Here is a 115,343-nt window from a genome sequence, read left to right as displayed (position 1 = left end):
TCCCCCTGATTGGTTACCCCGTCTGCCGCTTCGGCGCGCAGGATTTTGCCATTTTCTACTACCAGTTTCAGTTTGCAGCCTGCGCCACAGTAAGGGCAGACAGTAGTGATTTTTTTCATGGTGAACTCCCGGATTACCCCTGTAACTTTTGAGCGCAGCTAAAAAGCCTTCGGGGATGGCAAGGTTTATGCTCCGCCTATGGCAATACATAAAACATGCCAACCAGGAAATGTTTTTTATAACAGTAGGTTGCAGGGTGATTGATGATGTTTCGACACTTTTTCGACATAAATGACGATGCGGTGCCGGATTTTCGTCACTACTTTTATCGTAAAATCAGCTCAGGCATAGGCGGGGGAGGAATCAAACACAATTACGGTTTTCCCGTATTATTTTAGACCATGGCTATCGATTTATTTTCCGCTGCTTACTTTGACTATTGCCAATAAAATTACTATATCGCTTTAACGGTTTATATTATAGGGGTGATTAATAGGTGTTTACTGTCGAATAAAAATAACCTGGCCTTGATAAAATAATTTAGAATGATAGTTGCTATCAATTTCTGGAAGGATATTCTGTGATGACTTCATTTGAGAAGTGAGTAGGTGTTAGCACCTTCAGGCATTTTTACAATGCCTGAGCAATTTCTCTTGTTTTTATTATTGATTAAGATCAATATTGTGATTATTAAAAATAGGTCCATTACGTACATTTTAGGGGGGCTAATGAAAAACATTCTATTTGTCTTTTTTTGTGTTTTTCTTGGGGTTGTCATAGGTTCTATTGCGAGAAGCTTTAACGCGTCTCCGTTATTTCAGTCCTTGGCTATTTCTACTGGCATAGCAATCGTGATGTTTATTTATTATCAAGTAACAGGGGTTTTTAAATGAAAGCCTTAAGTTTTGATGACATTAATTTGGTTTTAGGTGCGGAAAGTTAATAAACCATTAATATGTATGAGTAAACAAGGTCAATACGAATCCTACTGCAATGGGCTGTAATCTTTCGTGATAGGGGAAAATCATTGAGGTAGTTTACATCACACCTCAATGATTTTTGTGGATTATCTTAAGTGGGCAACGGTATCTCGACGCTTATCTTTAATACCGTCACTGAACCCCACGTTTCCATCGATATAGATTGAACATCCCCGGCTTGGAAAACATCACCAGGTTGCCCAGCAGGATCAGGCACAGGCCAATCACCGCATTCAGATGCCACTGGTAACCCTCATACAGAGTGGAGATCGTCAGCGCCACCAATGGGAACAGCAAGGTGCTGTAGGCAGCGGCGCCTGAGCCGATGCGGCCTAACAGGGTGAAATAGGCGGCAAAGGCGATCACCGTGCCAAAAATCGCCAGATAGAACAGCGAACCCAGATAACGAGTGGTGAATTCGAGCTGCAATGAAGCGCCCTGTGCCAGTGCGATGGCAAACATCAGCAGTGCGCCGTAGCTCATGGCGTAGGTATTGGTGGAAAGCATATCCAGCCCACGGCGTTGGTGGCGCGTGCTGAGCATGTTCCCCAGCGAAAAACCGTAGGTACCCAGAGCGCTCAACCCGATACCTTTAAGCAATTCTGGCGCCATCTGGGTCGCCATCAGATCCTGCCAAAACAGCGCCACGATGCCGATCATACCTAACAGCGCTGCAGGAAGCAGGTTGGGGTTGGGGCGTTGGCGGAAGAAAATCATGCTGTTAACCGCGTTGAACAACACCGCCATTGAGAAAATCACCGATTCCAGCCCGCTGCTGATATAGGCCGCCGCCAGGTAGAAACAGTAAAAGTTAAAGCCAAACACACAGCAGCCCTGCAACATGCAGAACAGGTGGTCCCGCAGGCTAATGGCCCGCAGACGGCGTAGCGCCAGCATGGCCAGCCACATCACGACGGCAGCCAACAGGAAGCGGTAACCGATCGAAACGGGGATCGCCACCGTGCCTTGTTGCAGGGTAATCGCAATCCAGGTGGTGCCCCAAATCAGCACCACGGCAAGATACAACAGCGTATTCATAAATTCTCCTGTGAATGATGACGGGAGTATTCATCTTTTTGCGCCGTAACGCTTTCAGCCTTTTGCGGCCAATTGCATATTCTTGCGCTTTTTTTGTTAAAAGCGCCCGGTGAAAACTGGTATCCCGCGCCAGCACTCTTTAAACTGAAACGGCTTGGATCACAGGAATAGGGCAGCAATGGCATACCTGGCATTTGAAACACTGCACCAACATAAAGCCCGGTTGCACAATAGCGTGCAACTGGGATCTGGCGTGCAACTGGCGGCCTGGTCCAACTGCAACGATCGTATCACCCAGGAAAGTGCCGATCACCACACCCTCAGCCTGTACGTGGCAGATGGTTATGAGTGCTATCAGAAGGTGCCTGGGGGCTGGCAGAACGGCGGCGGCCCGGATCGTTTTTGCATCATGCCGCGTCATTACGAATCCACCTGGGATGTCCGCAGCAATCTCTCCTTTGTGCATCTGTATTGTACCGACCAGCATTTGCGCCATTTGGTGGAGCAGACCTGGGATCGCAGCCCGGCGTCCATCAACGTAGAGCCGCTGTCGTTTGCGGAAGATCCGCAAATCACGCTGCTGTATCGCCAGTTTTTACTTAATCACAATTGGCAAGACACCGCTAACCAGCTGGCACTGAGCAGCGCCTCCACGCTGTTGATGTCGCATATGCTTCAGCGCTACACCCAGTTGCAATGGCGGCTGCCCAGCGTGCGTGGTGGGCTGGCACCGGCCGTGCTGAAGCGGGTGCAGGAGTTTATCTATCACCATCTCGATCAACCATTGGTGCTGGCCGATCTGGCTGCTCAGGTGGAATTGAGCGAGTTTCATTTTGCCCGCATGTTTAAACACAGCACCGGGCAGGCACCGCATCAGTATGTGATGCAGGTGCGTTTGCAACAGGCGGAGAAATTACTGCGCAACACGCTGATGCCGCTAACCCAGATTGCGCTGGATTGCGGCTTTAGCTCGGCCAGCCATTTCAGCCACCGTTTCAAGGCATTCTATGGCCATACGCCGATATGGCTGCGGCAGCAAAGCCGTTAATCCCTGAGGAGAAAGGATATGGAACAACCATTTTGTGGAGTTGAGGTACTTTTTGTCGCGGGTTTTGGCCCGATAACCCAAAACACGAGCCAAAGTGCTGCGTTTTATCAGCAAGCGCTGGGGTTGCCGCTAAAGCCAATGGAGGGGAATGAGGACTATCTGCTGACCGAGCACGATGCCTTGGCGGGCGTGAAGCACTTTGCGCTTTGGCCTTTGGCGCAGGCTGCCCAATCCTGTTTTGGTCAGGCTCAATGGCCACAAGATTTACCGGTGCCGCAGGCGTGGATGGAGTTTGACGTGGCAGATATGGCGAAGGCCACCCAAACGCTGCTGGATCAGGGCTATCAACTGCTGGTAGCCAACCGTCTGGAGCCGTGGGGCCAGAGCGTCACCCGTCTGCTAAGCCCGGAAGGCTTGCTGGTCGGCGTGACCTTAACGCCCTGGATGCGCCACTAACTTTGCTGGGGCGCGATATGCTGCACCCGTCTAGACTGGAAAAACGGTTATGGCAGGGGGAAGGCGGTCGGGTTTTGGCTCATGACATCGATGAAGACGTCCTTGAATGATGCCCAGAATTGCATAATGCCAGCCAGGTTGAAGGACATGCCCATCAGCCCCATCACAAACCAGCAGCTAGTGAACAGCCCCAGGCTGCTGAACACAAACGCCATGCCGTTACGGCTAGCCTTGCGGCACAACACATTCAATTGGCTGGCCAGAAACATCATCACTGCGCTCAGTAATTCCCAGCGCATCATAATAAAGCCAGTGGCTATGGTACTCATCGGAGGTGATCCTTTGCTACAAATGCCGCAGCCGGCTCCAGGTATCAGACCTTGGGGCAGAATGCGCATTGGATAGACGGTGGCTTAGGTTGTTAGTGTGATCTGTGTCACATTATAGCATTGGAATAATTGGCGTCTCAATAGTCGTTATGGCCTGTCTGACAAATCACAGCAACATTCCAATATGTTGAAACATTTATGCCAAATCATTAGCAACCTTTTAATGTGGTACCAAGGCTATTAACGCTATGCTTGCCGGCTTTTCGCCCCTTTTTAGCAATCAGTCAGGCAGGTAAGACCCCACGCATGGCCCAATTAAAAGATCCTTTCCGTGACCATCCCGCCGAAGAAACGTTGTTCATTCGCCGTGCCTGCGTGGCGATGGTGCTGGTCGTCGCCTGTTTTGGCTTGCTGGTTTTCAACCTGTATCAGTTGCAGATCAAACAGCATGCGTTTTACCAGACGCGCTCCAATCAAAACGACATCAAGATGCTGCCCATTGCCCCTCATCGTGGCCTGATCTTCGATCGCAACGGCATCCCGCTGGTGCGCAATATACAGCTGTATCAGATTGAAGTGACTCCCAGTAAGATTGCCGATATGGCAACGCTGCTGCAAAACCTGACGCCCATTGTTGATCTGACGCCGGATGACATCGCCGCCTTTCGTGATGATATGCGCCACAATAGTCGCTATAAGCCCGTTACCCTCAAGACCGGGCTTAGTGAAACCGAGGTGGCTCGTTTTGCGGTAAACCAGTATCGCTTTGACGGAGTAACCATCGAGACCTACCAGCAGCGGCAATATCCTTACGGGGCACAGTTGGCGCACGTGGTGGGGTATGTCTCGCGAATTAATGATAACGACGTCAAAAAGCTCGAGCAGCAGGGTCAGGCGCAAAACTATGCGGCCGACCACAATATTGGCAAACAGGGGTTGGAAGCCTATTACGAGAAACAGCTACACGGTACCACCGGTTATCAGGAAGTGGAGGTGGATAACCACGGGCGTATCGTACGCCTGCTGAAGGAACAACCGCCCCAGGCGGGCAAAGATATCTATCTGACGCTGGATCTGCACCTGCAACAGTACATCGAAGGCTTGCTCAAAGGGCAACGGGCGGCGGTGGTGGTCGCCGATCCGCGCGACGGAGGCATTCTGGCGATGGTCTCCAGCCCTAGCTACGATCCCAACCCGTTCGTCAGAGGTATTGGCTATCAGGCCTACAAGTCGCTGCTCAGCAACCCGGATTTACCTCTGATAAACCGTGTGACGCAGGGGCTATACCCGCCTGCTTCAACGGTAAAACCTTATATGGCGGTATCGGCACTGTTTGCCGGTGTTATCACCCCAACCACCACTTTCTTTGGCGCACCCACCTGGACCTTGCCGGGAACGCAGCGCCGCTATCGCGACTGGTTGAAAACCGGGCACGGCCTGCTGAACGTCACCAAGGCGATCGAGGAGTCGGCCGACACCTTCTTCTATCAGGTTGCCTATGAGATGGGGATCGACCGGATCCACCAGTGGCTCAGCCAGTTTGGCTATGGCCAGCCGACGGGGATCGATCTGAACGAGGAATATCGCGGCGTGCTGCCGAGCAGGGAATGGAAGCAGCGGGTGCATAAAAAAGGCTGGTACCAAGGTGACACCGTCTCGGTGGGTATTGGCCAGGGGTATTGGATCGCTACGCCGATCCAGATGGTGAAAGCGCTGACCACGCTGATCAACAGCGGCAGGGTGAAAACGCCGCATCTGCTGTATTCGATGAAACGGGGCAGGGAAGTCAAACGCTACCAGCCACCAGAGCAGGCCGTGCAGATTGGCGAGGCCAAATCGCCGTATTGGGGAATTGTGCGCAACGGTATGTATGGCATGGCGAACCTGCCTAACGGCACCGGGTATAAGCTGTTCCATACCGCGCCCTACCAGATAGCGGCCAAATCGGGGACCTCACAGGTTTTCAGCCTGAAAGAAAACCAGACTTACAATGCCAAAATGATCCCGGTACGCCTGCGTGACCATATTTTCTACACTCTGTTTGCGCCGTATAAAAACCCGCGGGTGGCGATGGCACTCATTCTGGAAAACGGGGGTGGGGATGGCGTAGTTGCAGGGCCGACGGCCAGGGCAATCCTGGACCATATTTTCGACCCGGCCAATGCGCCAACGCTGGGGGAAAACGACGGTAACCAGAAGCAGCTGGGAGACAGTGACGATGTGCAACATTAAACGCGTTTGTTTTTACTTTCTTACAAACTGCAACCTTCTGGCAATCTGACTCAGGTTAGACTTAGCGGATAAATAATCAGTTTAAAAACGTAGGCTTAACAGTGGCTCCTCCAACCAAGAAAAACGGTAAAAACTACTCGACGGCGCGTTTTGGCTGGATTTGCGCGGGCATCTTGGTCTGCTTTTTTCTCTTGATGTTCCGGGTCGGCTATTTACAGCTGCTGGAACACCAACAGTTGGCCGATCAGGCTGACCAGCGTTCCATTCGTACTCAGGTGTTGCCCACCAACCGTGCGATGATCACCGACCGTAACGATGCGGCGCTGGCGGTCAGTGTCTCTTCCAAAGATATCGTGTTGGATCCCAAACATATCCTCGATACCCAAACCGATACCAGCACCGAGCGCTGGCAGAGTTTGGCCAACGTGTTGCAAATGCCGCTTGCTGATGTTCAGCATCTGATCCAGGCCAACGCCCGTAAGCGCTTTGTCTATCTGGCACGCAAGGTGGAGGATGACAATGCGGCCTATATCAGCAAGCTGCACCTGACCGGCGTTAGCACCGAGCAGGACTTCAGCCGTTTCTATCCTATGGGGCAAGACGCCGCCGGGCTGATTGGCATTGTGGGGCTGGATAATCAAGGCCTGGAAGGGATTGAGCTGGGTTTCAACCCGTTGTTGCAGGGTAAAAACGGCCTGCGTGTCTATCAGAAAGACGGCAGCGGTGCAGTCATCGGCGTGATTAAAAGCGTAGACCCAGTGCCGCCACCGAACGTCACGCTAAGTATCGACAAATTTATTCAGTACGTGCTGTTTTCCCAGATCCGCGATGGGGTGATCGCCAACCAGGCCGATTCCGGCTGTGCGGTGCTGGTGAAGGTGAATACCGGTGAGATCCTCGGCATGGCCAGTTATCCCTCTTTCAACCCCAACAACTACGCCAATACGCCGGTGAAAGACATACATAATGTCTGCAGCAGTGACAGCTTTGAGCCCGGCTCGACGGTAAAACCGGTGGTAGTGATGGTGGGGTTGGATCACAAACTGATCCGGCCAGATACCGTGCTGGATACTACGCCTTATACGGTGAACGGCCATCTGATCAAAGACGTAGGCCATTGGTCGAAACTGACCATTACCGGCGTGCTGCAAAAATCCAGCGATATTGCGGTTTCGCATATTGCGTTGGCGTTGCCTGCCACGGTGTTGCCTGCCGTTTATCGCAGTTTTGGCCTTGGGCGGCCAACCGATCTGGGGATTGGTAACGAAAGTAGCGGCTATTTGCCCGCTCACCGTGCGCGCTGGGCTGATATTGAACGAGCCACCTTTTCCTTTGGTTACGGTTTGCGCGTCACTCCGCTGCAGATGGTACGCGAATATGCCACCATTGGTTCATTCGGTGTTTATCGTCCGCTTTCCATCACTAAAGTCACGCCGCCGGTCATGGGGCAGCAAGTCATGCCTGCCGAGGTGGTAAAAACCGTGGTGCATATGATGGAGAGCGATGCATTGCCTGGGGGCAGCGGCCTCAGTGCCGCAGTGCCTGGCTATCGCTTGGCGATCAAGACGGGTACTGCTGAGAAGATGGGGCCAAACGGCAAGTACGATGGTGGCTATATCAACTACACCGCAGGCGTGGCACCGGCCAGCGATCCGCAGGTGGCCCTGGTGGTCATGGTCAATAACCCCAAGGCAGGCAAACACTTTGGTGGCTCGGTGGCGGGGCCGGTATTTGGCAAGATTATGGCCCAGGTGCTGGAGCATATGAATATCTTGCCAGATGCTCAGCCGTTGAAGGTAGTAGCGGTAGGTAAGGGCTGAGTGGCCATTACTTCTCGACTACCCGCAGATCGATCCTGCGGTTCTTGACACGATTGGCTTCGCTATTGTTAGGCACCAAGGGGTAAGCCGAGCCGTAACCTTCTGCGCTGATACGGCTTTCCCCAATCCCCATTTTGACCAACGCCATGCGTACCGCATCGGCACGATCCTGCGATAAACGCCGGTCCATCTGTTCATTGGCCGACTTATCGGTATAGCCCCCCAGTTGGATCTCCACATCCGGATAAGCACGCAGAATATCGACGATGTTCCTCAGCTGTTCTTGTGATGCAGGGGTTAACTCGGTGCGGTTGGTGTCAAACTGCAGGCGATCCAGCGTAAACCAACGTTTTTCGCTGGTGGGGGCATTGCTCTCAATATAGGTGATCAGCAGGTTCTCGACGCTACGCTGCGACAACAGAAGCTGCTTGCCATCGGCCAACCGGCGGTAGGCCACATCGCTCTGACCGCTGGCCTGCATGGGTTGTAACACGCTAAAACCACGCAGTGAGAACAGCAGCGATACCAATAGCAGCGCCAGCATTAGCCACGGCCAGATACGACGTTTGGGGGGCACCAGCGACCCGGTGCGGGAAACGGCCGGATCGGCGGGGATAAGAGCTGGCAACTGATTTAGCACCGCCGTTGGCTGGGCTGCGGCAATCTGCGGCAACTGCCACTCGAGCCAGCCTTTTAACGACGGTGATTGTAGAGAGCGTTGGCGCAGATATTCGCCCAACAGGCCAAATACCACCGCGGAGGCCACGGAAAACAGTCGCTCGGCGACCTGTTTTTCCAGCACATAAAAGCTCACAAACAGCTGGGTGAGGCGCTTCACTTTGTGGCCAAGCACCATCGTCAGCAATGCAGGGCTGAATTTACCCAGTGCTTCATCCAGAAAGCGCAACTCGAAGGGGGGAGTGCGCCCGACCAACTGACGGAAACGCAGGGAGTTGTCATTGCGATGCAGGTAGTCGCGGGTCTTTTGCAGGATCAGGGCACCCATACCGTTAAGGCACAGCGCGATCTTTTCTTTAGCCGTTACCAGCTTTTGTTCCAACACCGTCAGCACCTGGGGCGAGATCGCCGCCATCTGCTGGTTAATGACATTTCCCATCTGGTACATTCGAACCTCCATTTCATCTGCGCGTATTCTGCACCGCAGAGTATGGTCAGTTCAACTTGTTAAACTACGAAACTAACATGGATAAGTCTGATATTTCAGCCTGATTAGGCTGTTTTCATAGTCTGGCCGATTCTGCTGGTGAACCAGGGCCCCAGCTCTGTCGGGCAGAGTAACAGACTGGCCTGCTAAGCCGAAGAGATTATTGATTAAAAAATGAGTAGCGAAGCGGAAAGGAAGGTTGCGCCTCCTGAAGCCCTGGTTTGCCAAAGGTGATGTTCGTTTGATCATGGCTCTTTTGGGGACGGAATTTGAATTTCAGCTGTGCATTATTGTTTGAAAACGCTTTCTGTTTAAAAATTATGCGTCAACGCAATGCAGGACATGATGCAAAACTCTCCGACATTTATCGATCATCCAGATAAATTAGCGGGAATGAAAGTTTCATAATGGCCATTTTTTAAATAGTATGAAAGGTAAAAATACTTTAAATTAGGTTATTTCTTGAATTAACCTGAATTTAATCTGTTATTATTTTGAATAATCCCAATGGGTGGGATTATTCTTGCAAAAATAAATTCCGGTTAATTAATAAAAAATGACATATCCGACCAGCCAAAATGTCGTTATGGGTTTTTATTCTGAATCTTGGCTTAATAATTAGAATAATGTTCTATTTTATTTGTTGATGGTGTTTTTTACTGAGGTTTTATTGATTGTTTTAAACATTTCGCGATAACATTCTCGTTAAGCAATGCAGACAATTCCCTATTGCAATTTTATTGCGTTATAGGTTCCGCCATTATTGCCATATTGTATCTGCGTATTATGTCGCTTTCACACGAAGCTGCTTCAATGGATTTGACGATGGGAGTCAGTTAGGATGAATCTTGGTGTGGATATTATTGAGATCGCACGGGTAAACACCGCATTAACGCGAAGTGGCAATCGGCTGGCACAGCGTTTGTTAACCCCGGCAGAGCAGCAGGCACTGGGGGATTTGGCCGCAAATGTCGAACGACTGGCTGGCTTCTGGGCAGCCAAAGAAGCTGCCGTGAAGGCTCTTGGCACCGGGTTCCGTTTGGGGATCCTATTCCACAACATCGAAATCAGACACGATGAGTTGGGTTGCCCTTATTATTTTTTTAGCGGTGAGTTTGCGAGATTGATGCAGGAAAAAAATTGACTCATGCCACGCTGAGCATTTCTCACTGTCAGTCACATGCCATTGCCGCAGCGGAATTGGGTTAATTATAAAATAAGGGGATATCTATGTTTCACTATCCCGATATCGGGGGTAAAAATGTGGTTGTCACCGGCGCCAGTGGTGATATTGGCTTAGCTATTTGTGAGAAATATCTTGAGCAACAGGCTAAGGTTTTCGCTATTTACCATCATGACAATAGCGGTCTGGAAAAATTAAAAACCTCTCATCCGCAAGGTGATAATCTGCATATCCTGCAGTGCAATGTTGCCGATGTTAGTGAGACTTCCAGACTGGCCGATGAGCTCGAGAAACAGGCTCATGAGGTACATGTGCTGATTAATAATGCCGGGATCTACAAAGACAACGTATTTTCCGCACTGACGTATGAAGAGTTTGATCAGGTTATCAAGGTTAATCTGTACGGCACCTTTACCATGACCAAACGGCTGCTGCCATTATTGCGCCATGCCCGCAATTCAACGGTGGTGAATATATCTTCGATATCCGGTATCACCTCCAGCTTTGGCCAGAGCAATTATAGCGCTGCCAAGGCTGGCATTATTGGCCTCACCCGCACCTTGGCCAGCGAAATGGCCTCGAAGGGGATCCGCGTCAATGCCGTGGCACCGGGGATGATTGAATCCAGAATGGTGAAAAAAGTGCCGCGCCAGATCGTGCGCAACGTCATGTCCGCTATTCCGTTGAAACGTCTTGGTCGTGTCGACGAGATCGCCAACGTGGTGGCTTTCTTAAGTTCAGACGCATCCAGCTATATCGTTGGTCAGACTTTGGTGGCCGATGGCGGCCTGGTGATGCGTTAACCGACAGGAATGTTGTATGGCTAATTATAACAAGAGTTTAGTCCAGCCCAATCTGCTGCTGAAAATGGGGTCCTGGCGTGCACCGATATTTATGGTTGACCGCATCGTGGACTTTTCACCGGGAGAAAGGGGCTCGATTACCGTGATCAAGCACGTCACCTTTAATGAATCCTATATTCCGGGGCATTTTCCAGACAACCCGGTAATGCCTGGCGTGATGATCGCCGAGATCTTCGGCCAGTCTAGTGAATATCTGAGTTTGCTGAACGATTTCTGCCAGTTGCATGAGCGTGAAACCCAGCAACCGTTGAAGAAATTTGATGAGGTATCACGGGCGTTGCAGACGCCAGAGGGCACGGCACGAGTGATAGCCGAGCGGGCGCGCGTGTTGGGCGTGCTGGCCTCTCAGGACGTCAAGTACAAAAGCATGGTCGCGCCAGGCGACACCATTGAAGTCAACAGCCGCCTGGCGTTCGCCGATATGAACGGGTTCCACCACTACGAAGTGGAGGCGCGGGTTGGCCGGAATGTGGCGTGCGTCGGGCGGATCGTCAATTTTCGTACCGATCGCATTCTGGCTGAAGGCAAAGGTATGTACGTTTAACTAACAGGGAGTAATGCCGCTATGAGCAACATCGCGCTTATTGAAAGGATTGAACAGCGCAAGTCTGTGCTGGAGAAAATCAAAACGGGGCTAATAGAACGCCTGAACCTCTATCAGAGAGTCAATCAGATTGACGATGACACACCGCTGTTTGGTAGTGGGTTGAAGCTGGATTCGGTGGATGCCACCGAGGTCGTCGTGTTGCTCGATGAAATCTTCGGCATCCGTGTGACAGAAGGTGACGATCCTTCCTACATGCGTAGCGTCAACACCCTGACTTCGTTTGTTATCGCCAAGCAGGGGGAAACCACCAACGGATCAGCAACAGGAGCGGACAAGGAATGACCAAACTCACTGACATTCATCAGCAGAATGGGGCGGTAATGGGGGAGCGTAACGGCGTTGCTATTCCCCTTAGTTATTTTGCTGCGGAGGAGGAGCACAAGGCGGTACGTCAACACATACTGCTGTCCGACTACTCCCATTTTGGCATCGCGGCCATCAATGGTGACAGCGCCTGGTCGTTGCTCAACCAGCTGGTTTCCGGCGATGTTTCATCGATCCGGGATGAGCAAGCCATGTACAGCCTGATCCTCGATGACGCAGGCAATATCATTACCGACCTGTATATCGCCTGTGATGACGAACGTTTTCTGTTGCTGTCGGAGTGGGTCAGCGGTGAAACGCTGTGCGAGATGCTGCGTGCCAAGCTGGCAGGCAATGAAGACGAGTTTGAGGATATCGACTCGATCGAATCGCTGACGCCAGAGTGGGGAATGTTGCACTTTGAAGGGCCGTACGCCTGGGAACTGTTGGCTGAAGTTTATGGGATGGACGTGATTGGCCTGCCATACCAGGAGCACATGCACGTTGCGGACGATCTGATCCTGCTGCGCAGCGGCAAGCATGGTGAATACTCTTACAAACTGATGGGGCCACAGGATCTGCTGGCCAATGTTTGGACCCAGATGCTGGAGGCTGGCGAAAGGTACGACATGCGTACCGGCGGGCTGAACTACCAGCGGAAAGTACGCCTGGAAAACCCTTGCTGGGAACCAGGCATGTTCAACGCCTACACCGGTTGCCCGATTGCTTTACAAATGCAGTGGGCAGTGCGTTACGACAAAGAAGCCTTCACCGGCCTGGCGAGTTTGAGCGAACGCGTAGAGCAGGGCAGCAGCCACCGTATCGTGGGGATGAGCATTGCCGGGAAATCGGACGCCATCCCGCAGCGTGGCGACAAAGTGATGTTTGACGGTAACTGCATCGGTGAAGTGATCGTCTGCGATTACTCGGCAGACCTGCAAGCCTGTCTGGGCCGTTTGTTCCTGACCGACGCCTGGGCTTGGGCAGACATTGATGGCTATCACGTGGTAACGGCTAATGGCCCGGTGGCGGTGACTACGTCGGCGGTGCCTTTCGCCCGTAACTACACTTCCTGATTAATCCTTCTGAACACAGTTATGTCGACAGCTCGCGCCCACGCAATCTACTGCAACAGCTTGAATGGCAAAAGCTGAGGGAAGAGAACGAGTAAGCCAAACACCCCCTAAAGCATCACGTTATTTTGCGCCATGGCAGCATGGCGCACTCACATTTGATTTCTGGTTTGCTGACACGGAAGACACTATGACAGTCACGCGTAAACGAGTGGTGATCACCGGTATGGGTCACCTCTCTTCCATTGCCACTAACGTTGCCGAGTTCAAACAGGCACTGCTGAATAAAACCTGCGGGATCAAGCCCAGCAAAAAGTACCTGGAATGGTTCGAGGATGCGAACGCCTCCGAGGTATTACAGCCTCTGAGTTGGCCCGACCTCCCGGCTGATATCGTAGCCTCATTGGATAATGCTTCATTGTGGGCCTATAAGGTTGGCCATGAGGCTTTGCAGCAAGGGCAGTTACCACGCGGAGAACTACGGGATAAAACCGGGCTGATCATCGGCGTTTCCTCTGCCGGTACCGAGCCCTTTATGCCATTGATCGAACGCCAGACGGAGCGCTTCTCGTTGAAGAAGGCCATGATCTCCGGCAGTTTTTCTTCCTGTAGCGCCATTGTCTCTTCACTGCTGGGGTTGAAAGGGGGCTTTGAACTAGTCGCTACCGCCTGTACGGCCAGTACCAATGCGATGGGGATAGGTTATGACCTGATCCAGAACAGCAAGAATGCCACGGTGCTGGTAGTTGGCACCGAGCCTGTCTATCTGCCGACCTTTGCCGGATTTTACGCGCTCCATGCCATGAAACGTACGCCGTCCAGCCCGTTCTCCGGTGCACCAGGAATGTCGGTTGGTGAAGGTGCTGGCGCTTTGTTGCTGGAGGAGTACGAACATGCCGTCGCTCGTGGCGCGACGATCTATGGTGAGATGGTCTCTTACGCCACCTCTTGCGATGCCTATCACGAGACAGCTCCAGACCCACGGGCCGAAGGGGCGGTACAGGTGATGCGCCATGCGATGCAGAATGCCGAGATCGGGCCGCAGGATATTGATTATATCAACGCCCACGGTACCGGCACGGACGCTAACGATCGCTGCGAAACGCTGGCCATGAAGAAGGTCTTCCCGAATATCATGGCTATTCCGGTGAGTTCAACCAAGGCTTATGTGGGACACAACATCGGCGCCGCCGGGATTATTGAGCTGACCGCCTGCTTCCTGACCTTGCCGGAAAACAAGATCCTGCCAACGCTCAACTTCACTACGCCGCGAGCAAACTGCGATCTCAACTACGTGCCCAACGAGTTCCAGGAAGCCGAAGTCAAGATGTTCATGAAGAACAACTATGCCTTTGGCGGTAACAACTGCTGTGTGATTGCCAGCGTCAAGCCAGAGCAGAGTCCGGTAACGCATTATCAGCCCAAACGCGTCGCGATCACCGGCATGGGGGCGGTCAGCTCCGTGGGCCACACCTTGCAAACCATGCTGGAAAAAATGTGGGCGCAGGAGCCACTGTCACAACTTTTCTCACCGGAGCTTGATGACGATACGCGCCATGGATTTCGTGAATTACTCAATGTCATGCTGAAAAACCAGGGTGTGGCTAACTACATGAGTAACCGCTTCGGCGCACAGGATGTGGAATACGAGCTGAACAAACCGGGCGGGGTGCATCAGGTGCAAGGGTTGGATGCCCGTAAGACACTACGCCGCTTTGATCCGCGTAAAGCCAATACCATCAGTACCTTTGCGTTACTGGCTCTTACCCAAGCCATGAACGACGCCGGGCGTAAGATCAAACGGGATGGCCAGACGATTGGCATGATCCTTGGCATGTCCAAAGGGCCGCATTCGACGGTGGATCGTTACCTGCAAAGCCTGTTCCCAGACCCAACCAAAGTGCGGACCTCCGAGTTTCCAGGTGCGCTGATGAATGCCATTTCGACGTTCTGTTCCATTTCCGAAGGGATCAAGGGCTATAACACCTCACTGGCCACAGGTATCAATGCCGGATTGGGTGCTTTGACTTACGGCTACGAGTTGGTCCGCCAGGATCTGCAAACGCAGATGATTGTAGGGGGGGCGGATGAAAATATGAACACCTTCGTCATCTGTCTGCAGGCGCTGAACAGCGATCTGCTGCTGACACGCGACCCGGCTGATTTCCAGATCTACAGCAAGGACGGCACAGGCTATATCCCAGGTGAAGGTTCGGGCATGCTGCTGATTGAAGATTTACAGCATGCACAGGATCGTGGGGCCCACATTCACGCCGAAATTGTCGGCTATGGCAAATCCAGCGATGGCTGTTACTTTGCCAAGGATGATATGCCAGCCCGCATCGAGTCCATGGCGGTGGCCATTCGTCAGGCATTGCACGAAGCCAACATGGCACCGGAAGAGGTGGATCTGATCTGTGGCACCAGTGATGGTACCGCCGCCCGTGATGCCGTTGAGATTGGGGCGATCCGTAGCGCCTTCGGTGAAGCTCGCCGTAACCTGCCGTTTGTTAACTACAACGCCTGGTTTGGTTTGGTGGAGTCCTGCGTTGGTATCCTCAATATCGCGGTGGTCACGGAGATTATGAAGCGGGGTGAAATCCTGCCGATCCCTTACACCGAAAACTTCTGTGCGGAGGATATCGCCTTTGTCACTCAACCGCTGAAGAAAACCGTCCGTAACGCTCTGGTGCTCGGTGCAACGGAAGGCGGCAATCACTATGCCGTGGTGCTGAGGGGTATGGCGTGATCCAGAATGTCGTCCTGAGTGGTTGGGGCGTCACCAGTGCTTATGCGCCGGATTTTCCGGCGCTGATCAAGGGGCTGAGCGAAAGCAGGTTGGCCAGCACACAGCCCTGGTTTGCCACCGAAAGCGAATGGCAGGATCTACGTTTGAGTTGCAACCCGCACCATGTTGCTGACCCTCTGCCGGCCGGTACGATGTTGACCCGCCTGCAGCCGGTTATCAATCAGGCGCTTGCCGGAGCTAGGATGACAACGGATCAATTGCAGGGAAAGCGGGTTCGGGTTTATCTGGTTGGCCATGGTGAACGGCCCGACATTGCTGATTTTATGGGGTATCAGGATCGCAACGACCAGGAAGAACTGCGGTTATTCCCAAAAATCAAACGGCTGCATGCCAAGAGTTACGGTCAGGATCGGCTGGCGTGGCAACTGGCGCAGAGCTATCAGCTTAGTTGGCCACCGGTTTCGCTTTATTGTGCCAGCAACTCTTCTTTAGCAGCGGTCCATTTGGCCCACTCGGCCATTGCTGCCAATGAGGTTGATTTGGTGCTGGTCGTTGGCTGGTTTGAAACGCTGACGCAGGACATTGTCTTCCTGGGTGGCCAGGACATGCTGGGGGAAGAGGGTTCACAACCGTTTAGCAGCCATAACAGCTGCATTCTACCCACCAACGGTGTTGTGGCGCTGATCGTTGAAAGCGAGCAACACGCTCGTCAACGCAGCTTTACTGCGCCCGTCAATTTGCGCAGCTCAGTGTTTTGCCAGAGCAGTGGTGCCAGGGGCAGCAGTTCCTTCACGGCGGATTTCCGCACTATTGCCCAGACGTTTGAGCGCGCACTGCTGGAAGCCGGGCTCACCGCGCAAGATATTGCCTGCGTTTTCCCTCATGCCAATGGGGTGATTGCCAGCGACAAGGCAGAAGCTATGGCGCTGCAAAAAGTCTGGGGGAAAGGCGGTGTTCCGGTAGTCAGTTACAAGGGGCAGGTCGGTTACATGGAGAGCTGCTGTGGTTTGCTGGACCTGATGCTGGCGGCGGATGCACTACAACAACGTCGTCTGCTGGCGCTGACCACGCGTTACCCGATTAACGACAGTCTGCAAATTCATGTTCATGCCGATAGCCCACCGTTGGCACTGAAGCGGCAGCACATCCTCAAGTCTGGCATCGGGCTCGATGGTTCGGCCATCGCCATGGTGATCTCCGCTAACAGAGAGGATGCTGATGAACACGGTTAAACAAGTGATACCGGCGGCGGCCATCAATCTGGTGGGGTTTTCCCTGCTGGAACCCTGCACGCCGATGCACCGTTTTTTTCCCAGCTGGTACAACGTATGGGAAGCCTGGTTGCATAAACAAGCCAATGCCAAAGCGGGCAGCGACCAGTGGTTGTTCCGTCGTTTCGGCATTGACAGTGAAATGCTGCCTGAAGAGGCGCTGCGTAAAGCCAATTATCGTGGCTGGCTGAACGACATGAGTGCGGCCTGCGCTCAGGCGGTGGCACAGTTGGGGAGCAAGGGGGAGTTTCGCCTGCGCAATGAGCGTAATGCGTTGATTTATTGTGATTTCTGGGGGGATATCGGTATTTGAAGGGGTCAACAGCTGGCGAGACTCGTTGAGCGTCGATATTCTGCCCAAAGGTATCGTGCGGGATTACGGCATCAAGGATTTCACCTGCAAATTGCGCGGTGAGCGTAACGGCTTGCTGAGTGCGTTGCGGATGGCGCAGGACTGCCTGAACAGTAATATGGCCGATAACGTCATCATCTGTGGCCAATTCCGCAGCTTCCCGGTGTTGGTTTTCTCTGAGGCCGAACACTTTCCTTCATCCAGCAAACGGGGGCCGATCCCCGCCAACAGTCAGTTTAGCGTTGAGCGGGTCGGTTGCCTGAGCCTCAAGAAGCAACCAGGCCAGGGCGTTGCTCTGCATTTGAGTGATTATCAAGCCTTGTCGGGGTCTACCCAGCGGCACGCCGGGCATCGAAATTGGTTATAGCGCAAGCATTCCGCTTTGTTTAAACCCTCAGGGAGAGAAGAGATATGTCAAAGGGACAAACCGTACTCATTACCGGCGCAGGCCGTGGCATTGGTATGGCGATCGCCGAAAAACTGGCGCAAGAGGGCTATGACCTGATCCTCAACTACCGCAAGGATCAGGGGAAAAGTGCGGCCAACCTGCAACGCTTTGTGGCAGCAGAAACCCGCGTGAAGGTGACCTTGGCCAAAGCGGATATCGCCGAACCGCGCGATATCAGTGACATGGTGAAAAAGCTCAGACAGCAGGGGATCGAACGTATCGATCATCTGGTGCTGAATGCCGCCGCCGCGCCGTTCAAAGCCTTTATGGACATGACGCGCAGCGACTGGAAGCTGTTGCTCAATACCAACCTGATCGGCAACACCGCCTGCGTACAGGAAGTAGTACCGATGATGCCTCAGGGCGGTACGATCTGCGTGATTTCCAGTCTAGGCAGCCAGCGCGTATTGGAAAAATACCCGCTCGGCATCGCTAAATCGGCACTGGAAAATCTGGTGAGCTACCTGGAGGTGGAACTGTATGACCGCAATATCCGGGTCAACGGCATCTGCGCCGGGGTGGTGAACACCGATATGCTGCCGTACCTGGACGAGCTGTGGTCAACAATGTTCGAACGTTGGAATAACGCGCCGCGCCGCTGGAAGGTGGAGCCGGAAGAGGTGGCCAACATTACCGCATTTCTGGTCTCTGACCAGTCGAGTGCGATACGTGGCAGCACCCTTATTGCCGATCTTGGCATGATGCTGGATATATAGCCCCATAAACAAGGACCGTTCCCATGAAATATCAATTAGCTGGATGCCTGGTTTTACTGGGTCTGTCGGGGGTGGCCCAGGCGGCAGAACCGTTGGATCGTCATCAACTGAACAGCCTGACCCAGGAAGATCAGCAGGCCCGTGAGATTATCCGTCGTGCCGATCGCGTGAGGGCACCCGACCGGCCTTTCCGCTATACGCTGACACTGCTGGAGCATAAGGGAGGGCGTGATGTCACGGAGAACCAGCAGGTGCTGGATATTTCCATGCGCTTCTATAAGCCTTCGGAGCAGGTAGAGAAAGGGGATGCGCGTGCGCTGGTGCGCTTTATCTCCCCGGTACGTGACAAAGGTAAAGCCTTGCTCTCCGATCTGGACAAAATGTGGTATTACGCACCAGACCTGCGGCGCCCGATCCCCATTTCCCGCCAGCAACGCCTGGTGGGGCAGATCTCTAACGGTGACGTGGTTGCCGCAGACTTTGATTACTCCTATATCTCCCGGCTGGTGGGTGAAGAGGCCTGTGGCCAGACGATCTGCTACAAACTTTCGTTACAGCGCCGTTGGCCTTATGTCACTTATCCAGCGATCAGTTACTGGGTAGAAAAAGACACCGGTTTCCCTAGCCGGGCCGATTTCCTTTCCGCCGACGGTGTGCCGATCAAGCGTTCGTACTATCGCGATTATCAACAGGTTCTGGGCCAGATGCGGCCAACTACCATTGTGGTGGAAGACGCGCTGCGCAAGGATAACTACACCACCATGCGTTACAGCGACATCCGGTTGGAATCGTTGCCGGAAAGCAACTTCCAGAAAGAGTATCTGCTGAGGTTGAACGGTTGATGGCAAGCAGGCGATCCCCGATTAGCGGGGTTCTGCTGCTGGTGGGCGCCTATAGTAGCAGCAGTTGGGCGGTTGACTGTCTTATCCAGCGCGGTTACGCAGGCATGGAGGGGATATCGTCCCATTCCTCGGACTCATTATGGCAGTTTGACGACCCGGCATTTCGTAACAACGCTATTGCCAATCTGTACCTTTCCGGCGTGGCGCGCTGCACGTTGACCGAAACCCTCAGCGTCAAGGCGCAGGCCAGCGGTGAGTACGCTATCCAGGCACGTCAGCCGGGAGTTCTGGAGGATCAACGCCGCCAGGGGCTGGGCATACTCAACGAGGCCACGGCCAGTTGGGCGGTCAGCGACAGTGGGTACATCGATGCCGGTAAGGTACGTAAAACCAGTGGTTATCTGTTCTCGGTTGCGCCGCTCGACCTGCTGCGCAATATCAGCAGCAATATGCGTAGCGTGCGAGTGTTTGGCCTGGGGGAGCGCGGGCGCAACTTCTACGATGAAGGGGCGTATGGCATCAGCAGCTCATGGTACCGTAATGAAGGGACCTTCACGTTAGCGGCCTTTCCGCGCCTCAAGCGCAACAACCAGCGTCAGGAAGCCGCTTCGGAATGGGACGCGATCCTGCGTACCAACAGTACCGACAGATACTATGCCAGTTACACCGCGACCGGACTGAAGGCGTTCAACCCGACTTTTTCGCTACTGGCTGGCGATCGGAAAACCGTGGCGTTAGGTACTAGTGGCAACCTGACGGATATGCTGATCCTCAGCGTTGAGGGGGCGATTTCCCATGGGCAGACCTGGCGTCATCTGGACATGGCTTCCGCACGTGCCATGCGCCAACTTGCCAATGTGCAGGAGCCGTTCAAAATGCGCGCCAATGGTGTGCAAGCGGATATCGGCGTTGGCCTGCGTTACACCACTGGCGACCAAAGCGAATACGGCGCGGAATATTATGGTCAGAGCCAGGGCTACAGCCGCAGTGAGTGGCAGGACAACGTCGACACCATTCGCTTCGTTAATGGGGGTTACGGGCAGTCATTGCCACCGCTACCGCCATCGTTCATGGCGGATATCCGTAACGCCTATCAGCAGTACTCCCGCATGATGGCGGCAGAAACCGATAACGTTGGGCGGGGCGGCGACCTGCTCGGCAAACACTACCTCACCCTCTATACGCGCACCAATAAAGAGCTAGTTGGCAGTGTCGACTGGTCGGTCTCCGGCATGGTCAACCTGGTGGATGGCAGCAACGTGCTGAATCTACACCTGAGCACGCCGCTCAAAAACAACATTGAGGCTTATACCGGCGTTGCCGCCAGCTTCGGCAGTAAAGAGAGTGAGTTTGGCACCTTCGGAGAAAAAGGAAATATCTATGCAGGTATGCGAATCAATTGGTAATACACCGGCCGCAACTCACGTCGCGGACGGTTGGATAATGATTTTCCCAGGACAAGGATCCCCGGCGATCGGTATGGGCAGCGATGTCTGTGATGTTTCACCGTGCACCAAGGCGGTGTGGGATTGTGCCAGCGATGTTTCCGGGCTGGATGTACGCAAGCTATGCCAGAAAGGGCCGATGACACGCCTGACCAAAACCCTTTATCAGCAGTTAGCCGTCACCACCGTTAACGCCGCCATGCTGACGTTGTTACGCGAACGGACTCCCGTGTTGGAAACCGGTTACGCCGGGCATAGCGCAGGTGAATATAGCGCGCTGTATGCCGCCGGGGTGATGGATCTGGAGACGTTGTTCCGCGCGATCACGCTGCGCGCGACCATCATGCAAAACCTGGCCGAACAGCGCAAAGGGGCGATGTATGTGGTCAAGCCCTACAGCCATGATGCGCTGCGCGAGCAGATCGACAATCTTGGGTTGGGAACCGTACTCAACGTGTGCTGTGACAACGGGCACCAACAGCAAGTGGTAGGAGGGGAACTGACCGCAGTTAAAATCCTGGTTAATCATCTGGCGCGCCACGGGGTAAATACCATCAAGTTGGGCGTCAATGGCGCCTGGCATACACCGTTGATGCATGATGGAGTGGCACAGATGCGCCAGGCATTGGCCGACCTGCCATTTTCTGCGCCGGTTTGCCCGCTGATCATGAACAGCAGTGGCAAGGCGGAATATAGCGTGGCGCAGATCAAGGAAAACCTGGCGTTGCACCTTATCCATACCGTGCGCTGGCGTGAAAGTATGGATCGGTGGGCCCTGATGGGACATCGCCGCTACCTGGAGATCAGCAACAAGAAAATCCTCAGCCACCTGTTGGCGGAGCACTACGGGGCTGACGAGGATTACCATATCCAACACTATTACCATATCGTTGGCAGCAGCGTTAAGCATGCGGGATAAGGGCGATATGATGCCAACATTGACTACTTTCAGCCAAAGATACATGCGAGGAGCCGTGATCCCCGTGGTGTTGGTCTCCGCTATTCTGACCTCGTCATTGATCCGCAACGTCATTGACATTACTCTGCCGGAGATGATTGCAGGATTGGGGGCGATCTGTCTGTCGATTGTCTGGAGCATGATGCGCGATGGTCAAGGTTACTGGGCGTACAGCGTATTTACCTTGCGGGTGTTTAAAAACCCGCAAGCGGTCGTGGGCCAGTATAAAGAGCGTAAAACAGCAGGGATGGCGAAATTGCTGTACCAGCCTGGCTGGGCTTCTTTGATCATACTGTGTCTGGCGGCGGCACTGAGCGGACTGATATGGTTGTGCGGCCCAGACTGGCATTATCCCTTGATTGTGCTGCTTGGTGTCTTGGTGCTGCCAGCCTTGATGGTGGTTCAGCTAGGCAAATCAACTCCATTTAATATCCTGCTGGCCTTGAAGTCCTACAGTGAGCCCGAAAGCTATCGCCCTCGGCAGCGCCGCTTGCCAAGATTGGTGGCCGAAGATTTGCTATTGAATTTGCTAACCAATTTCGCCCTGGTCTTGCCGATTGCCCGTAAGCCCGCATTTAGCCTGGCTCCCGGCTATGCCGATCCTGCCTTTATCGTCGCGTTTATGATCTTGATGGGGGCGGTGACGCTGTTTATGCTGGCGTTTGCCTGCCGGACACGACGTTATGTGCTGTTTGGGGAGTTACTCAATGGTACGCTGGATGTCAACTCTGCGCCTGCTGCTCCCTGGGCGTTCACCGGCAAGCTGACGCGTTGGCAACGTGGTCTGCTCTGGCTGCTGGCTTCGCAGCTGTGGGCTATTGCGATCTGCCTGGTGTTTGCGGCATTGCAGAACACTGCGCAATTTATCCCGCTATACCTTTGTGCATTGTTGCCGTTGCTGGTCGTTTACTGTGCGGAACGCTATCAGACCTTGTATAACAACTACAATGACGCGCTGGAAATGCACAAACGCCATCAGGTATATGTCAATAACGATGCCAAAACGATGAAGTAGGTACCATCGTGGGGGCACATATTGCGCTCCCACGTATCCCGGCACTGAATACTGAACACCATGCGATATAAGCTGAATCAGTTATCGTTACTTGCCATGATGATTACCTCGTACCGAACCCAGGCTCAGATGCGGGATAGAGTTTATCAATTTAACTAAACTTTATTCATTCACTTCATAAATGTAATTAGGCGATTATTGCTTCGATTGCCGATCGTTATTCTCCGTCCTGTTGCACTTTACCCCATCCACACAACGTAATTCCCTCGAAGATTAAAAAATCTGACGCCTCTCTCAATGATGAGAGAAATTTATGGGATTGTGACAGGCAAGCTTATATACTGTGCTGACTTAGGCTAAATCGAGGGACTGAAGGCTTATGAGATACGATCCGGTTTCGCAAACTTTTGTTGAAGATGATTATCGCCTGCAAGATCACCTTGATTTTAAGCGGCAACACGCGGATATCAACTATCAAAAGCTGCATGCTCAGCTCAACGAAATGAAAGATGAGAACATGTATGCCTTGCTCACGGTAGAGGAGGCACAGTATTTCTTAAAAACCTTATGCGATCCCAATGCCAACCAGTCGTGGAAGGATGCGATGTTTTCCTGCACCGACCCGATGTCGTCTTTTGCTGGCAATATCGCCGAGTCACTGTCCGTGGGTAGGATCGCGATGGAGCTGAGAGGGTTTGGCGTAACGGCAACCGAGTACGTGGGGAGAAATGGCAATCGCTACATCCGGTTGTCGGGATACCCTGGCATCAGAAGGTATTTAAATGCTACCCGCTACCTGATTGATAACCAGAGAATATTAGATATAGGCATCGGGACCAGAGGTATTGAAACTGGCATTGTTAACGGAGCACGCTTCTGCATCGTATTTTCTGCTGCCTACCGTGCCGTTGAGTTGTTGCTAAAAGACGAATATGGTCTAACCGATTTCTTTGTGAATTTAACTATGGATATGGCTAAATTGGCGGTGTCAATTGGGGCTACATGGTGGTTAAAAACGACAGCGACAGCTGCTATGCTTACAGGATCTAGCGTTTTAATTATTGCAGGTGGCATATTTTTATTTGGGGTTGGAATTGCTTTTGCTTTATTCTGGTTGGATAATAAATATAAAATAAGCGAATCAATAATTAAAAACATGAAGTCATATAAATCACATAATTCACCGTATCATGCCGACCAATTCTTCAATACTTGGGGGAGACTCAGTCATGGATGATGTAACCAAACCGATTCATGGATTTTTTGCAGTTATTCTTTTGTTGCTTACATGCTGGCTCGGTTGGCTTTCTTTAAGTGGGTATGTCGCTTTTTTTAGATTAAGCGATATCGTTATTTTTTCTTGGGTAGTTGGGTTGATGATATTTGGCGCTCCTTTGATGTTGTATTTCTTATATGTGGTGTTTTATTCTCCCATAATGAATAAACCCATAAAAGCGAATAATAAACTGGGCAACTCATTGGTTATTTTAGCTATGATTGGCGCTGTAATTAGTCTGTTCTCTTCGATATATATCGGTCACGATCTGAAAGGTAGGGGGTATAAAGTTTGTTCAAAAAACTCTTGGATGCTCCCTAATGAATATGTAAAAGATATCAAGCTATGTCAAAAGTAAAAATTCTTAGCACACGAGGAGAGGCGGTTTAGCAGAAGTATTTTTTTAACACTCAAGGGAGAATCAGTCATGGATGATGTAACCAGACCGTTTTATAGCGTTTTTATGGGTTTTCTTTTATTTCTTGTATGTTGGGTTTGTTGGCTTTCTTTAAACGGCTATATTGACTTCTTTAGATTAAGTGATGTCATCGTTTTTTCGTGGCGAGTAGGGGTGATTGTGTTTGCAACTCCTCTTCTGCTTTACTTTTTGTCTGTGCCGCTTTATTTTCAATTAAGAGGGATGCCGATAAAAGTGAACAATAAACTATTTGGTAGGTTAGCCATGCTTGCTATGGTAGGGGCAGTAGTTAGTTTGTTTTTTTCATTCTATGTGGGCTACAGCCTTAAAGCAAACGGCTATAAAACCTGCCCAAGAAAATCTTGGAATGCGCCGACAGAATATGTAAGAGATATAAAATTGTGTTAATAAAAAATACCAGACACCCATAAGAGGGTATCTGGCCTAGATAATCAGTAAACCCTGTCATCCCAGATACTATAACCCGAAGTGCCCGCGCTCTTATGGCTCCAGCTAATGGACTTATACTTTACCTGCACCTTTTCAAACGGCATTTTGTCACCCTCATCGATGGAGTGGGGGTAGATACAGGTGATGTCGACAAGGGTGGCGTCAGTCAATTTAACTTCGTAGTAAAGCTCTAACTGGCCAGCGGGATTGACACGGTAAAAGTAAAAAATGATGTCTATCGGTTCATTTTCCGTTATTGCCACACCTAGTAACGGAGATGACTTATCGATTGGCTTAATAAAATGTACCGGGTGGTGGGAGACGTTCTGTTCGCGGCTGATGCTATGATTTAAGCCTAATACCTGCACCTGATTTTCATGGCCGGCCTGGCACCGGTTGCCAATAGAGTCCAGCGATGAGCATCCGGCGGAGATTAGGCCCTGTCTCTTGCCGTTAATACTTGCGTAAATCAAATTAGACATATCGCTTCCTTATGTAGTCCATACCTTCGCTAAAAACACGATCAGTGCCGCTGTGGCGGCGCTGGGGGCACCGTAAGTTCGAGCGTAAACCGAAAATGCTCGCCGCTTGAGTCCGTAAATTTCGCCTCGGCGATATGGCCTTCGTTTTCCGCATACAATGAGAAAAAACGCTCCATAACCACCGATAATACTTCTAGCGTTTCAAGTTGACTATTGTTAATGCTTTCATTGAGTTGTCGATCCAGTTTGGCTACCAACTCATTTTGGTCATTAATGACATTGTTGCTTGTCTTGGTCATGTCCATACCTCTTTCATAAGAACAGTCACCACAGGCATTAATGAGAAGTGGTGGGTAATTTTTCAAGGGTGAGTTTGAGCATGCGACCATCTGAAACCTTCATCTCAGCGCTATCCGTCTTATTGGCTCTGAATAATAAAATGCAAATCCGCATCAGTAATGCCAGCTTTTCTTCGGGTATTAAGGGACTATCGCGTAGAGCCTGTTCAAGCTGTTCGACTAGTTGCTCCATCGCCGGAGTTTTATGACCGAATAGCGTCCTTGATTCTTTTTCCATACTAACCTCCCTTGTCATGAACCATCAGTAATACAGATTACCTACAAATAACCGGGGTTGTCTATAAAAACGCTTGTGCAGCAGTTTCTGTTATTCAAAATTAAAATATCAGCCCATTGTTTCATTATAAAAATGAATGTTATTGACGCTTTTATCTGTGCCTGATGGGGGGAGGTTAAAATGCGAAAATAGACGTTGCTATTTTACTTGACGGCGGCTGGGGATGCCTGAGCTAAACGGAGCACAAATCCCGGTGGACAGAGGCTGCGAAAAAGCGACAATAAGCGGGTTAACTTAATCAAAGGACATGAAGTAATGCATACACTTGACGCTATTGAGCAACGCCGCGCGACCAAACAGTTCGATACCCAGCATGTGATGACGCTGGATGAGAAGAAGGCGCTGCTCAATATTGCCCTGCAAAACACCCCTAGTGCTTTCAACCTGCAACATTGGCGTCCGCTGCTGATCGAAGATCGTGCCCAGCGTGAGCATATCCGCGAGGTGGCCTGGGGCCAGGCGCAGGTGACCGATGCCTCGATGCTGGTTGTGCTGTGTGGCGATCTGTCCAGTTGGGAATCCCAGGTGAAAAACATCTGGCGTGAAGCGGCAGAACCGGTGCAACAGTTTATGTTGCCTGCTGTCGACCAATATTACCGTGGTAAGGCTCAGGTACAGCGTGATGAAGTGATGCGCAGCAGCGGCCTGTTTGCTCAGACGTTGATGCTGGCAGCCAAGGCTCAAGGGTATGACTCTTGCCCAATGGACGGCTTTGATTTTGACGCCGTGGGCAAGATCATCAATAAGCCAGAGCACTACCAGATTGCGCTGATGGTGGCGATTGGCAAGGGCATCGGCCAACCTTATCCGCGCATTGGTAAGCTGCCGGTTGATGAGATTGTGCAGATCGACCGTTTTTAATTGAAGTGCCTCTCTCCCCGTTGGGAGAGAGGTTGTTGCACTAACCCATCCCCTGAAGAATTTTCCCCAAGCGTTCACGCTGTTGTTCACTCAGCGCTTGCGCACCGCCGTAGCCCGCATTCTCAGTGATTAATTGATATAACCCCACCAGCCAATCGTAGATATACAGCGCCGTGTTATTGATCGGCTCGACAGGTAATGCGGTCATGCGTAGCTCGGCGCTCTGGCTGGGTTTGGTAAAGATCTTATGGCCGCGGTTAATGCGGCTTTCTGGCCGTTGCGCCTGCGGACGCAGCTGGAAGCCAAGCCAGGCAACAAAATCCCCCAGCACCGTCAAGGTACAGGCGATTTGCCGCTCGACGTGATTTTCCCTGCTGTGGCCCACGAGTCCCGGTTCGGCCAGGGCATTCCCTAAGCGTTGCCAGATACCCAGCCGGAAACTGGCGGTGATCAACTCATCGGCCAGCGTGGTCAAGGTGGCTGTTTCAACCGCCAGCAGGTCGATTAACGCACGATGATCGGCCAGATTACGCAGTTGGGTGATCCATAGCTGTTGCACCTGCAAAACCACGTTAGCACCAGACTCCAGCGGAGATGCCGCTGCAGGTTGCTCGTCAAACAGATCTAGCTCGATCGCCAAAGGATCGTCGTTATGTGGGCGATCTTGCTGCTGCTGGCAAAAGAGTGGCAGTAGGGCGTTGCGGTCTGGCAACAGGTGTTCCAGCAGTTCGCCATGCAGCGTGGTGCGGCCCTGCAACGCTTTTACCGTAGCCTTGGCGAGGGGCGCTTTATCCTCTGTTGCCACGTTGGACCAGCGGCCAAGCAGGTTATGCCGTAACTCTTGCTCATAACGATCGAAACGTTGTTGCAGTCGGTTATGGCGGGCTGCGACATTCACCGACGTGAGCAGGTAGTCGGTCATACGCCGGACTTCATCTTCATTCATCGCCAGTAGCGTTCCCCAAACCTCGCCGGGTTGGCCAACGTAACGTTGGACGGCTTGGTCAAAATGGGCCGACGAACGCCGATCGCACGGGGTAAATGCCCAGATCAAATCGGGATGGCCACGGCTATCGGCTTCCTGATGTTGTTGTACCCAATGATCCAGCGCCTGGCCGACCATTGTGGCTTCTTCACGGCAGGCCGCAGCATGGCAGACGATCAAGGCTTGCATAGCCTGTTGGTCGCTATAACGTCGCAGCAGCGTGAGGCTCTTGGCCTGCTGCAGACTCTCGTCGTCAGCCCTATAGGCAGGGAGATCCAGATAGTCGGTTAACGCAAAGCCGCTATGGGCCGGGTGGCTCTGTAAAGGGATCAGCAACTCTGCGGTCAATAATCTGAGGTCTGCCAAGGGCATCGTCATCACGCCGTTATCGAGTTTGAGCTGAACCTTGTCATTGGTTTCTTCCAGGTTTGCTGGCGTCAGGATACCGTAGCTGGGCTGCTGATTTTCATCTGTCAGCAGGCTGAGCGGAGCCAGCACGCTTGCTGCGCCCTCCAGTTGATCCAAGCGGTAAGCCAGACGGCGATAACATGCGGTTAATGCCGGTGCTTTCCCCCATAGCGGAGCAAACAGCAACGCCCGGTCGTCAATAGACAGATAGGGAGCGATGGCCAAGGCGTTTGGCCAGTATTCGCTGTCCCAACGATGTTGTAACTGTGGGTCGGCGCTGCGCAAGCTATCCCAGAGAGTGACGATATCATCGGCACCGATACCTGGCACTGCCTGAGGTTGGCAACGTTTTGTCAAAGAGGCGATGAGCTCTTCGACCTCTGTCTTTTCTATTGTCTGTTGCGTATGACTGCTACGCGCCAGCATCCACACTAACTCTGCCGGCGTCAGCAACTGAAGCTGCACCGGATAATCAGGATCTTGTTGAGGTACGGCGTGGCTAAAGCGGATCGCTATCCCTACGGCGGTGTGCCCCGGACGGATATGCGTCAGGTAATCCAGCGTTTTACCGGGGAAGGTAGTCGCCAGGCAGTCTGGTTCGGCCGTAGCTAGCGAGGCGATAAGATGATGTTTTGCCGCTTGCGAACGGCCATAAAAGCCCAGTGCTCCGCGTTGAGTAGCAGCAACCGCCAGCCGTTGAAGCCGGATGCGGCAACGGCGTAGATTAAGCATCAAGGTAGGCGCTTCCAGTGCGAAACGGGGCGTCTGCAGGCGGGCATTATCCGCCCAGGCCAGCGCCTGAGCGATACCTTGATTTAATAACGGCCAGCGCTGGCTAAGCGGGGAGATTGGGGGAATGGCTGACTTCATGCAAAAACGCTCCCGCTGTCGATCCAATAGTGGGTAGCCCCGGTGGCACTGTCGATCAGCGTATTCAATTTGAGTTGCAGATGTTCGGTGGGCACCGGGCTACCGTCTTCTAGTTCGGCGCTAGTGATGCTCCAGTGAGCGGCAGAGTTCGGCTGCGGGGCAATTTTAACCCGTAACAGGTTATCGCCAGCCAGGTTACGCGCCAGTTGCGGATCGATAATCGTCAGGGTAAACAGCGGGGCGGCGGGCCAGTGTTCGTTATTCAACTGGCGGAATCCCAGGCACAACGCACCGTTGAGGGCAAAGCTGACGTTGCTGTCCAAACCGCCATCAGGGGTATCCAGATCGAGGTCGGCATAGAAAACCTGATTGGCAGGCAGGCGGTTGTCCGCGTCCAGGCGCCCCAGATAACGCACGGTTGAATAAGGGCGGAAATCGGCCGCTTTGAAGTAAACGCCCGGCAAGCGCAACTCAAGCGCTAACAGGCACAGCATGGCACCGACCGCCGCAGTAGATTTGGGATTATCGATCCGCCCTTGCTGGCTGAAAGGATACCAGCCGCTGGTGTGATAACCATCTAGCGAAACGATGCGGTTGATCGGCACCGGCTGTAGCTGCCGGAACAGGGCCTGGATGCCGGGGAAACGGGAAGGGCGGCCAGTGAGCAGCAGCACGTCGCAGTTGTGCAGGGCGATCACTTCAGTCAACAACCGCAGATTGCGGGTAAGCGCCATACGCGGTGCCAGGAATTCGGCGTGCAAGTGGTTCAGCCGCAGGATCAGTGGCGTCTGTAAAACATCGAAAAGTTCCGCCTCTGCCGGTAAACCGCGTTGTACCGCAGCATTGATATATTTCAATACGTTATCGGTAGGCCTTTGCGTTAACAGTTCGCCCAGCACGGCGTCGATCTCGCTGCGAGTCTGCACCGGGGTGAAGCTTTCATAGCGTTCCAGGATCGCTTGAGCGAGCGGGATGAAAAGTTGCAGTGTCACTTGTTGCTGTAGCACTGGGCTCTCGTCCTGGCCAAACAGTTCGGCCATCAGGGCTGCCGGTTCCGCCACGCCGATGCATTTGAATTCGGCCTGTAGGGCGGGCAGCAGATACAGGCGGATCACTTCCAGCAGAATGTCATCGCCCGCCACCTTGAACCCTTCGCGGAATAACAGATGCGGGGTCACCTTGACGTTATTGCCAGCCGTCTCTTCCAGACGGTACTGGGTGATCGCCAAATCGGTGGTGCCGCCGCCGATATCCACCGAAGCAATACGCAGCGTTTTCCCCGGTTCAGCGGAGTCCGGACGTGCCATGGCGCTAAAGAACGCCTCAGCCTGACCCGCGAAGTTGACCTGGATTTCGTTATACAGATAGACCATCTGGCCGCAGGTGGCCTCATCCCACTCCATCTGCACGGCGGGGACCGGCACCGAACTGGCTATGCCGTTCAAGTTTTCATCTGCCGAATGCCAACCCATGCCTTGCCACACTAGCGCGATCGCCTCATGCATCCGCTGACGGAAGATTTCACGTTCCGGTACCGGCATGGCGGAAGGCAGGGTCAGAATGATATTACGCAAACGGCGAGGTGCCGCGCTGTCACGCAAAGAGAGGCGCTGAGCCACGCTGTTGATCTGCATCAGCGCCTGGGCCAACAGTTCGCTCAACATCAGAGCCATCAGCGAACTGCGGCTGTAGTTTGGGGTGAAAACCGGCAGGCGTTCTTCCGGTGGCAGGCTGGATAACGGCTGGCCTTGGTCATTGATCAACTGAGCCAATGGCGTCGCGATAGCAGGCGGCTCCTGTAGGCTGTGCTCTGCAGTACGGTTGAAGCGCCAGCCGGGGCCGTAACTCTCCTCATCCCACAGATAGCGCCGTGGGCTGGACAGGCCGGTTGATGCCGTATCGCCTTGCCGCTGCTGAGCCAAGCGGCAGGCTTCATGGCCGACTCGGGTAAGAGATGGCCAGAGAAACGCATCGTCGCGGCCACTTTCAAACGAGTAATTCGCCTTGCCAAAGTTGGCGGGCGCGAACTCCGTGCGGCTGGAAAACAGGCCTTGGTGTAGATAATGCGGTTCGCTGAGATCGCGCAGTTGCAGTTCATAGCTGTGTTTCAAGCCGTTGCGTTCCGCCGGGTGATCTTCTACCAGGATGCCGCAGGTATGGGAGTTGCCGACATCGAGGATCAAATCCACATTCACTGCGGGTTGCTGCACATCGCGGCCTAGGGTGATATTAGGTACGCTTAGCTGGCTGGCCAGTAGTTCCAGCAGGTTAAGGTAGTGCGCCTGATATTCAAATTCACGTAGCGAAGCGTTGATGTTGCGTTCCGGGCGCTGCTCCAGGGCGATGGCCTGTTGGATAAATACCTCGCGTAGCCAGCCGTCAACCCAGGTGGCATCGAGGAAATCACCCAGATCATGGCTTTGGTGTGCTAGCGCAAAGCTCAGGCCGGTGGCGATGTCCTGCTGATTAGGCGCCAACTGTTGGTTTTCATGCCCTGCTGGATAGGTTTGGGTGTCAAATGCCAACGTGATGCGCAGCGTATGGCCTTGCCGATCCGGCTGCTCCAACCGTCTGATTTGCATACGCGCCCAGTTCTCCGGCCCGCTGAGAAAACTGTTTGGCGGGTTGAAGCGCAAGAACGGCAGCGGTAACCAAACACGATCTAGCAGCCGCAATGACTGCTCCAAAGGAAAGCTGAATTCCGGACGTACCATTTCGGCCGGTTCGCCGGGGGCCACCGGCAGGAAATAGCGATCCTTGGCCTGATGATAGTTCAGCCGCAGCAGTGGGCCGTTGGCAGTCTGACGGACAAATTTGCCCGGTCGCTCGGCGTCCAACACCGGCGTAAGGGAGAAGTCCAGAAATTGGATCCCGCTGTTGGGTATCAGCGTAACGCGCTGCGGATATGCGATGGGGGTCGCCAACATTATTTACTCTCGCGCTTGATCGTCATAGGGAATACCGTTTCGTTGTTGCCATAACGCCCGCTGCATTCTGCGGCGGCGCCAGCTTCACCTTGCTTACACACCAGTTCCGGCATTTGATAACGGGAACCATCGCTGCAACGGGCCTTGGTACGGCTGTTGATCACTAGATTGCCGGACTGCATCAGGCCGGCGTTGACCTCGACCCGGCAGGTGACTTTGTCACCCTGTACGATCCTGGCGGTGCCCTTGCCACGGTTAAACTGATATAGCAGGCTCGGCGGTTTGCCGGTGAGCGGATCCTTGATCGCCAAGGTGACGCGCCATTTGCCGTTGAGGAAAGCGGTAGAACCGACCTTTACCGCTTCGGCGGGTAACGTCAGCGCCAGTTTATCGACCACTACCGGCGTGAGGATAGGCGGAGGAAGTACCTCCGCATAGCCTAATGGCAACTGTAGAGCGGCCGCAGTAATAACCGGTTTGGGTTGTACCTTGGCTGGCTCAACCGTTTTTATTGCTGGCTGAGGGGTTGGTTTAGGGAGCAACAACCAAATCGCGGCGGCCAGAATGAAAACAGCAGGCAGTAGCAGCAGCCACCAGGTATGGTGAGGCTTGTCATCCGCCGTGGTTGGCAAAGGTGCGGGCGGTTGCGGTTCAGCAATGGGCTCAGCAATGGGTTCAATAATTGGCGGGGCGATGGGGGGCGCAGGGCGATCTTTCGGGCGCAGGCAATCCAAAGGCGCGTTGCTGATCTTGCCATCGGCTTTCAGGCAGCCCCAGAAGGTGATCACCGGTTTGCCATCCACCAGGAAAACGGCGTTCTGATCCGGGAACTGCATGGCCTTGCTGAGCAGCGTCGCAAACATTTGCAGGTTGGCTTTACCGCTGTGGCGAGCGCGTAGACTGATGGCTTCTGCGGTGGTCTGAAAATGTTCCAACAGCGGCAAGGCAGCCGCTCGGGCTTCGTCATCAGCCGCCGGCCAGGAGATCGCCCGCCCAGCAATGGGCGCATACCAGTCAATGCGGTCGCCTTGTGCGTTGGGGATCGGGATCGCTAGGCAATCCGCTACGGCTGGCTGTTGCTGGAGGCGCAACGCCTCACGTAACTGCGACGCCAACGCATAAACAGGTTGCCCATTTTCGCCCAATGTAAGAACGTCATCTAGATTGCCACTGCGTAAAAAGGGTTTTGCCACACCGGATGCCTTGCTTGTAAGCCAAATGTCTAGTTTAAGAGGCTATAGTCTAATCAAACGGATGAAAACAGTAGCAAAGTGGCATCTGTTTTGTGCATCGGATTGCCAGCGGTGGCGAACGATATTATCCTGCAACTAGCTGTCTTGCTTTCCCGAGAAAGACCCTGAGTTTAATTGGAGTGGATGTAGCGATGAAAACGCCAGAGATACCTGCGAATGAAGTACAGCGATTGAAGGCTCTGCGTTCCCTGCATCTGTTGGACACTCTGCCAGAAGAGCGCTTCGATCGGGTGACACGCATGGCCCGCCGGCTGTTCGGTGTCCCCATTGCCTTGGTGAGTCTGGTCGACGAAAACCGCCAATGGTTCAAGTCCAACTGTGGGCTGGGAGCGGCTACGGAAACGCCAAGAGATATTTCGTTGTGTGGTCACGCCATCCTGGGTAACGATATATTGTTCATTCCCGATACGCTGCAGGACGATCGCTTTGCGGATAATCCTCTGGTCAAAGACTCGCCACACATCCGTTTCTACGCAGGTTGTCCACTGAGCTACTCCGGCGATCTGAAGATGGGGACCCTGTGCCTGATCGACGATAAACCCCGGCAGTTTGATGCCGAAGATGCGGTGGCGCTGCGCGATCTGGCCTCGATGGTCGAAGATGAGCTACGTGCCTTTCAGGCATCAACTTCTGACGAACTGACGCAAATATCCAATCGCCGTGGCTTTATCTCCCTGGCAGGTCATATGCTGCAACATTGTCAGATGAAAGGGGTTAAGGCCAGCCTGATATTTATCGACCTCGATAAATTCAAATTGATTAACGACACTTTCGGCCATGGGGAAGGTGACCGGGCGTTAATCTATTTTTCCGAGCTGATGAAACGGGTGTTTGGCTATTTTGACGTGATAGCCCGTTTGGGCGGTGACGAGTTTGTCGCGCTGATGGGCAGCCGTAGCAAAAGCGAAGCCGAACAGGGGATTTTAGCCCTGCAACGCTGCGTGGATGAACATAATGCCTCACAGATCACCCCTTACCAACTGGCGTTCTCCTATGGCATCGTCGAGTTTGATCCCACCACGCCCCACAGCCTGGAAACCTTGCTGGCAGAAGGGGACTCCACCATGTACCGGATCAAGAAATCCAAGTGTATGCGGAGTTAATCGGCAAGTTATTCGCCGCACCAAAATGATGTACAGACCGCAGACAGGGGAGACAGATGTTCAAGGACATGGTGAACACTTTTCTTGCGAGATGAAAAGCCCAGACTCGGTACGTACAGCGACATGCGGCGAGAGCCCAGCCCGCAAAACCGATGCCTATGGGGCATCCAAACACTCTACTTTGTAGATCTCAGAAATCACCTTCATCGTTGCGTCTTCGATCGTTCCTTCATTTCGGCATAAAACCCAGCCGTTATCGGCAATTTCTCGCTCGAACGCCTTGGTACAAGCGACATGATCTTCCAGCTTATGAATCACAGTACTACTTAGCCCACGCGGTCGGGCCGCGGCCCTTGCCCATGAAATATCAGGCGCAGTAACAACCCCGACATGCAGGTCTGGCGTTCGCACGTTTCGTTCAATGTTAAGCTGTAAAATCTCTGCAAATGGAACCATTCGGCGAAACGCAGCATCCGATGGGTACCAGCGATCCATCAAGATAATGCTGTCCGGTGGCTGTTTAGTCAGCACTTGCTGGGAAATCCAGGCACGGCTATCAGCAAAGCGCTCACAAACCTCCAATTCTAAATCCAGGGTGGGATTTCTGGCGAGCTTGTTAACGAGGGCCATTGTTTCCCTCCTGTAGGGATCGCTTTTTTTCTCGCAAAGTCGGATCACCTTCTTGTTGTCTGCCCTTAGTACTTTCGTAATGGCCTCCAAAAGTGTGGTTTTACCGGCTCCCTTGGGCCCATCCAGAGAAATAAATAGCTGACGACTCATTCTTCAAATGACGATTGATATACGGTTTTTGTAAAGCTTGAATCTGGCAAAAGCATCTTACATTCCTTCGTATGAATAACGCGCCTCCTCTCGTTCGTCGGAGCCGCCTGGCGCGTCAGCGCGAACCGAATAGAGGGCCCTTATAAACAGACACTGAAGAACCTTCTGGCAATGATTTTAACTCACGGGTCTAAAATCCAGGATTACAGCCGTTTATAGTCATTGCCCATATGTTGTGACCTGCGCGGTGTAGTTTAAGGGATCCGCTTAGAAAACGGAAAACATCCCACGTTAGGCCTGGTTTTTTAAGCCGACAGGCGTTGACGGGCCACTATGAGCGAACTGCAGACATTATGCATTTAGAGACTATTGTAACACCAGGACTCTCTGTGGCTGTTTAATGTAGCCTTAGGTTGCTAAGGATGTATTGCTCAAATTCTGCTGTATATAATCAATGAGCGCTCGCGTTTTAGCTGGCAAATAACGCCTGTCAGAATAAAGTGCGAACAATTGAAGTGGGGCTGGCGGTTGTTCAAACTTAATCTCGATCAGCCGTCCATCGTCGATGCAGGGTTGGCAGGCCTGTTTCGAAAGAATGGCGAAACCAACACCCGCTACCGCCGCGCGTCCTGCCATCTCTCCGCTGTTTACCCGGTAATGGCCTTTAACCTTAATCGTCTCGAATCCCCCCTTTTTATTCATAAACTGCCAGGGAGCACCTTTAAGTGCATTTACCGTGGTAATACAGGGTAATTCTTCAAATTGCTGTATACGAGAAGGGATGCCATAACGCTGAATGATGGAGGGGGCTGCAACGATAGTGCAAGGGATTGTCACCAGATGACGGGCTATGTAATCACTGTCATCCAGTTGGCCACGGCTCACAATGATGGCTAAATCCAGATCGTCTCGCAGGGATTCAAAACCAGACAAATTTGTGACACAGCTTATTTCCAGAACCGGGTGCTGGCAGGCAAAATCGGCAACCACAGAACCCAGCAGTGCAGGACCTATTTCATTGGGAATACAGATACGTAGTGGCCCCTTGAGCTGCATTTGCCGCAACGTTAATTCTGTTTCAGTCTGCTCAAGCGCTTCCAGTAATGGCTTCGCCCGGGTATAGAGCAGGTGTCCCGCCTGGGTGAGTTTCATATGTCGGGTGTTGCGCTCAATAAGCTGAAGATTCAGTCTGTCTTCTAACTGAGAAATACAACGACTCACGTTTGATGTCGGCATTTCAAGGATTTTCGATGCCCCAACAAAACTGTTTCTTTCAACCACCGCAATGAAAACTTTCAGGGTATTAAAATCAAGAGTTGGCCGCATCAACTATCCCATAAATGATAACAATAAGTGTCAGTTTTACCATCTAATGAGCCGCATTGATAGCAGTTAAACTCAGATATCTTTCATCCACAGGTCGCTTGCTATGTCACTGGTCACAACAACGTTTAATCATAAAGCCCTCATCCGGATAGCGGTTGTCATGGCTTTTATCCAGTTCACGAATGCACTGGAATATATGATGTTCAACCCTGTTTTTGCTTTTATGGCAGCAGACTTCGTCGTTCCCGTATCATTCTCAGGCTACGTATCCGGCATGTACACATCCGGGGCAGTCCTCTCGGGAATTATCGCCTTTTACTGGATTGGTCGTACCAATAAGAAACGTTTTATCTTCGTCAATATGGCACTCCTGGGGATACTGACATTTTTGACGACATTCACCTCCAGTTTTAGTCTTCTGCTTGCATTACGATTCTGCGCAGGACTGGTAGGAGGCACGACAATGGGGGTGGGTATCAGTATATTGATAAATCTCGCACCGGCTAACTTGCGCGGAAAAATGTTGGCGACGGTCATTGCATCATTTTCGATGGTAAGCATTGTCGGAATGCCCGCGATACTATTTTTGTGTGCTCATTACGGCTGGCATGTCGCTTTGTGGTTTATCAGTACGCTGTGTTTGTTGGCATTGCCACTGATTGTTTCCATCATCCCTCAGGATCCACTCTCTTTTGACACACCCCACGCACTGCCTCTCGACGTTAATACTTTGCTGTTCGCTTCCAGTAATGCGCTGGTACAATTTAGCCCGATGCTGATCATTCCTGTTCTGGTACCATTAATGACCCAGTTGCTGGGCGCCTCTCAAGACCTGCTGCCATGGCTGTTTTTCGCCGGAGGCATTGCAGGATACCTGTCAACAAAAATGACAGGCGCGTTAACTTCCCGTTTCTCTGCTTTGGTTCTGGCTACAGGGTCATCCATCGTCTTTATAGTGAGTTTGCTAATACCCATTCTGGGCTATCCGCATGCGGGGCTATTTATTACTGTATTTCTCGGTGCATCATACAGTCGGCTGGTTTCCTCCTCGGCGCTGACCATTCAGTTTCCTGATGACAGGCAACGAGCGGGATTATCTTCATTGCAGTCATCAATAATGTACATGATCACAACGGTCGCATTTTTTCTGTCAGCTTTTCTATTACCTGGGCACGCCATAGCACCACAAAATATGAACACGTTGCTGGGGGTATGTGCAATTTCCGCATCAGGGTTCCCAGTCATGGTTATCATTCTGCAAAAGAAACTGGCTAAGCGTACGCTCCAACCGAATCATCTCATCAATGATTAGCATAACGTCCGCTATTGCACATAGCAGACGACCAAGTATGGTAGCTATTTGTTTATTATCGAGGACGGGAACGGGAGGGGGGCCAAAACGTTTGCCTGAAGCCCCGGTTCGAAAAATACCATCTTAGTTACCTCAAATCATCTCTGGGAAGATCGGCGGTATTTCAATCAGTTGCTTTTCTTGCGAGTTGGCATCGATCAGCGCAAACGCCGCCTGTAGCATCTTGTTGACGTCCTGCTTCACCATCACGATGTCATGGCCTAACAGCAGTACGAAAGGGTCCCAGTCAAAGCAGCCCATCACCGGCTGGTTATCACCGCGATAGCCAGACGCCACCAGCCAGCGCATCACGCCTTCAAGCGAGATCGTCGAGTTGACGAACAGACCGGTTTGCAGATCGCCGTCTTGAGCAATAAAGGTTTTCATCGCCAGCTCGGCCTTGTCTGGAGAATAACCGCAGGCTAACAGGTTCTCTTCAATGACCTCAACGCCTAACTGCCGGTGGGCATCTCTGAAACCGCGCAAGCGTTCCGTGGTGTTATGGTCAACCCCGCGCCCCCCTACGAAGATCAGCGGCTTGAGGTAGCCTAGCCGTTTTTCACAGTTGGCCAGAATTCGTAACGTCAGCTCTTTGGCACCGGCATAGTTATCGGTGATCACCGAAGGGGCGAGGGTGCCTGGCAGATCGAGATTCAACGTTGAAATACCGGAAGCAGCGCAGATCTCGGTGATATTGTCGGGGGCGGTGGCACCGGTGGAGATGATCCAGTCAACCTGATAGGAAAGCATGGTGCGCGCCGCTTCGATTTCCAGTTCAGGATCGCGGCTGGTGCAGGTAATCACCGGGAACAGGCCGCGTTCACGGGCCATCGATTCGAATAGCTCGACGATCGAACCGAAATAACGGTTGTCATACTTGGGGACGATCATGCCGATCATGGTTGATTTACGGCGGCGCAGCAGGCTGGCCTGCTGATTGACGGTATAGCCTTGTTCTTCGGCCAGTCGCAGGATTTTTTCTGCCAGTTGAGCGCCGATACGGCGCTTTTTCCAACTGCCATTGAGCACGGCGCTGACCGCACTTGAGGAGGCTCCGGCCAGTTCGGCCAGATCGTAAATCGTCGTTTTTTTTGCTTTGAACCCAGTCACAAATTTCGCTCCCCAATTTTCTATATCTTGACAGTAAAAATAAAAAGTAGCAATTATGCTCAATCGATTGAGCGCCGTGAGCAAAGAGTGTGACACGGTGCGTAAACGTCCCCTCACCCCAACCCTCTCCCACAGGGAGAGGGCGCTGGCACGGCGTTAAGGTCAGGTGCGGAAGTGCGTTTCTAACCCTTGCAAATACAAGCTAGGTCAGGAAAAGGGGTACGTTTTAGCCCTTGCGAATTCGGTGCTGAAATCAGGCTCGGGAGCTAATCCGTGGCACGCTCGGTTCCCACAGGGAGAAGGGGCTGGTACGGCGTTAAGGTCAGGTGCGGAAGTGCGTTTCCAACCCTTGCAAATACAAGCTGGGTCAGGAAAAGGGGTACGTTTTAGCCCTTGCGAATTCGGTGCTTAAGTCAGGTACGGAAACCAATCCGTGGCACGCTCGGTTCCCTCTCCCTTTGGGAGAGGGTTAGGGTGAGGGGCAATATCGACAGCCAAATTCTTAACTCGATGAACTCACACGCGGTGACTTCGTCGTGAAAATTTGATCTCTTGTTTAATAAAGGAACCCAACCATGACAGATTTCACCCAATTGAATTTCTCCCTCAAAGGTAAGGTCGCGGCGATTACCGGCGCGGCCTCGGGTATCGGCCTGGAGTGCGCGCGTATTTTCCTGCAGGCCGGGGCTAAAGTGGTGCTGATCGACCGTGACCAGGAAAAGCTGCAACGCCTGACCGATGAACTTGGCGAAAACGCGTATCCACTGGTCATCGATTTGCTCAACCCGCAGCAGGTTTCCGGCATGCTGCCCGGTATTTTAGCGGCGGCCGGGCGACTCGATATTTTTCACGCCAATGCCGGCGCCTATATTGGCGGCCCGGTGGCAGAAGGGGATCCGGACGTTTGGGATCGCGTGCTTAATCTCAATATTAACGCCGCGTTCCGTTCTGTGCAGGCAGTGCTGCCGCATCTGATCGAGCAAAAGTCTGGCGATATTCTGTTTACCAGTTCGATTGCCGGGGTCGTCCCGGTGATCTGGGAACCGATTTATACCGCCTCAAAATTTGCCGTTCAGGCGTTTGTGCATTCCACGCGCCGCCAGGTGGCCCAATATGGTGTGCGGGTTGGCGCCGTGTTGCCGGGGCCGGTGGTTACCGCGCTGTTGGACGATTGGCCAAAAGCCAAGATGGAAGAGGCTCTGGCCAACGGCAGCCTGATGCAGCCAAGGGAAGTGGCCGAAGCGGTATTGTTTATGGTAACGCGCTCGAAGCATGTCACCGTACGTGATCTGGTGATCCTGCCAAATAGCGTCGATCTCTGATAGGTGAAAATGATGAACAATCAACAGCAGGTCGTTATTGGTGTCGATGTGGGTTCAGGCAGCGCACGGGCAGGGGTTTTTGATCTCTCGGGTACCATGTTGGCGCATGCCAGCCAAGAGATCACCCTGTTCCGCGGTCCGGAAAATTATGTTGAACAATCCAGCCGTGAGATATGGCAAGCGGTGTGTGCCAGCATCAAGCAGGCGGTTGCCGCATCCGGTATTGCCCCAGACAATGTGGCAGGCATCGGCTTTGATGCCACCTGCTCCCTGGTGGTACTCGATGCAGACGGCAACCCCCTGGCAGTAGGGCCATCTGAAGATCCCGACCGCAACATTATCGTGTGGATGGACCATCGGGCAACGGAGCAGGCCGAGCGAATCAACGCTACCGGGCATCCGGTACTTAACTACGTTGGCGGAAAAATCTCCCCAGAAATGGAAACGCCCAAGCTGCTTTGGCTGAAGGAGAATCGTCGTGCGGTCTACGATAGTGCCTGGCAGTTCTTCGATCTGGCCGATTTCCTGACCTGGCGGGCCACTGGGGACTTGGCTCGCTCCGTCTGTACGGTGACCTGCAAATGGACCTATCTGGCCCATGAGAAACGTTGGGATCCGGACTATTTCCGTACCATCGGCCTTGAAGAGTTGGCAGACGAAGCGTTCCGCCGCATTGGGGATCGCATCAAAGAGCCTGGTACGCCTTGTGGCGAAGGCTTGACGACAGAGGCCGCCAAAGAAATGGGATTAGTAGCGGGGACGCCTGTCGCCGTGGGCTTGATTGATGCCCATGCTGGCGGGATTGGTACCGTCGGTGTCGGCGGTGGCGTCACCAATAACCTGGCTTACGTGTTTGGCACGTCGTCCTGCACGATGACCACCACGCAAAACCCGGCCTTTGTTCCAGGCGTTTGGGGGCCATATTACTCTGCAATGGTGCCGGAATATTGGTTGAATGAAGGTGGGCAGAGCGCGGCGGGGGCGGCGATCAAGCAGTTGGTTTCGTTCCACCCCGCGGCACCAGAGGCAACGGAGCAGGCTAAGGCATTGGGTATTTCACTGCCAACCTTGCTGGCCGATTTGGCGCTGGCCAAAATGGTTTCTGCGTCGGAAGCGGCAAAACTCGCCAATGGCCTGCATGTGGTTCCCGAGTTCCTTGGCAACCGCGCCCCCTTTGCCGATCCCCATTCCCGTGCCGTGGTTGCCGGGTTGGGTATGGAAAGCAATCTCGATAATCTGGTGGCCCTGTATGTTGCTGGCATTTGCGGGATTGGCTATGGACTCAGGCAAATCCTCGATGCCCAGTCTCAGATGGGCGTCACCGTTGAGCAGATCGTGATCAGCGGCGGGGCTGGCCGTCATCCGTTGGTGCGGCAGTTGCTGGCGGATAGCTGTGGTTGCGCCGTGCTGACAACCAAGGCGGAAGAACCGGTATTGCTGGGGTCGGCTATCCTGGGCGCTGTGGCGGGGAAGGTTGCCGCCTCGGTGGAGCAAGCGATGGCGCAGTTTTCCGAGTTGGATAGCCAATACCAACCGAATGCGGATTTCCATCAGTTGCACGCTAACCGCTATGAGGCCTATAAGCTATTACAAAGCGCGGCCAAACGGATCCGTGAGGAGCTGCAATAAGCCTGGAAACTCGGGGGGCGCAGCCATGCTGCGCCCCTACTTATTATCTTCTGCCGCTTCCTTCAGTAACCATTCGCTAAATATTTCCATCGCCGGGGTCATTGCCTTCGATTTTAAATGGGTTAACCAATAACCGCCCATGTTGATTTCGGTAGCAAAAGGGCGCACCAACTGTGCGGTGGCGAGCTCCCGGGCAAACATTTTCGCTGGGGCTAACGCCACACCGCCGGAATGGATAGCGCTCTCGATCATCAGACGGGATGAGTCAAAGATGGCGCCATTCACTCTCACCGCCTGCAGACCAGCGGCAGCAAACCAGTTTTCCCACTCTTCAGCACGGTAAGAACGCAGCAAATCCTCTTGCAGCAGATCGGCTGGGGTAACGAGCCGCTTAGCCGTAGCCGGCGTACACAATACGGTCAGCGGAGCATCAAACAGCATCTCGTTATGGGTTGATGGCCACAAACCGGTGCCAAAACGGATGGCGAAATCCAGCCCTTCGGCGGCTAGATTGACGACGTTATTGTTGGTGCGCAGCCGCAGTTCGACAAAAGGATGCTCTTGCCTGAACCGATCAAGACGCGGCAACAGCCAGCCCACGGCAAAGGTGCCGACGGCGGCCACGGTGAGCACCTCCTGGAACTGCCCCCCTTCAAACTGCCGGAAGGCTTTTTCAATATGGCCAAAGGCGTCGGTTAACACGGCAAACAGCGCCCGTGATTCCTCCGTCATTTCTAAACCACGGGGTAATCGTTTAAACAGCACCATGCCCAGGCGTTCTTCAAGCAGCCGCACCTGTTGGCTAACGGCGGCCTGGGTAACATAGAGCTCCAGCGCTGCCCGTGTGAAACTCAAATGTCTGGCAGAGGCCTCAAAAGCACGTAGGGCATTCAGGGGAAGATTAGAGCGCATGGGTATTATCCAAAAGATTTTCTTTATGCTAGAGAAAATTCTTGTCGCTTGTCAATAACGGCCTAACAGAGGATATTTCCCGCCATCTGAAAAGAACTCCGCTGCGTTAATCCATTTTATGTGAGGCAAAACATGGTTAGAAATACATTACGTCAAACCACCCTGATGGTCGCTACGGTTATGCCGTTGCTGTTCGGTAGCGCACCGTTATGGGCGCAACCCGCTAATGCCAAGGCCAATATTCAGCAGCAACTGTCTGAACTGGAGAAAAACTCCGGTGGCCGCCTGGGCGTGGCGCTGATCGATACCGCCGATAATTCGCAGATCCTGTATCGTGGGGATGAACGTTTTCCCATGTGCAGCACCAGCAAGGTGATGGCAGTGTCGGCGTTGTTAAAACAGAGCGAGACGGATAAAAATCTTTTGGCTAAGCGGATGGAGATCAAACAATCCGATCTGGTCAACTACAACCCGATCGCCGAAAAACACCTGGATACCGGGATGACCCTGGCCGAGTTCAGCGCCGCCACTATCCAGTACAGTGACAACACGGCGATGAACAAGATCCTTGAGCATCTTGGCGGCCCGGCAAAAGTGACAGAATTTGCGCGTACTATCGGCGATAAAACCTTCCGTCTCGATCGTACCGAACCCACTTTAAATACCGCCATCCCGGGTGATAAGCGTGACACCACCTCGCCGCAGGCGATGGCAAAAAGCCTGCAAAACCTGACCTTGGGCAAAGCGCTGGGTGAACCACAGCGTGCTCAACTGGTTGAATGGATGAAGGGGAATACTACCGGCGGAGCCAGCATTCGCGCAGGTCTGCCAACCACGTGGGTGGTCGGTGATAAAACCGGCAGCGGTGATTACGGTACCACTAACGATATCGCCGTGATTTGGCCAGCGAACCACGCACCGTTGGTGTTGGTGACCTATTTCACGCAGCCACAGCAGAATGCCGAAGCCCGCAAAGACGTGTTGGCTGCGGCCGCCAAAATTGTCACCGCAGGACTTTGAATCGGGGATATTCACCGCGTAGATGCGCAGTGATTTTTTCAGCATAAAAAAGGCCGGAAAATCCGGCCTTTTCCGATCACGCCTGGCGATTAGTAATCAATGGCATCGCGGATAATCGGGCAGGTCATACAGTGGCCGCCGCCACGGCCACGGCCCAGCTCACTACCGACAATCTCAATCACCTCAACCCCTTCTTTACGCAGTTGGGTATTGGTTTTGGTATTACGGTCGTAAGCCAGCACCACCCCAGGAGAGAGCGCCACCATGTTGTTGCCGCTGTCCCACTGTTGGCGTTCGGTGTCGTAGTCGTTGCCTTCGGTTTCCACCACCCGCAGTTTTTTCAGGTTCAGTGCTCCGGCAATGGCTTCAACAAAGGTGCCTTTATCGCGGCTCAGCTTCATGCCGGTTGGGCCAGAATCCGGGCGCAGCGAGAAGGTTTTGATCTGATTGACGATAGCCGGGTAGAGCGTCACTACATCGCGGTCGCAGAAGGTAAAGACCGTATCCAGGTGCATGGCGGCACGCAGTTTCGGCATGGCGGCAATCATCACTCGTTCAACGCCGGAATGTTTGTTGGCAAACAGCGCGGCGGCCAGCTGGGTGATCGCCTGATGCGAAGTACGCTCACTCATCCCAATCAGCACCGTTTTGTTGCCGATCGGCATCACGTCCCCACCTTCGAGCGTAGCGGTACCGTGGTGCACCGTTGGGTCCCCCCACCAGACGTTAACATTGGCTTCGCCAAAGTCTGGGTGGAACTTGTAGATCGCCGTGGTCAGAATGGTTTCTTCGTGACGGGCAGGCCAATACAGCGGGTTCAAGGTCACGCCGCCGTAGATCCAGCAGGTGGTATCACGGGTATATAAGGTATTCGGCAGCGGTGGCAGCAGGTATTCGGTAATGCCTACCGCTTCGCGGATCAGTTTCAGCTCTTCGTGGTCTGCATAGCCTTCTTTGGCCAGCTCGGTAGTGGAAAGGCCACCGATCAGCACCTCCGCCAACGCCCGTGGTGCCAGGCCATCAAGGAAGCTGCGGGTTTCATTCAAGATCCCCAGTGACACTTCATTAGGCACAATCTGCTGATCCAGGATCCACTTTCTGGCTTCGGGCAGCGCCAGGGTTTCAGCCAGCAGGTTGTGCATTTCCACCACGTCCACGCCGTGTTCACGCATCTTGGTCATGAAGTCAAAATGGTCACGCTTGGCGCGCTCAACCCACAGCACGTCATCAAACAACAGCTCATCACAATTACTCGGCGTTAGCCGGTTATGCGCCTTGCCAGGGGCGCAGACCATGACTTTATGTAATTTCCCTACTTCTGAATGAACACCAAACTTGGACTGCGTCTTTTTTTTAGTCGACATAATGACTTGCCTCGATCAGATTGTGATAACGCCAGTGGCAATGCTGTAGATTGCAGCAACGGCGGCGACCATAACGATTACAAAGAGCCCCATCTCGGCCGGGGTGAACACTTTTGCGTGCTGTTCACGTTTGGCCATAATGTATAGCAGCGTGCCTGGGCCATAGATGATGGCGGAGAGCAGCAGATACTTCATACCACCGGCGTACAGCATCAGCAGTGCGTAGAAGGTGGCGATCAGCGCGAAGATCAGATCCTTTTTATGATCGCGTTTGTCGGTTTCGTAGGTTTCGCCGGTCATGGCCAGCTTCAGCCCATAGGCACCCACCAACAGGTACGGGATCAGCGTCAGGGAACTGGTCAGTTCGAGCGCCAGTTGGAAGGCGTAATCACTAAACAGCGTCAGGATTAAGAACACTTGAATGGTGATGTTGGTCAGCCAGACGGCAGAAGAGGGCACCGCATTGCTGTTTTCGGTAGCGAACACTTTCGGCATACTCTTGCTTTTCGCGGCGGAAAACAGCACTTCTGCCGCCAGCAAAGACCAGGAGAGATAAGCGCCCAGTACCGAAACAATCAGGCCCACGCTGATGAAGATCGCCCCCCAGCGCCCAACGATAGCTTCCAACACGCCCGCCATCGAAGGTTGGCGCAACGCCGCCAGATCGGGACGGAGCAGCACGCCGTAAGACAGCATGGTGATCAGCACCAACAGGCACAGCACCCCGATGAACCCCAACACCGTGGCAATCCCCACGTGGCTGCGTTCTTTGGCATAGCGGGAATAGACGCTGGCACCTTCAATCCCGAGGAAGACGAATACCGTTACCAACATGGTGCTGCGCACCTGGCTGAACAGGGATTCGGGTTCCGCGGTCGGGACGATGGCGGCGGCGGCATGACCTACATAGCCGTAGTCGTTAAGGTGAGAGAGATCACCCACGCTTGCCAAAGAGGCTGCAGAGGCTGCGGTCTCTGGTGTTCCCCAGAAGTTGAGTGCAAACACGTCACTTTTGAAGGCAAAGATCAGCACAATGATAAAGATGAGGATCGGCAGGATTTTGGCGATGGTGGCAATGGTGTTGATCGCCGCAGCGCTTTTAACCCCGCGCAGTACCAGAATGTGGAATCCCCAAAGAATGACCGAGGCAAACAACACCGCGGGAATAGTATTGCCGTCGCCAAATATCGGGAAGAAGGCCCCCAGGGTAGATTTGATCAGCACAAAGTAAGAGACGTTACCAATACAGGTCCCGGCCCAGAAGCCAAGTGCAGAGGCAAATCCTAGATAATCACCGAATCCGGCTTTGGCGTAGATAAACACGCCGGAATCGAGTTCGGGTTTACGTTGCGCCAGCGTTTGAAACACAAAGGCCAGCATTAACATCCCACCGCCCGCAATACACCAGGCGATAATGGCACCAAACCCTCCCGTAGCGCGCCCAAAGGTAGCCGGTAAAGAAAATATACCGGCCCCTATCATGGAGCCCACTACCAGTGCGGTGAGTGACCATAGGGACAGTTTATTCGTTGATGAGCTCGTCATGGTTTTCCTTACTGACACCAAGTCAAATAAAGTATTGCGTAATTAAAGGATAACGTTACCAACCGACTTACGATTAAATCATAGTCATAACCGGCAAATTTTCCTGTCGCAAATAACTTTTTTCTTCAACATCAGCACTGTTGATTCCGATTGTAGGTGAAATGCTGTCGCCTGACGGAATAAAAAACCAATCACGAGAATATTCTTGATTAACAATCCTTTAAAGCTAATGAAATTAATGATAATGCTTTATTTTGGCGGGTTGTAACTTGCAGATATAATTATATTTGTGATTTTTTTGAATAAAATCAATCATATGATAAAAAGTAACGGGTTGTTACTGGCTTGGGGTTCAATGTGTTTCAAGCATAAAAATGCAGGTTGTATAAAAATAGTTAATATATCAAAACCTGTCTATCTGATTCTAGGAAAACTCCTATGATATGAGTAGTCATTCGGATCATGGTTAAAGATGCGCGTTGTGCAGTGAGTGTTAATGTACTAAGATTATTTTTATAAAAAACAGTAGGGTGTGTCACGTCAACCCGGTGATGGATGGAAAACCATGATCAACAGTGTCAGCCAGCAGGCATTAAAGAGTTTAAGTTGTTTTGCCGCCGTCACCTTCTTCTCGACCAGCCAAATGTGTGCCTTCGAGTGTTTCCTCCATGCGAATACCATGGGCATATTGTACTTTGTATCTATTATCGCCAAGCCGTTGTTTTTTATCATTATCGGTTATATGGATGAGGTGGAGAAACTCACCAGGCAAGAAATCATGGTGAAAATAAAATCCATTATCCTGATCATGATTTTCTGGAACATTGTTTCATCCTTGATCAAAACCCAATACATTCATCAGGGATATATTCTACAAAACGGCATATTATTGAATATGGGGATCATCTATTTACTTTACCCTATCATCCTTAAGGGTATTAAGCATTTGAAAATCACTGCGGCCGTGTTTGCCGGGCTGGTTGCCGTTATTGCCCTGTTGGACATTTTCAGCCCGCTGGATACCCAAGATGACCCGCTGTTTATCTCCAGTTATTCGTTTATATGGGTCTGGGGCGGCTACTACATTATTGGCCATGTGCTGGGGGAAGCACCGGGTCGCAGGTTCACCAAAAAAACCAACGTGCAGTGGGCCGCCAGGCTGCTGGTGATCCCCATCGGTATCTCCATGTATTTCTACGAGCTTTATCTATCAACCCATACCCAGATCAGCGTCGCCGGCTGGTTTGTATTGGAGCACTTGCACCTGCTGGGCATGAGCCTGGCGCTGTTTATCCTGTTTGATAATATCGCCATCAAGAGCCGATTGCTTACCCGCGTCGTGGAGTTTATTAGCCCGGCGATGGTGGGCGTCTATATCGTTCACTATAGCGTGTTCTATTTCATTACTACGCTGTATGACTTCAATGACGCCACGCTTAAATTTACCTTACTGGTCCTGGTTTTTGTGGCCTCGGTATTGGTTTCACGGTTGTTGTTACTCAACCGATTTACGGCTCGGATTATCTCCTTCTGACGGGGCAGCCACTGGGATATGGCGAATATTAAAGCCGGTGATGCCTAGTGCCAGAGTGATCAGCGGTGCGGCAATATTAAAGATGGCAAACGGCATGTAGGCCATGGTCGAGACACCCAGTACCGCAGCCATATAAGCGCCGCAGGAGTTCCAGGGGATCAGCGGTGAGGTGACAATCCCGGCATCCGAAACGATGCGCGACAGGTTCTCAGGCGCCAGCCCCCGCTTGGCAAATTCGGCACGGTATAGCCGGGTAGGTAGCAGCAGCGCAATATACTGATCGCCCGCGGCAATATTCAGCCCAATCGCGGTAGCAACCACCGAGGTAAACAGCTTGCCCACGGTTCTGGCCCGCAGCAGCAGCGGCGTAACCAGTTTGTTCAGCAGGCCGAAGTCATCCACCATAATACCAAACGTCACCGCGCCGATAATCAGCCAGATCGTAAACAACATGCTGTCCATACCGCCGCGTGACAGCAGGGCGTCGATCTGCTCAATACCTGAGTTCTCCTGGAAGCCGGTCGCCATCGCCAGCCAGGCCGCCTTGATGGCCAACAGCGGGCTGGCAAGATCGGGCTCGACAATAAAGCGATCGATCACCTGTGGTTGCATAAAGGACGTCATGATCCCCGCCATCAAGGCTGAGCACATGATGGCCAACGGGGCTGGCACCTTGGCGACCGATAATGCCAACAGGAAAAGCAGCGGCAACAGGTTCCACGGTGTGATGTGGAACAGTTCGTTAAAGCGGGTCAGTTCGTTGTTGGTGACGGTGGCATCAAAGGCGCTGTGCTGATTTAGCCCTAACAGGATAAAAGCGATCAGGGCAATGACTGCCGCCGGAACGGTGGTCCAAAGCTGGGCGCGAATATGTTTATACAATTCGACGCCGTTGAGCTGAGCGGCCAATACGGTACTTTCAGACAGCGGCGAGATCTTGTCACCCACGTAAGCCCCGGAAATCACGGCTCCAGCCGTAATTTCTGGTGATAACCCCAGCATATTGGCCAGCCCGACCAACCCGACTCCCAAGGTGCCTGCCGTGGTCCAGGAACTGCCAATACTTAAAGAGACGCCAACGCAGACCAAAAAGGCTATCGGATAGAACCAGTTGGGGGTGATCAATATAATACCGTAATACACCATGGTAGGAATGGTGCCGGACATGTTCCAGGTGCCAATCAGCGCCCCAACGGAAAACAGGATAAAAATGGCCCCCGAGATGGTGGCAATGCCTTTGCGGCCGGACTCGGAAACCTCCTCCCAGCTATGGCCATTCTTCAGGATGACCATAGCGGTGATCATGGTGCTGAGGATGATGGCCACCTGCAAAGGGCCGTTGACGGCTTCAAGTCCAAACAGAGCAACGGAAGATCCGACCAGCAAAATCAACGTGACTATCGGCAGTAGAGCATCCAGATAACTTGGGGCTTTAACAGGGCGGGGAGTTTTAGCTGATTTGCTCATGGGCACGGCTCCACAGACAGTTAAGACAGGAGGGGTCAGGCAACGGCGATACCTGCGGTAGCTACTGAGGTAAGTATAGCCATGGGCGGTATAGGGCAATGATTATTTTCACTATTGCGGGTCAGCGTTGAAGCTCTGTAAACGTGCAACGATCTGCCGATCCAGTGGCAGACAGCGGAAATCGGTCATGATCTGCAGCTCTGCCGCCGAATTGAGGGTGGTAAGATAGCTTTTTCGGAACTCGGTTGGCGTCATGCGGCAATATTTGTTAAAGGCAAAAATTAGCTGTTTGTGGCCGCTAAATCCGCAGGTGTAGCTGATGTCGGTGATCGGGATAGTCGTGTCTTTCAGCAGTAGTTTGGCCTTATTAATTCTGATCATGGTCAGATATTCTTTAAAATTGTAGCCGCTGATCTTTTTGAAGATACGGGAGAAGTGGTGGTAGCTGACGCCAGCGTGCTCGGCAATGGTGGCCAGGTTGAGCTCATCGTCAAAATGCTGGTTGATAAACTCAATACCGTATTTGACCAGCTGTTGGTCTTTTTTCCTGACGCCAACCTGCTGTTGATCTGCCTGGTTTGGCGCTGCGGCGGCAAGCGTGCCCAACAGATGATAAACCAGGGCAATGCGGGTAAACGAGGGTTGTGCTGTGACCAGGTTATCGAGCAGGGCGATCACGGCGTTGCTAATCTGCCGTTCTGCTGCGCGGTCGCCCTGATTAAATATCAGCGGGGCCGGATGAGTTTCATCAAACAGATGAGGGGAAAACTGGATGGTCAGCAGTTGGCTGTTTGGGGCGCGAGCTTCAAGAGAATGAATTTCGTCCGGGTTGATATACAACATGCTGCCCGCACTGGCCACCGAGGTGGCATGGCCTAGTGTCACGGAAAATTCTCCGGACAAGATGCAGATCAGCTCAGGGGCCGAGTGCCAATGGGGTTCGCAGTAGTAAACCTCGGCGGCGAAAACGTTGAGCTTTTCGGCGTCAAACGAGATCAGCTCATAGCCGCTGCCCTCATGGATCGCTGCTTGCGCCTGCCGATGGGATTGCGGCTTGGGTTGCCGGATGACAGAGAAAGGAAACATCGGCTTATTTATCCCCAGAGGCTGGTGATGAAAATACGGGGGTGGGATCTTTCTCCCTCACCCTAACCCTCTCCCCAAGGAGAGGGGACAGCCCATGCCACCGTGTGATCCCTGTGTTCAACCTTTGCATCGAACCAACACCTCATACCTATCGCTCTTAACCAAATTACATCACCGTACCAGCTCCCTCTCCCTGTGGGAGAGGGTTGGGGTGAGGGGTCACACGGCGGCAGGCTCCGCCAGTGCAGCCTCCAACTCCTGCTGAGTAATAGCAATAGCCAGGAACTCCGTCAGGGCGATAAACAGGCCGCAGAACAGATCCGGAGCAATCGCGATGAGCTTTTCGCGCATCAGCGCCTCCGGCAAGCCGTTTTTGCTGACCAATAACTTCACCACGCGGTCAAAAGCCGGCGGGGTAGCGATCAGCTGTTGCAACGAATTATCCACCTTTAGCGGTAAATAATAGGGCTTGGCGCACAGCTTGACCACCGTGCTCAGCGCGATATCCCGCGAAGAACGCGCTACGTGAAGCTGGTACTCGCCAGGATCGACCACCCAAGCGGCCATGCCTGGATGGAAACAGGCAAAGTCCGGCCATTCGAGCGTCATGGTCACCATTTTGCTTTCACCCGCCTCAAGGTGCACTTTGGCAAAGGCTTTCAACGCCAGGACTTCACGTGCCAGATCTCCCTGCGGTGCAGTCAGGTAAAGCTGTACGATCTCTTTACCGGCCCGATCGCCACGGTTGGTCACCTCAACGCTGACGGTTAAGGGCTGCCCCTCCTCAAGTTCCGTGACCGAAGTCGCCAGCTTGGCATAGCTAAACTGGCTATAGCTCAGGCCAAAACCGAATGGGAACTGCGGCGTCAGCTTACGTCGGTCGTAGTAGCGATATCCGACATACAGCCCTTCGCTGTAGTGATGGCGCAGGTTTTCACCTGGGTAATCGAGCCAGGCCGGAGTTTCTTCCAGAGTGTTAGGCACCGTAACCGTCAGCTTGCCACAGGGGTTGGCCCGGCCAAATAGAATATCTGCCACCGCACGGCCCATGCCCTGGCCCGCAAAGAAGGTCTCCAGCAGGGCTTTGCAGTCTGATAGCCAAGGCATCACCACCGCATCGCTGTTAGCCAACACGACCACCACATTAGGCTGCCGTTTGGCTACCGCACGGATCAGCGCTTCATGGCTAGGCAAGATATTCAGATCCCGGCGATCGCCGTTTTCGCCATCTTCGCCAATGGCAGTGCTGACGAACACCACGGCAACGTCCGCCTTGCGGGCTAGCTCAACCGCATGTGCCTGTGCTTGCAGGTCGACGTGATTATCATCAGGTGTGCCGATGGCATAACCGATCTGGAAGTCGTTACCGGCCACCTCGAAAATTTCATCCAGCGGACGATCGAGCATGTAAGGCACGGTGGTAGCACAGCCCGAGCCCTGGATCACCGGCTCCTGCGCCGGTTTACCCAATACGGCGATGGTGGTTTTCTTGCCTGGTTGCAGCGGCAGGATATTCCCTTCGTTTTTCAATAACACCATCGATTCGGCAGCCAACTGTTGTGCCAAGCGATGATGTTGCGGGTAATCGGCCTTGGTACCCGGTTTGCGGTGGCGCTGCACCTTGTCGATCAGCGTTAACATCCGCAAGCAGGCAGTATCGAGAACCTCTGTAGGGATTTCTCCGCGTTCGATCGCCTGCAACAGTTCCTGTTTATCACGCTGGGTTTCCGGCATGGCCAAATCGTTGCCCGCCAGCAAGGAAGCGGGGCGGTCTTTGATGCCGTACCAGTCGGACATCACCAGTCCGTCATAGCGCCACTCATTGCGTAGCACCTCGGTCAGCAGCCAGTGGTGTTGCGACGTTTGCACGCCATTGAGCCGGTTATAGGACGACATCACCGTCCAGGGGTTGGATTTGTCGATTGCCCGCTTGAATCCCGAAAGGTAAATCTCCCGCAGCGCCCGTTCTTCCACCACCGAATCCATTTCGGTACGGCGGTATTCTGAGTTGTTGGCGGCAAAGTGCTTCAGGCTGGCACCCACGCCACCGTCCTGCAGCCCGTTGATCAGAGCTGCGGCCACGTCACCGCTGACCACCGGATCTTCCGAGTAATATTCATAGCCACGGCCTGCCAAAGGCGTGCGGCGAATATTGATCCCCGGGCCAAGCAGAATGCCTACGCCCATCTCCTGGCACTCTTTGGCCAACGCCTCGCCCATTTGGTACACCAGGTCTACGTCCCAGCTACAGGCCAGGGTGGAACCATTAGGGAAGCAGGTAGCCGGTTTGGATTTGCTGAACAGCGCCTCAGAGCCGCCTTTTTGTTCTTCCTGTTCTACCTCGCCTGCGCTTTGGCCAATCACGGCCAGAAAATCGCTAATGTGCCAATTTTCCCCCTGTTCGATTTGGCTGGTGCTGTAACGGACGCCGTAGGTGCCATCCGTCATCACAATGTCGCTAATGCCATGCCGCGGGAAACTGGCCGTGCGCCACAAGCCGCTACCGCTGAGCAGCGCCACTTTCTCTTCGGCAGTCATGGCGGCAATGATGGCGTGGAAATCTTTTTTCATAGTGATACCTGCTGGTTACTGCGCACTAGCTTTGCGCAATTCGATGTCTTTAATGATATTTCGGTAGGTGTGCTCATCCAGCTTGTAGAAGAAGATAAACAGCATACCCAGGGCAAACATCAGGCCAGGGAACAGCGTCATCATCATATTGATGCCGTTGAGCGCGTTGGCGCTGATATGCTCGGACGAGTAGTCAAAGTAATCGAGCATCAAGCCGGCACAGCCGCCGCCAATCGCCATGGCAATTTTGGTGATGAAATTAAAGAAGCCATAAATTGCCCCTTCGGTACGTACGCCGTGTTTCCATTCGGCATACTCCACGGTATCGGCAATCATCGACCACATCGCGACAAAGCCCATCCCCAGAGTAATGCTGTACAGGCACACGCCAGTCATAATCAGGTAGGCGTTATCTCCTGCCAGGAAGTATTGGAACAGCAAGCCGACAATCCCGATCAGCAGCCCCAACTGGACCATTTTCTTTTTGCCCATCAGGCTGATGATCTTTTCTGAGATCACTGTACCCGCCACATAGGCCGCAGATTGGATGATGAAGAATTTGGCGGTAAAGCTTTCATCCCCCAGGGTGTATTTGATGAAGTAGATCGCAATGGCCATCCATACCGTATAGGCGATATAGAAAAACACCGTGAACAGGGAAAGATGAATTAACGGCAGGTTGCCGGAAACGGCGGTGATCATCTCTTTAAGCGTGGGAGCCTTTTGATCTGGCAGGCTTTTCACCCGCTCTTTGGTCATGCCAAAGCAGGCCAGGAAAAAGAAGGTGGCCAACAGGCTAAAGCAGCTGACGGCAAACACATAGCCCATCTTCTGATCGGTAAACTGTGAAATCAGCATGTCGGCAGTGGTCGAGACAATCAAGTAACCGACGATGGCCAACACAAAGCGGTAAACCGACAGCGAAGCCCGCGAGCCTTCGTGCTGGGTCAGCATATTGGTCATGGCTGAATAGGGCGTGTTGACCGCCGTGTAGGCCAGGCAATAGAGGGTGTAGGTGATCAGCGCGTAATAAAATTTATAGTCACTGTCGAAGGTGCTGAAACACAGGACCGTCAATATCCCCAAGGGCACCGCGCCGTACAGCAGGTAAGGGCGCAGCTTGCCGTGCCGGGTTTGGGTTTTATCGATAAAGTAACCGACAAAGATATTAAAAATCGCATCCAGTACCCGGGCGATCACAAAGATCAGGCTCGCCTGTACCGCGCTGATGCCGTAAATATTGGTATAAAAAAACAGTAGGAACAGGGAGACAAAGCCAAACGACAGGTTGGAGGCCAGATCGCCAAAGCCATAGCCAATCTTTTCCCGTACGCCGACCTTCACATAACTGTCTGAGACGATTTCTGTTGTTTTCATTTTACTTACTCACTCAGGTTGATTCGCCTTGAGTATACCGAGAGCGCCAAGGGTGGCTTGCCAGCGGTTGTTTATACAGTTCCTATTTTTTGCTCGCCCCCGGCTTTGTCATGGAGTTGTGAGAAAGCTCACAGGTATTACATGTTCGACCGTAGTGGCGCTGCATGCTGCGCCCGATTCTCACATATGGCGTTTGGTGCACTTATAAACTGCATACCCTGCGTCTTCCGCCATGTTATGGTTTGCCTTAGGCTGACTGAAAATTTATTCAGGAGCCAACCACCATGAAAACCGACGCATCAAACGCCCTATCTCTGTCACCCTCGGCCCTGCGTGGCGGGTTAATCAGCCTTGCGTTACCTACGCTGCTTTCCTCTCTGGGCAGCAGCATCACCAACGTTAGCCTACCCACATTAGCGCAAGTGTTCGGTGCTTCGTTTCAAGATGTGCAGTGGGTAGTGATCGCTTATCTGCTGGCGATCACCACGCTGATTGTGGGCGTTGGACGGTTGGGGGATATCATCAGCCGTCGCACGCTGTTACTGGCCGGGCTCAGCCTGTTTATGCTCGCCTCGCTGGGTTGTGCTGTCGCTCCTACCATCTGGTGGCTGATTGCGGCCCGTGCTGCGCAAGGGCTAGGGGGCGCAGTGATGATGGCTATCACCCTGGCGCTAGTTGGTGAAACCATCAGCAAGGATAAGGTCGGACGGGCGATGGGGTTGCTTGGCACCTTGTCCGCAGTGGGGACCGCGCTTGGCCCTACGCTGGGTGGCGTCTTGATTGCCGGGTTCGGCTGGCAGTCAATTTTCCTGATCAATCTGCCGCTGGGGGGCGTTGCGCTATTTTGCGTTTATCGCTATCTCCCGCAAACCGATCCGCAGCAGGTAACGAAACCGGGGGGTTTTGATTTCGTCGGAATGGCCTTGCTCGGTTTGACGCTGGCGCTATTTTCGCTGGCCATGACGTTAGGGCACGGCCATTTCGGCTCGCTCAATAGCCTGCTGCTGTTGGGAACCGCCGTTGCGGCCAGCGCGTTCGTCTGGGTTGAGAGAAAAGTGGCAAGCCCGCTGGTCCAACTGACCCTGCTGCGTCAGCCAATCCTGAACAGCGGCCTGCTAACCAATATGCTGGTGAGTACGGTGATCATGACGTCCTTCGTGGTAGGGCCGTTCTATCTTGCACACGGGCTAGAGTTAGCGCCACAGCAGGTTGGCTTGGTAATGTCCGCCGGGCCGCTGATCGCCGCATTGGCGGGTGTGCCATCGGGATATCTGGTCGACCGCTTCGGGGCACCGCGGATGATTAGCCTGGGATTACTTGGTGTTTGCCTGGGAGCATTAACCTTATCGATGATGTCAGCCACGCAGGGCGTTTTGGGCTATATCTTGCCGATCTGCCTGATCACCGCAGGCTATGCCTTATTCCAGGCGGCCAACAACACGGCGGTGATCAAACAGGTTGGCATCGAGCGGCGTGGGGTAGCTTCTGGTCTGTTAAATCTGGCGCGCAACCTTGGCTTTATCATCGGGGCCTCCGCCATGGGGGGCATATTCGCTTTGGCCTCGGCAACTAGCGATATACGGTTAGGGAGCGCGGTCGGTTTACATCTGACCTATCTGGTGGCAGCCGTTTTAGCGGGGCTCGGGTTGTTGATGGCGCTGTGGAGTCAGTTTTATCACAGAGGGCAGCCTGCCACACAAAAGTGACGTTGTCACATATTCGGCTGCCACTAACATCTCTTTCACAATGGTTCACGGCCGCGCTACGATAATATATCTTGCCCAGCCTAACGTTAAGAGAGAAATGATGAACCAACCTATTGCCACCGTGGCCTTGGAAAAGGCCTATCGCTTGCTTAATCACGGCCCAACGGTGTTGGTATCCGCCAGCCATGACGGTGTCAATGACGTGATGGCCGCCGCCTGGGCCTGTGCGCTGGACTTCTCGCCGCCGAAGCTGACGGTCGTGCTGGATAAGATGACCAAAACCCGTGAGCTGATCGAGCAAAGTGGGTGCTTTGTGATCCAGGTACCCACTGCGGCCCAGCTACAGCTGACCTATGAGGTCGGTAATCGCAGCCTGCATACCGAACCCGACAAACTGGCAAACTGTGGCGTCGAGCTATTCAGCTTTGACGATCGGCCACTGCCTTTTGTGGCCGGATGCTCCGCCTGGCTAGCGTGTCGGCTGATCCCGGAGCCACATAATCAGCAGGCCCACGATCTGTTTATTGGCGAAGTGACCGGTGCCTGGTCCGATACGCGGGTATTTAAAGATGGCCACTGGCATTTTGACTCAGCCGAACCTGCGCTGCGCAGTTTGCACTACGTTGCCGGTGGGCAGTTTTACGCCATCGGTGAATCACTGATGGCCAAGGTGAAGTGAGCCGATCATTTAGCGAATCGGCGCGATCCCACCACGCAGAGGATAATCCCCAGCGTGGTGGCCAACATCAGCAGGCTGACGGGTTCATGCAGTAAGCCTGCTGCCAGCGCCAGGCCAAAAAAGGGCTGCAGCAATTGCAGTTGGCCCACGCTGGCAATACCGCCCTGGGCCAGGCCCCGGTACCAAAAGATAAAACCAATCAGCATGCTGAACAGCGAAACGTAGGCCAGGCTTATCCAGGCTGGCAGGCGGATAGCCTCCAGAGAAGAGGGCAACAGCAGCAGTGAGGTCACCAGCATAACGGGTAATGCCAACAGCAGAGCCCAACAGATCACCTGCCAGCCTCCCAGCTTACGCGACAGTTTAGCCCCTTCGGCATAGCCCAACCCGCAAACCACCACCGCAGCCAGCATTAAGGAATCCCCGGTCAGTGAAGCGGAAACTCCCTGAGCAAACGCAAAACTCATCACCAACAGGCTGCCGATAATGGAAAAGAGCCAGAAAGCGGGACGAGGGCGCTCACCACCCCGTAGCACGCCAAATATCGCGGTGGCCAAGGGCAGCAGGCCGAGAAAGACGATGGAATGGGCCGTAGTCACATGTTGCAACGCCAACGCGGTTAACAGTGGGAAGCCTACCACCACGCCTAACGCAACGATCACCAGGGAGAATACCTGATCGCCTCGTGGCCGCTGTTGTTTAAACAGCCCTAACAGCAGGAACGCGAACAGACCCGCGATAGAAGCACGAGCGACTGTAAGAAATAGAGGATCAAAACTGAGCACGGCGATTCTGGTGGCGGGGAGTGAACCACTGAAGATCACCATGCCCAAAAAGCCATTGAGCCAGCCGCTGGCGCTATTTTGCTCGATCTTCACCTGCATGGGACACCCTTATTTTCGACGCTGGAGGATTGTGGATCGGCATGTTATGCCGCAAAATCATGACAATCAAAAAATTGTCATGGATACAAGTTGCTATGGCACGAGCCCGTTACAAATCGCTGGTCGATAGCTTTGCCGCTGATATTCGCGCAGGGCGTCTTACTCCAGGGACCCGTTTACCCACCCATCGCCAACTTGCCGCCCAGGAACGCATGTCGTTGGTCACTGCCTCACGGGTGTATGCGGAACTTGAAGTGATGGGGTTAGTCAGCGGGGAAGCGGGCCGGGGGACCTTTGTCCGGGAGATTTCGCTGCCGCCGGGTTTGGGCATCGATCAGCAAGCCGTCGCCACGGACATGCTCGATCTGAACTTCAATTACCCGACGCTATCGTCACAAAGCGAATTGCTGAGAGCAGCGTTGCGTCAGTTGGCTTCCTCCGGCGATCTGGACGCATTGCTACGCTATCAACCCCATGCAGGTCGGCCACACGAGCGAGCGATCGTAGCCAGACATCTGAGCCACCGTGGCTTAAACCTGGCGGCAGAGAACGTTTTACTGGTTAATGGCGCTCAACAAGGGTTAACCGTCGCCGTGATGGGGATGTTGCAACCGGGCGACGTGGTCGCGGTTGATGCCCTGACCTACCCGGGCTTTAAAATCCTGGCCGAGAGCTACCATCTTGAGCTGGTCGCCATTCCCGCGTTAAGCGACGGCCCTGATTTGACTGAACTTGAACGGCTATGCCAGCGCCGACAGGTGCGGGCCGTTTACTGCATGCCAACGTTGCATAATCCGCTTGGCTGGGTGATGAGCGAGCCCCTGAGGCATCGGTTGGTGGCGCTGGCGCGTGAGCATGGGCTGCTAATCATTGAGGATGCCGCCTACGCCTATCTGGCAGAGAAACCGCCATTGCCGTTAGCGAGTCTCGCCCCTGAATCCACGGTATATATCTCCGGTTATTCCAAGAATGTTGCGACCGGGTTGCGTGTTGGCATAGTGGCCGCCCCGGAAAAATGGATCCCCGCATTGGAACGAGCCATCAGGGCAACCACTTGGAATACCCCAGCGATCATGACCGCGATCCTGTGTGAGTGGATCGAAGACGGCACCGTTATGCGGCTAGAGGACGAAAAACGCCAAGATGCCCGATTACGTCAGTCAATAGCTCGGGAAGCACTGAGCGAGCTGAACTATATTGGCCACCCTGATTCGTATTTTCTGTGGTTACCCTTGCCTGAGGAGGTCAGGGCGGATCGCATCGCCGCAGCCCTGCTAAAAGAGCGTATTTCGCTCTCTACTGCAGAACCTTTTGCTACCTCGGTTCATATACCACATGCCCTGCGTTTGGCGTTGGGTTCGCTGCCGCTGCCTACCCTGCGTGAGGCATTAACAACGGTTAAGCGGGTCATAAAGTTGCACTGTTATCTTTAGAGGGGCCGTGGGCGCAGCATGTGTGCACATCGCTTTGTCATCAATCTTACCGCATGGCGTTTTTCCCAAATTCCATGCGGTCCCTCTATTCATAGCCTAAATATCTGATAACTTAATCCCACGCGTTATTTTATGGATAATTGATCCCCAGGGAGACAGCGGTGCGTCATTTCGAATTCAAAGATGATAAATCAAACAAATTTTGGCAAATCGAGCAGTCGGACAGTGACTTAAACCTGCGCTGGGGCAAGATTGGTACGCAAGGGCAAAGCCAGACCAAGAGTTTTGATAACGAAGCCAAGGCCTCGGCTGCCATGACCAAGCTGGTGAAGGAAAAAACCGGCAAAGGCTACGTTGAAATTGCCGTTGATGAAAACGCCACCATTGGCACCACAGCGCCAAAACCGAAGGTCGAACCAGCAGAAAAACCCCGCGCTGAGCCAATAAGCGATACCCCAGCAGAAAGTACGCCTCAGATCTCTGCTGCCACCATACTCTCGCAATCCGTTGTCTCTACGGACATCGCCAAACCGGCTGGCGAAACACCCCCATGGTTAGCCAGTGGAGACCCGATTTCCTTACCGAAGAATTTAAGCGTTCAGGCATTGGCCAACCGCGCCCATTCGGGCGAAAAGCCGGAGCTAAACGATAAGCAGAGCTGGATCAAGCTTCGCAACCACCTCTATAAAAGTGACGATTTTCAGACTGACTTTGACTCCTCGTCTGCGGAGTTGCGCCAGACTTATGTTGCAAGCTGGCAACGGTTGGCCGATCAACAGATGGACGGCACCATTGAGTCAGATGCGGTGTTGTTTGCCCTGGCATGCAATGCCGGTAGCAACCGCTATTACGGCGATAACAAGACAGATATTACCGACTTTTTAGTGGCCAGAAAGGGATTGCCGTACGCGATTGATGTGCTGCTACTGGCGCAAGGGATCTGTGTTGAATCAAACTGGGATAGTGATGCGCAAAAGCACAGTTACTACCTCAATACAGATATCGTAGATCCGCTAAGCGGCTCGTGGATGTCCCCTTATAGCTGCGCTGAGCTGCATTTCCGTAAGTTCCTGGCTTGTGCCGATGAGGCCGAATGGCAGATTTGCGTGGATAAACTGCTCGCAGGCTTGCCGCAGCTGCATGTTAGCCGCCAGCCGTTGATTGCCTTGTTACTGCCTGAACGCCCAGATATCGCGAACCGGTTAGCCGGTGAGTTGCTCCAACAGGGGGATAGTGACGTCACGCCATGGCTACAGTTGGTCGCCACCGACGAAGCTGTCCTGAAGTCGTTAGGGGCAATGAGCCGTTCTGTGTATCGTCACGCTGCATTCCTTAACTGTGAATTTAGTATCGCCACGCTGATAGCGGAGCGCGGCGTTAACGCGGTACCGATCCTGGCCTACCAGCCGGAAATAACCCTTACCGGTGATGCTCTGGCCTGTATTGGCACACCAGCAGCAATTACCGCGCTGGCACAGGTTTCCGGCCAGGGTAAAGCGTTTCTGGCGCGGTTTATCGACGCCGCGCACCGCTGGCCGTTGGCATCGATCCCGGCGCTTGCCGAGCTGTTGGCCTCTAACAATAAAGACAGCGGCATGCTGAGCGCTTGCTTAAGCAATCTGCTGCTGGCCAATCCTGAGCAAGTGGCCCAGTTACTTCCCTGGATGAGCGGGGCAGCGCAAGCCCAGGTGCAAGATTTGATTGCCCGCGTATCTGGCCCGGTTGAATTAGCCGATGAGGCTGATTTACCCCTGGTGCTGGTCAGCCCGCCTTGGCTACAGAAAAAGAAAAAGCGCGAAGCGGCAGTCCTGGCACTTGAGCCACAGGCGTTGGCACCGGTACTCGATTTAACCGATGAAGAGAAAAAACGGTGGTTAGCGCTGAATGGCTGGGAAGAAAAACGCTATCAGGCTGCCGCAAAAAATATGAATACGCTGGCCAATGAGCTGGGTTTCCAGATTTATCAATCAGGTAACCGGAAGAGCCAGAACGAAACGGCAGCCATTGCCATCAGAAACCGCGATACGCAGGGCCTGATCGACGCCTGGAAGGCCCAGCTTGCACAAACCAGTTGGTCAAACTTTAGTATGCGTTTTACCTCGCTGCTGCCCGATGAGATGGCGCTGGCCTTATGGAACAGTTTGTCAGCTCACCAATGCAGCGGTGAGGAGTATATGGTGGCCAATTTCGGTGAAGCAGCGTTACCTGGCCTGATCAACGCGGTGCGCTCTCGCCCAACAGAACTGACCAATGTCTGGAGCCACGTGGGTGCAAGCGAATTGGCCCCGCTGATTGCCCGTGCCTACCTCAAGCTGAAAACGCTGCGAAGCGAAGCTCTGCAGTGGCTGTGCAAATATCCGCACCACAGCGTTATCGGCTTACTCCCCGCGGCATTAGGCAAAAAAGGGGAAGCCAAAGATTGCGCCACCTCGGCGTTACGGATGCTGGCCACGCAGGGGCACGAAGCGTTGATTATGCAGACCGGCGAGGCTTACGCCGATCCAGAGGTAACCGACGCACTGCGCGCCATGCTGGATGAAGATCCGCTCGATCGCTTCCCGAGTAAAATCAGTAAATCTCCTGACTTTTATCAACCCGCTGGCTGGCGTCGTCCGTTACTGAAAACGAGTAAAAAAGCCTTACCGGACAGCGCGCTGGAACACTTGGGAACCATGCTGCGCTTCCCGGTCAGTGAGGGGCAGTATGAAGGGATCAATCAGGTAAAACAGGCTTGCGATCCAGACTCACTGGCAGACTTTGCCTGGGATATGTTCTCGGCATGGTTATTTGCTGCAGCGCCGTCAAAAGAGGGCTGGGCCTTTATGTCTCTCGGCCTGTTTGGTACCGATGACACCGCACGCAAGCTCACGCCGTTTATTCGTGCCTGGCCGGGAGAGGCTCAGCACCAGCGGGCGGTTAACGGCCTGGAAGTGCTGAATCAGATTGGTTCCGACGTGGCGCTGATGCTGCTGAACGGTATCGCGCAGAAGGTCAAATTTAAAGGCTTACAGGATCGGGCGCGGGAAAAGATTGCGGCCATTGCCGAAGCCCGCGAGTTAACCATTGAGGAGTTGGAGGATCGTTTAGCGCCGGATTTGGGGCTGGATGAAAACGGCTCGCTGCGGCTGAACTTTGGCGATCGCCAGTTTACCGTCAGCTTCGATGAAACCCTGAAACCGTTCGTGCGCGATATGGATGGCACCCGCCTGAAAGACCTGCCGAAGCCGAAAAAGACCGACAATCAGGAACTGGCCAATGAAGCGGTGAACATCTTCAAGCTGCTGAAAAAAGATGCCCGCACCGTGGCCGCCCAGCAAGTGGTGCGCCTGGAAATTGCCATGTGCCAGCGTCGCCGCTGGACAACCGAGCTGTTCGAACTGTTCTTGGTGCGCCATCCGCTGGTTCGCCATTTGGTGCAACGCCTGGCTTGGGGCGTCTATCTGGTGGACGATGATTCTACACACGGCGGCAAATTGGTGGACTGTTTCCGCGTTGCCGAAGACGGCAGCCTGACCACCGCAGAGGATGACGAATACAGCTTGCCGCAGGGCGATAACGTGCGCATTGGTATTCCCCACGCGTTGGAGTTGCCTGATCACCAGGCGGCAGGTTTCGGCCAATTGTTTGCCGACTATGAACTGTTGCAACCGTTCGTGCAGTTAGGCCGCGATACTTACAGCCTGACCGAACAAGAGCGGGAAAGCCGTGAGCTGCTGCGCTGGAAAGGGGCCGTAGTTCCCACCGGTCGTATTCTTGGGCTGGCTAACAAAGGCTGGCGCCGTGGCGATGCCCAAGACGGCGGCGCAATCATGGACTTTATCAAACCCATCGATCGCCGGTTAGGGTTTAGCCTGTCCTTTGAACCCTGCATTATCGTGGGCATGGTCGATGAATACCCTGAACAGACGCTGGAGACGGTGGTGATCGACGACGGCCAGTATTACTGGCAGCGAACCGAAGAACGCAAACCGTTCACTATTGTGGATGACATCGTCATCAGCGAACTGATCCGCGATATGGAAGCCCTGCGCGCCTAAGCTTGCCTTGATCCCGACGCATGTCGGGATCGTACCGCCTACCAAGAGAATCCATCCCTATGTCTGAACAACAACAAAAAATGCAGCGGCCACCAGCGGAAATTCAATACGCGGAACAACTTGCCCTGTTGGCAGAGTTGGATAACCAACCGCGCCCGCCGGGCTGGGCACTGAGCCTGAATGCCGCCCGGCGCTTTATTCTGGGTGACGAAAAGTTGGGCATTGAGCGCAAAATCGTCGCCGACGTGGCCTCGATTGAGCGGATGTTGGTTACGCTGGCGACTGGCCGCGGCCTGATGTTGGTTGGTGAACCGGGCACCGCCAAATCCATGCTGTCTGAACTGCTGGCGACCGCCATTTCTGGCACTTCCAGCCTGACGATCCAGGGCGGGGCATCGATTACCGAAGATCAGATCAAGTATTCATGGAACTACGCCATGCTGATTAACGAAGGGCCCTCGTTGAAAGCGCTGGTTCCGGCACCGCTTTATCAGGGTATGCGCGACGGCAAAATCGTGCGTTTTGAAGAGATCACTCGTGCGCCGTTGGAAGTGCAGGACTGCCTGCTGGGCATGTTGTCCGATCGCGTGATGACCATCCCCGAGCTGAATGATGACCATAACCTGCTGTATGCGCAGGAAGGATTCAACATTATCGGCACCGCCAACACCCGTGACCGCGGCGTGAACGAAATGAGTGCCGCCCTGAAGCGCCGCTTTGATTTTGAGACCGTATTTCCGATCATGGATTTCCAACAGGAACTGGATTTGGTGGCTACGGCGTCCAACCGGCTGTTGGAAAAGAGCGCCATTCCTCATACCGTCCCCGCCGAGGTGTTGGAGCTGCTGGTCACCACCTTCCGCGATCTGCGTGGCGGTGAGAAATCAGCGGGTAAAGGCGGTGGCGACAGCGCCATGGATCGGTTAACTGCCGTGATGTCGACCGCCGAGGCGGTGAACGTAGCCCATGCGGTTGGGGTGCGGGCATGGTTTCTTGAACAGCGCAGCGGTGAGCCTGCCGATCTGGTGGAATGTATCGCCGGGACGGTGGTTAAAGACAATGCGGACGATCGGGCAAAACTCAGGCGCTATTTTGAGCAAAAGGTCGCGAAAAAGCCCGGCAACCACTGGCGAGCCTATTACCAAGCCAGACACCGTTTGCCTTAAAGGCGCTGCGTAATGAATAAATCACCGGAAATCATTGGCATCCGCCACCACAGCCCGGCCTGTGCCCGGCTGGTAGCGGCGAGAATTAGCGCCCTGAAACCGCGCTACGTGCTGATAGAAGGGCCGATGGACTTCAACTCCCGGCTTGATGAGCTGTTTTTGCCCCATAAGCTGCCGCTGGCTATCTATAGCTATGGCGTGCCGCAACAGCCTGGGCAGGGCGTGCGCAGAGGTTCCTGGTCACCGTTTGCCGAGCATTCTCCAGAGTGGCAGGCGCTGCAACAAGCGCGGGCGATCAAGGCGGAAATACGCTTTATGGATCTGCCGGCCTGGCATGTTGCGTTTGCCGATATTGCTAACCGCTACGCCGATTTAGCCGATGCCGAACAACAGCAACGGGCAGAGGATTTTGAACAGGCACTGAGCCAAGAGCTGGGCATTCAGGGGAGCGATGCGCTTTGGGATCGGTTATTTGAAGATCAGTGCGACGTGCGCGAGCTGGAGCAACGTCTAAGCCACTATTTCGAACGGTTACGCGGAGAGGTTCCCGGTTCGCAGGGCAACCAGGATCGTGAAGCCATGATGGCCCGTTGGATCCGCTGGGCCATGGATCAACGGGACGGGGCCGTGTTAGTGGTGTGTGGCGGCTATCACGCACCCGCCTTGATGAAGCTGTGGCATAACCTCCCCGGTGAAGATCATGAGCCTGAACTGCCTGCTATAAGTCAATGTTTTGATGACTGGCAAGGCGACACTCAATACACCACCGGCTCTTATTTGGTGCCCTACAGCTATAAGCGGCTGGATGCTTTCACTGGCTATGCTTCCGGCATGCCGTCACCGGCGTTTCAGCAGTGGGTGTGGGAATTTGGCTTGGAGCAGGCCGGGCTATACGCTTTCCAACGCATACTTGAACGGCTGCGCAAGCTTAACCTACCGGCGTCTACCGCCGATATGGGCGCGGTTTATCTACGGGTTCAGGCACTTGCGCGGCTGCGCGGCCACCAGTTGCCGTTACGCAATGACTGGTTGGATGCCATGGCCGGTTCGCTGGTGAAAGAGGCGATGGATGTCCCGCTGCCGTGGACCTATCGCGGTCCTTTACGGCCAGGAACCGAGCCTATCCTGGTACAGATGATGGCGGTATTGGCCGGGGAGTCTCACGGTAAATTGGCGGCCAATACGCCACGTCCGCCGTTGTTGATTTCGCTGGAGCTCGAACTTGAACGGTTGGCGATTACGATCCCCTCGGAGGTCAAACTCGACCTGCTTAAACCTGAGGATCGCCAGCGCAGCAGAGCTTTACATCAGTTATCGCTATTGGCGATCCCGGGCATCCACTGCCTGAAAGGCGTTGGGCAAGCCATGTCGGGTGAAATGAGCGAACACTGGCAGCTTCGAGCACCGCTTGAGCAGGTTGCTGCGCTGATTGAGGCGGCCTCCTATGGTGCTACGCTTGCCGATGCCGCACTGGCCAAGCTGGAAGAAGCCTTGCTGGAGCTGCACGGTAGCCAGGGGATAGTGGTTGCGCTGGTTAAATTACTGAATCAGGCGGCGTTGGCCGGGCTGGCGGATTTCAGCAGCCGGGTAGTAGAACAGCTCACTGCGGCTGTGAGCCAGGAAGGGAGCTTTGAGGACCTCGGCTTCGCGTTGGAAGCTGCCCACACGCTGTATCGCCACGGTGAAAGCGTGGGTATGCAAGGATCAGCGATCTTGTTGACGGTGATCCAGATAACCTTCGACCGTGCACTATGGCTATGTGAAAGCTATGGCAGCGTGAACCCCGCCGACAGCCATCGACACATTGCGGCATTTCAGGCGATCCGCTTGGTGACCCGGGATCTGCTCGCGCTGCCTGATGCCGACCGCAATACGTTATTTCCCGCGCTGGAAGCCGATCGCGCGCTCACCGTTTGGCAAAGAAAAGCCGCGTCTACCGATGCCGATCCGCTAAGCCGTGGTGCGGCTTTGGGCGCGTTGCTCAGCCTGAACGACACCCAGCCTGATACCGTATCGGTGATGACACAACCGCTAGCGCTGCTGGCCACCCTGGCAGCCAATAAAATGGGTGATGCGCTCAGCGGATTGATTGCGTTGGCGCGCCACCAGTTGACCCAGGATTTAACCTTTGTTGACGGCCTGAACCAGTTGGTTACCGCACTGGACGACGAAGACTTCCTGTTGGCCTTACCCGCGATGCGCGGTGCATTTGCCTGGCTGCCACCCAGGGAGCGCGGTGAGTTTGCCCGCCAGATACTTGAGCTGCATCAGGCGGGGCATTTGCCGGTTTCGTCGTTAAATCGCGAAATTACTGCCGCAACGCCGCAAGAGATTGCTGCAATGCAACAGGCCGAAAAGCGGGCACTGGAAATCCTTGGCCAATGGGGGCTGGTGTAATGGCGAATCAATTAACTCCAGAGTTACAACGCTGGCGCTTGCTGTTAGGTGAAGCCGCCGAGGCCTCGCTGGGTGAACTAGACGATCACTATCGCTCAGTTGATAGCGCCCTGGAATGGCTGTATGGCCGGGATCCGGAACGTTTGGCCCGCGGTGAGCGCGGAGCTAGCCTGGGTAAATCCAACCTGACCACGCCTGAGTGGATTAATGAAATTCATCAGCTGTTCCCCAAAGAAGTGATCGAACGGCTGGAGGTGGACGCGGTTGAGCGCTACGGCATTGACGATGTGGTCACCAATCTTGACGTGCTGGAACGTATTGAACCCTCGGAAGCGTTACTGAAAGCGGTGTTACATACCAAACATTTGATGAATCCGCAGGTGTTGGCTGCCGCACGCCGGTTGGTGGCGGAAGTGGTTCGGCGGATCATGGAACGCCTGGCGCGTGACGTGCGCCAGTCATTTTCCGGTAGCCGCGATCGGCGCCGTCCCTCACAGGTCAAAGTGGCGCGTAACTTTGATTTTAAACGCACCGTTGCCGAAAACCTGCATCGCTGGAGCCCGCAGCACGGCAAGCTGTTTATCGAAACCCCGGCGTTTATGAGCCGGGTTAAACGCCATAGTGAACGTTGGGACATCATCCTGCTGGTAGACCAGAGTGGTTCCATGGTGGATTCGGTGATCCATGCCGCCGTGATGGCGGCCTGCCTGTGGAATTTACCGGGCATGCAAACCCGGCTGGTCGCCTTTGATACCGCCGTGGTGGACTTGACCGCAGACGTCAGCGATCCGGTTGAACTGCTGATGAAGGTGCAGCTCGGTGGCGGCACTAATATCGCCAAGGCGGTGGGCTATGCCCAGTCCTGCATCACCAATCCCCAGCGTACGATCGTGGTAGTGCTGAGCGATTTCTTCGAGGGCGCCAGCGAAAGCGAGCTGATACGGCGGGTGCGCACCTGCATTCAGGCCGGAGCCAAAGTGCTGGGGCTGGCAGCGTTAGATCATCAGGCTAACCCACAATACGATCGTGACATGGCTAACCGACTGGTCGCGGTCGGCGCGCAGATTGGCGCCATGACGCCCGGCGAACTGGCGGCCTGGCTGGCTGAAAAGGTACAAGGATGACTCAACGTTCCGATTTACTCGAACTCACGCCGGAAGCCCTGATGGCGTTAAGCAACGCGGGCTTCGTCAAGCGCGCGCAGAAAGAAGTCGCAGAAGGAAAACTGCCTGAACTGACAGAGCGTGACGACGGCTGTATTGAGGCCAAGTTCGGCGACGGCAACCAAGTCACTTTTCCGCCAGGTAAAACCTTGCGGGATGCGACCTGTAGCTGCCCGGCCAGCAGCATGTGCCGCCATCGGGTCACGCTGGTCCTGGCCTATCAAGCGTTACATGCCACTGGAGTGTCCCCAGAAGCTGACGATGCGCCGCAGCCAGAACCTGCAGCAGGTTGGTCACCGGCCAGATTTAGTGAACAGCTTAGTGATGTCCCGCACTCGGTGATTAGCCGGGCTAAAAAGCTGATCCAGAGCAGCGTCGTGGTGCAATTGAGCAAAGGCAGCGGGGCGCAAGCCACTCCGTCTGCTCGCTTACCGATGTGTGACGTGCGGTTTTTCTCCCGTAGCAGCTTGGCACATGCGCGCTGTGACTGTATTCAGGAGACGATTTGCGAGCATATTGTGATGGCCGTCTGGGGGTTTGAGCAGGCCGAACTCAGCCAGCCGGATTTTGAGCAGTTAACGCTGCAAATCCGCTTGCCCAACGTCGAACAGGCGCAGGCAAACGCCTTATTTGACCAGCCAGAGGCGGTGCTATTACAAACGTCGTTGGATAAATTGCTGCTCAAACTGTGGTCGGACGGCAGCAGCCAGCCAGAGAGGGCCATCAAACCGCTGATGGCGGAAGTGAGTCGCCATGCCCAGCAGCTTCAGTGGCGCTGGATTAGCGAAAGCCTGGCAGATATTCAGCAAGGGATGGCCGATCAGCATAATCGTTCAAGCCGCTATCATCCGGTCGAATTCTTGCAGCGCATCAGCGGGCTTTCCGCCCGGTTAGTCGCGGCCAGGTGCATGGACCAACAGGCGCAGCAGCAAAGCTTACCACGCCTTCCAGCGGCTGAAATTCTTGGCCTGGGCGTCAAAGGTGAGATCCAACTGGAACATCTGAAACTGGTATCACTCGGCGCGCGTTATTGGGCCGACGAACAGCAGGAAGGGGTGGATCTGATCTACACCGACCCGGACTCCCAGGCGCTGATGGTGATCGAACGCCAGTGGCCTAAAAATAGCCATCCACAAGGCGTGGCGACGCCGATAGGCAGCCGCAGGATTGCCGGCCACCCGGTAAAAAAACTGGCAGCCTGCCAGGTGATCACCAATGCTGCCAAGCGCCGGGCAAACGGGGCGTTAGACATTGCCAGCGGTAAGCAATATACCAGCGTGTTGCCGCTCTCTGCCCGTGCGTGGGGGCTGTTGGGGGAACCGCTCAGGCAGTCTGATGCCGCAGCGCTGAAACGTCATCTCCAGCTGGCATTGCCAGATTTTGTACGTCCCAGACAGCCGATCGAACAGCTGCATATCTTACCGGTTAGCGAGGTGCTCGACTGGTGCTGGGACCCGGCATTACAGTGCTTGCAGATTGATATCTTAAGCGGAGAGGATCGTGATGATAATTTTGTGACGGTGTCACTAAATTACGATAGTGCCGCCCCTCAGGCTATAGAGGTATTGGCCAGGGCAATGCTCACGCCAGCAACTCCGCCACGGTTGATTTCAGGCAAGGTGAAGATCGAGTCAGGCAAGCTGTTTATCGAGCCGCTGGCCGTAGCCAGTGACACCCAGATATTCTCGCTGTGTGCCGATGAGGCTGAACCTTTCCCGATGGAGCGCCAGGCCGATCTGCAACAGCGTTCAGGTATGCAGCAAGCGTTGGCAGACACCGAAACGTTGCTGGCTCAGTGGCTACAGCAGGGGATCCGGCATCTTGGGGGGCGTGGAATTGAACGGGTGGAAATGTTGGCCGAGGCGCTAAATGGCTATGGCCTGATGCAGCTGTCTGCAGGGTTAAACGAGTTACCCGAGCGTATTCGCTCTAATAACCACACAGAATTAGTCCACCGGTTGATGACGATTTATCAAACGCTGCGCCTGGTGAAAGACCGGCAGAGTAATTGACTTTGACAGTGCCATGACAGTTCGACTAAGCTTGCCCCACTCATTTGGGGAGTAGCCTTCCTTCATCATGAAGGAGGATGTGTCAACATACTCAGCAAGTTGCTGTGGCACATCCGTCGAGCAGATTGGCGAGACCATAGGGGTAATATTTCTTTTGGATTGGACGAGGAATATTACACCATGGTTTACAACGTCCAGTCGGTATTTCCATCATGACCCTTTTTTCTGTTTTATTCTCAAATTACCTCAGCAAAAAACCGGGCAAATTGAGGGCTAAAGGATGACACTGTCATTTTTCCAGCTCGCGATATCCTTAATCATCATATTGATTGCCTCTGAAATTTTCACCAATGCCCTGGAACACCTTGGCGAAAGGTTGAAGATCTCTGAAGGGGTAACCGGTTCGCTTTTTGCCGCTATTGGCACCGCCTTGCCTGAAACCATGGTACCCATTTTGGCTCTGGTTGCCGGCACGTCGGCGGCTAATGTTAACGAAGAGATTGGCGTGGGGGCGATATTGGGCGCGCCGCTGATGCTGTCTACGCTGTCTGTCTTTTTGATGGCGCTGGCTGTGGTAAGACGGCGGGGTATTAACGGGGCAATCACCCCAGAGCCCACCGGGTTTATACGAGATACGCATTTCTTCCTGCTGGCTTTTGTGTTAGCCGCAATCGCCTTGTTCATTCCTGTAGAGATGAAAGTCGCCAGGATGGGCGTCAGCGTGTTGTTGGTCTTGCTTTATGTCACCTACATTGTAAAAACCTTACACGCGTCGAAAAAATTAGTGGCTGAAGGCAATGGAACCGCAGCAGATAACGTCATGTTCTTATCCCGAGTGGGATTGCCCACCACGCTATTCACCATCATCCTGCAAACTTTAATTGGTTTGGGCGTATTGGTGGCGGGGGCTTTAGGTTTTATAGACGGCGTTGCCGCAGTATCGGAAAAGCTTGGCATCTCTGTGTTGTTACTGTCATTGATTATCATTCCTATAGCGACCGAATTGCCAGAGAAGGTGAACAGCATTCTATGGATTCGCAAAGGGAAGGATACTCTGGCATTAGGCAATATTACCGGCGCCATGGTTTTCCAAGGCACCATATTACCCGCCATCGGGATATTATTGACGCCATGGCAACCCCGGCATGAAGTGCTGATCGGGGTGTTTATTACGCTTTCATCGGCATTTTGGCTGTGGATCAACGCCAGAAACAAAAATCTGAAAGTGTGGATGCTATTTATTAATGGGGCTTTCTATTTCGCTTATATTATCGCCTCAATCTCATTTAGCGGCTAAATAATTACCATCCCTGCATCCGATGTAGGTCAAAGCGATAACCCTGCTCACTCCCCCACGGAACTGATTGCTCACAGACCTTGACCTTCCCCTTGTGGGAAGGTTTAAGCTTTTTGTTACCGAAACTTCCCAGGAGTAGAACCATGGCTTCCGTTTTCGTCCCATCAGGTTCCAATCAAGCGGCTCGTCTGAGCCTGCCGGTCGAAGGAATGACCTGTGCATCGTGCGTTGGCCGTGTCGAACGCGCTTTAAAAGCCGTTCCTGGCGTGCAAACAGCTACGGTCAATCTTGCCACCGAGCGGGCAGATGTCACCTTTAGCGGCGTGGCCGATCTACAAGCGACCGTTAGTGCTATCGAGAGTGCCGGTTACGCCGTCCGTGAAGAGACTACCGAACTGGCGATAGAAGAGATGACCTGCGCATCCTGCGTCGGAAGAGTTGAGAAGGCGCTGACACAACTTCCAGGCGTCCTCTCTGCCAGCGTCAACCTGGCGACCGAGCGTGCGCGGGTACGGCACCTCGCCGGGGTTATCTCCACCGCTGACCTTGAAGCGGCGGTTGTGCAGGCGGGTTACAAGGCCCGTCGTTTGTCTGCCGAAACGCCGAATATAAACGATCAGGATACTGAACGCCGCGAGAATGAAGCGCGCGGCTTACGCCGCTCTTTGCTGATAGCGGGCATTCTCACTTTGCCGGTCTTTATCCTTGAGATGGGCTCGCACCTTATTCCCCCGATGCACCATTGGGTGCAAGGCGTTTTGGGTGAACAGACGAGCTGGTATATACAGTTTGTACTCGCCACCCTGGTGCTGTTCGGCCCGGGCCTGCGCTTTTTCCGCAAGGGTATCCCGGCGTTGTTGCGTGGTGCTCCCGATATGAACTCGCTGGTGTCGGTGGGTACGGCAGCGGCGTACGGCTATTCGGTGGTGGCGACTTTCATTCCCGAGGTGCTGCCTAAAGGAACCGCTAACGTTTACTTCGAAGCCGCCGCGGTCATCGTGACCTTGATCCTGCTTGGGCGCACGTTGGAGGCTCGCGCCAAGGGGCGAACGTCTCAGGCCATCAAACGGCTGGTCGGGCTTCAGGCCAAGACCGCGCGTGTTGAACGCAACGGCGAGACCGTTGAGATCCCGCTCGATCAGGTGACCACCGGTGATGTGGTATTCGTTCGACCAGGGGAGAAGATCCCTGTCGATGGCGAGGTCGTCGAGGGGGCATCTTATGTGGATGAGAGCATGATCACCGGCGAGCCGTTACCCGTATCGAAGGGCGTAGGCGCTGCCGTTGTGGGTGGCACCATCAACAAGACCGGTGCTTTCAGCTTCCGCGTCACCAAGGTTGGGGCCAATACCGTGCTGGCGCAGATCATCCGCCTGGTTGAGGAAGCGCAGGGCTCCAAGCTACCGATCCAGGCGCTGGTTGATAAGGTGACCATGTGGTTCGTACCGGCAGTGATGGCTGCCGCCGCGCTGACGTTCCTGGTCTGGCTGATCTTCGGCCCGGATCCGGCGCTGACCTTTGCGTTGGTGAATGCGGTGGCGGTGCTGATTATCGCTTGCCCGTGCGCCATGGGGCTGGCTACGCCGACATCAATTATGGTCGGTACCGGGCGCGCCGCAGAACTTGGCGTGTTGTTCCGTAAAGGGGAAGCCTTGCAGGCGCTGCGTGACGTGAGCGTTATCGCCCTCGACAAGACCGGCACCTTGACCAAAGGACGCCCAGAACTCACCGATCTCGTTCCCGCCAAGGGTTTTGAGTACAGTGAAGTGCTGGCTCTGGTGGCGGCGGTTGAAACCCGCTCTGAGCACCCGATCGCCGAAGCGATTGTGCTGGCCGCCAAACAGCAAGGCATCACGCTGGCCCCCGTTGAAGGCTTCGACGCCGTGCCGGGCTTTGGCGTAACGGCCAAGGTTGATGGCAGGGTGGTCTCCGTCGGTGCGGATCGGTTCATGACGCAGCTTGGCCATGATGTGGCGAGCTTCAAGTCTGCCGCCCAGCGCCTGGGTGAACAGGGTAAGAGCCCGCTCTATGCCGCTATCGACGGTCGCCTGGCGGCGATTATTGCGGTTGCCGATCCGATCAAGGAAACCACGCCAGAGGCTATTAAGGCGCTGCACGCGCTGGGCCTCAAAGTGGCGATGATCACCGGCGACAATGCGGCAACGGCGGCGGCGATCGCCAAACAGCTCGGTATTGATGAAGTTGCGGCAGAGGTATTGCCCGACGGCAAGGTTGCTGCGCTGAAAAAGTTCCGGGTCAACGGGGCGCGAGTAGCCTTTGTGGGGGACGGTATCAACGACGCCCCAGCGTTGGCGGAAGCGGACGTAGGGCTAGCCATCGGCACCGGTACCGATGTAGCTATCGAGGCGGCCGACGTAGTGTTGATGTCTGGCGACCTGCGCGGGGTGCCGAACGCTATCGCACTCAGCCAGGCGACGATCCGCAACATCAAACAGAACCTGTTCTGGGCCTTTGCCTATAACGCGGTGCTGATCCCGGTGGCGGCAGGTGCGCTTTATCCATGGAACGGTACTTTGCTTTCGCCGATCTTCGCGGCGGCGGCGATGGCGCTCTCCAGCGTCTTTGTTCTCGGCAACGCGCTGCGGCTTAAGCGCTTCCAGGCTCCGATGACGGTTGAGGCTTCTAGCGGGACGGCGGAAAGCGGGGCGGAGATTATCCCCGTTACCGCAAGTAAATGACCGATGTCGGGCCATGGTGATGCCCCTCACCCTAACCCTCTCCCACAGGGAGAGGGGACCGACCGTGCTACAAATGGATTCAAGTGTTTACCTTAGCTCCGGAGCTTCGAGGCTGTGTAAGTTGATCTCCACACCTGACCGCAGCTCCGAATCAGCTCCCTCTCCTTGGGGAGAGGGCTGGGGTGAGGGAGACCAGTTGTAGCCCCATGAAGGAGTGAACGATGAATATCGGTCAAGCAGCCAACTCCTCCGGCGTTTCAGCCAAAATGATCCGCTACTACGAACAGATCGGTTTGCTCCCCTAGGCCATACGCTCGGATGCGGGCTACCGCCATTACAGCTCTTAGGACGTACATAGCCTGCGTTTTATCCGCCGATCACATTCCACGGCGTCTAATGGGCACTACTTTCTTATAGTTAACACGCTTTCTAACGCACCACTTTGTAAAAACCTGTTGGTCACTGGTGTCACAACCACGTTACGGTTGACTGGTAGGATCTTGATCCCTTCCCCCAGAAATACGGGAATGGTTGTGATATGTAATTGGTCCAATTCACCAGCATCGGCGAAAAATGCAGCGGACTGACCCCCTCCAACGACCCAAACATCCTTACCTTTTGCCGCCAGTTTTGCATGCCTGGCAATATCATTAGCATTGCCACAAACTTTACTTATACCTGTGCCTTGCGGTATTGCCAGATCCTGACTTGTCAAAATGAACGCCGGAATATCTTTATAAGGTCAGTCGCCATGGGAATTTTCCATTATCCAGCTGTAGGTTTTGCCTCCCATAATCACCGCACCAATACTCTGGTAGAAATCATCATAAGGTGTAGCATCATCGCCTAAAATAAAATTAGTCAGCCAGTCAAGCTCATGATCCTGGGTGGCAATGTAGCCATCCATAGATGCTGCAACATAATAAATTAACTTCGACATTCGATATCCTTGGTTTGCTAAGCGGGCGCAGCATGCAGCGCCCCTACGTTTTTAGCCTGTTGGGTGTTGTCAGCAGTCTTGCGACTTGCGCTTCTTCGGCGAACTTCACCACTTTATCATCAGGCGTATTAGCATGCAGGCAAGACTGGATTCTGGGCAACCTCCTGCCTCAACGGCTCAAATGGGCACTGGCTGAATAAGCGGAGGATCGCTACTGGAGTCAAAGGGTTGAGTGCCAGCGAACGGTTAAACTGAAACAGACTGCTGGCAGTGTCGTACAAATTGGTATCAGAAGCCGGAAATTCAGCATAGCCAAAGGTGCGGAACGGCGGCGTTTTATCGCGTACTTGAGGACACCTAACCGCGAGTTGTTCCACCCAACGAGAAAAGATTGGCCAATCTATCATGTCATCTTCCGTCAGTGCTGCCATACCGGCAAAGCACTCCTCGGTAAACACGTAGGGATGCTGCGCCAGCTTTTGCCATACGAGTCGGGCGCCTGTGCTCGGATTTGGATTAAGGAAAAACTGCCGGTTATGAGCCAGCCTGCTCAGGACAAACAGATCCATCGATTGACTAAGCTGGGCCAATATATGGCTGGATATGGCACGTTCCGCCAGTTCACCTCTGACCCATACATTGACGTCGTCCAGTAGCTCCATCATCAACGCTTCATCTTCATGATAGTGAGAAACCAGCCGGCACCTGACCAAATGAGAAGGATCTTTGGTCAGTGACTGCAACAGGGCTTTAGAGGGATTGACCAGCCGGAAAATCATATTTTCACGCACGGCCTCATCCGGATGATGAATAGCAATATTTGCCCAGCATGCTGGCCATGCCGGGTTGGCTGCCGACTTATCAAGGATAGGGCCAACGGGGTCCAAAAAATAGTCTGAGTACACTTTGTCCGCAGCCCGGTCATGGTCTGCTCTTGAAGCCATTGATTGGCTGGCAAGCCCCTCTACCAGCGTTGGATAGTGGGAATTCAACGCCTCCCATGCCAATGCCTCGCTGGCATACTGCCATGGTTGCCAACGCCAGACCAACTCTGGCCATACCATGCAAGGCACGATAAACGGCTGTTTGCTTTGCTGCGCCACCTGAATTTTCACATCCAGCGACAAGGCGGGCAGCACATCTAGCAGAACCTGAGTGGCGGTATCTTGCGCATTAGCGACGGCTTTTAAAAAACGATCTGGGAATGCCGCCCAACCGTGTTCAATCAGCAAGGCCGCAAAACCTGGCGCATTGAGGAGCTTACTGACGGTATTACTGCGGGCTTGGCCTAAGTCTGAGATGTCCATGGATCGCTGCTTTTGATTATTCCTTCAGTGGGGAAATACTATCCGATCGGGGATGTGGTGAATAGAGGGGGGCTGCATTCTCCGAGCGTGTTCGCTACCGGGTGCTGGGAGGCGAATTTCACCACCTTGTTCATGCTTGTCCGCCATAAAGAATGTACTACTGTTAATAGATGTATCCGTGATGGAAGAAGCTTGGTATGGCAAAACCTTCGTTCCCCCGTTTGATTGCCGTGTGCCTGCTGGTCATTGCAGCCCCTTTGTCTGCTGTAGCGCTACTTGCGCTAAGCGTTACTGAGAGAAAAACGTACAGAGTCACTGCACCGTATCTCTCAGGAGAAGAGGGCTCTCAAACAGCACCACTCATATTTAAAGAGGTCATTTAAATGCTTAATAAGTCAGTGGCTATGGTATGTTTGTTAACAGTGGTGCCCGCATGTGTCGCAGGTGAAATAAATTTATACTCTATTAACACCGGCTCCTTTGTGTATCATACGATAAACAATGAGGGACAATACACGGAGAACTTTGATAACAAATTTTTCTCCGTAGAACGAAAGTTTTCTGAGGATTCAAAATATAGTATTTTGGTTGGCACAATGAAAAACAGTTTCAATGACCGCTGTATCGCACTGGGTCTGCGAAGATACTGGATGTCTAATGACTCTGGATGGGTTTTTAAGGGTGTTTACGGATATGTTGGTGAGTTCTTTTTTGATGCTTTCAGTCAATGTGGTAATGACGGCTCATATAAAAAGTTCAAGGATACTACCGGCGTGGGGTTCTCTCCCTATATCTATCATGCGGTTCAATACAACTTTACCAGCTACTTTGGGGTGGAAAGTGGTATTATTCTTCCCTCAATCTTTGTCGTTAGCGCACAATGGAGTTTCAGATAGTTTTCAGCGACAGGCTTTGCATGTATGCAAACTCGTGCTCTGTGCCAAGGGCCAGGCATCACACGGCAAACCAAACCATTAAAAAGGGATAACCTCTTGACCATACGCATTAGGCTCACTGTCGCACTAACATTGCTTACTGCGACACTGCCTGTATTAGCTAAAATGCCAGAAAACTTTGTCTATACCAGCTCAGGCGATCTTGAAGCGGCGTCAGTCATTTTGGCGCGTAGCGACATTGGCGGTGCGCAGATCGTTTACAATTGGCGCTCACTCGAACCTGAGAAGAACAAGTACAACTTTTCGCAGATTGAGCAGGATCTGGCTCGTCTTAAAGGGGCCAAGAAAAAACTTTTCATCCAGATCCAGGATCGGTTTTTCGAACAGAATGCCCGATACGTTCCTGATTATCTGATGAATGATGCCAGGTACGGTGGTGGGATATCGCCACAATTTGACAATCCTGGCGAAGGAAAGCCGATTGGCTCGGGTTGGGTGGCGCAGCAGTGGGATCCCGCTGTGCGCCAACGTTATCAGGCTCTGTTGGCAGCGCTTGCAGAGCGTTTCGATGGCCGAGTCTATGGTGTGAACTTACCCGAAACAGCCATTGATCTTGACGAGAAAAGGCCACCTAAGGGATTTACCTGCGATAACTATTTCGCAGGCGAAATGGAAAATCTCACCTTTGCGCGCAAGGTGTTCACCAGGTCACATGTGGTGCAATATGTAAATTTCTGGCCGTGCGAATGGAACAACGACCACAATTACATGGGGCGACTGTTTGAGTTCGCAAGTGCCAACAATATTGGACTTGGCGGTCCAGATATTGTTCCCAACCGTAAGGCGCAAATGAAGAACTCATATCCGTTCTTCAACAAATACAAAAATAAGCTGGCACTCGTTGCCATGGCAGTGCAGGAGCCGACATTGACCTACAGGACCCCCAATACGGGCAAGCCATTTAGCAAGGACGAGTTTGTACAATTCGCAGAAGACTATCTCGGTGCAGATATCATTTTCTGGAGCACGACGTCTCCTTGGTTGGCGAAGAAATAAACCCTCATCGGAATCACAGCGTAGGGGCGCTGCATGCTGCGCCCGCCAGAATAATCAATGAGTCATTAAAATTACCAGTACAGTGCAAACAAGCGTGGGCAAAGTTTTGCCAGTGTTTGGGACGAGTGGAGGATGATATCTAGCGCAACCACCAAAATCCACGGCAGTTGGGATACCTCAGGCTGTTTTAAGATTTCCCCGGCTAGCGGGCGGCTGGGAAGGGACTCGTTTTCGGGCCAAGCTATTGAGCCTTTATTTTCCGGACATTTACTTGAACGTATGTAGTTCTGAACACCTCAAACATATAGCTTTAGAAATGGGGATTCAGCAACAAAAATACGTGAGTAATTATCAACATTTGTTAATCGAAAAAAAATTGGAAAATAAAATCACAAAGGACTGGAGTAATCCTAAATTTATGTCATTCCTTTATGCCAAGTTCATACATGGTGACCAGAATACTAACCATTCGTCTATCGTTAAAAAACCCAAGAGAAAAATTAGGCGCAAAGTTAATTTTGAACAAAAAGAAATGCCATAGGAAAAGTTTCCAGAATAGGGAGGGTGACTCCTGGCCGGGATCAATGTTAGTCAGGCAAAGCAGATCCTCTAACCTGTGCTACGCTCTCTGGTCTACAAAATCTAGAAGTGGAACCAACTGATGACTAAACCTATCGCCAGCTTTCAGTCCAGTTCGTTTGTGATTGCAGTTCGCGATCTCAAAACAAGCTCTGCTTATTTTGGCGATGTCCTGGGATTTGACTTGGTATGGCCGGAGGGGATGGGCTGGCAACTTGCCACTAGGGGATGCGTGCGTATCATGTTAGGCCATTCACCAGATGCGATGTCACCCTCGGATACCGGCGATCACAACTATTTTGCATATCTGTATGTCGATGATGCCCAGACACTTTATGACGAATTTGTCAGCAAGGGAGCAATCATACTGGCGCCCCCCGTTGATAAAGCGCATGGCATGCGTGAATTCACCATAGGTACTCCCGATGGCCACAGAATGGTGGTTGGCCAAGATCTGGAGAGGGAGTGAATATGCGAAAAGTGACTCTTGTTCCTTACGATGAGCAGTGGCCTGACCTATTTGAAACCGAAAGCTCTATGTTGCAGATAACAATTGGCAAGGTGATCTCGCGAATTCACCACATTGGCAGCACGTCGGTACCGGGTTTGGCAGCAAAACCAGTCATAGACATATTGATGGAGGTTGTTAGCCTGAATGCTTTGGATAACTTAAACGCTGCAATGGAACGAGCCGGATATACTGCGCGGGGTGAAAATGGTATCCAAAATCGCAGGTATTTCACCAAGGGCGAGGATCAACGTAGTCACCAAGTCCATGCTTTCACTTTAGGCGATGCGCAGATCGTAAAGCATCTGGCATTTCGTGATTATTTGATAAAAAACAAGAAAGTAGCAGAACAATATGCCGAGATAAAACGTGTTGCGTTGCTAGCAAGTGAAAGCGATAATCATCGCTATAGCGCCTTTAAAGCGGACTTCATTGAACATCATCTTCGTTTAGCGCTAATGGGCCAAGCACGATAGAAAGAGCATCCCGCCCGAATGTTATGCTAATCGTTTTAAATAATGAAAGTTTCAGATGTTATCTGAATTTAGCCATGAGTCGTTAAACGGGTAGGTCGATAGCTTTCAGGAATTTCCGGGTTTTTACCGATGGTCAGTTCTTCACTCACCATCCTTCCGACAGTTGCCGCGCAGGTTACGCCAGGGTGCATGACCGCCACGTAAATGCCCGTTATATCATCAATAAACCCAATGACAGGATGTCCGTCCTGCGGTACAGGTCGTTGTCCTACCGACTGCCTGAGAAGATAGGCCGATGCCGTTCCTTGTAACCTGCTTTTTATCGCCGTGAGGGTTTCAGATGCCACTGCTTCAGTATCACCCGTAACCGGATAATCCTCGGCTGCCAGGAGATCTCCGTTAAATGCATGGCGAACTTCAATGTCATCGCCCGATATTAGGGTATTAACAACGTGCTTTGTCACGCGGTAACGGAGGAGAATGGCTGGCGAAGCCACGATCGGGAGCGTAATCCCTATCATGCTCAGCAGCGAAGTTATACCCGTCCCACAGGCCAGAATGACACAATCCGCTTCTAATATGCCTTCCGCTGTTTCGATGCCTATGATTCTATTTCCCTCTTTCCTAAACCCGGTGACTAGCGTCTGTGTTTTCAACTCCGCGCCAAGACAGCAGGCCTTATCCAGCAGGGATCGGGTGGCCTCTGCAGGATCCATTGCGCCATCCTGATCGGCATAATGCGCCCGTGAAGGTGGGGCATTCATCGCTGGCTCCAGCAGGGATATATCAGACTGCTGAAGTATTTTCGACTCATCTTGTTCGCAAGGCGAATCGGCCCCATAACTTAACGCACCGGCCCAACGTATAGAAAGCTCCGGAATTTCTTTTTCTAACCTGTGCCAGTCTTCCGCCGATGCTTGGCGGAGAAGTGCATCCGGGGCATCGTCACTCACGGTGGTGTGGATCCAGCCAAAAGCGCTGCCGGTGGCACCAGAAGCTGGATGCGCTCGGTCGATAACGGTCACTTTCATTCCACGGCTGGCCAAATGATAAGCGATTGAGGCCCCTATAATCCCCGCGCCCACAATAATCATATTTTTTTTAGTGGAGCACATTTTGTTTCCTTATATAAAAGGGCCAACTCCTAGATATCAGCGAATCCGCCGTAACCCCTCGGCATCAGTTTTGTGGCCATTCTTGCTTCAGTAGCGCATAAATCAGTTCATCGCCCCATTGACCATCAAAGCGATCGTTCTGTCGTAAATGTGCTTCTTTGCGCATACCCAAGCGTTCGACCACGCCGATAGAGCCGCGATTAGCTGCATCAAGTCGGGCAAAAATGCGGTGGAAACCCACTTCGGTGAAGCCGCGTTCCAGCACCGAACGTACCGCTTCTGCCCCATAGCCTTTACCGGCATAAACCGGGTTGAAGATATAACCGATTTCTCCCTGCAGCGCCGTGCTGCTGGCCAGCTTCAGTAACACTTCACCAATGAGTTCGCCGCTATCTTTCAATGTGACGGCACAATAAAAAGTGTCACCATCTTCACTGAAACGAGAGGCTACTGCCTTTGCCAACCGCTTTTCCATTTGCGCCAGCTCCGGCGGTGGTGCATACAAGTAGCGGTAGACTTCAGGCTGGCGATGGTAAGCTGCATAGGCGTGGAGATCGTCAGGGGTAAAACGGCGTAGCCGCAGGCGCTCGGTGGAGAATGGCAGGGTAATCGAATGCAAGAAATTATCCTTTTATAGTGTTTTGCTATGGAGAAGAGGCTGATACTGCGAACGACACATTATCGATCCAACAAGGAAAGAATATGATTTTTGGTTAGCGGGGCCAGTTGCAACGGCTGGTTATCAGAGGGTTCAAACCATATCACTTCTTCGATTTCTGCAGCGGGCAGAAAGTGTGTCTCTTCAGTGCTGACTCTGAACATGTCAGCAATCAGCATATGCCCAGGCTCGTTTGCTGCGAGATCCGTAAAGCGCCCTAGTGGGATCATCTCATCAGGATTGAAGGAGGCATTCAGTTCCTCTTCCAGTTCACGCGCAAGTGCCACCTCTGGCCGCTCACCGGATTCAATTTTTCCACCCGGTTGCATAAACCACTCCGTGTTGCGTTTCCTGACCAGAAGGACCCGGCCAGCTCGATCGGTTATGATGGCTGCAGCTATATGAATTTGCTTACTCTCTGACATTCTGAATCCCGTTGTTTGGTAGAAAACCACCCCGCGTGAGACATCAAATGTACCAGAGTGGGGAGGGTGATTCCTAGCCTAGTCAGGCAAAGCTGATAAACAGGGCGTTTTATACTTAATCTGACACTTTCTGCTTTGGGTTGTATAAGATCTGACCGTCCGCTCAGTGCCAGGAGCGGACGTTACTCATAGCTCAAGCAAACCGCCCCTTAGCCCTTAAAGAATGGAGGGATTGGTATTAATAGGTGAATATCGGAAGGTCTCTAACAGGGAAAGGGCCGTTTTTAGGGGATAACTATATTGCCACCTTGTCACCGTAAGAATATGCACAGAGAGAGCATATTTCACAGCAGCCCTCTCAGTTTTATGCAAAGTAATAAAACTTGGGAATATTTAAACGCATTTGAACGTCAGGCGAGCAACGCCATTAACAAGTAAGTGTGTATCAATATCAGTTTTGACTTCACTCATGGATTTATTTTGTACCCTACAAAAATCAGAAGCCTTTTTAGTTGCAGTGCCAATAGCTCCCTGTATACGACCTGCAGCAGGAGCTGCTTCTACCTCAGTGAGATAGTCCCCATTATCCAGTTTTTTGACATCAGACTGATATGTCAAACCCAGGCCTTGAAACTGTGTTTTATCATTTTGCACAGCGCATCCGCTTAAAAAAGCACCGATTAAAATAGTGGTAGCAATTATTGATGTTTTCATGAGAAGAATAATCCTTATGTATTTGGTTAGCCTCTATTCTACAAGCTGGAATGAAACATTAATTAAACCAATTGCTATTTATAGATTTGCATAAGGTTATCATATTGAATATTTGGAGAAATAGTCACACTAACCGACAAACAAGAACGTCAGGTGATCTGCTCCACATGATTCAAGACACATCGATGTAAGTATGCATTCCTAACTTCCGCTCCTCGCTTTTAGCCTACATAGTTCTCCCCAGTGGCTGGTAACGAACTTTGCAAGCACTACGTTGAATTACTCAACGGAGTGCAGGTCACGACACCGTGAGAGATACTTTCACTTTCAGAACGGGCAGGCATTACTGACTTTGATTAACTTTTCACTGATAGGGTGAACAAAATGCAACTCACTGGCATGCAGCATCAACCGCGGCGTCCGTTCGGTGCCCGGCAGCAGGAGACCGCCATACAGATCGCAGCCCAAAATAGGGTGTCCCAACTGCTGGCAGTGAATGCGTAGTTGATGGGTGCGCCCGGTCTCCGGGGTTAGTTCTACACGCGTCAAAGGCAGTGAAGTCCCGTCTTCCAACTCGCGATAAAAGCGTTCAACAACACGATAGTGGGAGCGAGCGGGCTTGCCGTAGATTGAGCAAATCGACATCAGCGGGAACAGCGCCGGGTCCTTGGCAATCGCAGCGTCTATCAACCCGTTGTTGTCATTCAGGTGTCCGCAGAGCAGTGCGCTGTAAACTTTGGTCACGGTGCGCTGGCTGAACTGCTGGCAGAGAGCGGCGTTGATAGCCTTATTGCGTGCAACCACCATCAGCCCGGAAGTGCCGAAATCAAGGCGGTGAATCAGGGTGCAGCCGGGGAATATCTTTACCAGCCGATGATGCACCGAATCGAGATTTTGCGGATTCTTTCCCGAGAGGCTGAGCAGCCCGGCGGGCTTATTGATGAGCACCAGGTGATCGTCCTGATAGAGGATCTCTATCTCGTCATGGCACGGTGGGGCAATAAAAGTATCGAAAATCGTAGACATCATGCTGCCGGATAGAGAGTGGATGTGGATAATAACGAATTTTCAGCAGGCTGGCGAATCTGGCCTTTAGCCTGATTGAGTAACGGTAATTTTTGATGAAAGTGATACTTGTACGACATGCGCAAACGGAATGGAATCAGCGCGGCATTATCCAGGGGCATATGGACAGTCCGGTGACTAAACGAGGTGTGCTTGAGACATCAGCTTTACTGGCAGCATTAACAGACGCCGCTTACCCTACAGATTGTGTCTACGCTTCTCCCCTTGGTCGAGCCTGGCACATGGGGCAGGCACTGGCGGACTGTTTTCTCTGCCCGTTGGTTGCGGAACCTGCGCTGAAAGAGCAGGCATTCGGTCATTATGAAGGGATGACACGGGAACAAATACAATATGACCACCCCAATGAAGCAGAGTTGCTATTTGGGCGAGATGCGCAGTTTTGTCCCCCTGGCGGCGAGTCGCTGACTCAGGCTTCTCTGCGAGTTATCAATTTTATGCACCACCAGCAAGCGGTAGCTCCACACCAGACAATATGCATTGTATCTCACGGCCAAGTCAGCCAGGGAGTACTGGCCTTGCTCAAAGAGGGAAGAATCGACAATTTTCCCCGTTATGCTCAACCGAACGCATGTTACTCTGTTTTAGACTTGGTTGGGGATAAGTGCGTCACTCTCCGATGGGGGATCGCGACACATTTACGTAAGTTGGCAATATAAATGAGTAGAGTTAATGACAATGAACTTAAATGACTTCCAGCCAAGTAACGATGGCGTTTTAGATTATATGAAGCTGGAAAATAATAACGTAATCGATGATAATGGTGTTTCCGCCTACTTCAGAGATATTGAGAAGAGGCTTATTGAACACATTGAAAGTGCCAACTCTGTTTTTGGAGCCATTGCCTGGTTAACAAACGGTAACATACTCAATGCACTTTCATCACGCGAGCATGTCCAAGTTGTTGTTCAAAAAGAGGATTTTTTAAGGCCTGACCGCAGTGAAAAATCATATGAAGAATGGAAGAAATGGCTTCACTCATGTTATTCAAAGCTTAAATGCTCTATTCATCGAGGTGAGTTTGAATACTGGATACTCGGCGCAATGTCTTTAAGTAAAGATTATCCATTAGATCCGGTTAGATGTGTAGGGTATAACGACACATTTAAGAAAGGAGTGTTGCCAAGAATGCATAATAAATTTTTGGTTTTTGCAAATGTAGAGCAAGTCGATGATTGCGGTTATCCAGTGCACGTCATAGAGCCATATGCTGTTTGGACTGGTTCATTCAATTTTTCCAAGAATGCGACTCATTCCCTGGAAAATGCTTTATATATAACCAATAAGAAAATCGTTGATGCCTATTTCAGAGAGTACACTCAAATAGCAGCCATATCAGAGAAACTTGATTGGACTTCAGAGTATATAAAACCAGAATGGAACATTGGTGTATAATGCGTTGAATAAAGTCGCATCGTTCCCAATAACGGTGAGTTCTTGAACGCAAATTTTGCCATCGTACCTCTATCATGATAGATACTGAAAACAACCAGGCAAAGTGGTCGGATTGTACCACTCTGCCATTAATGCCGGGAAAGGGCACCGTACCCATTCCCGGTCACGATGTCGATACTCCGTGAATTATCGCCACTGCTAAATGTGCAACTCACCATTAATCAGCGTGCAACTCTTCCCACCAATCCAAGGCTCACCGTCAATAAAGCGAACGCTAACCCGGCCATCGCGATGTAGTTGGGTGCCTTGTCGAACCTGATACGCCTGTGCCGTTGAGCCACCGTCGGGGAAGTTATTTTCCTTCAACAAACGGGCCAGGCATGCATTGGCACTACCGGTCACTGGGTCCTCTACCAACTTACCCCCTTCAACTAGAAACGCTCGCATTTCATAATCTGCTGGCTGCCCCGATGAATAGGCACTATAAATCACCACACCATCAACCTCATGATCGGTTTGCAGCTTCTTAATCGTGGCATGATCCGGCGTCATCGTCAGGCAGGATTGAGCGCTTGGCAGACGTACCATAAGCCAGCGAATACCCATGTCGGCAATTACCGGCACCGTATCGGCTTCAATAACCGCAGGTTGAAAAGCGGCCATTAGCGTTTCCCTTTCTGCTGTAGTCAACGTTCGAAGCGTTACCGCCGGCGCAGCAAACGCCAGCGTTCCTTCAGGTAAGATATTGACCGCAACCAGACCAACCCCGCATTCTTGCATCACCACCCCCGGCTGTTTGGTCACCAGCCCAGCCTCCAACAATGCATGGGCCGTACCCAAAGTCGGATGCCCGGCAAAGGGTAGCTCTTTTTCGGGGGTAAAAATGCGCACCTGATAGTCGGCTAGCGGATTAGTCGGTTTGAAAACAAACGTCGTTTCCGAAAGGTTGGTCCAGCGAGCTAATGAAAGCATCTGCATTTCATTCAAGCCCTCAGCCTCCAGGATCACCGCCAAGGGATTCCCCTGCAATGGCGAAGTGGTAAATACATCCACCTGTTTGTAGGCGCGAGGTTTCACATCATCTTTTCTGAGCATTTGCCGTCATCCGCTAGATACAAGGCTTGATGATAGCGCTATTAAATGACTGACATCAATTGCTAATACCTTAAAATGGTTGGGTTTTGTGATACGTTGGCACTCATTGAGATTGATTTAACGCCAAGGGTTATCACCTAAGCCAATAGAAAAACTTGCAACAGATGCTAAATTTTACCGTTTGCCGCCCAACATCAAGTTCTACAAACTAAGCGCGTCTGATAGACCCCTTAACCCTCAATTACGGAAAATAGCAATGTTGAAGAAATCCCTATCCTGTGTGCTGTTGCTCGCCACGTCAGGTTCAGTGTTTGCCGCACCGCAAACGGAAAAACAGATAGCCGACATTGTAAATCGCACCGTTGCGCCATTGATGCAAGAACAGGGCATTCCCGGCATGGCCGTGGCGGTGATTTATCAGGGGCAGCCTTACTACTTCACCTGGGGATTGGCAGACGTTGCCGGCAAGCAACCCGTCACGCAGCAGACCTTATTCGAGCTGGGTTCGGTCAGTAAAACGTTCACTGGAGTACTGGGCGGAGATGCCATTGCTCGCGGTGAAATCAACCTTGGCGATCCGGCGAGCAAGTATTGGCCTGCGTTGTCGGGCAAGCAATGGCAAGGGATCACCTTGCTGCACCTGGCAACCTATACCGCCGGTGGCTTACCGCTGCAGATACCGGAAAATGTTACCGATGAAGCATCGCTGCAGAATTATTATCAAACCTGGCAACCGCAGTGGGCTCCGGGCACCAAGCGCCTTTACTCGAACGCCAGTATTGGCCTGTTTGGGGCACTGATGGTCAAACCGTCAGGCATGAGTTTTGAACAGGCGATGACCCAACGCGTGTTCCAACCGTTGAAGCTATCGCAAACCTGGATAAACGTGCCGCAGCAGGAAGATAAGCACTATGCCTGGGGCTATCGCGATGGGAAAGCGGTTCGCGTTTCTCCGGGCATGTTCGATGCCGAAGCCTACGGAGTGAAGTCGTCGATAGAAGATATGGCTAGCTGGGTGCAGGCCAACATGGTGCCTGCCAAAGTGAAGGATACCTCGCTGCAGAAGGGGATTATGCTTGCCCAGTCGCGCTACTGGCATGCCGGTGATATGTATCAAGGTCTGGGTTGGGAAATGCTGAACTGGCCGGTTAAAGAGAAAACCGTGGTCGAGGGTAGCGATAATAAAAACGCACTGGCAGCGCTGAGCGTCACAAAAATCACTCCGCCAGCGCCACTATCAAGCGCCTCTTGGGTACATAAAACCGGCTCAACCGGTGGATTTGGCAGCTATGTAGCCTTCATTCCTCAACAGGATCTCGGCATCGTGATGCTGGCTAACAAAAATTATCCTAATCCTGTGCGGGTTGAGGCGGCTTACCGCATTCTTGATGCGTTGCAGAAGTAATTTTTAGCAGGGGGCATATTGCCCCCTAAATCTCTCAACTGCCCCAGCGACTTTTCAGGTAATTGACTGCCTGCTGGGTCTGTGGCTGATTGAGATAGTTCTCTCTGAACAGGATCGTGCCTTTGATTTGCGATACGGACTCGTTCAAATCCAGCTGCTTTTGTAACTCCTGCACGCCACCGTTGACCATCCAATCCGGCTCGTTCTTTGACGGGATCCCAACTTTATACAGTGCAACGCCGATATAAAGACGCGTATTGGTGGAGGCCACCACATTCGCCCACCATTTGGCGAGCACATCATAACGGGCCGCGTCACGCGCGAAGGGCCAATACAGCTGTGGGGCAATGTAATCCAGTAAACCAAGCTGTACCCAACTGCGGGTGTCGGCATAAGATTCATCATAGGCTGCAGCCCCTCGCGTATTGGAACCTGCCGCATCGTGTGAGTGGTTACGCCATACGCCAGAAGGGCTGACACCAAATTCAACGTCGGGCTTCAACTTCTTGATAGTCCGAGAAACTTGCCCAACCAATTGCTTAGTATTGTCTCGCCGCCAGTCCGCTTTGGATCCAAAATGTTGCCCATACTTTTTGAAGGTCTGGCTGTCGTTGAGCACGGATCCAGGGGACTCCGCATAGAAATAATCATCAAATTGCACGCCGTCAATATCATAGTTGGCAACCACCTCCGCCACGATGCTGGTGATCCAGTCCCACACCTCAGGGATACCTGGATCGAGCACAAATCGGTCGCCTGCGATGCGGATCCAGTCGGGGTGTAGCACATAGACGCTGGCTGGCTGCTGCGACAATGTGCGGTTCAGTTTATCAATGGTTACTGGTTTGGTGTTAACGGATACCCGGTAGGGGTTAAACCAGGCATGGACTTTCATGCCACGCTTGTGGGCTTCATCCAGCATAAACTGCAGCGGATCATAGCCTGGGTTGTCGCCAATATTCCCCGTCAACACATCTGACCATGGCAAAATTTTTGATGCCCAGAGGGCAGTGCCATCAGGCTTAACCTGGAAAAAAACGGTGTTGATACCCAGCGTCTGCAGTTTATCCAGCTTGCCTTTCAGTGCTTCTTGCTGTTGGCGAATGCGGATGTCTGGGCTGCTGGCATTGACCGATGTCACTGGCGGCCAGTCTAAGCGGGAAACGGTTGCCAGCCAGATGCCGCGCACGGGTTCCTGGCTTTGCTGTGATTTACCCGGTAGGGGCTGTTTTGCCACCGAAGGCAACGGAGTGACTAAGGATTTCGCAGGTTCGGAGGTGCAACTGGCCAGTGAAAGCACACCGGCAAGAAGTACGCCTAGCTGTTTAACTTTGGTAAAGCTATGAGAACAGGCGATGATTCGCTCCGGCTTCTATTGATTACTCACTGGGGAGAACCCCCAACACAATCTTATCATTCTCTTATTATTCGAATTTTAGTCAATACCGGTAGGGCAGATTGATTGGACGCCAGCTGATTGTGGTGACCTGCTGCATCGTTTCCTCTCAAGGAGTTGGATTGGAGTATGCCCGTTAATCTGCCGTTTAAATCCGTTACACTATGATGTCTTCTATCCCAAGGATTTCACCGTTGTAGTGACTAACTTGTCCGATAAAGACCTCGATTTCAGTAAGTTATGTTTACAAGCGTCCTCTGCTAACAAATTACTCCTTCAATTTAACTAAAGAATCTTTTATGAACAAACGCCTATTTGCTGTTTTTCCCGCCATTATTCTTTCAGGCTGTGCTGCCACATGGGAACCGTTAGGTACGCCAACAATGACCCTGCAAGAGGCGAATAACCTTTGCGAAACTGAGTCATTAGCTCAGTACCCGGTTAAAAATGAGGTCGCTACCAGAAGCGTTGAAAAGCAGGTTTCATTGAAATGCAATAAAGATGACGATGGTTGTAATAGTAGTGGTTATAAATATGAAAATAAATTAGGCGTTGAAAGCTACCCCTTGGACGTGAATATAAATAGCCGGAAAGCTGCATTTACTGCCTGCATGGCAAAAAAAGGTTGGAAAAACACCAGCTGGCTATAAATAGCAGGCCGCGTTTCTGAAGTCTGCATTTTTGATGCAAAGAGCTGTGCTCCAGGCTGATACAACGCCCGGAGCACAAAATGGGATTTTGCGGGTAACGAAATCTTTGGTGGGGACCGAAAATGCCACAATTTATTTAGTAAACTCCTCTTCTGTATCAACTCTATCGCAGATCACCTCTACACCAGAAAACGACACCTTACCAGCTCCCTCTCCCTGTGGGAGAGGGTTGGGGTGAGGGGCCAGTAAAGCCAGTGTCTCAAGCCGTGCCGGGGTCAAAGGAACTCTTGGTTGCGGTAGGGGCCAGTCAAACAGATGTCGGGCCGCTGTAGCGCAGATTTTCCCCTGGCAAGCCCCCATACCGCAGCGGCTATGCAGTTTGCTGGTTGCCCAGCCCGTTTCGGCATCAATTTCCCCCAGCGTTATATCCTCACAGCGGCACAGAAAGGTGTCGGCAGCGCCGAGGGTTTTCAGCGTTGGGTTGAGTACAAACGTCTGGCTGACAGCGGCGGCAAAACGCCGCCATACGCTACGTTTTGCCAACAATGCCTGAGCACGTACGATATTACCGCTGGCGGCATACCCGGCAATTGCACCTTCCGCCAAGGCAAGTTCACTTCCCCCCACACCGGTACATTCACCCGCCGCATACAGGTTGGCCACGCTGGTTTGTTGCAATGCATCAACGGCAATGGCCGCATTCTCTATTCTGCACCCCAATAGCATGGCTAATTCGATATTCGCCACCAGCCCGAATCCACAGGCTAGCCGATCGCAGGCGATCGTACGAACCTGCTCCCCTTGTTGGACGCGAACTGCGGTCAGCCGCTGCTCGCCTAGCGCTTCCACTACATAGCTATTGAGGCGATAGCGGCGGTTAATCAAGCGTAATGACTGCCGTACTTTCGCTGGCCAATGCCACAACCCGCTGGCGAATCTCGCCAGGCGTTTCATCTGGGCTTGTTCGGCCAGCAGTATGACCTTACCACCCGCTTTGGTGACGCTATCGGCAACCGCCAGTAGCAAAGGTCCGCTGCCTGCAATGACGATCCTTTCGCCTTGCAGCGATAAGCCATTTTTGAGCTGCGCCTGTAAGCCGCCAGCCCCTGTTACGCCCGGTAGCGTCCAGCCAGGGAAGGGCAATAACAGCTCGCGCGCACCGCAGCATAAGATTAAGCGCTGATAGTTGATCGTCCCGCAACCCTGGGCATTTTCATACAGCAGTTGCTGCGGGCCGCTTTGCGCCACGACTTTAGTCGCACTGAGCAGGGTGACGTTATCCAACGCCTCAACGGCTTGCCGATAGCGTAGGGCGATCGCGGGTAAGGTGATCGCTGTCCCATCACGCCAGATTTGCCCACCAGGCCGAGGGTTATCATCAAGCATGACTATGCGTTGCCGGCTTTCGCCTGCGGCCAGCGCTGCTGCCAATCCGGCAGGGCCAGCACCAATAATCAACACTTCGCATTGCAGGTTGTTCATTTCTCCCCGCTCCTTTCGATACTCATCTCGGGTTGGCACAAGGTTTGGCAGGCCAACTGCTGTACGCCATTTATGCTCACTCGGCATTCCTGGCACACGCCCATACCACAAAAGGGCGCGCGTGGCTGCTGGCTGACGGAGATCCGGCAATGATCTTGTCCACTTAAGCTGAGTGCGGCGGCCACGGTGATACCTTCCTGTACCTGATAAGGTTGCCCGGCAATGGTTAAGGCGTTCAGTTTCATTGGTGGGCCTCGTTTGTAGTGAACATTCGCGCGGCTCGATAAGGGGAGTCATCAATTGCTGTGCGCTGCTTTTGGATTTGTGCGGCGATCAAAGCGGCGCTGCCCATTGCAGTGGTTACGCCCAGCCCTTCATGGCCCAGAGCCAACCACAGCCATGGATAAGCCGGGTGGGGTCCTAACAGGGGTAAGCCATCCGCCGATGCTGCCCGAACCCCCGCCCAGCAGCGGATGAGGCTCATGGTTGCCAATGCGGGCAGAAACTCTGCGGCACGCTTGAGCATGGTGGCGAGCAACGGCATGTCGATTGCCGGATCGAGCGAATCAAACTGGCGTGAGGAACCGATCAGCAACTGACCGGTTGGCCGAGCCTGCACGTTAAAGGCCACCGAGGTCCCATCAGAAGCATGCGCACTAGCCCCATAACCCAACTCAACCAATTGGTGCCTAACCCGTTGCGGGTATCGATCGGTGATCGCCAGTTGGCCTTTTTTCGCTCTGAGCAGCGGGGTTGGTAACAGCTTGTCGGCGTGTAATCCGCAAGCTAGCGTTATCACCGGCGCGCTAAGCCGTTCGCCGTTGGACAGTATCACCGCCTGTTGTTCCAACGCGACCACTTCGCCGTAAACTCGCCGTACCGCATCCTCCGCATCTTCAACCAACCAGCGCGCAGCATTAGGGGCATAAATAATGCCATCCCCCGGCACGCGCAATCCTCCGGCCAAGCCGCTACGCAACATAGGTTCATGCTGTACGACTTGTTGTGAGTCCATGAGTTCACTGTTGACTCCAAGTGCTGCCATCCGCAGCTGCTTCACTTCGGCAATCGCCATTTCTTGCGGTTTTTCCGCTAACCACAGCGTACCGCAGCCGCGCCAGGCACAGTTATCCGGCATACGGCCCAGCACGCTGCGCCACAAATGTAGGGAGTAGGCACTCAGCGCCAGCTCTGCGGGGTTATCATCCATGCAAACCAAATGGCCCATGCCCGCAGCGGTGGCGCCAGGGCGGCGATCGTCAATCAGTAACACTCGTAACCCTTGTTGTGCTAACTGCCACGCGCAGGCAGCACCGATAATGCCTGCGCCAATGACAATCACATCGGCGGTTGCCATTAACGTATCCCCCAGGCGAAAGCGTCACGCTCATCCAGCAACAGTTGGCTATCGGCGCAAATAAAAGCCTCCCCGCGAATGAACGGCGTCACACAGTTGTCTTCACTAGGCTGGTAAAATCCGCTGAATTCACTGCCGATCACGCTGGCCTGCCGCCATACTTCACCTGGCTGTAATTTACCGTCTGCCGCCAGGCAGGCGAGTTTGGCGCTGGTCCCGGTGCCGCAGGGCGAGCGATCGTAAGCCTTGCCGGGGCATAACACGAAATTGCGGCTATCGGCACGTTCATCGGCGGCGAAAAGCTCAATATGATCGATGATCCCTCCGTCTTCACCGTAGATCCCCGCGTTTTCGAGCGCCAGCCGTACCGCCCAGCTAAAGGCCGTTAGCGCTTCCAGATTGTGGGTGTCGATCGCCAAATGATGATCGCTGATGAGAAAGAACCAGTTGCCCCCCCAGGCGATATCGCCGGTTACCTCGCCATAGCCGTCAACGGTCACGGCTACCTGCTGGCGGTAGCGATAGGCGGGGACATTCTCAATGGTTACGCTGCCATCAGCATGTAGCGTGGCGTTCACCGTCCCAACCGGGGTTTCGATCAGGTGTTCGCCAGCGCTGATGCGCCCCAGGTAAGCCAGGGAAGTGATTAATCCAATCGTGCCGTGGCCGCACATGCCCAGATAACCGGCGTTATTGAAAAAGATCACCCCGGCCGCGGCTTGCGGTGAGCAGGGCTGGCACAGTAACGCCCCCACCAGGACATCGTTGCCCCGGGGTTCCAGAATGATGGCGCTGCGCCAGTCATCATAGCGTTGTGCGAAAAGCGCCTTTCGCTCGGCCATGCTGCCACTGCCCAGGTCGGGAAAACCGTCGATAATCAGCCGGGTGGGTTCACCACCGGTATGGGAATCGATCGCTCGTAAGGTGATGAAGGGGGATGCAGGTATCATCGGAGCCTCTCAAGGTTAATTAATTGTTACTAATCACCTAAGACTGACCGAAAGCTACCCTTGCGGCTTGACCTGTTTCGGCAAAGGCCATGCCGAAATCAGCACAGTGCCAAATTGCCTGAGCGAACCCATCATTCAGGGGGTAATAAAAAGTATTTATTTATCAGAATATTAATTATTTTTCAGCGCCAAAATTTGATTAGATAGCCTGAAACCTGCCAAAAGTTTGCGGTGATCCGCATATTAGAAACAACGCGCTTGATAAGTTACAGAAAAGTTAATACTGATCCAGGTGAGTTAAAAATAGCCAATTATGGCCACTTGCTGAAAAGGGTATTGCTATGCGATTAACCTCAAGCTTTCAGGCTCCTCCGCTCACTCCTTGCGTTGAGCTGCAACCACAAGAGTGCTTTGCTGTCGAACACCTCACCCAGTTCTGTGACGGGTTGGTGCAACAGCGTCCCCATTCGTTACATAGCGTATTGAACTCGCTGGCATTGATTGCGCCGCTGCTTAATGCCATTCCCAATGTGGTGTTTTTTATCAAGGATGTGCAGGCCCGCTATCTGCTGGCCAATCTCACCTTGGCCAAACGCTGTGGTTTTAAAACGGTGACGCCGCTGTTGGGTAAAACCTCGGCAGACGTTTTCCCAACCCAGTTGGGTTCAGGTTATACCGAGCAAGATCTGCGGGTGTTACACCAAGGAGTACAGATCCAGGATCAGCTTGAAATGCACCTATACAGCGGCCGCGAAACGGGCTGGTGCCTGACGCAAAAGCTGGCGCTGTATGACCAGCAGGGCAAGATTATCGGCATGGCTGGGATCTCACATGATTTGCAGGAAGCGAAGGCTAACCACCCGGCCTATCAGCGATTGGCGGCGTTGGATGTTTATATCCGCCAGCATTACGGCAGGCCGATCGCGATGGAAGAGTTGAGGGCGCTGACCGGCCTTTCCGTGGCGCAAATCGAGCGCTACTGTAAACGTATTTTCCACCTGACGCCGCGCCAGATGATCCACAAAGTCCGGCTAGAGAAAGCCACAGAACTCCTGGCCAGTGATATGCCAATTACCGATATCGCATTGCAATGCGGTTATACCGATCACAGCGCTTTCAGCCGCCAGTTCAAGGCCATGACCGGTGCTAGCCCCCGCGATTTTCGGGCCACATTAGTTTCCTAATTAGCTGAAATTATGAATTTTATGATGCAACTGCGTCACAGGCTTCGCTGCGTGCAATTCCCCCTCATTATGCCAATTTCGTCCTCGCATTCGGTGAAAACCGTCAAGCCGCTGCCGAGAATACCGGTCAATCTGTTATTGAATTTCACCATAAATTAACCTGCAATTAACATTTCAAGCAAAAGGGACCCATACGATGAGCAATAAAGCGATTAACTGGAGTGGGGTATTTCCGGCAGTCAGTACGCAATTTCGCAGCGATTTTTCTCTGGATCTTGATGCTACCCATGCGGTGATCAAAAACCTGGTCAAAGACGGTGTCTCTGGCCTGGTCGTCTGCGGCACCGTGGGTGAAAACACCTCGCTGACGATGCAGGAGAAACTGGCGGTGATCGAGGTGGCGAAAGACGCCGCACAAGGCAAAATACCGGTGATCGCCGGGATTGCCGAATTCACCACCGCCTTTGCACAGAATATGGCGCGCGAAGCGGAAAAAGCCGGTATCGACGGCGTGATGGTGATGCCTGCGCTGGTTTATTCATCCAAACCGCACGAAACCGCAGCGCACTTCCGCAGCGTGGCCACCGCCACCGATCTGCCGATCATGGTCTACAACAACCCGCCGATTTATAAAAACGATGTCACACCTGACATTCTCACCACGTTAGTCGACTGCGACAACATCGTCTGTTTCAAAGACTCTTCTGGCGATACCCGCCGCTTTATCGATTTACGCAATGCGGTTGGCGATCGTTTCGTGTTGTTCGCAGGGTTGGACGACGTGGTCCTGGAAAGCCTCGCCGTAGGAGCAGAAGGGTGGATATCCGGCATGTCCAACGCATTCCCACGCGAAGGGGAAACCTTGTTCCGGCTGGCGAAGCAAAAGCGTTTCGAAGAAGCACTGGCCCTGTATAGCTGGTTTATGCCGTTGCTGCATCTGGATGCGCGCCCAGACCTGGTGCAGTGCATCAAGCTTTGTGAAGAGCTGGTCGGCCGTGGCAGCGCGGTGACCCGTCCACCACGTTTGGCATTGCAGGGGGAAACGCTGCAAGAAGTGACGACGGTTATAAAAACAGCCCTGGCCAACCGTCCGACTCTGCCAGATGTCGGCCTGTGATCTCTCAAGGAAGCCCGGCATTTAGTCGGGCTATAACAGGCAATCGAACAGGGGAAACCAATGCCAACTCACAACACATACGCCCTTAACGGCAAACAGTTTATTGGCGGGCAGCGGATAGCTAGCGGTAACGCCGAACTCATCAGCCTACGGGCTGATAATAACCAGCCAACAGGCTATCGCTTCCATCAGGCCAGCATTGCCGAGGTTGATGCCGCAGCGCAGGCCTCTGCCCGAGCTTTTAGCGCCTATAGCCAAACCAGCGCCGAGCAGCGGGCGGATTTTTTCGCCGCCATAGCCGATGAATTGGACGCGTTAGGGGAGGAGTTTTTTGCCTTTGCCACACAAGAGACCGCGCTGCCTATCCCTCGTCTGATTGGTGAGCGCGCTAGAACCAGCGGGCAGATGCGACTGTTTGCCGAACTGCTACGCAGCGGCCGCGTGCACGGGGCGAGAATTGATTGCGCATTACCAGAGCGTACACCGCTGCCAAGGCCTGATTTACGCCAGTATCGCGTCGCCATCGGTCCTGTGGCGGTGTTTGGTGCCAGTAATTTCCCGCTGGCGTTCTCTACCGCCGGGGGTGATACCGCTGCCGCGCTGGCCGCCGGTTGCCCGGTGGTGTTCAAGGCACATAGTGGTCATATGATCACTGCGGAATTGACCGCGCAGGCTATTGAGCGTGCGGTGCAAAAACAGCAGATGCCTGCGGGTGTCTTCAATATGGTGTTCGGCAGCAGCATCGGTGCGGATTTGGTGCAACATCCGGCGATCCAGGCGGTAGGGTTCACCGGCTCGTTGCAAGGTGGCCGGGCATTATTTGATTTGGCGATGCAACGTCCACACCCCATCCCGGTGTTTGCCGAAATGTCGAGCATCAACCCGGTGGTGGTCTTGCCACAGGCATTGGCTCAGCGTGGTGAAAAAATTGCGCAAGAGCTGGTTGCCTCTTTCACGCTCGGTTGCGGTCAATTCTGCACCAAGCCGGGGCTGATTATCGGCCAGCGCAGCCCGGCCTTCAGCCAGTTGATCGCCGATTTACAAACTCAGGTTAATGCCTGCCCGCCACAAACCATGCTGAATGCCGGTACGCGGGATCATTATCTGAGTGGCTTGCAGAGATGGGATCAACATCCTCAGCTACGGCATCTGGCCGGAAGCAGGGCAGAACACCCCCATCTGGCGGTAGCCCAGCTCTATCAGGCCGACAGTGGCTTGTTACTTAACGCCGAGCCGCTGTTGCAGGAAGAAGTCTTTGGCCCCGTGGCGATCGTTGTTGAAGTCGCAGACCGGGCGCAACTGCTTGCCGCACTGGAAAACCTGCAAGGGCAACTCACCGCCACGCTACTGGCTGAACAGGAAGATCTTGGTGAGGCGAGTGAATTGGCGCAATTACTGATCCACAAAGCAGGGCGTGTGCTGTTTAACGGCTACCCGACCGGTGTGGAAGTCTGCGAAGCCATGGTGCACGGCGGCCCTTATCCGGCGACCAGCGATCCCCGTGGTACATCGGTCGGTACGCTGGCTATCGAGCGGTTTTTGCGCCCGGTCTGCCTGCAAAACTACCCGGCAGCGCTGTTACCCCCTGCGCTACAAGACAGCAATCCACTGAACCTGTTGCGCCTGGTCAACGGTGAATACACCCGCGCAGCCCTCCATTCACCTGCGGCAATGAAATAATTCGAAAGGTAATGCTATGACCATACAGGGAAAATTTAAAAAGCAGCTGACGTTAACCGATCTGACGTTTATCGGCCTGGGCGCGATTTTTGGTTCCGGCTGGCTGTTCGCCGCCAGCCATGTTGCTGCCATCGCGGGCCCTGCGGGGATCTATTCGTGGCTGATCGGTGGGCTCGCTGTACTGCTGCTGGGCATTGTTTATTGCGAGCTGGGTGCCGCGCTTCCCCGTGCCGGTGGCATCATTCGTTACCCGGTGTTTTCCCATGGGGAGCTGATGGGGTATCTGTTGGGGTTCATCACACTGATTGCGTTCTCCAGCCTGATCTCGATCGAGGTCGTCGCCGCCCGGCAATATGCAGCAGCCTGGTTCCCCGCTCTCAGCCAGCCAGGCTCGGGCGATCCCACGTTGATCGGTTGGCTGACGCAATTTATCTTGCTGTGTTTGTTCTTTACGCTGAATTACTACAGCGTGAAGACGTTTGCCAAATCCAACAACCTGATCAGCATACTCAAGTTCATCGTGCCGGTGCTGGTGATCGTGGTACTGTTCACCTTCTTCAAGCCTGAAAACCTGCACAGCCAAGGCTTTGCGCCCTTTGGTTCCGCCGGGGTGGAAGCGGCGATTTCCGCCGGTGGGATCATCTTCGCCTATCTGGGGCTGACGCCAATTATCTCGGTGGCCAGCGAAGTCCAAAAGCCACAGCGAACCATCCCGATCGCGCTGATCCTGTCGGTGGTGCTTTCCACCATTATCTATGTGCTGCTGCAACTGGCTTTCCTCGGCAGTATTCCAAGCGAAATGCTGAGCGGTGGCTGGCAAGATATCAGCAAGCACTTTTCTCTGCCGTACCGCGATATTGCCGTTACGCTGGGGATGGGGTGGTTGGCTTTTCTGGTGGTGAGCGACGCGATCGTTTCACCGAGCGGCACGGGCAATATCTATATGAATGCCACGCCGCGAGTTGTGTATGGTTGGGCGCGGGCAGGGACTTTCTTCAAAATTTTTACCCGCGTCGATGGTGGGTCGGGGATCCCGCGTCCTGCACTTTGGCTGACTTTCGGGCTGGCTATCTTCTGGACTTTGCCGTTCCCTTCCTGGGAAAAGCTGATCGGAGTGGTCTCCGCCGCACTGGTACTTAGCTATGCCATTGCCCCGGTTACCGCCGCCGGGCTACGCCGCAATGCACCGAATTTGCCACGGCCGTTCTTTGTCTGGGGATTTAGCGTGTTAGGACCGGTGTCATTCATCATTTCTGCATTGATCGTTTACTGGTCAGGCTGGAACACCGTCTCCTGGTTGCTTGGCCTGCAAATTCTGATGTTCTTTGTCTATATTTTGTTTAAAAACAAAGTGCCGACTCACGCCGTCAGCCTGAAGCAGCAGATTTGGTCCTCGCTGTGGCTGATCGCTTTCTACGCCTTGATCATCGTGGCTTCCTATCTCGGCAGTTTTGGCGGCATCAATGCTATTGGCCACCCATGGGACACCCTGCTGGTAGCGGCCATCGCGCTGCTGATTTATTACTGGGGAGCTTACACCTGTTTACCTCAGGCAAATTTTGTCGGGGACGAGGAAGAGTAATGCTAAAGGAGGAAACGACCATGACCAACACCGTCAATCTTACGTTGCCAGAGGCCTATCAACTGGCGTACCGAGCCTTGCACAGTAATGGTTTCAGCGCCAGACATGCCGATGCGGTGGCAAAGAACGTCGCCGCCGGTGAACGTGATGGCTGCCATTCCCATGGTTTGTATCGTGTATTGGGCTGTGTTCGATCGCTGCATGCCGGCAAAGTGATGGCAGATGCCGAACCGACGTTCACCGACAGCGCTCCGGCGATTTTACGCGTAGACGCGCAGGGTGCGTTCTCGTTGGTGGCCTATCAAGCGGCGCTGCCTGCCTTTATCACCAAAGTTCGTCACTGTGGTATTGCCGCACTGGCGATCAATCATTGCGTCCACTTCTCTGCGCTATGGGCGGATATCGAGCCGCTTACCGAACAGGGATTGGTAGCGTTGGCTTGTACCCCAAGCCATGCCTGGGTAACGCCTGCCGGGGGGAGCCAGCCCTTGTTTGGTACCAACCCGATCGCCTTTGGTTGGCCACGCCAGGGACAAGCCCCGTTTGTGTTTGATATGGCGACCAGCGCAACTGCACGCGGTGAGATTGAGCTGCATCGCCGAGCGAATAAACCGCTGCCAGAAGGTTGGGGAATCGATAGTCACGGCAAACCGTCCACCGATGCCGCCAGCGTACTGCAAGGCGCAATGTTGACGTTTGGTGGCCATAAGGGCTCAGCATTGGCAGCGATGGTGGAGCTGATTGCCGGGCCGCTGATTGGTGATATGACCAGCAAAGAATCGTTGGCTTACGACCAATCAACAGGCTCTTCACCTTATGGCGGAGAGCTGATCATTGCCATGGATCCTGAGCGTTTTCTGGGGGCGGAGAAGGAAGAGCATTTCGCCAGAGCGGAAGGGCTTTTTAATGATATGGCAGAGCAAGGGGCCCGTATCCCCGGGGCGCGGCGTTTTAAGGCGCGCCAGCACAGTGAGCAGTTCGGTGTGACATTACCGCTGACGTTATATAAAGAGATTGTGGCGTTGTGTCAGTAATCCCTGGCAGGCTCATCGTTTACCGATGGGCCGATGTGTTTCCCGTTAAATACTCTCTTATGCTGTGATATAGATCTGCAAGAAACAATATGTTAACAATGTTGAAACAATTTATTCAGCGGTAATATCAAAGAGATCGTTTGGTAAACTTCATTCTGGCTTGGAAAACGCCCATGCTCGGCTGGATCATGCTGGTTGAGATAGCTACGCTCAGTTATCTTTGGGGTTCCAGTTCCTGGCTGCCCGCTTACCTGACCAATGAACGTGGCTTTTCCATCAAGCAAATGGGTTGGCTAGCATCACTACCCTTTATTATCAGTATCTTCTCCAAGTATCTTGGCGGGGTGATCCTGGATCGCGTTCGGCCACAGCAGATGCCATTGATTTTTGCCTTTGGCGGGGCAGCAACGGCTATCTGTATGCTAGGCGTGATGCTGAGCTCACAAAGTGGCTGGCTGGCCGTGTTCCTGCTATCGGCCAACGCTTGTTGGGGGGCACAAGGTGCGGCAATTCCCACCCTGATCCAACACCATGCCAAAACAGAAAGCGTTGGTTCTGCCTACGGGCTGATCAACGGCGTGGATAATATCTTTTCGGCATTCATTCCCTTGCTGATGGGGCTGGTGATGATGTCGTTTGGCACCGTCTCTTCAGGCTTTTCCGTGCTGGTGGCCTCGCAGATTGTGACTATGTTCGCTGGTGGGATGCTGTTTATTCGCATGCAAGGTAACCGGCAATTCACCACGGCGTGGTGAACGTGAAGGGCTTGGCATTGCTAGTCGATCCGCAATTCGGCAGCAAGCAGCTCCAGCATGGCATCCACTTTTGGCTGCAGTTGCCGCCCAATAGGCCATACCAGATTGAGCGGCAGACCGTCAGTCGTCAGTTCCGGTAGGATTTGCACCAATTCACCGCGTGCAATTTCATCGCAGACCAGCCATGTTGCCAACTGTGCGATACCGCATCCAGCCTTAACGGCGGCAACCTGAGCTTCGCCATTTCCGACAATAATGCGGCCCTCCATCGTGCGCCGCTCAATCATTCCAGCATCATGCGCGATCAGCCACGGGCCCGTGGTTCCATCGGCCTTACCATAGAGCACGGCATCATGGCGTGACAGTTCGGCGGACGATGTCGGTGTCCCGTTGCGGGCCAGGTAATCGGGCGAGGCGCAGAAAATGAGGCGTTCACAGCCCAGGTAGCGATGGCCAACTGAGGTAGGCCAATGATCCGGGCCACCGATACGCACCGCCACGTCAATGGCTTCTTCAAGCAAATCAACGAAGCGATCGGTCAAAGAGACATGCGGGCGTAAGTGCGGGTGTTGCTGTGAGAACTGGAGCAGTAGCGGCCAGACCCGAAGGCGGCCAAATGTCGCCGGAGCATCTAGCCGCAGACGACCCATCGGTTCGCTGTGCTGTGCGGCGAGCACGGCTTCAGCTTCTTCCAAATCGGCCAGCACTCGTACGCAAGTGCGGTAGAACGCTGCCCCCGCATCCGTCAGAGCCAAGCGGCGGGTGGTGCGCTCGAAAAGCCGGGTCTCTAGCCGATCTTCTAGGCGCGCCACACTTTTGCTGACGGCAGAGCTGGTCAGGTGCAATTGCTCTGCCGCTGCCGTGAAACTGCCTGCATCGGCCGTCGCCACGAAGGTTTCGATGCCCTTAAGCCGCTCCGATGGGATCATGCTGCCCTCACTTACTCAGGAATTAAATTCAATAATGTCGGTAAAATATATCAATAATGAGAATATATTTCTTAAATATACTAAGGGCAACAGCAATTCCCCATGTAGGAGCCTTTTTGATGTCTTCGATTACCGTACCGGGCACCGCCATTTCGGCGAGTCGTAGCCGCCTTTCCATCGTCATTCTTGCGGTGGCGGCTTTCGTCATCGTCACGACCGAATACCTGATCGTCGGACTATTGCCAGCATTGGCACGCGACTTGGATATTTCAATTTCCGCTGCTGGCCAATTCGTTACCTTGTTCGCCTTCACGGTGATGCTGTTCGGACCTGTGCTGATTGCGCTGTTGTCACACATTGAACGTAAGCGCCTATTCATTGCGATTCTGATGATCTTTAGCCTCTCAAACGCTCTGGCCGCAATCGCTCCGAACGTTTGGGTGCTTGCGATTGCCAGGTTCATTCCCGCCCTGGTGCTGCCCGTGTTCTGGGGGACGGCCAGTGAGACGGCCGGACAGATTGCCGGGCCGCATCGTGCCGGTCGCGCAGTATCGCAGGTGTATCTGGGGATCTCAGCCGCCTTACTGTTTGGTATTCCACTGGGAACGCTAGCGTCGGACCTTATCGGCTGGCGCGGCACGTTCTGGATACTGGCCGGGCTGTCGCTGGTTATGACATTGGCCCTGGCGATCTTCATGCCGACTCTGGCACGCCCCGAACGGCTTAGGCTGGCAGAACAGACTCGCATCCTCAAAGACCCGTATTTTGTCGGTAACGTTGTGTTATCGGTCGTTGTGTTCACCGCAATGTTTACGGCTTACACTTATCTAGCCGACATGCTGGAGCGCATCGCCGGTGTGGCTCCGGCGCAAGTCGGTTGGTGGCTCATGGGCTTCGGTGCTATCGGCCTGGTCGGTAACTGGCTGGGCGGGCGCTTTGTAGACCGCAGCCCATTGGGCGCTACTGCCATATTCTCTTTATTGCTGGGCATAGGCATGATGGCCAGCGTACCAGCGGCAGACTCGCTCATTCTGTTATGCTTGGCACTTGCGCTTTGGGGTATTGCCTATACTGCACTGTTTCCAATCTGTCAGGTTCGGGTGATGAAGTCCGCCTCACACGCTCAGGCGCTAGCCGGAACGTTGAACGTCTCTGCTGCCAATGCCGGTACGGGCCTTGGCGCCATTATCGGTGGCCTGGTGATCCCTCAATGGGGATTGGAAAACATCGGTTTCGTTGCCACAGGCATCGCGATAACGGCCATTTTGCTGGCGGTTTGGCTTGTACGCTTTCGGCGGCAAAGCGCGAAATAAGCAGGAAAGGGAAGGTGACCGTCTATGCGGTCACCTTGGCAAAAATCACGACTCAACTAAATTGCTTCAATCTTTCAAAGCCTTGCTCCAGGTCGGCTTTCAGTTCATCCATATCCTCCAGCCCAATCTGCAAGCGCAGCGCCCGGCCGCCGGGTTGCCACTGCGTCACGGTGCGGTATTCGGCACAGTTAAACGGGATCACCAGGCTTTCAAAACCTCCCCACGAATAACCCATCGCAAAAATCGACATGTTATCCAACATGTTATCAACACCAGCCTTGGTATATTCCGGCTGCAAAATGATAGAGAACAGGCCCGAAGAACCTGTAAAGTCGCGTTTCCAGAATTCATGCCCTGGGCAATCAGGGAAGGCCGGGTGGAGCACTTTCAATACCTCCGGGCGGGATTTTAGCCAATGAGCCATCTCCAGCCCGCGCTTTTCGGCCTCCTTCAAGCGTAAGTACATGGTCCTCAAACCCCGTAGGGCGAGAAAACAGTCTTCTGCGCCCGGCAACATCGCCATCAGATCATAGGTTTCGCGTAATTTAGGCCACCAGGCATCATTGGCTGAAACAACGCCCATCAGTAAATCGGAATGCCCGCCCAAATACTTGGTACCCGCCTCTACGGAAATATCACAACCATGTTCATGGGCGCGGAAAAATACCGGCGTTGCCCAGGTATTATCAATAATGGTGGCGATCCCTTGCTGTTTTGCCAGCGCCGCCATGGTTGGAATATCCTGGATTTCAAAACTTTGAGAGCCAGGAGATTCTAAAAACAGGGTGGTAGTGTTAGGGCGGAACAAGGTGCCGATGTCTGCGCCAATCAATGGATCATAGTAGGTGGTTTCGATCCCCATTTTGCCCAACATCCCAGCACAAAACAGGCGAGTAGGTTTGTACACGCTGTCAGGCATTAACAGGTGATCGCCTGCTTTCAACGTGGTGAGCAATGCCAGCGCAATTGCGCCCAGCCCGGAGGGTGAGAGCACTGTTCCTGCCGCTCCAGCCAGTTCGCTCCACGCATTTTCTAGATTAGCGATCGTGGGTGTGCCCATCGTCCCGTAGTTAAACTCGGCTCGGTTATGCTCAATATCGCTGACGGTAGGAAAAATAACCGTTGAACCCCGATAAACCGCTGCGTTGACAAATCCGGCCTGTTTGGCAGGATCTCGGCCGATCTGTGTAATCCGGGTGCCGATGCTGAAATCCGAGCTTGGTGATTTACTCATTGCTAACCTCATCGTTTATTCGAAAAATTTAAAGAAGGGGGACAGGCAAAGCAAAATACCGAAGAAAGTGATAAACCAAACGGCGGGCCCCTTAAACTTATGAAGTGCTTCGACTTTATACACCAGATAGCAAGGGATCAAGCATGATACCAACCCGAACAAAGGGCTCCCCAGTTGCATAAAGAACAGGATAGAGAAGCGGGTTGAAATCCACGCCCATAACCCCAGCACAACGCCAACGCTGATGGCAATGTGAAGCACTTTTTGATTGATTTTTTCTTCCGGAATAAAACGGCAGATAATATTAGTCACAATCCCTTTGATCGCCTCCTGGAACCCTAAATAAATCCCGAGAAACGCCGTTAAGATGGCGAAAATATTCAGCAAGGCGCTCATTACTCTCACAACAGATCCGGGAATAACCTGGGCTGCAATAGCTAATGCAGAGATATTTTGCTCAAAAGCGGAAACAGCCTGCTCATGGCTGATAGCAAAAGTGAACGAGAAGGCAAAGAACAATACCGCAACCGCCAGGATAATATAAGCAACACGGTTGGCGCGGATAGCTCGATAGGTGGCAATACGTTTATCCGATTCAACTTTGCGATAAGCAATGTTCATCGGGCTAAGTATCTGAACAAACAGAATGGAGAAAAGGGTAAAGGGTAACGTCAAAAACACGTCGCGCATAAATGGCAGCAGTTCAGGGAAAGCAGTAATATTATTCAAGTTCCAATGTGGAACCATCACGACCCCTAATACAACGATAATCCCAAATTTAACGCACACCATCGGGCCGGAGACCTTGAACAACAACCGTTCCCCTTGAGCGGCAATGCTGACCAAGGCAACCAGCACCACCAACCCATACCAGATGGAGTCTGACAGCAAGCCTTCCGTCAGCCCAAAGGTCTGAATATAGGAGGCGCTGTCAAAAGTAACGGCCAGGGAATAAGAAAACATGCCGTGTAGTAACATCAGGAAATAGGCAATACCTAGCCAAAACCCCCAGTTTTTCCCGAGATATTGCGTAATGACGTTAGTATAGTCTTGGCAATCTTCACTTTCTGATAATGTTTTAAGGTAAAGACTTTGCAACAAATAAATCGCCGGATAAGAAATGATAACCGAAGTGATAAATACCCAAATGCCTTTAATGCCCACTTGAACTGGCATGAAAACAATGCCGGAACCGATGGCCATACCTATGCAGAGAATAACCCATCCGAAGTCATATCGGGTAAACGGAATGCTTTTATACGCGTCTTTAGACTTGATATCTGTATTTATTATGCTATTCATCATTGTCTTCCTGTCGCAAGATGATCACAGCCGTGTTCTCACGAAATGAGAAGTTATGTAAAACATCGCGTTTGCCAGAGGTAACCTTATCTGACATAGAAACATAGTACGTACTGGTAAGTAAAACTTAAAGCAGCTAGCGGTGTTATTAAATGAAAATACTTGTGCGTGAAACGCAAAAGTTGATGGCTGTCTTATTTTATGTGCTTTTTATGAAAATTGACTGAAAGGGTTGGTAGCGTCGCTATCTAGTGAGTATAGTCAATTATAATGTATAGGAATTTTACTAACTTAGCGTTTTTTTGCTAGCCTGATATCAGATCCATGCAGCCGTATAAATTCACAAAGGGGTACCGGCAGATGATGTCGTCAACCAGGGGTTCCGTTTCATTCAAGGCAAAAATCGACAACTACGCCATCTTCCGACAGTTGGAAATCTTTATCAAGGTCGTTGAATGTAACAGTTTTTCTGCCGCAGCGCTGAAGTTGAACCTCACGCCGTCATCGGTGAGCCGCAGCATTTCCCAACTGGAAGAGTATCTTGGCATCGTTTTGCTGAAAAGGACCACGCGTAACCTAATTTTGACCGAGCCAGGCAAATATCTGCTGTTCCGGGCGCAGCACCTGCTGGCGGATCTGGATGACTCCTTGGTTAATACCTCCAGTTTCCGCAGCCACCCACAGGGCCAGCTCAAAATTACCTGTTCAATTGCCTTCGGCGTTACCCATCTGATGCGTTTGTACAGTGACTATAGAGAGATCAACCCCGACGTCAGATTGTCTGTCGATTTAAATGACCAAAGCGTCAACCTTAACGAAGAGAATATCGATATTGCGCTGCGTATTACCGCACACCCGCCGAGTAATTTTGCTTTGCGCAAAATCTGTAAGATCAACTGGGTTTATTGCGCCAGCCGGCGCTACTTTGAACGCCGTGGCCTGCCGAAAACCCTGGCAGACCTGGAGGATCACGACTGCCTGATCAATCCAAACGTTTCTGATAACTGGCACTTTATTGGCGGCGATGGGCATTCGTTAAAAATCAATAACATCGTCGAGGTGAACAGTACCTTGGGGCTGCTACAGGCTGCGCTCCATCATCAGGGGATCGTCAATCTGCCGACCTACATGCTGGGTGACCATATCGCTGATGGCGAGTTGATCCCCATTTTGCTGGATCACGAAGCTAAAGAGCATGAGTACCATCTTTTCGCACTGTACCATCCAGGGCATTATCAAGACCCCAAGGTGAGAAGCTTTATTGATTTTATTGTGGAAAAAATCTCATCGACGCCTGCCTGGGACGATTGGATGGCAGGGTAGCAAAGAGTTGAGCCAACCAAATGGATTTACCCGTGGTAAACCGCTTCTATGTTGTAACCGTCGGGATCAAGGACATATGCTGCATAATAATGTTGATGATAATGAGGACGGTAACCCGGTTCACCATTGGGGAGTGCACCTGCGGCGATAGCCGCTTTATAAAACAGTTCGACTTCCTCAGTAGAGCCAGCACGAAAAGCGATATGGTTTCTTGGGGTATGAGGCGTTCCTTGCGAAATCCAGAAATCCCCGCCTGGGTCGTCGCCATTTTTTGCAACTTTTGCTCCGAAGCCATAGGCACTGCCTAGACTCAGGCGAACTTCATAATGCAGAGATGAAAGTACTGTACTATAAAAATCCTTGCTTTTTTCTACGTTAGAAACGTTGATGCCGGTGTGATCTATCATGAAAACCTCTCAAACATAACATTTCGACACTCAATTTAACTTATATTGAGCGGAAGTACACGGACAGTGGTAGCAAATAGGCAGGCGTTTCAGGGGCGCGTAAACGCCCCATTTAACTTACTCAAATAACCTACGGTGTAGCGCTACAACCGCGCTGTCAGCGACTTCGCTTGGTAGCATGAAGCAAAGATTATCATTCGATGCGCCATGGAAAATCATGCGCACGGCATACTCATCCAGATCCACAAATGTATCCCGGCATACGCCCGCGCCACGATGGAGTTGATTGCCAATCAGCGTGACCAAGGCCAGCCCGGTTTCAATCTCAACTCGGCAATGAGAAGAGAGTGCTGTAAGCAACGCGGTGGTCAGGGTGTGATCTTCTCCCGAAGTGGATCCCGTGGAATTCAGGGCTAGCGCTATACAGCTCTCGGAGGTGGTAACCAGGTCCACATCAACCCGATGTTCTGCCAGAATCGCGAACATTTCGGCAAAGAATCTGTATGCAGGTTGCGTATGCAGGTCGTGCAATCTCAACAACGTCTGTTTACGGCGAATGGCAATCGCACGATAAAGTGGCGGATTCTCTGTCTCACGGCGAACCAGCGTTCCACCGGCAGCGGTATTTTTGCTGGACCCTACAAAGACCGGGATATTTTTCCGCATCGCGGGTAACAGGGTCGCCGGATGGAGCACTTTCGCACCAAAAGCAGCCATGTCGCTGGCTTCGGAAAAGGAGATATGGTCAATACGCCGGGCCTGCGCCACAATGCGCGGATCGGTGGTGTAGATCCCGGCCACATCAGTCCAGATATCGACACGTGCGGCCTGCAATGCTTCCCCAAGCAGGGAGGCGGTGTAGTCGCTACCGCCCCGGCCCAGCGTGGTGGTATGCCCGGCATCATCACTGCCGATAAAACCCTGGGTGATAACAATCGCCTGCTCAATACGCGGCCGCAGATGGGCTTCTGCCTGATCCTCGACCAGGTTGATATTGGGTTCGGCGCAACCGTAAAGGTTGTTGGTTCGAATGACTTTACGGGCATCAAACCATTCCGCTTGCGCTTCACGTTCACGAAGCACTTCAGCAAATAACAGGCTCGACATCAACTCGCCATGGCTGACCAGTTCATCACTCAGCGCCGTGGAAGGCATTGTCAATGCCGTCTCGGCAAGGCGGGCAATATTTTCAAGGAGCTGATCGATTTCTTTGCTGATGACCAGCGGCGCTTTCAGGCGGGAAATAATGTTGTACTGGATAGTGCGAAGGGTATCAATTTTATCCATACGATCACGACTTTCCAGCCCTTCAGAAAGTTCGACCAATAGATTTGTGACCCCTGCGGAGGCAGACAAAACGACCAGGCGGACGTGGTCATCAGCAAGAACAATGCCGGCACTGCGATTCATCGCGTCAAAGTCAGCAACGCTGGTACCGCCAAACTTGGCAACGACGAATTGTGGATAAATGCGTGTCATAACAATCTCATATCAGGGCGCCATAAAAAATGGCAAGAAAATTTTCATTCTCGGCATAAGGGAAGCACGCTTCGCCTTACGAAATGTCCGCCCGCGAACATTTCTGATGACAACCCAGGAAAGCCTCCTGTTGTCGATAACGTGTATTGCCTCTTACGCGTTACCGGTGTGATGCGCATTAATTCTTTATTTACGGAGAGTAAAATAAGCGCGCCATAGTAAGTGATTTATCTTAATGGATCGACATTTTTATTTTATTTCGTAATAAATCAGTGAAAAAGAATGCCTTACAGGCCAGAACCTAACATTCTTAACGGTAAAATCGTGTAACAAAAGAATAAAACCATATCAATACGATGGTTTTCATGACGTTGTATCCAATCTTGGCATTCGCAACGCTTTGCGCGACAGTGGTAACAAAAATTAATGCATGATTAAAGGTAAGTTATTGTTATGATTTGACTTTAAAGGGTTAATTGCGTGCTAAAACAAATGATTGAGTACACCATTAAAATGCTATATATTGGCCGCGTTTTTACAGGCAATCCCCTTAACCTTTTATTCAACCCGGCGTTAATAATACCCGAGGTTGTGGGAGTGATATGATGACGGATAAAGTCCGTATTGATACTTTAAGTGCTAGTTCATTACCACAAAGCAATGATACCTTTTTAGCGAGACAGGCCGAGTTTGAGTCTAACGTCAGAAGCTATCCACGAAAACTGCCATTGGCAATTGCCAAAGCGCAGGGCGTTTGGATTACTGATGTTGAAAATAATCAATATCTTGATTGTCTTGCAGGCGCTGGGACTCTGGCGCTGGGTCATAATCATCCTGACGTGCTTCAAAGCATTCAAAGTGTCATCAACAGCGGCTTACCGTTACATACGCTGGACCTTACCACACCTCTGAAAGACGAATTTTCCTCCTATTTACTCTCTTTATTACCGGGCCAGGGCAAAGAGTATTGCCTGCAATTCACCGGTCCGTCTGGCGCTGATGCGGTTGAAGCCGCGCTCAAACTGGCTAAAAAAGTAACCGGCCGTTCAAGCATCATCAGTTTCTCCGGCGGCTACCACGGTATGACGCACGGTGCGCTCTCCGTAACAGGTAACCTGTCACCAAAAGAAGCCGTCAGCAACATGATGCCGGAAGTGCAGTTTATGCCTTATCCGAATCAGTATCGCTGCCCGCTGGGCATCGGTGGCGAAGCAGGCGTAAAAGCGCTGACGTACTACTTCGATAACTTGATCAACGACGTGGAAAGCGGCGTACGCAAACCAGCGGCGGTGATCCTCGAAGCGGTGCAGGGCGAGGGTGGTGTGAACCCAGCTCCGGCCGAGTGGCTGCAGCGCATCCGTAAAGTTACGCAGGACCATGGCATTCTGCTGATCATCGACGAAGTTCAGGCTGGTTTCGCACGCACCGGTAAGCTGTTCGCGTTTGAACACGCAGGTATCGAGCCAGACATCATCGTTATGTCTAAAGCTGTCGGTGGCGGTCTGCCGTTGGCCGTACTGGGCATCAAAAAACAGTTTGACGCATGGGCTCCAGGCCACCATACCGGAACATTCCGCGGTAACCAGTTGGCAATGGCCACCGGTCTGACCACGCTTAAGCACCTTAAAGACAACGCCATTGCGGATAAAGTTGCCGCCCAGGGCGAGTGGCTGAAAGGCAAACTGGCCGAACTGCAAAAACGTTACCCGGCTATCGGCCATGTACGCGGCCTGGGCCTGATGATCGGCATTGAAATCGTGAAGCCTAACGAAGCACAGGATCACATGGGATGCTATCCGGCGGATGGCGAGCTTTCGGCATTGCTGCAGAAAAAATGCTTCGAATCCGGTCTGATTCTGGAGCGAGGCGGCCGTCATGGTTGCGTACTGCGCCTGTTGCCATCACTGCTGATCACCGACGCTGAGCTGGAAATTTTCCTCGATAAATTTGAAAACGCCTTGCTGGCCACTGGCATGGAGCCGGTTTAATCGGAGTTAACGATCGTGTCTGATAACAACCCAATTCTCTCCGGTTCGGCGCAAAGTATCGCCGCCTACCAGGATGCCATTGAGCAAAGCAGCAAAGCCGTTATCGAATGGTTAAAGCAGCCAGAAATGTATCAGGGGAAAACCGTCGACCAGCTGCGCGAGCGCATTCAGTTGAACTTTACCTCTCAGGGCCTGGGTAACCAGGCCGCCATTGAGCGTGCAGTTGAGTATTTCCTCAAGGACAGCCTCTCTGTACATCACGCACAATGTGTGGCGCATTTGCACTGCCCGAGCCTGGTGATTAGCCAGGCAGCAGAGGTGCTGATCAATGCCACTAACCAGAGCATGGACTCCTGGGATCAAAGCCCGTCAGCCACCATCATTGAGATCAAACTCATCGAGTGGCTGCGTGAGCAGATAGGATACAGCGCCGGTGATGCCGGCGTGTTCACCAGTGGCGGTACCCAGAGTAACCTTATGGGGCTGATGCTGGCGCGTGATGCTTTCTTCGCGCGTCAGGGGCACTCCGTTCAGCAGCACGGTTTAACGGGCGATCTGAGCAAAATCAAAGTGTTCTGCTCCGAAAGCGCGCACTTCTCCGTGCAAAAAAACATGGCATTGATGGGGCTGGGCTACCAGTCAGTCACCCAGGTGAAAACCGATGCGTTCTCGCGTATGGATATCGCTGACCTGAAAACCAAACTGGCGCAGGCGAAAGCCAACGGTGAGAAGGTGATGGCGATTGTGGCCACCGCCGGTACGACCGATGCGGGTGCGATTGATCCGTTAGTGGAAATTACCGCGCTGGCCGCACAGGAAAATATCTGGGTTCATGTTGATGCCGCATGGGGAGGGGCGCTACTGCTTTCTGAGAAGTATCGCCACTACCTGAACGGCCTGGAATCCGCAGATTCCGTGACACTGGATTTCCACAAGCAGTTCTTCCAGACCATCAGCTGCGGCGCATTCCTGCTGAAAGATGCACGGCATTACGAGCTGATGCGTTATCAGGCGGCGTACCTGAACTCTGATTTTGACGAAGAACACGGCGTACCGAATCTGGTGTCAAAATCACTGCAAACCACACGTCGTTTTGATGCTCTGAAGCTGTGGATGGGTCTTGAAGCTTTAGGTAAAAAGCAGTACGCCGCAATCATTGATAATGGCGTTACACTGTCACAACAAGTTGCTGCGTTTGTTTCTGCACAACCGCATCTGGAACTGGTTATGCAGCCACAGTTGGCAAGCGTACTGTTCCGTTTCCGCCCAGAAAGCGGCGATCGCGCTTTTATCGCGCTGTTGAACCAACGTATCGGCGATGTTCTGTTAGCATCAGGTAGCGCCAACGTTGGGGTAACAGAAGCAGATGGCGTAACCTGTCTGAAGCTGACACTGCTGAATCCAACGGTTTGTCTGGAGGACGTAAAAATCCTGCTGACCAGCGTGAAAGAGACGGCTGAAAAATTGCTCAACGCGTAATCCTTTTTAGTAGCCGAAACTGCGTCGAGTTGCTAGTCAATTCGGCGCAGCCGAAAGGCTTCCTCTGATGAAATCTACTGGGTAATGACAGCCATTAGTTCTCAGATTTCACGTAGCGCGATCAAAAAAGGAGGGCGTTTTGTACGATATTGCACAGCTTTTGCCAGTAATCCAATCACTAGAGGTTCAACTCCATCAGTCGGCAACGCGTACCGATGCCAATCTCGTTGGAAAATTGCTGCATGACGATTTTGAAGAGATCGGCTGTTCCGGGCTGCACTATGACAGACAGCAAACCATTGAGGCGCTAAAGTTGGAAAGCGGCCAGCCAGAGATTTTTGCCGAAGAGTTCAAACTGGTGAAGATTGCCGATGGTGCCGTATTGTTGAGGTATAAAAGTTTTCAACGTGATGTGCATGGCAGCATAGTTCGCCGTGCCGAGCGTTCTTCGATCTGGTTGCAATCGTCACAAGAGCGCGGAGGCCATTGGCAGATGAGTTTTCATCAAGGCACACAGATCGAGGATTGAAGCCGACTGTGTATCAACTCGAATAATCGCCACTCATTGAACCAACTTCTAGAAAACCAAGCAATCAAAGCGTGAAGATGAGGTGAGATAAGCCTAGCGGGATACCTGCAAGCGAGTGATGAAGATCGGAAATCCGAACTCCACGTTTAGCTATTGGAGGCAAATAACTCACCTGTCTCAAACCGGGCCTAGGACTACTCATCGATTATCATATTGTTATTATTGTATTTTTACCCCCCCCACACAAACCCACTTCATGAACTAGCTCTGAATGGCCATTTTCTGGCTCTTTTTACCCATTTCAGGCAGTTTTGGTTCATGAACCATTCTATGTAGTTGAGATGCTTGTGCAAACGGTCTTTGCACGTGAAATCACGTTGTACATCAGCATATCGCCCCAGGTAATCATGCAAGCACACAGTCACATTTTTTCGTAAACAAAAAATGATCCGCCTAAAAATTTTCGCCGGCATGCTCAATCTGCCACGCAGTGCAATAGATGAGACCCTCGAAGAGAATAAGCAATGACAAGCTTGTAGTTGTGTCAATCTTCGGGCAAAGGCGACATTAAGAAAGAAAAAAGGGAGTTGGAGTATCTCAAAGTCCTCAAGTGATTATTTGTTAATCTTAACTTAGATAAAAGCTGTCACATATCATCATTTTCAAAGCCGCCACTTGATTTTATTGACTTTTATGGCAATCTTAACTCATTAGGTTCATTGATGAATTGGAAGTTGCATGCAGGGTGCACAGAACCTGAGGGCGGTAGCGTCTAAAAAAACAAATAATGTATAACGCGTAGTGATGTGAAGTATGCGCGTAAACTACTTCCTTACGGTAAGGTATGGCGCTATACAGAATTATAGCGTTAACGAGTATAGAATTCGGCGCTGTGCATACCATCCAAGGTAGGCAAGCCAGTGCGGGGATATTTTTTTTCGAGGGTAGAGTGATATTTTATGGGGAACTATAGTGAAAGGGTGTAATTATATTGTATTGTTCATATTATTGTTTTTGAGTGGCTATTCATATTCTGCTAGTGTCATTGATTGTCGCGATTTATCTCGCGTTAGTATTAATGATTGTAAGGATGAACGTTTTTTATTAATGATGGATGACATTAAGTTATTAAAGGAAAGTAATGAGAAAATGTCAGCCCTTAATAATGGAAAATATAGCATTGATGATTTAAATAAAACCGCAATAAAAAACAGGGCGGACCTAGATAGTATTTCATTCTCCGCCAATTCATCTTTCTATTTAATAACCTTGCTTGCAGCTCTATTTAGTGGCTCTGTTGTTTTTTTAACATACACTTATCGAGTTGAAAGAAAGGAAATAAAAAATAAAATCATAGAGCTCACCACTGACTATATAAATAAAAATAACAAGCTAATAATTGATACGGTAACTTCCATTTTAGAAAAAGATGATTGTGAGATAATAAACAATTCTTCTGACAACTGGTTTGAACGAAACAAAGAAACAATAACCAATATAATAATATTGAAGGTTGATAGGTTATCAAATGAAAATGCAATTAATGAAAGTGATATTGACAATGAAGTCGATACTAATAACAAAAGTGTGAATAGCATTAATGATGGATTTGATGTTGATGTTAATAATAATGTGAATGATGAACTTGCCGTTAATGATAATGTTAATACAAGAGCAAGGAGTTATAAAAAAGAGAGTGAGGGTGATTCAGAATTAAAAACCGCCATAAAGCTGTTAAATGCAGCTTATAACTCAGCGGGTGAGGCGAAGCAGGCAGGCTATGATGCACTGATAGCGCGCTTTGAGGGCAGCGACAACAATGCAATCTTACTGCGCGTAGCCATGGCGATGTTCAATAAAGCTTTTAACGCAACTGGTGAGGCGAAGCAGGCCGGCTATGATGCATTGATAGCGCGCTTTGAGGGCAGCGACGACAATGCCATTTTACTGCAGGTTGCCAAGGCGATGTACAGTAAAGCGTACAATGCAGCGAGTGAGGCGGCGAAGCAGACTGGCTATGATGCGCTGATAGCGCGCTTTGAGGGCAGCGACGACAATAAAATCTTACTGCGCGTAGCCATGGCGATGTTCA

Annotated in this window: 97 protein-coding genes, 3 pseudogenes and 1 riboswitch (1 of these 101 cut by a window edge); of the genes and pseudogenes, 60 read left to right on the top strand and 40 right to left on the bottom strand. The window is 52.7% G+C overall.

Translation table 11 applies throughout. The features are described 5' to 3' along the window. Both fdhF and AC6HVW_RS13035 read right to left on the bottom strand, forming a co-directional pair. Window positions 1-119 carry the 5' portion of a formate dehydrogenase subunit alpha gene (fdhF, locus tag AC6HVW_RS13040; RefSeq protein ID WP_497569475.1) on the bottom strand. Its footprint begins 2,053 nt before the window's first position, so only the first 119 of its 2,172 coding nucleotides appear in the window; the start codon lies at window positions 117-119; its stop codon lies beyond the left edge, outside the window. Window positions 120-1,112: 993 nt separating this feature from the next. Continuing rightward, a complete protein-coding gene (locus tag AC6HVW_RS13035) occupies window positions 1,113-2,018 on the bottom strand; it encodes a DMT family transporter (RefSeq protein WP_186486981.1) in 906 nt (301 codons plus the stop codon). A gap of 178 nt (window positions 2,019-2,196) precedes the next feature. Between AC6HVW_RS13035 and AC6HVW_RS13030 the strand changes: the two genes are divergently transcribed. Further along, the gene (locus AC6HVW_RS13030) at window positions 2,197-3,066 is read left to right on the top strand and encodes a helix-turn-helix domain-containing protein (protein ID WP_497569474.1); all 870 of its coding nucleotides are present in this window, start codon (window positions 2,197-2,199) and stop codon (window positions 3,064-3,066) included. 18 nt (window positions 3,067-3,084) lie between these two features. Next, complete coding sequence (locus AC6HVW_RS13025; protein ID WP_186486979.1) at window positions 3,085-3,522, top strand: VOC family protein; 438 nt, start codon at window positions 3,085-3,087, stop codon at window positions 3,520-3,522. A 47-nt stretch (window positions 3,523-3,569) separates the two neighbouring features. Here AC6HVW_RS13025 and AC6HVW_RS13020 read toward each other — a convergent pair whose 3' ends face one another. Further along, window positions 3,570-3,851: a YjcB family protein gene (locus AC6HVW_RS13020; protein ID WP_059200858.1), complete on the bottom strand. Its 282-nt coding sequence runs from the start codon at window positions 3,849-3,851 to the stop codon at window positions 3,570-3,572. A 306-nt stretch (window positions 3,852-4,157) separates the two neighbouring features. On the opposite strand from AC6HVW_RS13020, the gene mrdA reads away from it, so the two are divergent. After that, window positions 4,158-6,083, top strand: a complete 1,926-nt coding sequence (gene mrdA / locus AC6HVW_RS13015; RefSeq protein ID WP_186486978.1) for a penicillin-binding protein 2 — start codon at window positions 4,158-4,160, stop codon at window positions 6,081-6,083. 101 nt (window positions 6,084-6,184) lie between these two features. Beyond that, window positions 6,185-7,903 carry a penicillin-binding transpeptidase domain-containing protein gene (locus AC6HVW_RS13010; RefSeq protein WP_186486977.1) on the top strand — a complete coding sequence of 573 codons (1,719 nt, stop codon included), beginning with the start codon at window positions 6,185-6,187 and terminating at the stop codon, window positions 7,901-7,903. Between the two features lie 7 nt (window positions 7,904-7,910). Here the strand turns inward: AC6HVW_RS13010 and AC6HVW_RS13005 are convergent, their stop codons facing one another. Continuing rightward, the gene (locus tag AC6HVW_RS13005) at window positions 7,911-9,029 is read right to left on the bottom strand and encodes an OmpA family protein (protein ID WP_186486976.1); all 1,119 of its coding nucleotides are present in this window, start codon (window positions 9,027-9,029) and stop codon (window positions 7,911-7,913) included. 880 nt (window positions 9,030-9,909) lie between these two features. On the opposite strand from AC6HVW_RS13005, the gene acpS reads away from it, so the two are divergent. From acpS to AC6HVW_RS12920, 17 genes are all read left to right on the top strand, one after another. Further along, window positions 9,910-10,212, top strand: a complete 303-nt coding sequence (acpS, locus tag AC6HVW_RS13000; RefSeq protein ID WP_261397482.1) for a holo-ACP synthase — start codon at window positions 9,910-9,912, stop codon at window positions 10,210-10,212. A gap of 86 nt (window positions 10,213-10,298) precedes the next feature. Beyond that, entirely contained in the window at window positions 10,299-11,054 is a 756-nt protein-coding gene (locus tag AC6HVW_RS12995; protein WP_186486975.1) for an SDR family oxidoreductase, read from the top strand. 16 nt (window positions 11,055-11,070) lie between these two features. Next, a complete protein-coding gene (locus tag AC6HVW_RS12990) occupies window positions 11,071-11,658 on the top strand; it encodes a 3-hydroxyacyl-ACP dehydratase FabZ family protein (RefSeq protein WP_021806448.1) in 588 nt (195 codons plus the stop codon). Between the two features lie 21 nt (window positions 11,659-11,679). Continuing rightward, window positions 11,680-12,003, top strand: coding sequence for an acyl carrier protein (locus AC6HVW_RS12985; RefSeq protein ID WP_021806447.1), 324 nt, complete (start codon window positions 11,680-11,682; stop codon window positions 12,001-12,003). Then, window positions 12,000-13,100 (top strand): aminomethyl transferase family protein, encoded by a 1,101-nt coding sequence (locus AC6HVW_RS12980; RefSeq protein ID WP_497569473.1) that lies wholly within the window; start codon window positions 12,000-12,002, stop codon window positions 13,098-13,100. Before AC6HVW_RS12985 ends, AC6HVW_RS12980 begins: the two co-directional genes overlap by 4 nt. A gap of 187 nt (window positions 13,101-13,287) precedes the next feature. Beyond that, the gene (locus AC6HVW_RS12975) at window positions 13,288-15,846 is read left to right on the top strand and encodes a beta-ketoacyl-[acyl-carrier-protein] synthase family protein (protein ID WP_186486973.1); all 2,559 of its coding nucleotides are present in this window, start codon (window positions 13,288-13,290) and stop codon (window positions 15,844-15,846) included. After that, a complete protein-coding gene (locus AC6HVW_RS12970; RefSeq protein WP_186486972.1) occupies window positions 15,843-17,078 on the top strand; it encodes a beta-ketoacyl synthase N-terminal-like domain-containing protein in 1,236 nt (411 codons plus the stop codon). The genes AC6HVW_RS12975 and AC6HVW_RS12970 overlap by 4 nt, the downstream gene beginning before the upstream one ends. Next, a complete protein-coding gene (locus tag AC6HVW_RS12965; RefSeq protein WP_186486971.1) occupies window positions 17,065-17,430 on the top strand; it encodes a hypothetical protein in 366 nt (121 codons plus the stop codon). The genes AC6HVW_RS12970 and AC6HVW_RS12965 overlap by 14 nt, the downstream gene beginning before the upstream one ends. A 25-nt stretch (window positions 17,431-17,455) precedes the next feature. Then, window positions 17,456-17,836: a hypothetical protein gene (locus tag AC6HVW_RS12960; RefSeq protein WP_186486970.1), complete on the top strand. Its 381-nt coding sequence runs from the start codon at window positions 17,456-17,458 to the stop codon at window positions 17,834-17,836. Between the two features lie 44 nt (window positions 17,837-17,880). Beyond that, window positions 17,881-18,633 carry an SDR family oxidoreductase gene (locus tag AC6HVW_RS12955; protein WP_071683500.1) on the top strand — a complete coding sequence of 251 codons (753 nt, stop codon included), beginning with the start codon at window positions 17,881-17,883 and terminating at the stop codon, window positions 18,631-18,633. A 23-nt stretch (window positions 18,634-18,656) separates the two neighbouring features. Next, complete coding sequence (locus tag AC6HVW_RS12950) at window positions 18,657-19,475, top strand: outer membrane lipoprotein-sorting protein (protein ID WP_186486969.1); 819 nt, start codon at window positions 18,657-18,659, stop codon at window positions 19,473-19,475. Further along, the gene (locus AC6HVW_RS12945; RefSeq protein ID WP_071683502.1) at window positions 19,475-20,881 is read left to right on the top strand and encodes a hypothetical protein; all 1,407 of its coding nucleotides are present in this window, start codon (window positions 19,475-19,477) and stop codon (window positions 20,879-20,881) included. The genes AC6HVW_RS12950 and AC6HVW_RS12945 overlap by 1 nt, the downstream gene beginning before the upstream one ends. Window positions 20,882-20,918: 37 nt before the next feature. Further along, entirely contained in the window at window positions 20,919-21,839 is a 921-nt protein-coding gene (locus AC6HVW_RS12940; protein ID WP_497569472.1) for an ACP S-malonyltransferase, read from the top strand. Between the two features lie 7 nt (window positions 21,840-21,846). Then, complete coding sequence (locus AC6HVW_RS12935; protein ID WP_186486966.1) at window positions 21,847-22,893, top strand: YcdU family protein; 1,047 nt, start codon at window positions 21,847-21,849, stop codon at window positions 22,891-22,893. Window positions 22,894-23,272: 379 nt separating this feature from the next. After that, window positions 23,273-24,130, top strand: coding sequence for a hypothetical protein (locus AC6HVW_RS12930; protein ID WP_094981257.1), 858 nt, complete (start codon window positions 23,273-23,275; stop codon window positions 24,128-24,130). Further along, window positions 24,123-24,527: a DUF1240 domain-containing protein gene (locus tag AC6HVW_RS12925; protein ID WP_094981256.1), complete on the top strand. Its 405-nt coding sequence runs from the start codon at window positions 24,123-24,125 to the stop codon at window positions 24,525-24,527. Before AC6HVW_RS12930 ends, AC6HVW_RS12925 begins: the two co-directional genes overlap by 8 nt. Window positions 24,528-24,596: 69 nt before the next feature. Further along, window positions 24,597-24,995 (top strand): DUF1240 domain-containing protein, encoded by a 399-nt coding sequence (locus tag AC6HVW_RS12920; protein ID WP_179251601.1) that lies wholly within the window; start codon window positions 24,597-24,599, stop codon window positions 24,993-24,995. A gap of 44 nt (window positions 24,996-25,039) precedes the next feature. Here the strand turns inward: AC6HVW_RS12920 and AC6HVW_RS12915 are convergent, their stop codons facing one another. Genes AC6HVW_RS12915 through AC6HVW_RS12905 form a run of 3 tightly spaced genes read right to left on the bottom strand, consistent with a single transcriptional unit; the run spans window position 25,040 to window position 26,095 of the window. Further along, window positions 25,040-25,519 (bottom strand): Hcp family type VI secretion system effector, encoded by a 480-nt coding sequence (locus tag AC6HVW_RS12915; RefSeq protein ID WP_094981255.1) that lies wholly within the window; start codon window positions 25,517-25,519, stop codon window positions 25,040-25,042. A gap of 41 nt (window positions 25,520-25,560) precedes the next feature. Next, complete coding sequence (locus AC6HVW_RS12910) at window positions 25,561-25,818, bottom strand: hypothetical protein (protein WP_094981397.1); 258 nt, start codon at window positions 25,816-25,818, stop codon at window positions 25,561-25,563. 37 nt (window positions 25,819-25,855) lie between these two features. Then, on the bottom strand, window positions 25,856-26,095 hold the full coding sequence (locus AC6HVW_RS12905; protein WP_024530295.1) for a hypothetical protein: 240 nt from the start codon (window positions 26,093-26,095) through the stop codon (window positions 25,856-25,858). A 315-nt stretch (window positions 26,096-26,410) separates the two neighbouring features. On the opposite strand from AC6HVW_RS12905, the gene AC6HVW_RS12900 reads away from it, so the two are divergent. Then, window positions 26,411-27,016, top strand: coding sequence for a nitroreductase family protein (locus tag AC6HVW_RS12900; protein ID WP_024530294.1), 606 nt, complete (start codon window positions 26,411-26,413; stop codon window positions 27,014-27,016). A gap of 40 nt (window positions 27,017-27,056) precedes the next feature. Here AC6HVW_RS12900 and AC6HVW_RS12895 read toward each other — a convergent pair whose 3' ends face one another. From AC6HVW_RS12895 to AC6HVW_RS12885, 3 genes are read right to left on the bottom strand one after another with little or no spacing between them, the layout of a single operon-like run. After that, window positions 27,057-29,279 carry a virulence factor SrfC family protein gene (locus AC6HVW_RS12895; RefSeq protein ID WP_071683508.1) on the bottom strand — a complete coding sequence of 741 codons (2,223 nt, stop codon included), beginning with the start codon at window positions 29,277-29,279 and terminating at the stop codon, window positions 27,057-27,059. After that, entirely contained in the window at window positions 29,276-32,206 is a 2,931-nt protein-coding gene (locus tag AC6HVW_RS12890; protein ID WP_071683509.1) for a virulence factor SrfB, read from the bottom strand. Before AC6HVW_RS12890 ends, AC6HVW_RS12895 begins: the two co-directional genes overlap by 4 nt. Next, a complete protein-coding gene (locus AC6HVW_RS12885) occupies window positions 32,206-33,399 on the bottom strand; it encodes an SrfA family protein (RefSeq protein WP_071683510.1) in 1,194 nt (397 codons plus the stop codon). Before AC6HVW_RS12885 ends, AC6HVW_RS12890 begins: the two co-directional genes overlap by 1 nt. A gap of 191 nt (window positions 33,400-33,590) precedes the next feature. Between AC6HVW_RS12885 and AC6HVW_RS12880 the strand changes: the two genes are divergently transcribed. Then, window positions 33,591-34,562 carry a sensor domain-containing diguanylate cyclase gene (locus AC6HVW_RS12880; protein WP_071683511.1) on the top strand — a complete coding sequence of 324 codons (972 nt, stop codon included), beginning with the start codon at window positions 33,591-33,593 and terminating at the stop codon, window positions 34,560-34,562. Window positions 34,563-34,739: 177 nt separating this feature from the next. Here the strand turns inward: AC6HVW_RS12880 and AC6HVW_RS12875 are convergent. Continuing rightward, window positions 34,740-35,342 (bottom strand): annotated as a pseudogene (locus AC6HVW_RS12875) (dTMP kinase); the annotation flags it as partial. A gap of 408 nt (window positions 35,343-35,750) precedes the next feature. Then, a complete protein-coding gene (locus AC6HVW_RS12870) occupies window positions 35,751-36,668 on the bottom strand; it encodes a LysR family transcriptional regulator (RefSeq protein ID WP_071683513.1) in 918 nt (305 codons plus the stop codon). A gap of 103 nt (window positions 36,669-36,771) precedes the next feature. Between AC6HVW_RS12870 and AC6HVW_RS12865 the strand changes: the two genes are divergently transcribed. Next, window positions 36,772-37,980: an MFS transporter gene (locus AC6HVW_RS12865; protein WP_497569471.1), complete on the top strand. Its 1,209-nt coding sequence runs from the start codon at window positions 36,772-36,774 to the stop codon at window positions 37,978-37,980. 132 nt (window positions 37,981-38,112) lie between these two features. Here AC6HVW_RS12865 and AC6HVW_RS12860 read toward each other — a convergent pair whose 3' ends face one another. Beyond that, window positions 38,113-39,129 (bottom strand): LacI family DNA-binding transcriptional regulator, encoded by a 1,017-nt coding sequence (locus AC6HVW_RS12860; RefSeq protein ID WP_071683514.1) that lies wholly within the window; start codon window positions 39,127-39,129, stop codon window positions 38,113-38,115. A gap of 575 nt (window positions 39,130-39,704) precedes the next feature. Between AC6HVW_RS12860 and AC6HVW_RS12855 the strand changes: the two genes are divergently transcribed. Together AC6HVW_RS12855 and AC6HVW_RS12850 are read left to right on the top strand one after the other, a co-directional pair. Then, the gene (locus AC6HVW_RS12855; protein ID WP_021177938.1) at window positions 39,705-40,451 is read left to right on the top strand and encodes an SDR family oxidoreductase; all 747 of its coding nucleotides are present in this window, start codon (window positions 39,705-39,707) and stop codon (window positions 40,449-40,451) included. Between the two features lie 12 nt (window positions 40,452-40,463). Beyond that, window positions 40,464-42,080, top strand: coding sequence for an FGGY-family carbohydrate kinase (locus AC6HVW_RS12850; protein WP_497569500.1), 1,617 nt, complete (start codon window positions 40,464-40,466; stop codon window positions 42,078-42,080). A gap of 36 nt (window positions 42,081-42,116) precedes the next feature. Here AC6HVW_RS12850 and AC6HVW_RS12845 read toward each other — a convergent pair whose 3' ends face one another. Then, window positions 42,117-42,992 carry a LysR family transcriptional regulator gene (locus AC6HVW_RS12845; protein ID WP_071683516.1) on the bottom strand — a complete coding sequence of 292 codons (876 nt, stop codon included), beginning with the start codon at window positions 42,990-42,992 and terminating at the stop codon, window positions 42,117-42,119. Between the two features lie 132 nt (window positions 42,993-43,124). Between AC6HVW_RS12845 and AC6HVW_RS12840 the strand changes: the two genes are divergently transcribed. After that, window positions 43,125-44,012, top strand: a complete 888-nt coding sequence (locus AC6HVW_RS12840; RefSeq protein WP_021806421.1) for a class A beta-lactamase FONA-11 — start codon at window positions 43,125-43,127, stop codon at window positions 44,010-44,012. 89 nt (window positions 44,013-44,101) lie between these two features. Here the strand turns inward: AC6HVW_RS12840 and arcA are convergent, their stop codons facing one another. Further along, window positions 44,102-45,376: an arginine deiminase gene (gene arcA, locus AC6HVW_RS12835; RefSeq protein ID WP_021177942.1), complete on the bottom strand. Its 1,275-nt coding sequence runs from the start codon at window positions 45,374-45,376 to the stop codon at window positions 44,102-44,104. A gap of 15 nt (window positions 45,377-45,391) precedes the next feature. Beyond that, a complete protein-coding gene (locus tag AC6HVW_RS12830; protein ID WP_059200835.1) occupies window positions 45,392-46,921 on the bottom strand; it encodes an amino acid permease in 1,530 nt (509 codons plus the stop codon). A 565-nt stretch (window positions 46,922-47,486) separates the two neighbouring features. On the opposite strand from AC6HVW_RS12830, the gene AC6HVW_RS12825 reads away from it, so the two are divergent. Then, window positions 47,487-48,455, top strand: a complete 969-nt coding sequence (locus tag AC6HVW_RS12825; protein ID WP_081367104.1) for an acyltransferase family protein — start codon at window positions 47,487-47,489, stop codon at window positions 48,453-48,455. Here AC6HVW_RS12825 and AC6HVW_RS12820 read toward each other — a convergent pair. The 4 genes from AC6HVW_RS12820 to AC6HVW_RS12805 all read right to left on the bottom strand — a co-directional run bounded on the left by AC6HVW_RS12820 (window position 48,417) and on the right by AC6HVW_RS12805 (window position 54,956). Continuing rightward, window positions 48,417-49,922, bottom strand: coding sequence for a Na+/H+ antiporter NhaC family protein (locus AC6HVW_RS12820; protein ID WP_071683518.1), 1,506 nt, complete (start codon window positions 49,920-49,922; stop codon window positions 48,417-48,419). The two genes, AC6HVW_RS12825 and AC6HVW_RS12820, sit on opposite strands and share 39 nt — an antisense overlap. 111 nt (window positions 49,923-50,033) lie before the next feature. Beyond that, entirely contained in the window at window positions 50,034-51,008 is a 975-nt protein-coding gene (locus tag AC6HVW_RS12815) for a helix-turn-helix transcriptional regulator (RefSeq protein WP_071683519.1), read from the bottom strand. 219 nt (window positions 51,009-51,227) lie between these two features. Next, entirely contained in the window at window positions 51,228-53,579 is a 2,352-nt protein-coding gene (locus AC6HVW_RS12810; protein ID WP_497569470.1) for a beta-glucosidase family protein, read from the bottom strand. Between the two features lie 15 nt (window positions 53,580-53,594). Then, complete coding sequence (locus AC6HVW_RS12805; protein WP_497569469.1) at window positions 53,595-54,956, bottom strand: MFS transporter; 1,362 nt, start codon at window positions 54,954-54,956, stop codon at window positions 53,595-53,597. A 284-nt stretch (window positions 54,957-55,240) separates the two neighbouring features. Between AC6HVW_RS12805 and AC6HVW_RS12800 the strand changes: the two genes are divergently transcribed. Beyond that, window positions 55,241-56,662 carry an MFS transporter gene (locus tag AC6HVW_RS12800; protein WP_071683522.1) on the top strand — a complete coding sequence of 474 codons (1,422 nt, stop codon included), beginning with the start codon at window positions 55,241-55,243 and terminating at the stop codon, window positions 56,660-56,662. Window positions 56,663-56,762: 100 nt separating this feature from the next. Beyond that, a complete protein-coding gene (locus tag AC6HVW_RS12795) occupies window positions 56,763-57,341 on the top strand; it encodes a flavin reductase family protein (protein WP_071683523.1) in 579 nt (192 codons plus the stop codon). A gap of 5 nt (window positions 57,342-57,346) precedes the next feature. Here AC6HVW_RS12795 and AC6HVW_RS12790 read toward each other — a convergent pair whose 3' ends face one another. Then, the gene (locus tag AC6HVW_RS12790) at window positions 57,347-58,225 is read right to left on the bottom strand and encodes a DMT family transporter (RefSeq protein WP_071683524.1); all 879 of its coding nucleotides are present in this window, start codon (window positions 58,223-58,225) and stop codon (window positions 57,347-57,349) included. A gap of 95 nt (window positions 58,226-58,320) precedes the next feature. On the opposite strand from AC6HVW_RS12790, the gene AC6HVW_RS12785 reads away from it, so the two are divergent. The 9 genes and pseudogenes from AC6HVW_RS12785 to AC6HVW_RS12745 all read left to right on the top strand — a co-directional run. Continuing rightward, entirely contained in the window at window positions 58,321-59,658 is a 1,338-nt protein-coding gene (locus AC6HVW_RS12785) for an aminotransferase-like domain-containing protein (RefSeq protein WP_071683525.1), read from the top strand. Between the two features lie 161 nt (window positions 59,659-59,819). Further along, complete coding sequence (locus AC6HVW_RS12780; protein ID WP_497569468.1) at window positions 59,820-63,695, top strand: DUF4132 domain-containing protein; 3,876 nt, start codon at window positions 59,820-59,822, stop codon at window positions 63,693-63,695. Between the two features lie 59 nt (window positions 63,696-63,754). Continuing rightward, the gene (locus tag AC6HVW_RS12775) at window positions 63,755-64,861 is read left to right on the top strand and encodes an ATP-binding protein (protein WP_497569467.1); all 1,107 of its coding nucleotides are present in this window, start codon (window positions 63,755-63,757) and stop codon (window positions 64,859-64,861) included. Window positions 64,862-64,873: 12 nt separating this feature from the next. Next, the gene (locus AC6HVW_RS12770; RefSeq protein WP_497569466.1) at window positions 64,874-67,258 is read left to right on the top strand and encodes a DUF5682 family protein; all 2,385 of its coding nucleotides are present in this window, start codon (window positions 64,874-64,876) and stop codon (window positions 67,256-67,258) included. Then, window positions 67,258-68,382: a VWA domain-containing protein gene (locus tag AC6HVW_RS12765; protein WP_186486951.1), complete on the top strand. Its 1,125-nt coding sequence runs from the start codon at window positions 67,258-67,260 to the stop codon at window positions 68,380-68,382. The genes AC6HVW_RS12770 and AC6HVW_RS12765 overlap by 1 nt, the downstream gene beginning before the upstream one ends. After that, window positions 68,379-70,433, top strand: coding sequence for a YehQ family protein (locus AC6HVW_RS12760; RefSeq protein ID WP_071683530.1), 2,055 nt, complete (start codon window positions 68,379-68,381; stop codon window positions 70,431-70,433). The genes AC6HVW_RS12765 and AC6HVW_RS12760 overlap by 4 nt, the downstream gene beginning before the upstream one ends. A 33-nt stretch (window positions 70,434-70,466) precedes the next feature. Further along, window positions 70,467-70,594: riboswitch (yybP-ykoY riboswitch) on the top strand. A gap of 119 nt (window positions 70,595-70,713) precedes the next feature. After that, the gene (locus AC6HVW_RS12755) at window positions 70,714-71,730 is read left to right on the top strand and encodes a sodium:calcium antiporter (protein WP_021177954.1); all 1,017 of its coding nucleotides are present in this window, start codon (window positions 70,714-70,716) and stop codon (window positions 71,728-71,730) included. A 143-nt stretch (window positions 71,731-71,873) separates the two neighbouring features. Further along, window positions 71,874-74,429: a heavy metal translocating P-type ATPase gene (locus tag AC6HVW_RS12750; RefSeq protein ID WP_497569465.1), complete on the top strand. Its 2,556-nt coding sequence runs from the start codon at window positions 71,874-71,876 to the stop codon at window positions 74,427-74,429. Between the two features lie 221 nt (window positions 74,430-74,650). Next, window positions 74,651-74,773: pseudogene (locus AC6HVW_RS12745) on the top strand (MerR family DNA-binding transcriptional regulator); the annotation flags it as partial. Window positions 74,774-74,832: 59 nt separating this feature from the next. Here AC6HVW_RS12745 and AC6HVW_RS12740 read toward each other — a convergent pair. The 3 genes from AC6HVW_RS12740 to AC6HVW_RS12730 all read right to left on the bottom strand — a co-directional run bounded on the left by AC6HVW_RS12740 (window position 74,833) and on the right by AC6HVW_RS12730 (window position 76,676). Then, window positions 74,833-75,144, bottom strand: coding sequence for a dihydrofolate reductase family protein (locus AC6HVW_RS12740; RefSeq protein WP_497569464.1), 312 nt, complete (start codon window positions 75,142-75,144; stop codon window positions 74,833-74,835). 27 nt (window positions 75,145-75,171) lie between these two features. Next, window positions 75,172-75,369: a dihydrofolate reductase family protein gene (locus tag AC6HVW_RS12735; protein WP_497569463.1), complete on the bottom strand. Its 198-nt coding sequence runs from the start codon at window positions 75,367-75,369 to the stop codon at window positions 75,172-75,174. A 128-nt stretch (window positions 75,370-75,497) separates the two neighbouring features. After that, complete coding sequence (locus AC6HVW_RS12730; protein ID WP_497569462.1) at window positions 75,498-76,676, bottom strand: hypothetical protein; 1,179 nt, start codon at window positions 76,674-76,676, stop codon at window positions 75,498-75,500. A 383-nt stretch (window positions 76,677-77,059) separates the two neighbouring features. On the opposite strand from AC6HVW_RS12730, the gene AC6HVW_RS12725 reads away from it, so the two are divergent. From AC6HVW_RS12725 to AC6HVW_RS12710, 4 genes are all read left to right on the top strand, one after another. Then, window positions 77,060-77,572: a hypothetical protein gene (locus AC6HVW_RS12725; RefSeq protein ID WP_497569461.1), complete on the top strand. Its 513-nt coding sequence runs from the start codon at window positions 77,060-77,062 to the stop codon at window positions 77,570-77,572. Between the two features lie 96 nt (window positions 77,573-77,668). Beyond that, entirely contained in the window at window positions 77,669-78,628 is a 960-nt protein-coding gene (locus AC6HVW_RS12720; protein WP_071683703.1) for a hypothetical protein, read from the top strand. 661 nt (window positions 78,629-79,289) lie between these two features. Continuing rightward, the gene (locus AC6HVW_RS12715; protein WP_071683536.1) at window positions 79,290-79,676 is read left to right on the top strand and encodes a VOC family protein; all 387 of its coding nucleotides are present in this window, start codon (window positions 79,290-79,292) and stop codon (window positions 79,674-79,676) included. Between the two features lie 2 nt (window positions 79,677-79,678). Beyond that, window positions 79,679-80,191 carry a GrpB family protein gene (locus tag AC6HVW_RS12710; RefSeq protein WP_071683537.1) on the top strand — a complete coding sequence of 171 codons (513 nt, stop codon included), beginning with the start codon at window positions 79,679-79,681 and terminating at the stop codon, window positions 80,189-80,191. A 68-nt stretch (window positions 80,192-80,259) separates the two neighbouring features. Here AC6HVW_RS12710 and AC6HVW_RS12705 read toward each other — a convergent pair whose 3' ends face one another. From AC6HVW_RS12705 to AC6HVW_RS12685, 5 genes are all read right to left on the bottom strand, one after another. After that, complete coding sequence (locus AC6HVW_RS12705; protein ID WP_071683538.1) at window positions 80,260-81,306, bottom strand: NAD(P)/FAD-dependent oxidoreductase; 1,047 nt, start codon at window positions 81,304-81,306, stop codon at window positions 80,260-80,262. 64 nt (window positions 81,307-81,370) lie between these two features. Further along, entirely contained in the window at window positions 81,371-81,925 is a 555-nt protein-coding gene (locus AC6HVW_RS12700; protein ID WP_071683539.1) for a GNAT family N-acetyltransferase, read from the bottom strand. A gap of 59 nt (window positions 81,926-81,984) precedes the next feature. Continuing rightward, window positions 81,985-82,389 carry an NUDIX hydrolase gene (locus tag AC6HVW_RS12695; RefSeq protein WP_071683540.1) on the bottom strand — a complete coding sequence of 135 codons (405 nt, stop codon included), beginning with the start codon at window positions 82,387-82,389 and terminating at the stop codon, window positions 81,985-81,987. 393 nt (window positions 82,390-82,782) lie between these two features. Then, window positions 82,783-83,103 (bottom strand): lipoprotein YegR, encoded by a 321-nt coding sequence (gene yegR / locus AC6HVW_RS12690; RefSeq protein WP_071683541.1) that lies wholly within the window; start codon window positions 83,101-83,103, stop codon window positions 82,783-82,785. Between the two features lie 327 nt (window positions 83,104-83,430). Further along, window positions 83,431-84,129, bottom strand: coding sequence for an RluA family pseudouridine synthase (locus tag AC6HVW_RS12685; protein WP_071683542.1), 699 nt, complete (start codon window positions 84,127-84,129; stop codon window positions 83,431-83,433). Window positions 84,130-84,224: 95 nt separating this feature from the next. Here AC6HVW_RS12685 and AC6HVW_RS12680 point away from each other — a divergent pair, with 95 nt between their 5' ends. Together AC6HVW_RS12680 and AC6HVW_RS12675 are read left to right on the top strand one after the other, a co-directional pair. Further along, on the top strand, window positions 84,225-84,845 hold the full coding sequence (locus tag AC6HVW_RS12680) for a histidine phosphatase family protein (RefSeq protein ID WP_071683543.1): 621 nt from the start codon (window positions 84,225-84,227) through the stop codon (window positions 84,843-84,845). Between the two features lie 13 nt (window positions 84,846-84,858). After that, window positions 84,859-85,581: a phospholipase D-like domain-containing protein gene (locus AC6HVW_RS12675; protein WP_217497029.1), complete on the top strand. Its 723-nt coding sequence runs from the start codon at window positions 84,859-84,861 to the stop codon at window positions 85,579-85,581. 198 nt (window positions 85,582-85,779) lie between these two features. Here AC6HVW_RS12675 and AC6HVW_RS12670 read toward each other — a convergent pair whose 3' ends face one another. Continuing rightward, window positions 85,780-86,676 (bottom strand): PhzF family phenazine biosynthesis protein, encoded by an 897-nt coding sequence (locus AC6HVW_RS12670; RefSeq protein ID WP_497569460.1) that lies wholly within the window; start codon window positions 86,674-86,676, stop codon window positions 85,780-85,782. A gap of 256 nt (window positions 86,677-86,932) precedes the next feature. Here AC6HVW_RS12670 and blaSFDC point away from each other — a divergent pair, with 256 nt between their 5' ends. Then, entirely contained in the window at window positions 86,933-88,081 is a 1,149-nt protein-coding gene (gene blaSFDC, locus AC6HVW_RS12665) for an SFDC family class C beta-lactamase (protein WP_071683545.1), read from the top strand. Window positions 88,082-88,115: 34 nt separating this feature from the next. On the opposite strand, the gene AC6HVW_RS12660 is transcribed toward blaSFDC, so the two are convergent. Next, window positions 88,116-89,441 carry a glycoside hydrolase family 10-like protein gene (locus AC6HVW_RS12660; protein ID WP_497569499.1) on the bottom strand — a complete coding sequence of 442 codons (1,326 nt, stop codon included), beginning with the start codon at window positions 89,439-89,441 and terminating at the stop codon, window positions 88,116-88,118. Window positions 89,442-89,523: 82 nt separating this feature from the next. Between AC6HVW_RS12660 and AC6HVW_RS12655 the strand changes: the two genes are divergently transcribed. Both AC6HVW_RS12655 and AC6HVW_RS12650 read left to right on the top strand, forming a co-directional pair. Further along, window positions 89,524-89,766: a DUF4354 family protein gene (locus AC6HVW_RS12655; protein WP_497569498.1), complete on the top strand. Its 243-nt coding sequence runs from the start codon at window positions 89,524-89,526 to the stop codon at window positions 89,764-89,766. 10 nt (window positions 89,767-89,776) lie between these two features. Then, window positions 89,777-90,127 (top strand): hypothetical protein, encoded by a 351-nt coding sequence (locus tag AC6HVW_RS12650; protein ID WP_039995080.1) that lies wholly within the window; start codon window positions 89,777-89,779, stop codon window positions 90,125-90,127. Between the two features lie 132 nt (window positions 90,128-90,259). Here AC6HVW_RS12650 and AC6HVW_RS12645 read toward each other — a convergent pair whose 3' ends face one another. Genes AC6HVW_RS12645 through AC6HVW_RS12630 form a run of 4 tightly spaced genes read right to left on the bottom strand, consistent with a single transcriptional unit; the run spans window position 90,260 to window position 93,916 of the window. Continuing rightward, window positions 90,260-91,609: an FAD-dependent oxidoreductase gene (locus tag AC6HVW_RS12645; RefSeq protein WP_497569459.1), complete on the bottom strand. Its 1,350-nt coding sequence runs from the start codon at window positions 91,607-91,609 to the stop codon at window positions 90,260-90,262. Beyond that, window positions 91,606-91,854 carry a (2Fe-2S)-binding protein gene (locus AC6HVW_RS12640; RefSeq protein ID WP_071683547.1) on the bottom strand — a complete coding sequence of 83 codons (249 nt, stop codon included), beginning with the start codon at window positions 91,852-91,854 and terminating at the stop codon, window positions 91,606-91,608. The genes AC6HVW_RS12645 and AC6HVW_RS12640 overlap by 4 nt, the downstream gene beginning before the upstream one ends. After that, complete coding sequence (locus AC6HVW_RS12635; RefSeq protein ID WP_071683548.1) at window positions 91,851-92,966, bottom strand: NAD(P)/FAD-dependent oxidoreductase; 1,116 nt, start codon at window positions 92,964-92,966, stop codon at window positions 91,851-91,853. The genes AC6HVW_RS12640 and AC6HVW_RS12635 overlap by 4 nt, the downstream gene beginning before the upstream one ends. After that, complete coding sequence (locus tag AC6HVW_RS12630) at window positions 92,966-93,916, bottom strand: 4-hydroxyproline epimerase (RefSeq protein WP_071683549.1); 951 nt, start codon at window positions 93,914-93,916, stop codon at window positions 92,966-92,968. The genes AC6HVW_RS12635 and AC6HVW_RS12630 overlap by 1 nt, the downstream gene beginning before the upstream one ends. A 341-nt stretch (window positions 93,917-94,257) precedes the next feature. Here AC6HVW_RS12630 and AC6HVW_RS12625 point away from each other — a divergent pair, with 341 nt between their 5' ends. The 6 genes and pseudogenes from AC6HVW_RS12625 to AC6HVW_RS12600 all read left to right on the top strand — a co-directional run. After that, window positions 94,258-95,100, top strand: coding sequence for an AraC family transcriptional regulator (locus AC6HVW_RS12625; protein WP_071683550.1), 843 nt, complete (start codon window positions 94,258-94,260; stop codon window positions 95,098-95,100). A 196-nt stretch (window positions 95,101-95,296) separates the two neighbouring features. Beyond that, entirely contained in the window at window positions 95,297-96,217 is a 921-nt protein-coding gene (locus tag AC6HVW_RS12620) for a dihydrodipicolinate synthase family protein (protein WP_071683551.1), read from the top strand. A gap of 60 nt (window positions 96,218-96,277) precedes the next feature. Continuing rightward, window positions 96,278-97,897, top strand: coding sequence for an aldehyde dehydrogenase (NADP(+)) (locus AC6HVW_RS12615; protein WP_497569458.1), 1,620 nt, complete (start codon window positions 96,278-96,280; stop codon window positions 97,895-97,897). 16 nt (window positions 97,898-97,913) lie between these two features. Then, window positions 97,914-99,479 (top strand): APC family permease, encoded by a 1,566-nt coding sequence (locus AC6HVW_RS12610; RefSeq protein ID WP_497569457.1) that lies wholly within the window; start codon window positions 97,914-97,916, stop codon window positions 99,477-99,479. A 20-nt stretch (window positions 99,480-99,499) separates the two neighbouring features. Then, window positions 99,500-100,513 carry an Ldh family oxidoreductase gene (locus AC6HVW_RS12605; protein WP_186486954.1) on the top strand — a complete coding sequence of 338 codons (1,014 nt, stop codon included), beginning with the start codon at window positions 99,500-99,502 and terminating at the stop codon, window positions 100,511-100,513. A gap of 149 nt (window positions 100,514-100,662) precedes the next feature. After that, a pseudogene (locus AC6HVW_RS12600) lies at window positions 100,663-101,268 on the top strand (MFS transporter); the annotation flags it as partial. Window positions 101,269-101,288: 20 nt separating this feature from the next. Here the strand turns inward: AC6HVW_RS12600 and AC6HVW_RS12595 are convergent. Then, window positions 101,289-102,197, bottom strand: coding sequence for a LysR family transcriptional regulator (locus AC6HVW_RS12595; protein WP_186486945.1), 909 nt, complete (start codon window positions 102,195-102,197; stop codon window positions 101,289-101,291). Window positions 102,198-102,316: 119 nt separating this feature from the next. Between AC6HVW_RS12595 and AC6HVW_RS12590 the strand changes: the two genes are divergently transcribed. Then, window positions 102,317-103,510, top strand: a complete 1,194-nt coding sequence (locus tag AC6HVW_RS12590) for an MFS transporter (RefSeq protein WP_186486944.1) — start codon at window positions 102,317-102,319, stop codon at window positions 103,508-103,510. Between the two features lie 52 nt (window positions 103,511-103,562). Here AC6HVW_RS12590 and metC read toward each other — a convergent pair whose 3' ends face one another. Together metC and AC6HVW_RS12580 are read right to left on the bottom strand one after the other, a co-directional pair. After that, on the bottom strand, window positions 103,563-104,744 hold the full coding sequence (metC, locus tag AC6HVW_RS12585; protein WP_059200804.1) for a cystathionine beta-lyase: 1,182 nt from the start codon (window positions 104,742-104,744) through the stop codon (window positions 103,563-103,565). Between the two features lie 15 nt (window positions 104,745-104,759). Beyond that, window positions 104,760-106,046: an amino acid permease gene (locus AC6HVW_RS12580; protein ID WP_037375894.1), complete on the bottom strand. Its 1,287-nt coding sequence runs from the start codon at window positions 106,044-106,046 to the stop codon at window positions 104,760-104,762. A 363-nt stretch (window positions 106,047-106,409) separates the two neighbouring features. Here AC6HVW_RS12580 and AC6HVW_RS12575 point away from each other — a divergent pair, with 363 nt between their 5' ends. Beyond that, entirely contained in the window at window positions 106,410-107,369 is a 960-nt protein-coding gene (locus AC6HVW_RS12575; protein WP_186486953.1) for a LysR family transcriptional regulator, read from the top strand. 26 nt (window positions 107,370-107,395) lie between these two features. On the opposite strand, the gene AC6HVW_RS12570 is transcribed toward AC6HVW_RS12575, so the two are convergent. Then, on the bottom strand, window positions 107,396-107,776 hold the full coding sequence (locus tag AC6HVW_RS12570) for a VOC family protein (RefSeq protein WP_071683554.1): 381 nt from the start codon (window positions 107,774-107,776) through the stop codon (window positions 107,396-107,398). Window positions 107,777-107,893: 117 nt separating this feature from the next. Next, window positions 107,894-109,255: a lysine-sensitive aspartokinase 3 gene (lysC, locus tag AC6HVW_RS12565; protein ID WP_071683555.1), complete on the bottom strand. Its 1,362-nt coding sequence runs from the start codon at window positions 109,253-109,255 to the stop codon at window positions 107,894-107,896. Window positions 109,256-109,857: 602 nt separating this feature from the next. Between lysC and AC6HVW_RS12560 the strand changes: the two genes are divergently transcribed. The 4 genes from AC6HVW_RS12560 to AC6HVW_RS12545 form a co-directional block, all read left to right on the top strand. Continuing rightward, window positions 109,858-111,243: a diaminobutyrate--2-oxoglutarate transaminase gene (locus AC6HVW_RS12560; RefSeq protein WP_186486943.1), complete on the top strand. Its 1,386-nt coding sequence runs from the start codon at window positions 109,858-109,860 to the stop codon at window positions 111,241-111,243. A 15-nt stretch (window positions 111,244-111,258) separates the two neighbouring features. After that, entirely contained in the window at window positions 111,259-112,722 is a 1,464-nt protein-coding gene (locus tag AC6HVW_RS12555; protein ID WP_186486942.1) for a pyridoxal phosphate-dependent decarboxylase family protein, read from the top strand. Between the two features lie 139 nt (window positions 112,723-112,861). Continuing rightward, a complete protein-coding gene (locus AC6HVW_RS12550; protein ID WP_186486941.1) occupies window positions 112,862-113,251 on the top strand; it encodes a nuclear transport factor 2 family protein in 390 nt (129 codons plus the stop codon). A gap of 972 nt (window positions 113,252-114,223) precedes the next feature. Beyond that, window positions 114,224-115,343, top strand: a 1,120-nt coding sequence (locus AC6HVW_RS12545; RefSeq protein ID WP_497569456.1) for a hypothetical protein, incomplete at its 3' end; no start/stop codon positions are given.

It is taken from the genome of Serratia sp. NCCP-200 (genome assembly GCF_059697885.1).
The sequence above is the reverse complement of the archived record's forward strand: the minus strand, read 5'-3'. Positions and strand labels throughout refer to the sequence as shown.

Excerpts from the sequence above, each read along its gene's own strand:
- AC6HVW_RS13035 (WP_186486981.1), bottom strand. The coding sequence starts at position 2,018 with ATGAATACGCTGTTGTATCTTGCCGTGGTGCTGATTTGGGGCACCACC.
- AC6HVW_RS13030 (WP_497569474.1), top strand. The coding sequence starts at position 2,197 with ATGGCATACCTGGCATTTGAAACACTGCACCAACATAAAGCCCGGTTG.
- AC6HVW_RS13025 (WP_186486979.1), top strand. The coding sequence starts at position 3,085 with ATGGAACAACCATTTTGTGGAGTTGAGGTACTTTTTGTCGCGGGTTTT.
- AC6HVW_RS13020 (WP_059200858.1), bottom strand. The coding sequence starts at position 3,851 with ATGAGTACCATAGCCACTGGCTTTATTATGATGCGCTGGGAATTACTG.
- mrdA (WP_186486978.1), top strand. The coding sequence starts at position 4,158 with ATGGCCCAATTAAAAGATCCTTTCCGTGACCATCCCGCCGAAGAAACG.
- AC6HVW_RS13005 (WP_186486976.1), bottom strand. The coding sequence starts at position 9,029 with ATGTACCAGATGGGAAATGTCATTAACCAGCAGATGGCGGCGATCTCG.
- acpS (WP_261397482.1), top strand. The coding sequence starts at position 9,910 with ATGAATCTTGGTGTGGATATTATTGAGATCGCACGGGTAAACACCGCA.
- AC6HVW_RS12995 (WP_186486975.1), top strand. The coding sequence starts at position 10,299 with ATGTTTCACTATCCCGATATCGGGGGTAAAAATGTGGTTGTCACCGGC.
- AC6HVW_RS12990 (WP_021806448.1), top strand. The coding sequence starts at position 11,071 with ATGGCTAATTATAACAAGAGTTTAGTCCAGCCCAATCTGCTGCTGAAA.
- AC6HVW_RS12985 (WP_021806447.1), top strand. The coding sequence starts at position 11,680 with ATGAGCAACATCGCGCTTATTGAAAGGATTGAACAGCGCAAGTCTGTG.
- AC6HVW_RS12980 (WP_497569473.1), top strand. The coding sequence starts at position 12,000 with ATGACCAAACTCACTGACATTCATCAGCAGAATGGGGCGGTAATGGGG.
- AC6HVW_RS12975 (WP_186486973.1), top strand. The coding sequence starts at position 13,288 with ATGACAGTCACGCGTAAACGAGTGGTGATCACCGGTATGGGTCACCTC.
- AC6HVW_RS12965 (WP_186486971.1), top strand. The coding sequence starts at position 17,065 with ATGAACACGGTTAAACAAGTGATACCGGCGGCGGCCATCAATCTGGTG.
- AC6HVW_RS12955 (WP_071683500.1), top strand. The coding sequence starts at position 17,881 with ATGTCAAAGGGACAAACCGTACTCATTACCGGCGCAGGCCGTGGCATT.
- AC6HVW_RS12950 (WP_186486969.1), top strand. The coding sequence starts at position 18,657 with ATGAAATATCAATTAGCTGGATGCCTGGTTTTACTGGGTCTGTCGGGG.
- AC6HVW_RS12945 (WP_071683502.1), top strand. The coding sequence starts at position 19,475 with ATGGCAAGCAGGCGATCCCCGATTAGCGGGGTTCTGCTGCTGGTGGGC.
- AC6HVW_RS12940 (WP_497569472.1), top strand. The coding sequence starts at position 20,919 with ATGATTTTCCCAGGACAAGGATCCCCGGCGATCGGTATGGGCAGCGAT.
- AC6HVW_RS12935 (WP_186486966.1), top strand. The coding sequence starts at position 21,847 with ATGATGCCAACATTGACTACTTTCAGCCAAAGATACATGCGAGGAGCC.
- AC6HVW_RS12930 (WP_094981257.1), top strand. The coding sequence starts at position 23,273 with ATGAGATACGATCCGGTTTCGCAAACTTTTGTTGAAGATGATTATCGC.
- AC6HVW_RS12925 (WP_094981256.1), top strand. The coding sequence starts at position 24,123 with ATGGATGATGTAACCAAACCGATTCATGGATTTTTTGCAGTTATTCTT.
- AC6HVW_RS12920 (WP_179251601.1), top strand. The coding sequence starts at position 24,597 with ATGGATGATGTAACCAGACCGTTTTATAGCGTTTTTATGGGTTTTCTT.
- AC6HVW_RS12915 (WP_094981255.1), bottom strand. The coding sequence starts at position 25,519 with ATGTCTAATTTGATTTACGCAAGTATTAACGGCAAGAGACAGGGCCTA.
- AC6HVW_RS12910 (WP_094981397.1), bottom strand. The coding sequence starts at position 25,818 with ATGACCAAGACAAGCAACAATGTCATTAATGACCAAAATGAGTTGGTA.
- AC6HVW_RS12905 (WP_024530295.1), bottom strand. The coding sequence starts at position 26,095 with ATGGAAAAAGAATCAAGGACGCTATTCGGTCATAAAACTCCGGCGATG.
- AC6HVW_RS12900 (WP_024530294.1), top strand. The coding sequence starts at position 26,411 with ATGCATACACTTGACGCTATTGAGCAACGCCGCGCGACCAAACAGTTC.
- AC6HVW_RS12895 (WP_071683508.1), bottom strand. The coding sequence starts at position 29,279 with ATGAAGTCAGCCATTCCCCCAATCTCCCCGCTTAGCCAGCGCTGGCCG.
- AC6HVW_RS12890 (WP_071683509.1), bottom strand. The coding sequence starts at position 32,206 with ATGTTGGCGACCCCCATCGCATATCCGCAGCGCGTTACGCTGATACCC.
- AC6HVW_RS12880 (WP_071683511.1), top strand. The coding sequence starts at position 33,591 with ATGAAAACGCCAGAGATACCTGCGAATGAAGTACAGCGATTGAAGGCT.
- AC6HVW_RS12870 (WP_071683513.1), bottom strand. The coding sequence starts at position 36,668 with ATGCGGCCAACTCTTGATTTTAATACCCTGAAAGTTTTCATTGCGGTG.
- AC6HVW_RS12865 (WP_497569471.1), top strand. The coding sequence starts at position 36,772 with ATGTCACTGGTCACAACAACGTTTAATCATAAAGCCCTCATCCGGATA.
- AC6HVW_RS12855 (WP_021177938.1), top strand. The coding sequence starts at position 39,705 with ATGACAGATTTCACCCAATTGAATTTCTCCCTCAAAGGTAAGGTCGCG.
- AC6HVW_RS12850 (WP_497569500.1), top strand. The coding sequence starts at position 40,464 with ATGAACAATCAACAGCAGGTCGTTATTGGTGTCGATGTGGGTTCAGGC.
- AC6HVW_RS12845 (WP_071683516.1), bottom strand. The coding sequence starts at position 42,992 with ATGCGCTCTAATCTTCCCCTGAATGCCCTACGTGCTTTTGAGGCCTCT.
- AC6HVW_RS12840 (WP_021806421.1), top strand. The coding sequence starts at position 43,125 with ATGGTTAGAAATACATTACGTCAAACCACCCTGATGGTCGCTACGGTT.
- arcA (WP_021177942.1), bottom strand. The coding sequence starts at position 45,376 with ATGTCGACTAAAAAAAAGACGCAGTCCAAGTTTGGTGTTCATTCAGAA.
- AC6HVW_RS12830 (WP_059200835.1), bottom strand. The coding sequence starts at position 46,921 with ATGACGAGCTCATCAACGAATAAACTGTCCCTATGGTCACTCACCGCA.
- AC6HVW_RS12825 (WP_081367104.1), top strand. The coding sequence starts at position 47,487 with ATGATCAACAGTGTCAGCCAGCAGGCATTAAAGAGTTTAAGTTGTTTT.
- AC6HVW_RS12820 (WP_071683518.1), bottom strand. The coding sequence starts at position 49,922 with ATGAGCAAATCAGCTAAAACTCCCCGCCCTGTTAAAGCCCCAAGTTAT.
- AC6HVW_RS12815 (WP_071683519.1), bottom strand. The coding sequence starts at position 51,008 with ATGTTTCCTTTCTCTGTCATCCGGCAACCCAAGCCGCAATCCCATCGG.
- AC6HVW_RS12810 (WP_497569470.1), bottom strand. The coding sequence starts at position 53,579 with ATGAAAAAAGATTTCCACGCCATCATTGCCGCCATGACTGCCGAAGAG.
- AC6HVW_RS12805 (WP_497569469.1), bottom strand. The coding sequence starts at position 54,956 with ATGAAAACAACAGAAATCGTCTCAGACAGTTATGTGAAGGTCGGCGTA.
- AC6HVW_RS12800 (WP_071683522.1), top strand. The coding sequence starts at position 55,241 with ATGAAAACCGACGCATCAAACGCCCTATCTCTGTCACCCTCGGCCCTG.
- AC6HVW_RS12795 (WP_071683523.1), top strand. The coding sequence starts at position 56,763 with ATGAACCAACCTATTGCCACCGTGGCCTTGGAAAAGGCCTATCGCTTG.
- AC6HVW_RS12790 (WP_071683524.1), bottom strand. The coding sequence starts at position 58,225 with ATGCAGGTGAAGATCGAGCAAAATAGCGCCAGCGGCTGGCTCAATGGC.
- AC6HVW_RS12785 (WP_071683525.1), top strand. The coding sequence starts at position 58,321 with ATGGCACGAGCCCGTTACAAATCGCTGGTCGATAGCTTTGCCGCTGAT.
- AC6HVW_RS12775 (WP_497569467.1), top strand. The coding sequence starts at position 63,755 with ATGTCTGAACAACAACAAAAAATGCAGCGGCCACCAGCGGAAATTCAA.
- AC6HVW_RS12770 (WP_497569466.1), top strand. The coding sequence starts at position 64,874 with ATGAATAAATCACCGGAAATCATTGGCATCCGCCACCACAGCCCGGCC.
- AC6HVW_RS12765 (WP_186486951.1), top strand. The coding sequence starts at position 67,258 with ATGGCGAATCAATTAACTCCAGAGTTACAACGCTGGCGCTTGCTGTTA.
- AC6HVW_RS12760 (WP_071683530.1), top strand. The coding sequence starts at position 68,379 with ATGACTCAACGTTCCGATTTACTCGAACTCACGCCGGAAGCCCTGATG.
- AC6HVW_RS12755 (WP_021177954.1), top strand. The coding sequence starts at position 70,714 with ATGACACTGTCATTTTTCCAGCTCGCGATATCCTTAATCATCATATTG.
- AC6HVW_RS12750 (WP_497569465.1), top strand. The coding sequence starts at position 71,874 with ATGGCTTCCGTTTTCGTCCCATCAGGTTCCAATCAAGCGGCTCGTCTG.
- AC6HVW_RS12735 (WP_497569463.1), bottom strand. The coding sequence starts at position 75,369 with ATGTCGAAGTTAATTTATTATGTTGCAGCATCTATGGATGGCTACATT.
- AC6HVW_RS12730 (WP_497569462.1), bottom strand. The coding sequence starts at position 76,676 with ATGGACATCTCAGACTTAGGCCAAGCCCGCAGTAATACCGTCAGTAAG.
- AC6HVW_RS12725 (WP_497569461.1), top strand. The coding sequence starts at position 77,060 with ATGCTTAATAAGTCAGTGGCTATGGTATGTTTGTTAACAGTGGTGCCC.
- AC6HVW_RS12715 (WP_071683536.1), top strand. The coding sequence starts at position 79,290 with ATGACTAAACCTATCGCCAGCTTTCAGTCCAGTTCGTTTGTGATTGCA.
- AC6HVW_RS12710 (WP_071683537.1), top strand. The coding sequence starts at position 79,679 with ATGCGAAAAGTGACTCTTGTTCCTTACGATGAGCAGTGGCCTGACCTA.
- AC6HVW_RS12705 (WP_071683538.1), bottom strand. The coding sequence starts at position 81,306 with ATGTGCTCCACTAAAAAAAATATGATTATTGTGGGCGCGGGGATTATA.
- AC6HVW_RS12695 (WP_071683540.1), bottom strand. The coding sequence starts at position 82,389 with ATGTCAGAGAGTAAGCAAATTCATATAGCTGCAGCCATCATAACCGAT.
- yegR (WP_071683541.1), bottom strand. The coding sequence starts at position 83,103 with ATGAAAACATCAATAATTGCTACCACTATTTTAATCGGTGCTTTTTTA.
- AC6HVW_RS12685 (WP_071683542.1), bottom strand. The coding sequence starts at position 84,129 with ATGTCTACGATTTTCGATACTTTTATTGCCCCACCGTGCCATGACGAG.
- AC6HVW_RS12680 (WP_071683543.1), top strand. The coding sequence starts at position 84,225 with ATGAAAGTGATACTTGTACGACATGCGCAAACGGAATGGAATCAGCGC.
- AC6HVW_RS12675 (WP_217497029.1), top strand. The coding sequence starts at position 84,859 with ATGACAATGAACTTAAATGACTTCCAGCCAAGTAACGATGGCGTTTTA.
- AC6HVW_RS12670 (WP_497569460.1), bottom strand. The coding sequence starts at position 86,676 with ATGCTCAGAAAAGATGATGTGAAACCTCGCGCCTACAAACAGGTGGAT.
- blaSFDC (WP_071683545.1), top strand. The coding sequence starts at position 86,933 with ATGTTGAAGAAATCCCTATCCTGTGTGCTGTTGCTCGCCACGTCAGGT.
- AC6HVW_RS12650 (WP_039995080.1), top strand. The coding sequence starts at position 89,777 with ATGAACAAACGCCTATTTGCTGTTTTTCCCGCCATTATTCTTTCAGGC.
- AC6HVW_RS12645 (WP_497569459.1), bottom strand. The coding sequence starts at position 91,609 with ATGAACAACCTGCAATGCGAAGTGTTGATTATTGGTGCTGGCCCTGCC.
- AC6HVW_RS12640 (WP_071683547.1), bottom strand. The coding sequence starts at position 91,854 with ATGAAACTGAACGCCTTAACCATTGCCGGGCAACCTTATCAGGTACAG.
- AC6HVW_RS12635 (WP_071683548.1), bottom strand. The coding sequence starts at position 92,966 with ATGGCAACCGCCGATGTGATTGTCATTGGCGCAGGCATTATCGGTGCT.
- AC6HVW_RS12630 (WP_071683549.1), bottom strand. The coding sequence starts at position 93,916 with ATGATACCTGCATCCCCCTTCATCACCTTACGAGCGATCGATTCCCAT.
- AC6HVW_RS12625 (WP_071683550.1), top strand. The coding sequence starts at position 94,258 with ATGCGATTAACCTCAAGCTTTCAGGCTCCTCCGCTCACTCCTTGCGTT.
- AC6HVW_RS12620 (WP_071683551.1), top strand. The coding sequence starts at position 95,297 with ATGAGCAATAAAGCGATTAACTGGAGTGGGGTATTTCCGGCAGTCAGT.
- AC6HVW_RS12615 (WP_497569458.1), top strand. The coding sequence starts at position 96,278 with ATGCCAACTCACAACACATACGCCCTTAACGGCAAACAGTTTATTGGC.
- AC6HVW_RS12610 (WP_497569457.1), top strand. The coding sequence starts at position 97,914 with ATGACCATACAGGGAAAATTTAAAAAGCAGCTGACGTTAACCGATCTG.
- AC6HVW_RS12605 (WP_186486954.1), top strand. The coding sequence starts at position 99,500 with ATGACCAACACCGTCAATCTTACGTTGCCAGAGGCCTATCAACTGGCG.
- AC6HVW_RS12595 (WP_186486945.1), bottom strand. The coding sequence starts at position 102,197 with ATGATCCCATCGGAGCGGCTTAAGGGCATCGAAACCTTCGTGGCGACG.
- AC6HVW_RS12590 (WP_186486944.1), top strand. The coding sequence starts at position 102,317 with ATGTCTTCGATTACCGTACCGGGCACCGCCATTTCGGCGAGTCGTAGC.
- metC (WP_059200804.1), bottom strand. The coding sequence starts at position 104,744 with ATGAGTAAATCACCAAGCTCGGATTTCAGCATCGGCACCCGGATTACA.
- AC6HVW_RS12580 (WP_037375894.1), bottom strand. The coding sequence starts at position 106,046 with ATGAATAGCATAATAAATACAGATATCAAGTCTAAAGACGCGTATAAA.
- AC6HVW_RS12575 (WP_186486953.1), top strand. The coding sequence starts at position 106,410 with ATGTCGTCAACCAGGGGTTCCGTTTCATTCAAGGCAAAAATCGACAAC.
- AC6HVW_RS12570 (WP_071683554.1), bottom strand. The coding sequence starts at position 107,776 with ATGATAGATCACACCGGCATCAACGTTTCTAACGTAGAAAAAAGCAAG.
- lysC (WP_071683555.1), bottom strand. The coding sequence starts at position 109,255 with ATGACACGCATTTATCCACAATTCGTCGTTGCCAAGTTTGGCGGTACC.
- AC6HVW_RS12560 (WP_186486943.1), top strand. The coding sequence starts at position 109,858 with ATGATGACGGATAAAGTCCGTATTGATACTTTAAGTGCTAGTTCATTA.